The organism is Camelimonas lactis (genome assembly GCF_004342915.1).
GTDB classification, from domain to species: domain Bacteria; phylum Pseudomonadota; class Alphaproteobacteria; order Rhizobiales; family Beijerinckiaceae; genus Camelimonas; species Camelimonas lactis.
Genome location: NZ_SLWL01000001.1, coordinates 227,002 through 342,344, shown reverse-complemented (window position 1 = coordinate 342,344; position 115,343 = coordinate 227,002). Strand labels below are relative to the sequence as shown.

General features: G+C 67.3%; 92 protein-coding genes and 1 pseudogene (2 of these 93 only partly in view). 49 read left to right on the top strand and 44 right to left on the bottom strand.

All coding sequences use genetic code 11. From position 1 onward, the window contains the following. Positions 1-266 carry the start of a DUF6065 family protein gene (locus EV666_RS01505; protein WP_132001936.1) on the bottom strand. 487 nt of this gene lie to the left of the window's left edge, so the window shows 266 of its 753 coding nt (coding positions 1-266); the start codon lies at positions 264-266; its stop codon lies beyond the left edge, outside the window. 290 nt (positions 267-556) lie between these two features. Here EV666_RS01505 and EV666_RS01500 point away from each other — a divergent pair, with 290 nt between their 5' ends. Further along, positions 557-1,516, top strand: a complete 960-nt coding sequence (locus tag EV666_RS01500) for a carbon-nitrogen hydrolase family protein (RefSeq protein ID WP_132001933.1) — start codon at positions 557-559, stop codon at positions 1,514-1,516. Between the two features lie 146 nt (positions 1,517-1,662). Here the strand turns inward: EV666_RS01500 and EV666_RS01495 are convergent, their stop codons facing one another. From EV666_RS01495 to EV666_RS01480, 4 genes are all read right to left on the bottom strand, one after another. After that, positions 1,663-2,493, bottom strand: a complete 831-nt coding sequence (locus EV666_RS01495; protein ID WP_165909863.1) for an aminotransferase class IV — start codon at positions 2,491-2,493, stop codon at positions 1,663-1,665. Next, the gene (locus EV666_RS01490; protein WP_132001927.1) at positions 2,465-3,088 is read right to left on the bottom strand and encodes an anthranilate synthase component II; all 624 of its coding nucleotides are present in this window, start codon (positions 3,086-3,088) and stop codon (positions 2,465-2,467) included. The genes EV666_RS01495 and EV666_RS01490 overlap by 29 nt, the downstream gene beginning before the upstream one ends. Then, complete coding sequence (gene pabB, locus EV666_RS01485; RefSeq protein ID WP_132001924.1) at positions 3,079-4,635, bottom strand: aminodeoxychorismate synthase component I; 1,557 nt, start codon at positions 4,633-4,635, stop codon at positions 3,079-3,081. Before pabB ends, EV666_RS01490 begins: the two co-directional genes overlap by 10 nt. A gap of 229 nt (positions 4,636-4,864) precedes the next feature. Beyond that, the gene (locus EV666_RS01480) at positions 4,865-5,653 is read right to left on the bottom strand and encodes a thioesterase family protein (protein WP_132001921.1); all 789 of its coding nucleotides are present in this window, start codon (positions 5,651-5,653) and stop codon (positions 4,865-4,867) included. 618 nt (positions 5,654-6,271) lie between these two features. Here EV666_RS01480 and EV666_RS01475 point away from each other — a divergent pair. Both EV666_RS01475 and EV666_RS01470 read left to right on the top strand, forming a co-directional pair. Beyond that, the gene (locus tag EV666_RS01475; RefSeq protein WP_132001918.1) at positions 6,272-7,750 is read left to right on the top strand and encodes a cyclopropane fatty acid synthase; all 1,479 of its coding nucleotides are present in this window, start codon (positions 6,272-6,274) and stop codon (positions 7,748-7,750) included. A 650-nt stretch (positions 7,751-8,400) separates the two neighbouring features. Beyond that, on the top strand, positions 8,401-9,561 hold the full coding sequence (locus tag EV666_RS01470) for an MFS transporter (protein WP_132001915.1): 1,161 nt from the start codon (positions 8,401-8,403) through the stop codon (positions 9,559-9,561). A gap of 173 nt (positions 9,562-9,734) precedes the next feature. Here EV666_RS01470 and pgm read toward each other — a convergent pair whose 3' ends face one another. Continuing rightward, a complete protein-coding gene (gene pgm / locus EV666_RS01465) occupies positions 9,735-11,396 on the bottom strand; it encodes a phosphoglucomutase (alpha-D-glucose-1,6-bisphosphate-dependent) (protein ID WP_132001912.1) in 1,662 nt (553 codons plus the stop codon). 334 nt (positions 11,397-11,730) lie between these two features. Between pgm and EV666_RS01460 the strand changes: the two genes are divergently transcribed. The 6 genes from EV666_RS01460 to cydX all read left to right on the top strand — a co-directional run bounded on the left by EV666_RS01460 (position 11,731) and on the right by cydX (position 19,297). Next, entirely contained in the window at positions 11,731-12,303 is a 573-nt protein-coding gene (locus EV666_RS01460) for a GbsR/MarR family transcriptional regulator (protein WP_132002756.1), read from the top strand. A 4-nt stretch (positions 12,304-12,307) separates the two neighbouring features. Continuing rightward, positions 12,308-14,308: a thiol reductant ABC exporter subunit CydD gene (gene cydD / locus EV666_RS01455; protein ID WP_245514138.1), complete on the top strand. Its 2,001-nt coding sequence runs from the start codon at positions 12,308-12,310 to the stop codon at positions 14,306-14,308. Further along, a complete protein-coding gene (locus tag EV666_RS01450; protein ID WP_132001909.1) occupies positions 14,305-16,059 on the top strand; it encodes an ATP-binding cassette domain-containing protein in 1,755 nt (584 codons plus the stop codon). The genes cydD and EV666_RS01450 overlap by 4 nt, the downstream gene beginning before the upstream one ends. A gap of 343 nt (positions 16,060-16,402) precedes the next feature. Beyond that, a complete protein-coding gene (locus tag EV666_RS01445; protein WP_132002750.1) occupies positions 16,403-17,980 on the top strand; it encodes a cytochrome ubiquinol oxidase subunit I in 1,578 nt (525 codons plus the stop codon). 3 nt (positions 17,981-17,983) lie between these two features. Further along, entirely contained in the window at positions 17,984-19,138 is a 1,155-nt protein-coding gene (gene cydB / locus EV666_RS01440) for a cytochrome d ubiquinol oxidase subunit II (RefSeq protein WP_132001906.1), read from the top strand. Between the two features lie 18 nt (positions 19,139-19,156). After that, positions 19,157-19,297 carry a cytochrome bd-I oxidase subunit CydX gene (cydX, locus tag EV666_RS01435; RefSeq protein ID WP_132001903.1) on the top strand — a complete coding sequence of 47 codons (141 nt, stop codon included), beginning with the start codon at positions 19,157-19,159 and terminating at the stop codon, positions 19,295-19,297. A gap of 282 nt (positions 19,298-19,579) precedes the next feature. Here the strand turns inward: cydX and EV666_RS01430 are convergent, their stop codons facing one another. Continuing rightward, entirely contained in the window at positions 19,580-19,900 is a 321-nt protein-coding gene (locus EV666_RS01430) for a hypothetical protein (protein WP_132001900.1), read from the bottom strand. A 560-nt stretch (positions 19,901-20,460) separates the two neighbouring features. Between EV666_RS01430 and EV666_RS01425 the strand changes: the two genes are divergently transcribed. Continuing rightward, positions 20,461-21,774 carry an acyl-CoA dehydrogenase family protein gene (locus EV666_RS01425; protein WP_132001897.1) on the top strand — a complete coding sequence of 438 codons (1,314 nt, stop codon included), beginning with the start codon at positions 20,461-20,463 and terminating at the stop codon, positions 21,772-21,774. A 40-nt stretch (positions 21,775-21,814) separates the two neighbouring features. On the opposite strand, the gene EV666_RS01420 is transcribed toward EV666_RS01425, so the two are convergent. After that, positions 21,815-22,081: a DUF1272 domain-containing protein gene (locus EV666_RS01420; RefSeq protein ID WP_132001894.1), complete on the bottom strand. Its 267-nt coding sequence runs from the start codon at positions 22,079-22,081 to the stop codon at positions 21,815-21,817. Positions 22,082-22,113: 32 nt separating this feature from the next. Here EV666_RS01420 and EV666_RS01415 point away from each other — a divergent pair, with 32 nt between their 5' ends. Beyond that, entirely contained in the window at positions 22,114-22,791 is a 678-nt protein-coding gene (locus EV666_RS01415; RefSeq protein ID WP_132001890.1) for a GntR family transcriptional regulator, read from the top strand. A gap of 12 nt (positions 22,792-22,803) precedes the next feature. On the opposite strand, the gene EV666_RS01410 is transcribed toward EV666_RS01415, so the two are convergent. From EV666_RS01410 to EV666_RS01400, 3 genes are all read right to left on the bottom strand, one after another. Then, positions 22,804-23,565 (bottom strand): ABC transporter permease, encoded by a 762-nt coding sequence (locus EV666_RS01410; protein WP_132001887.1) that lies wholly within the window; start codon positions 23,563-23,565, stop codon positions 22,804-22,806. Continuing rightward, positions 23,562-24,488 (bottom strand): ABC transporter ATP-binding protein, encoded by a 927-nt coding sequence (locus EV666_RS01405; protein WP_132001884.1) that lies wholly within the window; start codon positions 24,486-24,488, stop codon positions 23,562-23,564. The genes EV666_RS01410 and EV666_RS01405 overlap by 4 nt, the downstream gene beginning before the upstream one ends. Before the next feature lie 139 nt (positions 24,489-24,627). After that, a complete protein-coding gene (locus EV666_RS01400; protein ID WP_165909862.1) occupies positions 24,628-25,074 on the bottom strand; it encodes a PaaI family thioesterase in 447 nt (148 codons plus the stop codon). 192 nt (positions 25,075-25,266) lie between these two features. On the opposite strand from EV666_RS01400, the gene EV666_RS01395 reads away from it, so the two are divergent. Next, positions 25,267-26,622 (top strand): sugar porter family MFS transporter, encoded by a 1,356-nt coding sequence (locus EV666_RS01395; protein ID WP_342635639.1) that lies wholly within the window; start codon positions 25,267-25,269, stop codon positions 26,620-26,622. 74 nt (positions 26,623-26,696) lie between these two features. Here the strand turns inward: EV666_RS01395 and EV666_RS01390 are convergent, their stop codons facing one another. The 3 genes from EV666_RS01390 to EV666_RS01380 all read right to left on the bottom strand — a co-directional run bounded on the left by EV666_RS01390 (position 26,697) and on the right by EV666_RS01380 (position 29,600). Then, complete coding sequence (locus EV666_RS01390; RefSeq protein ID WP_132001875.1) at positions 26,697-27,398, bottom strand: DUF1345 domain-containing protein; 702 nt, start codon at positions 27,396-27,398, stop codon at positions 26,697-26,699. 139 nt (positions 27,399-27,537) lie between these two features. Continuing rightward, positions 27,538-28,335 (bottom strand): trans-aconitate 2-methyltransferase, encoded by a 798-nt coding sequence (gene tam / locus EV666_RS01385; protein WP_132001872.1) that lies wholly within the window; start codon positions 28,333-28,335, stop codon positions 27,538-27,540. Next, positions 28,332-29,600, bottom strand: coding sequence for a lytic murein transglycosylase (locus EV666_RS01380; RefSeq protein ID WP_245514137.1), 1,269 nt, complete (start codon positions 29,598-29,600; stop codon positions 28,332-28,334). The genes tam and EV666_RS01380 overlap by 4 nt, the downstream gene beginning before the upstream one ends. A gap of 309 nt (positions 29,601-29,909) precedes the next feature. Between EV666_RS01380 and EV666_RS01375 the strand changes: the two genes are divergently transcribed. Both EV666_RS01375 and EV666_RS01370 read left to right on the top strand, forming a co-directional pair. Next, positions 29,910-30,371, top strand: a complete 462-nt coding sequence (locus EV666_RS01375; protein ID WP_132001869.1) for a hypothetical protein — start codon at positions 29,910-29,912, stop codon at positions 30,369-30,371. 344 nt (positions 30,372-30,715) lie between these two features. Beyond that, a complete protein-coding gene (locus EV666_RS01370; protein ID WP_132001866.1) occupies positions 30,716-31,165 on the top strand; it encodes a BspC domain-containing protein in 450 nt (149 codons plus the stop codon). A gap of 124 nt (positions 31,166-31,289) precedes the next feature. Here EV666_RS01370 and EV666_RS01365 read toward each other — a convergent pair whose 3' ends face one another. Beyond that, the gene (locus EV666_RS01365) at positions 31,290-32,855 is read right to left on the bottom strand and encodes a peptide MFS transporter (RefSeq protein WP_132001863.1); all 1,566 of its coding nucleotides are present in this window, start codon (positions 32,853-32,855) and stop codon (positions 31,290-31,292) included. A 242-nt stretch (positions 32,856-33,097) separates the two neighbouring features. After that, positions 33,098-33,790, bottom strand: coding sequence for a helix-turn-helix transcriptional regulator (locus tag EV666_RS01360; protein ID WP_132001860.1), 693 nt, complete (start codon positions 33,788-33,790; stop codon positions 33,098-33,100). Positions 33,791-33,993: 203 nt separating this feature from the next. Here EV666_RS01360 and EV666_RS01355 point away from each other — a divergent pair, with 203 nt between their 5' ends. Beyond that, entirely contained in the window at positions 33,994-34,386 is a 393-nt protein-coding gene (locus EV666_RS01355; RefSeq protein ID WP_132002744.1) for a PaaI family thioesterase, read from the top strand. Positions 34,387-34,450: 64 nt separating this feature from the next. On the opposite strand, the gene ettA is transcribed toward EV666_RS01355, so the two are convergent. Further along, positions 34,451-36,103: an energy-dependent translational throttle protein EttA gene (ettA, locus tag EV666_RS01350; RefSeq protein ID WP_132001857.1), complete on the bottom strand. Its 1,653-nt coding sequence runs from the start codon at positions 36,101-36,103 to the stop codon at positions 34,451-34,453. Between the two features lie 455 nt (positions 36,104-36,558). On the opposite strand from ettA, the gene EV666_RS01345 reads away from it, so the two are divergent. Continuing rightward, a complete protein-coding gene (locus EV666_RS01345) occupies positions 36,559-37,419 on the top strand; it encodes a dienelactone hydrolase family protein (RefSeq protein WP_245514174.1) in 861 nt (286 codons plus the stop codon). Positions 37,420-37,797: 378 nt separating this feature from the next. Further along, complete coding sequence (locus EV666_RS01340; protein WP_132001854.1) at positions 37,798-39,051, top strand: MFS transporter; 1,254 nt, start codon at positions 37,798-37,800, stop codon at positions 39,049-39,051. A 91-nt stretch (positions 39,052-39,142) separates the two neighbouring features. On the opposite strand, the gene EV666_RS01335 is transcribed toward EV666_RS01340, so the two are convergent. Further along, positions 39,143-40,876 (bottom strand): class I adenylate-forming enzyme family protein, encoded by a 1,734-nt coding sequence (locus tag EV666_RS01335; RefSeq protein ID WP_132001851.1) that lies wholly within the window; start codon positions 40,874-40,876, stop codon positions 39,143-39,145. Positions 40,877-41,434: 558 nt separating this feature from the next. On the opposite strand from EV666_RS01335, the gene EV666_RS01330 reads away from it, so the two are divergent. The 3 genes from EV666_RS01330 to EV666_RS01320 all read left to right on the top strand — a co-directional run bounded on the left by EV666_RS01330 (position 41,435) and on the right by EV666_RS01320 (position 46,991). Further along, entirely contained in the window at positions 41,435-43,015 is a 1,581-nt protein-coding gene (locus EV666_RS01330) for a porin (RefSeq protein ID WP_132001848.1), read from the top strand. Between the two features lie 408 nt (positions 43,016-43,423). Then, positions 43,424-44,683, top strand: a complete 1,260-nt coding sequence (locus tag EV666_RS01325; RefSeq protein ID WP_165909860.1) for an MFS transporter — start codon at positions 43,424-43,426, stop codon at positions 44,681-44,683. A gap of 202 nt (positions 44,684-44,885) precedes the next feature. Next, complete coding sequence (locus tag EV666_RS01320) at positions 44,886-46,991, top strand: sensor histidine kinase (RefSeq protein WP_245514173.1); 2,106 nt, start codon at positions 44,886-44,888, stop codon at positions 46,989-46,991. Between the two features lie 301 nt (positions 46,992-47,292). Here EV666_RS01320 and EV666_RS01315 read toward each other — a convergent pair whose 3' ends face one another. The 7 genes from EV666_RS01315 to EV666_RS01285 form a co-directional block, all read right to left on the bottom strand. Then, positions 47,293-48,099, bottom strand: coding sequence for an SDR family oxidoreductase (locus EV666_RS01315; protein ID WP_132001839.1), 807 nt, complete (start codon positions 48,097-48,099; stop codon positions 47,293-47,295). A gap of 326 nt (positions 48,100-48,425) precedes the next feature. Next, positions 48,426-49,565 (bottom strand): acyl-CoA dehydrogenase family protein, encoded by a 1,140-nt coding sequence (locus tag EV666_RS01310; RefSeq protein WP_132001836.1) that lies wholly within the window; start codon positions 49,563-49,565, stop codon positions 48,426-48,428. A gap of 177 nt (positions 49,566-49,742) precedes the next feature. After that, positions 49,743-50,924 (bottom strand): acyl-CoA dehydrogenase family protein, encoded by a 1,182-nt coding sequence (locus EV666_RS01305; protein ID WP_132002738.1) that lies wholly within the window; start codon positions 50,922-50,924, stop codon positions 49,743-49,745. A 297-nt stretch (positions 50,925-51,221) separates the two neighbouring features. After that, positions 51,222-52,247: an NADPH:quinone oxidoreductase family protein gene (locus EV666_RS01300; RefSeq protein ID WP_245514136.1), complete on the bottom strand. Its 1,026-nt coding sequence runs from the start codon at positions 52,245-52,247 to the stop codon at positions 51,222-51,224. 88 nt (positions 52,248-52,335) lie between these two features. Next, positions 52,336-53,106: an SDR family oxidoreductase gene (locus tag EV666_RS01295; protein WP_132001833.1), complete on the bottom strand. Its 771-nt coding sequence runs from the start codon at positions 53,104-53,106 to the stop codon at positions 52,336-52,338. 219 nt (positions 53,107-53,325) lie between these two features. Then, positions 53,326-54,399: a phosphotransferase gene (locus tag EV666_RS01290; RefSeq protein WP_132002732.1), complete on the bottom strand. Its 1,074-nt coding sequence runs from the start codon at positions 54,397-54,399 to the stop codon at positions 53,326-53,328. A 10-nt stretch (positions 54,400-54,409) separates the two neighbouring features. Continuing rightward, the gene (locus tag EV666_RS01285; protein WP_132001830.1) at positions 54,410-55,648 is read right to left on the bottom strand and encodes an acyl-CoA dehydrogenase family protein; all 1,239 of its coding nucleotides are present in this window, start codon (positions 55,646-55,648) and stop codon (positions 54,410-54,412) included. Between the two features lie 315 nt (positions 55,649-55,963). Here EV666_RS01285 and EV666_RS01280 point away from each other — a divergent pair, with 315 nt between their 5' ends. Genes EV666_RS01280 through EV666_RS01270 form a run of 3 tightly spaced genes read left to right on the top strand, consistent with a single transcriptional unit; the run spans position 55,964 to position 58,351 of the window. Continuing rightward, positions 55,964-56,980 (top strand): alpha/beta fold hydrolase, encoded by a 1,017-nt coding sequence (locus tag EV666_RS01280; RefSeq protein WP_207906305.1) that lies wholly within the window; start codon positions 55,964-55,966, stop codon positions 56,978-56,980. Positions 56,981-57,038: 58 nt separating this feature from the next. Continuing rightward, on the top strand, positions 57,039-57,815 hold the full coding sequence (locus tag EV666_RS01275; RefSeq protein WP_132001827.1) for a short-chain dehydrogenase/reductase: 777 nt from the start codon (positions 57,039-57,041) through the stop codon (positions 57,813-57,815). 17 nt (positions 57,816-57,832) lie between these two features. Beyond that, the gene (locus EV666_RS01270; protein WP_132001824.1) at positions 57,833-58,351 is read left to right on the top strand and encodes a PaaI family thioesterase; all 519 of its coding nucleotides are present in this window, start codon (positions 57,833-57,835) and stop codon (positions 58,349-58,351) included. 83 nt (positions 58,352-58,434) lie between these two features. Here the strand turns inward: EV666_RS01270 and EV666_RS01265 are convergent, their stop codons facing one another. Then, positions 58,435-59,112: an OmpA family protein gene (locus EV666_RS01265; protein WP_132001821.1), complete on the bottom strand. Its 678-nt coding sequence runs from the start codon at positions 59,110-59,112 to the stop codon at positions 58,435-58,437. 70 nt (positions 59,113-59,182) lie between these two features. After that, entirely contained in the window at positions 59,183-59,845 is a 663-nt protein-coding gene (locus EV666_RS01260) for a L,D-transpeptidase (RefSeq protein WP_376886078.1), read from the bottom strand. 365 nt (positions 59,846-60,210) lie between these two features. Here EV666_RS01260 and EV666_RS01250 point away from each other — a divergent pair, with 365 nt between their 5' ends. The 5 genes from EV666_RS01250 (at position 60,211) to EV666_RS01230 (ending at position 67,493) form a co-directional block, all read left to right on the top strand. Further along, positions 60,211-61,269 (top strand): efflux RND transporter periplasmic adaptor subunit, encoded by a 1,059-nt coding sequence (locus EV666_RS01250; protein WP_132002727.1) that lies wholly within the window; start codon positions 60,211-60,213, stop codon positions 61,267-61,269. Positions 61,270-61,278: 9 nt separating this feature from the next. Further along, the gene (locus EV666_RS01245; RefSeq protein ID WP_132001812.1) at positions 61,279-64,380 is read left to right on the top strand and encodes an efflux RND transporter permease subunit; all 3,102 of its coding nucleotides are present in this window, start codon (positions 61,279-61,281) and stop codon (positions 64,378-64,380) included. Beyond that, positions 64,377-65,033, top strand: coding sequence for a TetR/AcrR family transcriptional regulator (locus tag EV666_RS01240; RefSeq protein WP_132001809.1), 657 nt, complete (start codon positions 64,377-64,379; stop codon positions 65,031-65,033). The genes EV666_RS01245 and EV666_RS01240 overlap by 4 nt, the downstream gene beginning before the upstream one ends. A gap of 269 nt (positions 65,034-65,302) precedes the next feature. Then, positions 65,303-66,451: an acyl-CoA dehydrogenase family protein gene (locus EV666_RS01235; protein WP_132001806.1), complete on the top strand. Its 1,149-nt coding sequence runs from the start codon at positions 65,303-65,305 to the stop codon at positions 66,449-66,451. 352 nt (positions 66,452-66,803) lie between these two features. Continuing rightward, the gene (locus EV666_RS01230) at positions 66,804-67,493 is read left to right on the top strand and encodes a GntR family transcriptional regulator (RefSeq protein WP_132001803.1); all 690 of its coding nucleotides are present in this window, start codon (positions 66,804-66,806) and stop codon (positions 67,491-67,493) included. Positions 67,494-67,761: 268 nt separating this feature from the next. Here the strand turns inward: EV666_RS01230 and bcsN are convergent, their stop codons facing one another. From bcsN to EV666_RS01190, 8 genes are all read right to left on the bottom strand, one after another. After that, positions 67,762-69,291 carry a cellulose biosynthesis protein BcsN gene (gene bcsN, locus EV666_RS01225; protein WP_165909859.1) on the bottom strand — a complete coding sequence of 510 codons (1,530 nt, stop codon included), beginning with the start codon at positions 69,289-69,291 and terminating at the stop codon, positions 67,762-67,764. 313 nt (positions 69,292-69,604) lie between these two features. Further along, positions 69,605-71,806 (bottom strand): tetratricopeptide repeat protein, encoded by a 2,202-nt coding sequence (locus EV666_RS18140; protein ID WP_165909858.1) that lies wholly within the window; start codon positions 71,804-71,806, stop codon positions 69,605-69,607. A gap of 20 nt (positions 71,807-71,826) precedes the next feature. After that, the gene (locus EV666_RS01215) at positions 71,827-73,074 is read right to left on the bottom strand and encodes a family 8 glycosyl hydrolase (RefSeq protein ID WP_245514135.1); all 1,248 of its coding nucleotides are present in this window, start codon (positions 73,072-73,074) and stop codon (positions 71,827-71,829) included. Next, positions 73,071-75,827 carry a cellulose biosynthesis cyclic di-GMP-binding regulatory protein BcsB gene (locus EV666_RS01210; RefSeq protein WP_165909857.1) on the bottom strand — a complete coding sequence of 919 codons (2,757 nt, stop codon included), beginning with the start codon at positions 75,825-75,827 and terminating at the stop codon, positions 73,071-73,073. The genes EV666_RS01215 and EV666_RS01210 overlap by 4 nt, the downstream gene beginning before the upstream one ends. Positions 75,828-75,841: 14 nt before the next feature. After that, positions 75,842-78,109 (bottom strand): UDP-forming cellulose synthase catalytic subunit, encoded by a 2,268-nt coding sequence (gene bcsA / locus EV666_RS01205; protein ID WP_132001791.1) that lies wholly within the window; start codon positions 78,107-78,109, stop codon positions 75,842-75,844. A gap of 163 nt (positions 78,110-78,272) precedes the next feature. Continuing rightward, a complete protein-coding gene (gene bcsS / locus EV666_RS01200; RefSeq protein WP_132001788.1) occupies positions 78,273-79,070 on the bottom strand; it encodes a cellulose biosynthesis protein BcsS in 798 nt (265 codons plus the stop codon). A 528-nt stretch (positions 79,071-79,598) separates the two neighbouring features. Then, on the bottom strand, positions 79,599-79,877 hold the full coding sequence (gene infA, locus EV666_RS01195) for a translation initiation factor IF-1 (RefSeq protein WP_132001785.1): 279 nt from the start codon (positions 79,875-79,877) through the stop codon (positions 79,599-79,601). 1,060 nt (positions 79,878-80,937) lie between these two features. Next, positions 80,938-81,147 (bottom strand): cold-shock protein, encoded by a 210-nt coding sequence (locus tag EV666_RS01190; protein ID WP_132001782.1) that lies wholly within the window; start codon positions 81,145-81,147, stop codon positions 80,938-80,940. A gap of 404 nt (positions 81,148-81,551) precedes the next feature. On the opposite strand from EV666_RS01190, the gene EV666_RS01185 reads away from it, so the two are divergent. The 6 genes from EV666_RS01185 to EV666_RS01160 all read left to right on the top strand — a co-directional run bounded on the left by EV666_RS01185 (position 81,552) and on the right by EV666_RS01160 (position 89,830). Then, entirely contained in the window at positions 81,552-82,769 is a 1,218-nt protein-coding gene (locus EV666_RS01185) for an ABC transporter substrate-binding protein (protein ID WP_245514134.1), read from the top strand. Positions 82,770-82,929: 160 nt separating this feature from the next. Continuing rightward, positions 82,930-84,795, top strand: a complete 1,866-nt coding sequence (locus EV666_RS01180) for an ABC transporter permease (RefSeq protein WP_132001779.1) — start codon at positions 82,930-82,932, stop codon at positions 84,793-84,795. Further along, entirely contained in the window at positions 84,792-85,592 is an 801-nt protein-coding gene (locus EV666_RS01175; protein ID WP_132001776.1) for an ABC transporter ATP-binding protein, read from the top strand. The genes EV666_RS01180 and EV666_RS01175 overlap by 4 nt, the downstream gene beginning before the upstream one ends. Positions 85,593-85,677: 85 nt before the next feature. Then, on the top strand, positions 85,678-86,436 hold the full coding sequence (locus EV666_RS01170) for an ABC transporter ATP-binding protein (RefSeq protein ID WP_132001773.1): 759 nt from the start codon (positions 85,678-85,680) through the stop codon (positions 86,434-86,436). A gap of 331 nt (positions 86,437-86,767) precedes the next feature. Next, positions 86,768-88,852, top strand: a complete 2,085-nt coding sequence (locus EV666_RS01165) for an FUSC family protein (RefSeq protein WP_132001770.1) — start codon at positions 86,768-86,770, stop codon at positions 88,850-88,852. A 204-nt stretch (positions 88,853-89,056) separates the two neighbouring features. Next, positions 89,057-89,830, top strand: a complete 774-nt coding sequence (locus EV666_RS01160) for a ferredoxin--NADP reductase (RefSeq protein ID WP_132001767.1) — start codon at positions 89,057-89,059, stop codon at positions 89,828-89,830. A 143-nt stretch (positions 89,831-89,973) separates the two neighbouring features. On the opposite strand, the gene EV666_RS01155 is transcribed toward EV666_RS01160, so the two are convergent. Together EV666_RS01155 and EV666_RS01150 are read right to left on the bottom strand one after the other, a co-directional pair. Then, positions 89,974-90,936: an NAD(P)H-dependent flavin oxidoreductase gene (locus EV666_RS01155; protein ID WP_245514133.1), complete on the bottom strand. Its 963-nt coding sequence runs from the start codon at positions 90,934-90,936 to the stop codon at positions 89,974-89,976. A 4-nt stretch (positions 90,937-90,940) separates the two neighbouring features. Further along, positions 90,941-92,500 carry an AMP-binding protein gene (locus tag EV666_RS01150; protein ID WP_132001764.1) on the bottom strand — a complete coding sequence of 520 codons (1,560 nt, stop codon included), beginning with the start codon at positions 92,498-92,500 and terminating at the stop codon, positions 90,941-90,943. Between the two features lie 152 nt (positions 92,501-92,652). On the opposite strand from EV666_RS01150, the gene EV666_RS01145 reads away from it, so the two are divergent. The 4 genes from EV666_RS01145 to EV666_RS01130 all read left to right on the top strand — a co-directional run bounded on the left by EV666_RS01145 (position 92,653) and on the right by EV666_RS01130 (position 98,099). Beyond that, on the top strand, positions 92,653-93,438 hold the full coding sequence (locus EV666_RS01145; protein WP_132001761.1) for a VOC family protein: 786 nt from the start codon (positions 92,653-92,655) through the stop codon (positions 93,436-93,438). A gap of 242 nt (positions 93,439-93,680) precedes the next feature. Beyond that, positions 93,681-94,829, top strand: coding sequence for an acyl-CoA dehydrogenase family protein (locus tag EV666_RS01140; protein WP_132001758.1), 1,149 nt, complete (start codon positions 93,681-93,683; stop codon positions 94,827-94,829). Between the two features lie 308 nt (positions 94,830-95,137). Continuing rightward, positions 95,138-96,352, top strand: coding sequence for an ABC transporter substrate-binding protein (locus EV666_RS01135; RefSeq protein ID WP_165909856.1), 1,215 nt, complete (start codon positions 95,138-95,140; stop codon positions 96,350-96,352). Between the two features lie 190 nt (positions 96,353-96,542). Then, entirely contained in the window at positions 96,543-98,099 is a 1,557-nt protein-coding gene (locus tag EV666_RS01130) for an acyl-CoA synthetase (RefSeq protein WP_165909855.1), read from the top strand. A 62-nt stretch (positions 98,100-98,161) separates the two neighbouring features. On the opposite strand, the gene EV666_RS01125 is transcribed toward EV666_RS01130, so the two are convergent. Beyond that, the gene (locus tag EV666_RS01125; RefSeq protein WP_132001749.1) at positions 98,162-98,857 is read right to left on the bottom strand and encodes a hypothetical protein; all 696 of its coding nucleotides are present in this window, start codon (positions 98,855-98,857) and stop codon (positions 98,162-98,164) included. A gap of 158 nt (positions 98,858-99,015) precedes the next feature. Between EV666_RS01125 and EV666_RS01120 the strand changes: the two are divergent. Both EV666_RS01120 and EV666_RS01115 read left to right on the top strand, forming a co-directional pair. Further along, a pseudogene (locus tag EV666_RS01120) lies at positions 99,016-99,294 on the top strand (AMP-binding enzyme); the annotation flags it as partial. Between the two features lie 245 nt (positions 99,295-99,539). Beyond that, positions 99,540-101,435, top strand: a complete 1,896-nt coding sequence (locus tag EV666_RS01115; protein ID WP_132001743.1) for an AMP-binding protein — start codon at positions 99,540-99,542, stop codon at positions 101,433-101,435. A gap of 99 nt (positions 101,436-101,534) precedes the next feature. Here EV666_RS01115 and EV666_RS01110 read toward each other — a convergent pair whose 3' ends face one another. From EV666_RS01110 to EV666_RS01100, 3 genes are all read right to left on the bottom strand, one after another. Continuing rightward, positions 101,535-102,320: an enoyl-CoA hydratase/isomerase gene (locus EV666_RS01110; RefSeq protein ID WP_132001740.1), complete on the bottom strand. Its 786-nt coding sequence runs from the start codon at positions 102,318-102,320 to the stop codon at positions 101,535-101,537. 242 nt (positions 102,321-102,562) lie between these two features. Then, entirely contained in the window at positions 102,563-103,357 is a 795-nt protein-coding gene (locus tag EV666_RS01105; protein ID WP_132001737.1) for an enoyl-CoA hydratase/isomerase, read from the bottom strand. 204 nt (positions 103,358-103,561) lie between these two features. Then, positions 103,562-104,320, bottom strand: coding sequence for an SDR family NAD(P)-dependent oxidoreductase (locus EV666_RS01100; RefSeq protein WP_132001734.1), 759 nt, complete (start codon positions 104,318-104,320; stop codon positions 103,562-103,564). A 505-nt stretch (positions 104,321-104,825) separates the two neighbouring features. Between EV666_RS01100 and EV666_RS01095 the strand changes: the two genes are divergently transcribed. Continuing rightward, positions 104,826-105,452 (top strand): TetR/AcrR family transcriptional regulator, encoded by a 627-nt coding sequence (locus tag EV666_RS01095; protein WP_132001731.1) that lies wholly within the window; start codon positions 104,826-104,828, stop codon positions 105,450-105,452. Positions 105,453-105,457: 5 nt separating this feature from the next. On the opposite strand, the gene EV666_RS01090 is transcribed toward EV666_RS01095, so the two are convergent. Both EV666_RS01090 and EV666_RS01085 read right to left on the bottom strand, forming a co-directional pair. Then, on the bottom strand, positions 105,458-106,360 hold the full coding sequence (locus EV666_RS01090) for a class D beta-lactamase (RefSeq protein WP_132001728.1): 903 nt from the start codon (positions 106,358-106,360) through the stop codon (positions 105,458-105,460). 113 nt (positions 106,361-106,473) lie between these two features. Continuing rightward, entirely contained in the window at positions 106,474-108,057 is a 1,584-nt protein-coding gene (locus EV666_RS01085) for an AMP-binding protein (RefSeq protein ID WP_132001725.1), read from the bottom strand. A gap of 153 nt (positions 108,058-108,210) precedes the next feature. Here EV666_RS01085 and EV666_RS01080 point away from each other — a divergent pair, with 153 nt between their 5' ends. The 6 genes from EV666_RS01080 to EV666_RS01055 all read left to right on the top strand — a co-directional run bounded on the left by EV666_RS01080 (position 108,211) and on the right by EV666_RS01055 (position 113,333). Continuing rightward, on the top strand, positions 108,211-108,759 hold the full coding sequence (locus tag EV666_RS01080) for an NADPH-dependent FMN reductase (RefSeq protein ID WP_132001722.1): 549 nt from the start codon (positions 108,211-108,213) through the stop codon (positions 108,757-108,759). Positions 108,760-108,821: 62 nt separating this feature from the next. After that, complete coding sequence (locus EV666_RS01075; RefSeq protein WP_132001719.1) at positions 108,822-109,802, top strand: ROK family protein; 981 nt, start codon at positions 108,822-108,824, stop codon at positions 109,800-109,802. A gap of 119 nt (positions 109,803-109,921) precedes the next feature. Continuing rightward, positions 109,922-110,755, top strand: coding sequence for a crotonase/enoyl-CoA hydratase family protein (locus tag EV666_RS01070; RefSeq protein WP_132001716.1), 834 nt, complete (start codon positions 109,922-109,924; stop codon positions 110,753-110,755). Between the two features lie 143 nt (positions 110,756-110,898). After that, positions 110,899-111,603 carry a glutathione S-transferase N-terminal domain-containing protein gene (locus tag EV666_RS01065; RefSeq protein WP_132001713.1) on the top strand — a complete coding sequence of 235 codons (705 nt, stop codon included), beginning with the start codon at positions 110,899-110,901 and terminating at the stop codon, positions 111,601-111,603. A gap of 24 nt (positions 111,604-111,627) precedes the next feature. Next, a complete protein-coding gene (locus tag EV666_RS01060; RefSeq protein ID WP_132001710.1) occupies positions 111,628-112,239 on the top strand; it encodes a 2-hydroxychromene-2-carboxylate isomerase in 612 nt (203 codons plus the stop codon). 116 nt (positions 112,240-112,355) lie between these two features. After that, positions 112,356-113,333, top strand: coding sequence for an NADPH:quinone oxidoreductase family protein (locus EV666_RS01055; RefSeq protein ID WP_132001707.1), 978 nt, complete (start codon positions 112,356-112,358; stop codon positions 113,331-113,333). 63 nt (positions 113,334-113,396) lie between these two features. Here EV666_RS01055 and EV666_RS01050 read toward each other — a convergent pair whose 3' ends face one another. Beyond that, the gene (locus EV666_RS01050) at positions 113,397-114,260 is read right to left on the bottom strand and encodes a universal stress protein (protein WP_165909854.1); all 864 of its coding nucleotides are present in this window, start codon (positions 114,258-114,260) and stop codon (positions 113,397-113,399) included. Positions 114,261-114,462: 202 nt separating this feature from the next. On the opposite strand from EV666_RS01050, the gene EV666_RS01045 reads away from it, so the two are divergent. Beyond that, complete coding sequence (locus EV666_RS01045; RefSeq protein WP_165909853.1) at positions 114,463-114,939, top strand: MarR family winged helix-turn-helix transcriptional regulator; 477 nt, start codon at positions 114,463-114,465, stop codon at positions 114,937-114,939. 311 nt (positions 114,940-115,250) lie between these two features. Then, a protein-coding gene (locus EV666_RS01040; RefSeq protein WP_376886108.1) for a metal ABC transporter substrate-binding protein crosses the window boundary here: on the top strand, positions 115,251-115,343 show its 5' portion. It continues 891 nt past the right edge of the window; the window shows 93 of its 984 coding nt (coding positions 1-93); the start codon lies at positions 115,251-115,253; its stop codon lies beyond the right edge, outside the window.

Genomic DNA, 115,343 nt, shown 5'->3' with positions numbered 1-115,343 from the left:
AACGTCAGCACGCCGCTGCCGAAATGACTGATCGCCATGCGCTCGCCATCGCCATGCACCTGGATGGCGTCCGTTCCGGCGCCGCCATTCCACACGGCGACGAACCGGCGCCGGCACAGCACTTCCCAGCCATGGCAGTTGGCGATGTTGAGCGGCAGGCAGCGATAGGCAAAGCGCTGTGGCGTGGCGTCCATCCACGCCCGCTCCAGCGGCGCCGGCCGGATGCTGACTGTTTGCCCCTCCAGAACATAACCGGTCAACTTCATCCCATCCCCCACGCAATATTCAATCGCGATTCAGATTATCATTACTTAAATATACATGAATTTCCATATTTAATACATAAATATACGGCCGACCCCATCCGGCGCTTCACGCTATGCGCCCGCCTTGATCGTCATCGCCCGCCGGGCCACTCTTCCAGCGCTTCTGCTCCGGCGCGCCATGGCGCGACTGCGGGCGGCGGCTGCGCCTTGCCGAACGGTCGGCCACGCCGACGCCGGCTGGCGCACGGGAAAACAAATCACCAACGCAAACGCATCAGGCGAGGAGCGTCATGTCAGGGAATTCAGCAGGTCCGGTTCGCGTTGCGGTCGCCCAGGCGGCGTCCCTGCCCAACGACACTGTCGGCGCCGCCCGCAAGGCCGCCACATTGATTCGCGAGGCCGCCGGCAAGGAGGTGCGGCTCGTGGTTTTCCCTGAAGCGTTTCTCGGCGGCTACCCCAAGGGCAACACCTTCGGGGCGCCGGTTGGCATGCGCACGCCGGAGGGGCGCGAATCTTACCGCAAATACTATGAGGCGGCGATTGATCTGGACGGCGACGAAGTGGCGATCATCGCCGAGGCGACGGCGGCGACCGGCATGTTCGTGGTCATCGGCTGCATCGAGCGCGATCTGGGCACCCTGTATTGCACGGCGCTGTTTTTCGACGGCGCGCGCGGTCTTATTGGCAAGCATCGCAAGCTGATGCCCACCGCCGCCGAACGATTGATCTGGGGTTTTGGCGACGGCTCGACCATGCCGGTGTTCGAGACGCCCATTGGCCGCGTCGGCGCGGTGATCTGCTGGGAAAACTACATGCCCGCCCTGCGCATGCACATGTACAGCCAGGGCGTCAGCATCTATTGCGCGCCGACGGCGGACGACCGGGAAACCTGGCTGCCCTCCATGCGCCACATCGCCCGTGAGGGCCGCTGTTTCGTCCTTTCGTCCTGCCAGTACATCCGCCGTGACGCCTGGCCCGAGGATTATCCCTGCGCCCTCGGCGACGCGCCCGAAACCGTGCTGCTGCGCGGCGGCAGTTGCATCGTCGATCCGCTTGGCGAGGTGCTGGCCGGCCCGGTTTTCGACAGCGAGACCCTGCTGTACGCCGATATTGACCCGGCCATGATCGCCAGGGGCAAGTATGATTTCGACGCCACCGGCCATTACGCCCGGCCGGATATTTTCCAGCTGATCGTCGATGACCGGCCCAAGCAGGCCGTCTGCCGCCTGTCGCAGCGGGCGGAGGACTGAGGTCACCCCTAGCCGCCCGACGAAAGGTCGGCGGGCCACAGCTGCCCAAAGTCCCAGGAGAAAAATGCCCCCTTTGTTACGGCTGGCGGGGCGCGCATGCCTCAACGTCTTCGCGCCCTGGGCGTAGGGGGCCTCCCCTCTCCGGACTAAATGCCCGCCTCCGTCGCCAGCATGGCGCGGAGGCGGGCAAAAACCTCGGGAGACTGGCGCAATTGCCCGTCGCCGATCCGCGTTGCCGGCGCCAGCAGGCGCAGGCTGTTGCTGACGAACACCGCGTCGGCGCGGCGCAGGTCCTCCAGCGTGAGCGCCTGCGCCGCGGCGGCGAGGCCGGCCTGCGGCGCCAGCCGCAGCAGGGCGGCGCGGGCAAGGCCGGGCAGCGCCCCGGCCTCCACCGGCGGCGTCAGCAGCCGCCTGCCGTCCAGCGCGAAAATATTGCCCACGCCGCAGCAGGCCACGTCGCCGCAGGTATTGAGAAACAGCGGCTCGTCGCAGCCGGCGGCCCGCGCCCGGCCGGTTTCCAGAACATTGTCCAGATAGGCCAGACTCTTGATCCGCGACGTTACCGAGGTTTCGTTGCGGCGCACCGGCGACAGCCACAGGCTCAGCGGCTGGAACGCCGGCAACGTCGCCATCGTCACCCGCGAGGCGATCACGGTCGGCGCGGCAAGAGCCGGCGGCGCGACGCCGCGCGGCCCCGCCCCGCGCGTCACCGTCACCCGGATGGAACCCGCCGCCAGGCCGGCGGCGGCCAACGCCATGGCCTGATCGATGCGCTGCCCCAGCCCGCATTGCGCCACATCCAGCCCGATGGCGTCGCAGGCCGCGCACAGGCGCCGCAAATGCTCCTCGCGCCAGACCGGCGCGCCAGCGATCACCAGCGCGGTGTCGAATACGCCATCGCCAAGCAGCAGGCCCCGGTCGGTCAGGTCGAACCCGGCGCGGGTTCCGTCAACGGGTTCGCCGTTCAGCCAGATCATGGCGCCTCCACGCGGCGGCGATGCGGATGAAATTCGCCAGCAGCGCATGACCATGCGCCGTCAGCACGGATTCGGGATGAAACTGCACGCCGAAGGTTGGATGTCGCAGATGCGACAGGGCCATGATTTCCCCCTGCGGGCTGCGCGCGTCAATGCGCAGGTGCGCGGCCATCTCAGGGCGCGCCTCCACCACCAGCGAATGATAACGCCCCACGGTCAGCGGCGCCGGCAACCCGGCGAAAAGTCCCCCGCCGTCGTGCCGGATGGCGGTCGCCCGCCCGTGCAGCGGCTCATGCGCCGCCGCGACCACGCCGCCAAACGCCGCGCCGATGCACTGGTGGCCGAGGCAGACGCCGAGAAGCGGCGCGCGCCCCGACAGTTCGCGGGCCACCGCCAGCGAAACGCCCGCCTCGTCCGGCGTGCACGGCCCCGGCGACAGGATGATCCCGGTAATGGCCCCGGCCGCGCCCATGGCGGCGATCTCGTCCGTCGTCACCGCGTCGTTTCGCACGATCCGCGTTGACGCGCCCAGTTCCTCGCAATAGCGGGCGATGTTGAACACGAAGGAATCATAATTGTCGATGATCAGGAGCACGGCTCGCCCCCCGCGCGGGCGAAGGCGGAGAACAGCCGCGCCGCCTTGGCCTCCGTCTCATCGTACTCCTGCTGCGGATCGGACAGCAGGGTGATGCCCCCGCCCGCCTGAAACACCGCCTCGCCGCCATGAAACGCCACGGTGCGGATCGCGATGTTCAGGTCCATGCCGCCATCGAAGCCGATGTAGCCGATGGCCCCGCAATACACGCCGCGCGCCGCGCCCTCGATCTGCGTGATGATGTCCATGGCGCGTATCTTGGGGGCGCCGGTGATCGAGCCGCCAGGAAAGGTCGCGCCAATCAGATCAACAGCGTCGTGGCCCGGGGCCAGCCGTCCGCGCACCACCGAAACCAGATGGTGGACATTGGCGTAGCTCTCCAGGGCGCAGAGCGCCGGAACCTGGACGCTGTGCGGCGCGCACACCCGCGAGAGATCGTTGCGCAGCAGGTCAACGATCATCACGTTCTCGGCCCGGTCCTTTTCCGAAGCCAAAAGGGCGCGGGCGGCGGCGGCGTCCGCGGCCGGGTCGCGGCTGCGCCGGGCGGTGCCCTTGATCGGCCGGGCTTCCACCAGGCCGTCGCGCAAGGCCAGAAACCGCTCGGGCGAGCTGGAGGCGATGGCCAGGTCGCCGAAGTCGACGAACGCCGCGAAAGGCGCCGGATTTTCGCGCCGCAGGGCGCGGTAGAAGGCGAAGGCGTCAAACCCTGGCGGTAGGCTGGCGCTGAATCGGCGGGCAATATTGGCCTGGAAAATGTCGCCTGCGCGGATATAGGCCTGGACGCGCCGCACAGCCGCGCTCCACGCGTCGCGGTCGTGGCTGGCGTGAAACGCGGACAGGCGCGGGCCCTGGCGGGCGTCACGCGCCGCGTCAGGAGCGGATTCTGGCGACGCCGCGCCCGTCGCGAGGGCGCGCATGAGCAGGGCGCGCATGTTTTCGCCGCGCTCCCGCGCCCGTCTCAGGCGGGCCGGGCCATCCTCGGGCAAACCGGAGGAATAAATCGTCGCCCGACCTGTCGCGTGGTCCAGCGCCACAACCACATCATAAAAACCCAGCGCCATGTCATCGACGCCGGATGGGAGCGCGGGCGCGGCCAGCCGTTCGAGCGCCCGGCCGAAATCATAGGCGATGTAACCGGCGCAACCGCCCCGGAATGGGGTCGGGTCAGCAGGATCCGGCGGCAGGCGATGCTGGTCAAGCAGCCGGCGCAGCGCCGCAAGCGGCGCATCGGCAGCTGGCGTATCGGCAAGCGGCGCGCCGCTCCAGAACGCCCGGCCCGCCCGCACCCGGAATATCCCGAAGGGCTCCGCCGCCAGAAACGACCAGCGCGCCCGCGCGAATGCCGCCTCCGCACTATCCGGCGTCGACGTGTCCGGCGTTACGGTGTCGAGCAGGACAAGCCCCGTCTCGCCGCGCGCGGCCAGCTGGCCCGCCGCCGCGATCAGATCTGGAACGATGGACCGGTCGGGGTGCAGGTCGCAGCGCCACACGCGTTCATGATCCTGAGCATTATCCCGCGAAGCAATCGCCGCTTTACGCGATGCCATGCGCCAAATCAAATGGCGAAGGAGGCTCCCGCGCTGTCTGGCCCCGCCGCCCGCGCGACGCGGCCCAGTTCGCAGCACCGTGCGCGGCGCCAGGCGCGCCGCAGGTCAAGGCCGGCCCACCGGGCGCCAGGCGCGCGTCACGTCACGCCGCCGCCTTCAGCCGGAACGGTTCAGCCCGGCGCATGGAGCGGCGCGTTCAATGGCTGCGCCGGCGCCACGGGTATGCGCGTTACACGAACAGGGCGATGGTCTGCCGGGCGATCGCCAGCAGTTTGCCGGAGGGCGACCAGATCGCGGTTTCCTGGGTGGAGTAGCCTTCGCCGATATCCTCGGCGAACATGCGCAGCAGCCGCCACTCATGGACGTCCTGATGCGCCTCGGGCGTAAAATCAACCATCCACGTCATGGTGCTGATCGGCCCGAACTCCCTCAGCAGCGCCATCGCCGTGGGCGGCGGCGCGTCGGCCAGCGCCAGCAGGGCCGCGGCGGAGGAGCCAGCGGCCTCATCGCGATGCCGCAGCCAGATCAGATATTCCGGCTCGGCCGAGCCGGACATGGGCATGACGCCGCCAGCGGTGCGAAATTCGAAATGCCGGGCGAACGCCGGCCCCTGACGTCCGCCAAAGAAGTCCGGCGAATCCTCCACCGCGGCGGCGCGGGGGAAAGGCTTGCCGTGGTATTTCAGCCGCGACTCGCGCGCCGCGCCATAGGTCAGCACGGCGCGGGTGGCGACGCCCTGCTCGCTGACCAGATCGACGCCGACGCAGGCCGCGGATTTGCCCCGGCGCAGCAGCGCCGGCCGGACGTTCAGGGCGCCGCTGGCCGGGCCAATGAAACTGAACTGGGCTGAACGCAGCGGCGGCAGCTCCGGATCCATCAACGCCGCGGCCTGGGCGCACAGGGCGGCCGACATGCCGCCATAGGTCGTGCGCCCCTGCAGCCAGTCCTCGCTCACAAAGACCGAGGACCCCTCGCTGGCGGGCGTCATCCCCGCCATCAACGTCGAAAAAGGCGTCATCCCTACAACCTGTCCTGGCGTGTTTTCCCGCGGAGAAGACCGGATCTGGCGGGGAAAAGCATGTGACTTCAAACTGATGGAGCAAGCTCCGGTCCACGTTGAACGGATTTGCTCCAGATATCGCTCCGGCGGCTCGCCCTTCCTGAAAGCGCAACCAGCCAGCGGAGCGGCCGGCGCGGAAGCTAGAGTGCAGATACATGATGCGTCAAGAATGCAGAACACCCGCGTCGCCTGCCCGAGCAGCGGCGAATCCCGGCGCCGGCGGCAAGCCCCTGCCGACCCGCGCCCAATACCCATGCGACAGCCCGCCGCAGGCATTGGCGCATGCGCCGCCGCAATTTGGCGATGGAAAAATGCCGGCGACAAGGATTGCCGACGCCACGCGGCGGTCCTAGGCTGCGTCACAGCAGCGCCCACGACGCGGGCGCGCCGGAGCCGGTTTCGTCACATGTCGGGGGCTCACGTCGCGACATGGGTCTGGAATCGCCTTACTCCAGCCTGGAGCATGATCCTGGCGCGACGCCGGTTCTGGTTTCGCCCATCCCTGCTTCAGGCGCTGCGCCGTGGCGACAGGCTTCACTCCTGCGCCAGTTCAGGACGAGGTGGAGCGGCAGTCTCATGGATTATGTTGCGTTTCTGCTCAAATCGCTTGTGAAAACGGGCTCATTGAAAGTCATTGGCCCCGACGGCGCCCAGACAACCTGGGGCGATGGCCAGGGCAAGCCAGTCGTCATCCGCGTCAGCGAGAAGCTGTCGCGTCCCGGCCTGTTGCTGAACGCCGATCTGCTGATCGGCGAGGCGTTCATGGATGGCGATCTGGAGATCGTCGAGGGCGACGTCTACGATCTGCTCGAACTGGCGGCCAGGAACCTGTGGGCCAGCGGCCGCACGCCGCCAACCGAGCTCCTCAACCAGACCTGGCGCCGGCTGATCCGTCGCGCCCAGCAGTTCAACCCCGTCGGCGCCTCGCGCCGTCAGGTGGCGCACCATTACGACCTCTCCGCCGCCCTGTTCGACAATTTCCTTGATCCGGACCGCCAGTATTCCTGCGCCTACTTCGCCAAACCCGACGACAGCATCGAGCTGGCCCAGGCGCAGAAGAAACGCCACCTCGCCGCCAAGCTGATGCTGGAGCCTGGCCAGAAGGTGCTGGACATTGGCTGCGGCTGGGGCGGCCTCGGGCTCTATCTCGCCCGCGCCGCCGATGTTTCGGTCAGCGGCATCACCCTTTCCGACGAGCAGTTGCTGGTGGCGCGCGAGCGGGCGGCCGGGAGCGGCCTCGCTGACCGCGTCGATTTCCGGCATTGCGATTACCGCAACGAGCGGGGACGCTACGACCGCATCATCTCGGTCGGCATGTTCGAGCACGTGGGCATCAACCACTACGACGCGTTTTTTCGCAAGGTCCGGGACCTGCTCACCGATGACGGCGTCGCCGTGGTGCACGCCATCGGCCGCTCGGACGGCCCGGGCGCCACCAACGCCTGGATCCAGAAGTACATTTTCCCGGGCGGCTACTCACCGGCGCTGTCAGAGGTGCTGCCGGCGCTGGAGCGCGCCGGCCTGATCGCCACGGACATCGAAATCCTGCGCCTGCACTATGCGGAGACGCTGAAGGCGTGGCGCGAACGCTTCAACGCCAACCGCGACGCCATCCGCGCCCTGTACGATGAAAAGTTCTGCCGGATGTGGGAATTCTATCTGGCCGGCTCGGAAGTCACCTTCCGCTACGGCGGCCACATGGTGTTCCAGATCCAGATGGCGAAGAAAGTGGACACGGTTCCCCTGACCCGCGACTACATGTTCGAGGCGGAACAGCGCCTGCCGCTGTTCCCCGAGGGCATCGCCACCCCCCAGCCAGCCCCACTGCCGCCGCGCCCGGCGCCTGCGATCGACGAACCCGTGGCGCCGCAGCCTGCAGGCCTGGCGAGCAACGATGACGCTGCGCCGATACCCCAGACGCATCCGGTGGCAGTTGACGCCGACCCCGCCACAATCCCGCCGGCGGCCAGCGAAGAAGCCGGGCCGGCGACGGCGTCCCGGCCACTGGACCGACCGCGGGAACTGGCGGGGCAGATTTCCGCAGCGGGCGGCTGAGACGCTGGCCGGATGGGCGCCGGGCAGGCGTCAGGCCGCATCCTTCGGGGTACGCGTGCTGCCCCGGCGGGGCGCCCTGCGCCCTTGGCCAGTGCTTGCCGTCACCGTCTCAACGGGCATGGCGGGGCCTGTCCCCGCCAACCACGAACACGGCGCCGGCAGCGACCGGCCTGGAACACATATGGCGAGGCCAGGCACGATCTGGATCGGCATATAACGCATGTTGGCGAATAATCATGCGGCATGAAGCTGTCCGGGCAGCAATGCGGCCCCGCCGGAACGCATCTCGCTGGGAACCCAAACGTATGTCAAACTACTCCGGATCATGCGAATATGTTTCATGGCCGATGCAAAACATAATAATTTCCATGAACACCTGAAAACAATCGCCATCAGCCGTCATTCCGACCCATGGACTTGATGACCGGAGATTTACGCCATATTATTCAGCATGGCGCCGGCCGGATGTTGCTCCGATCTGGTCAAACAGGAGACTGCCAGGAGCGACCTGGTCGAGAAATCTCCGCAGTATCGCGCGCTCCTAAGCGTGTTACGGGCAAAACCCGAAATAACGGAGCCTTGACGCCGCCCAGGCTTGCAGCCGCAGGCTGAGCGGCAGCTTGTCTGGATGACAGATCTGGCGCGATAAGGTGAATACCAAACCTGAAGGGCTGGTTTGGGCGATCGTTGCCCGCTTCATGGCGGTCGCCCTCTTTTTTGATTCCCTTGCTCCGTTATTCCCGCAGATTGCAAAAAGCTATAATATTTCCGACGGAACATTCCAGGCCATGCTGGGGGCAAGCTATGTTGCTTTTGCCTTTTCACAGCTGATCTCTGTTTTTATTATCAACCTTGTTGGTCCCAGCCGCACATCGTCCCTGTCCTGCCTCTATCTTGGCCTGGCCGCCATTTTGCTATGCCTCATACAAAACAGCCATGTTTTTGGGGCCGTCCTTCTCTCAATGTTTGCCATCAACAGCATGGGTTCAAACGCGACCCGCGTGGCGCTGCGGCAAGCAACGTCAGACGCAGCGTACAAAAAGATCTATGCCTGGGCCACTGGCGCAGTTGAAATCAAGCAGATCGCCATGCCGCTCATCGCAGGCGCCCTGAGCGCCGCCTTCGGTTGGCGGGTGGCCATGACAGCGCTTGTCACGCCCGTCGTCGTGGCAGGCGTCTCGATTGAACTGATCGACAGAAGACAGCCAGAAAAGACCGTTCGCGCCAAAACCTGCGTCCCCGACCATTCAGGCTGGAAAACCCTTCTCACCATGCCGGCGTTCGTCAAACCAACGCTGATCGCCGCCGCGTTCCAGATCGCGTTTTCCCCCCTCAGCGCCCGCCTGCCGTTTCTTCTGGCCAATGAGGCGCGCCTGACGCCGACAATGGTCGGCCTTGTATTGTCAGCATCGACCAGCGCCGTCGCTGGCGGCCTGTTTGTCAGCGGCTATCTGGCGCCGCGATGGCCAGGAAAAGCCCTGATGCAAACCGGCGCGATGATCATGATGGCTGGCGCTGTCACGATGCTCTTCGGTCGTATGCTGGGGGTCTGTTGCGCGATTGCCGCCACCATCGTCGTGCAGGCTGCCTTTGGCTTTATCATTCCGCCCTGTTCCGGCGATGCGTTAAGCGCATCGGAACAGCACAGGATAACCGCGTCAGCCATATTCGGCTTCGTTCAGGCGATTGTCGCGGGGCTTTCCATAGCCATCGTCGGGGCGTCCGGACTGGCGAAGACCAGCGCCATCACAATCCTGCCCGCCATGGCTGTCGCAACGATCGTGGCTATCATGGCTGTTATCCGGGACTGATGCGCACAGGCGGCGTCCGCCTGTTCACACGGCGCCGGAACGACATTCCCGTTTCGGCCTGACTGGAATTTCTGGCGGGAGTTTCCGGCAGAAGCGACGCCCGCAAACCCGCGCCATGTCGGGCGCCGGGCGCGTCAGGATCCCCGCCCCCTTCCTGGCGCGCGCCTTACGCCTCAGGCCGCGCCGCCGGCCCTGAAGCAGGCGGAGACGATCTCCTGGGCTTCGGCCTGGATCAGCTTCAGGTGGTCTTCGCCCAGGAAGCTCTCGGCGTAGATCTTGTAGACGTCCTCCGTGCCGGAGGGGCGCGCGGCGAACCAGCCGTTTTCCGTCGTCACCTTGACGCCGCCGATCGCTTCATTGTTGCCGGGCGCGCGTGACAGGCGGGCGGTGATCGGCTCGCCGCCCAACGTATCGCGGGTGATCTGCTCCGGAGTGATCGCCTTCAGCACCGCCTTCTGGGCGGCGTTGGCGGGGGCGTCGATACGGGCGTACACCGGCTCGCCGATCTCGCGGGTCAGGTCACGATACAGCTCGCCCGGGTCCTTGCCGGAGCGCGCCGTCATTTCCGCCGCCAGCAGGCCGGCGATCAGCCCGTCCTTGTCGGTGGCCCAGACGCCGCCGTCGCGGCGCAGGAATGAGGCGCCGGCGCTCTCCTCACCGACGAAGCCGAGCGAGCCGTCGATCAACCCATCGACGAACCATTTGAAGCCCACCGGCGTCTCCACGAGCCGGCGGCCGAGGCGCGCCACGGCGCGGTCGATGGCGCTGCTCGACACCACCGTCTTGCCAACGCCCACATGCGCGCCCCATTGCGGCCGGTTGGCGAACAGGTAAGCGATGGCGACGGTAAGATAATGATTGGGATTGAGCAGGCCAGCCGACGGCGCGACAATGCCGTGACGATCCGCGTCCGTGTCATTGGCGAAGGCGACGTCGAAGCGGTCGCGCAGGTCGATCAGCCGGGCCATGGCCCAGGGGGATGAGCAATCCATCCGCACCTTGCCGTCATGATCGACGGTCATGAAGCGGAAGGTCGGGTCGACCGCGTCGTTGGTCACGGTTCCGTTGAGGCCATAGCGCTCGAAAATCGGCTCCCAATAACGCACGGCGGCCCCGCCCAGCGGATCAACGCCAATGCGCACGCCCGCATTACGCACCGCTTCCAGGTCAATGATGGCGCCAAGGTCGGCCACATAGGGCGTGATGTAGTCATGGCGCCGCACGCAGCCGCTGGCCATGGCGCGGGCGAACGGCATGCGCCGCACATCGGCGAGGCCGCCGCGAATGATGTCGTTGGCGCGGTTCTGGATCAGGTCGGTGATGTCGGCGCCCGCCGGGCCGCCGTGCGGCGGATTGTATTTGAAGCCGCCATCCTCCGGCGGGTTGTGCGAGGGGGTAATGACCACGCCATCGGCGAGGCCCCTGTCGCGCCCCCGGTTCCAGCACAGGATGGCGTGGGAGATGACCGGCGTCGGCGTCCAGGCCAGATCGGCGTCGACGCGCACGTCCACGCCATTGGCCGCGAACACCTCGATGGCGCTGGCGAAGGCTGGCTCCGACAGGGCGTGGGTGTCCTTGCCGATGAACAGCGGCCCATCGACGCCCGCCGCCTTGCGGTGCTCGCAGATGGCCTGGGAAATGGCGAGAATGTGCGCCTCGTTGAAGGCGGCGTCGAACGCCGAGCCGCGATGGCCGGAGGTGCCGAAAGCGACGCGCTGGGCGGGATTGTCCACGTCCGGCTTCAGGACGAAATAGTCGGTGACCAGCCGCGGCGTATTGATCAGCTGCGACGGCTCGACCTGTTTGCCCGCCCGCGGGCTGATGGCGCTCGACATATAAGCTCCCCTTGCCTGAGACCTGGACGTCCGCCCGGAACCTGGACAGACGCAGCCCCATCATATGATCCGGCTCGCGGGGCCTGGAAGCCGCGTTCGCCGCCTTTTCAGAACATGCGGCGCAAGCGGATACACAGGCCGCCATTCATTGCAATCGTCCAAACACGGCGAGGCCGTGGCGGCCGCGCGCCGCTGCGGCGCCCGTCAACAGCTCGCGCGACCACCCGCCACAGCCATGCGCCGTTTTATACGCCTGCGGGCTGTTGAATAACGGGCGTCAGGATGTATGGTAATTTCAGAAATTTCTGAAATCACCGTCTGAACCGTCATGTCCATGAATCTGCCGCCGCTCGTACAATCCTTCGTGCTTCATTTCGGTGAAATGGGCAGCCGCTGGGGCATCAATCGCACGGTCGGCCAGATCTACGCCCTGCTCTACGTCTCGCCCGAGCCGCTGTGCGCGGACGAGATCGTCGCCGCGCTCGGCATTTCCCGCTCCAACGTCTCCATGGGGCTGCGCGAATTGCAGGCATGGAGCCTGGTGCTGCTGAAGCACCTGCCCGGCGACCGGCGCGATTTCTTCACCACGCCGGATGATATCTGGGTCATTCTCCGCACGCTCGCAGAAGAGCGCAAGAAACGGGAAGTCGATCCCACCCTGTCGGTTTTGCGTGAAATTCTCATCGAGCAACCGGCCAGCGACATCGAACGGCACGCCCAGCAACGCATGGCCGAGATGCACAGCATGATTGAGCGGCTAACCAACTGGTACGATGATGTGAAGCAGCTTGACCAGGAAAGGCTTGCATCCTTGTTGACCCTGGGTTCGCGGGTCACCAAACTGCTTGAAACGACAGACCGGATCGTGTCCCTCGGCCGGAAACGGCGTCCAGCCACAAGGGATTGAGACCATGCGAGGCAATCCCTGGCCAGCGGAAGCAGGTGGCGGCGCCCCTCTCCCGGAAACCGGCGAACAGGCGCCGATGCTCCCGCGCGCCGTCGCCGGAAGCTGCGCCAGGCCGCCCGCATCCGGCGGCGCCTCGCCTGCCGCGGCGGCGGTTCGGGCCGCCGTGCCGGCGGGTGACGCAGCGCCCGCGGCGCCCGCCGCCAGGAAACCGCTCATCCCCGCAACCTCGCCCACCCGCAAGACCACACACAAGCCCCCGCCCGCCGGCCAGGGCAAGGTCGCCGCGCGCAACGCCGCCCTCATCCAGGCGGCGGCGGCGCTGATCTGGGCGCCGCAGGCGGCGCTGATCGCCATGGCGATCGGCGGCCTCGCCCATGGCGCGCCGGCCAGCGCCATGCTCGCGCCGGCGGCGGGCGTGCTGGCGCTCGGCCTGTTGCGCGCCGCGCTCGACGCGTTGGGCGTGCGCCGCGCTTTCCAGGGGGCCCGCCCAATCCTCACCGCGCGCCGGCGCGACGCCTGCGCGGCGATGGCGGCGCGTTCGCCGCTCGACATGAACCGGGCCGCCTCCGGCGAAGCCGCCGCCATTATCGGAGAGCAGGCCGAGGCGGTGCAGGCATGGCTCGCCCGTTTCCAGCCGGCGCGCATGAAGGCCAGCATTGTTCCGCTGGTCATCCTCGCCTGTGTTGCGCCCCTGTCCTGGGTCGCGGGCCTGATCCTGCTCATCGCCGCGCCGCTCATTCCGCTGTTCATGGCGCTGATCGGCTGGCGGGCGAAGGCGGCGAGTGAGGCGCAACTGGTGGAAATGGGCGCCATGAACGCCTTTTTGCTCGACCGCCTGCGCGGCCTCGCCACCATCCGCACCCTTGGAGCGGTGGAAACCACCGCCACGCGCCTGCGCGCCAACGCTGAAACCGTGCGTCGCAAAACCATGGCGGTGCTGCGCATCGCCTTCCTGTCCTCGGCGGTGCTGGAGCTGTTCTCCGCGCTCGGCGTGGCGCTGGTCGCCGTGTACATCGGCTTTCACCTGCTCGGCGATCTGCCCTTCGGCGCCTGGGGCGGCAAGCTGACCCTCGCCCAGGGCCTGTTCATCCTGCTGCTGGCGCCGGCGTTCTTCGAGCCGCTGCGCGAGCTTTCCGCCGTCTGGCATGACAAGGCCGCCGGCGAGGCGGCCATGACGGCGCTGGACAGGTTGTCGGCGCCTGGCGAGGGGCCCGCGGCAATCCCCCTGCCCGGCGCTCAGGCGCCGGAACGCCAGGGAGAGGCCGCGACGGATCCCGCCCGGTCCGGGTCGACGCCGCCAGCCTCATCCCTGTCCGTCGCCCCCCCGCCAACAGGTCCCCTGATGGTGACAGCGCATGGGCTGCGTTTCCGCTACCCTGGCGCAGCGACCCCGGCCCTGCCGGATGGCTTCAGCGTCAATATCGCCGCCGGCGAACGCGTGGCGCTGCTTGGCCCAAGCGGCGGCGGGAAATCCACCCTGCTGGCGCTGCTGGCGGGCCTCGCCGCGCCACAGCACGGCGTCATCACCATTGGCGGGCAGCGGCTCGATGATGCGTCTGCCGCCCGGCTTCGCCAGCGCATGGCCTGGATCGGCCAGCAGCCCCATGTTTTCACCGGCGGGCTGGAAGCCAATGTCAGCCTTGGCCGCGCCGCGCCAAACGTCAGGGCCAGCGCCGGGCGGGCCCTGCGCTGGGCCAATCTCGCCGACGTGGCCGCCAGCCGTGGCGGCGCCATTATCGGCGAGGGCGGCGTTGGCCTTTCCGGCGGTGAGGCGCTGCGCCTCGCCCTCGCCCGCGCCGCTTTCAACCAGGAAGCCGGCCTGGTGCTGGCCGACGAGCCGACGGCGCATCTCGATCGCGCCACCGCCGGGGCTGTCACCGAAAGCCTGCTGGAGCTTGCGAAGGGACGCACGCTGATCGTCGCCACCCATGATCCGGAGCTGGCCCGCCGCATGGACAGGACCATTCATCTGCCGTCACCCACCGCGCTGGAGGAACGGTCATGACCGCGCCCGCGCCGGCCACGCCGCACCGCGCCCCGCCGCGCGATCCTGCCCTGTGGCGCGCCCTTGCGGCGGTGCTGAAACTGTTCTGGACCGGCCAGCGCAACCGCCTGCTGCTCGGCGCGGCGCTGGCCGCCTTCACTGTGCTGGCGGGCATCGCCCTGCTCGGACTTTCCGGCTGGTTCATCACCGCCACCGCCATCGCCGGCGCATCAGCGGCGACGGCCCTTGCCTTCGACGTGTTCGCGCCGTCGGCCGGCATCCGTCTGCTCGCCCTGACCCGCACCGCCTCCCGTTATGGTGAACGCCTCGTCACCCATGACGCCACCTTCGCCGTGCTGGCGGCGCTGCGCGAGCGGGCGTTTCGCGGCTGGGCCCAGCCCGGGGCCGCCCGGCGGTTGCTGCTCCGCCCGGCCCGCCTGCTGTTCCGCCTGACCAGCGACATCGACGCGCTGGACTCGCTCTATTTGCGCATTCTGGTTCCCGCCGCCGCCGCCCTGGGCGCGGCGCTGGCCGCTGGCGTGGCCCTGGGGCTGATCAATGGCTGGTTTGGCCTGCTCGCCGCCTTCTGGTTGCTGCTCGCCGGCCTTGGCGCGCCGGCGCTGGCGGCCCGGCGGGCGCTGGCGCCGTCACGCCGGCGCAGCAGCGGCCTTGAAACCTTGCGGCAACGCATCATTGAGCTCTCGGCTGGCCAGACGGAGCTGGTCATGGCCGGGCGCATGGCCGCCGCGCAGGCGCGCATCGCCGACGCCGACGCGCGGCTCGCCCGCGCGGACGATGCGCTGAACCGCATCGAGGCCGGGGTTACGGCGGCGTTCGGCGTGGCGACCGCGGCGCTGCTCGCGGCCGCGCTTTTGACCGTCGCGGTCCTTGCCGAAAGCGGCGGCGTCGGCGCGCCTGTCGCCGCCATGGCGGTGCTGGTGGCGCTGGCGGCGCTCGAACCCTTCGCCGCCTTGCGGCGCGGCGCCATGGAACTGGGCCGCGCCCTGCTGGCGGTGGGCCGTCTGGCGCCGCGCCTCGCCGACCAGCCCGCGGCGCCGGCGCGACTGCGGCCCGGGGACGGGAAAACCGCCGCGACCTTGCGCGGGGTCTGCGTGCGCCACCCAGGCGCCGCCCGCCACGTGCTGGTCGACATCGACCTGAACGTTGGGGCCGGCGAGCGCGTCGCCGTCATCGGCGCCAGCGGCGCCGGAAAGTCCACCCTGCTGGCGTTGCTGGCGGGCGAACTGGAGGCAACCTCCGGGGAGGTCCGCAACTGCCCCGCCAGCCTGCTGACCCAGCGCACCGAACTGTTCCAGGACACCTGGCGCGGCAACCTGCAACTGGCGGCGCCCGGGGCCGACGACGCCGCGCTGATGGCGGCGCTGGCCGCGGTGAGCCTGGATGACGTCGTCCGGGACCGGGCGGCCGGGGCGTTGAAATCGCCGCTCGACGCCCCGCTGGGCGAGGGCGGGGCCGGCCTTTCGGGCGGTCAGGGCCGGCGGCTGGCCCTCGCCCGCCTGCTGCTCCGCGACGCGCCGCTCTGGCTGCTTGACGAACCAACCGAGGCGCTGGACGCCGCCACCGCCCGCGAGGTGCTGGGGTGCGCGGCGCGCCTGGCCGAAGGGCGCGCCCTGATCATCGCCACCCATCTGCGCCGTGAGGCCGGGCTGGCGGACCGGCTGCTGGTGATGGACCACGGCCGCCTGACGGCGGAAGCCCGACGCGGCGAGCCCGCGTTCGACGTTTTGCTGGCCGGCTTGCGGCCGGACTGAGTTTGACCGGGCCCATGCCCGGAGCGCCAGCAGACGCTGGCCGTGACTGGATTGCCGGAGGCGACGGGCGACCGTCGCCGCGCCGGCGCGGATAACGCCGGGCCTTGAACCCGGCGGGGGCGAACGCCGCGAACGTGACCGCGTTCTGGCGACAGCTTGGGGAACCATGGAGCGATGCTCCGGCTGGAGCCTTGCCGGCGCTGGCGACAACGCCGGTGCAGGGCTCCAGCGGGACATGGAGCGCATTGCTCGCAAGCCGGGTTCGCCCGGTCAGGCGCTGACGTCCGCCCCCGCCATGGGGCGGACCAACCAGGGGGCCGGGACGGATGTCCTGGCGAAACAGATGGAACTGGACATTGTCGCCCTGTCGCGACTGCAGTTCGCGTTAACGGCGCTGTATCATTTTCTGTTCGTGCCGCTGACGCTCGGACTCTCCATCCTCGTCGCCATCATGGAGACGGTCTATGTGATGACTGGCCGCCCGATCTGGCGGCAGATGACCAAATTCTGGGGCGTGCTGTTCGGCATCAACTTCGCCATCGGCGTATCGACCGGCATCGTCATGGAGTTCCAGTTCGGCATGAACTGGAGCTACTACAGCCACTATGTCGGCGACATCTTTGGCGCGCCGCTGGCCATTGAGGGCCTGATGGCCTTCTTTCTGGAAGCGACGTTCGTCGGCCTGTTTTTCTTCGGCTGGGACCGCATGTCCCGCGTTGGCCACCTGATGGTCACCTGGCTGATGGCCCTTGGCACCAATTTCTCGGCCCTGTGGATTCTCATCGCCAATGGCTGGATGCAAAACCCGGTCGGCTCGGTGTTCAATCCCGAAACCATGCGCATGGAAGTCGCCAGCTTCTACGACGTGCTGATGAACCCGGTGGCCCAGGCCAAGTTCGTCCACACGGTCTCGGCCGGCTACGTGTGCGGCGCCATTTTCGTGCTCGGCGTTTCAGCCTGGTACGTGCTCAAGGGCCGTCATCTGGAGCTGGCGAAGCGCTCGATGACCGTGGCGGCCTCCTTTGGCCTTGCCGCCTCGCTCTCGGTCGTGGTGCTTGGCGACGAAAGCGGCTACCTCACCAGCGAGCACCAGAAGATGAAGATGGCCGCGATTGAGGCCATGTGGGAGACCGAGCCGCCGCCAGCCTCATTCACCATCATCGGCTTCCCCGACCAGGCGGCGCGCGAAACTCACTACGCCGTCCACATCCCGTGGGTGATGGGCCTGATCGGCACCCGTTCGCTCGATACCCCGATCATGGGCATCAACGAACTGACGCAACGCGCCGAAGGCTTCATCAGGAATGGCGTCGTCGCCTATGACGCCCTGCAGAAGATCCGCGCCCTGCCGCGTGGCTCCGCCATCCCCGCCGATCTGCGCAAGACCTTCGAGGACAACGGCAAGGATCTTGGCTACGCCCTGCTGCTGAAGCGCTACGTGGACGACCCGCGCCAGGCGACGCCGGAGCAGATCCTCAAGGCCGCCAATGACACGGTGCCCATGGTGGCGCCGGTCTTCTGGCTGTTCCGCATCATGGTCGCCTGCGGCCTGGTCTTCATCCCGCTCACCGCCGTGTTCTTCGTGCAGTCGGCCCGGCGGCGTCTGGAAGGCCCGCGCTGGCTGCTGTGGCTGGCGGTGCTGGCCATTCCGTTGCCCTGGATCGCGATTGAAGCGGGCTGGATGGTCGCGGAGCTGGGGCGCCAGCCGTGGGTCATCGAAGGCGTGCTGCCGACGGCGCTCGGGGTGTCGAGCCTTGGCGCGCGCACCGTGCTGATGACCATCATCGGCTTCACGGCGCTTTATCTGGTCCTCATCGTCATCGAGATGAAGCTGATGCTGCGCGCCATCCGCAAGGGCCCCGAGCCGGATGATGACCCGGAAGTCGCCCTCGTCCCCGCCGCCCTCGCGCCCGCGGAGTAAGCCATGATCCTTCACGAACTGATCTCTTATGAACACCTGCGCCTGATCTGGTGGGTGCTGCTCGGCGTGTTGCTGATCGGCTTCGCCATGACGGACGGGTTTGATCTTGGCATCGGCGCGCTGCTGCCTTTCGTGGCGCGCACCGACGTGGAGCGGCGCGTCGCCATCAATTCCATCGGGCCCGTGTGGGAAGGCAACCAGGTCTGGCTGATCCTCGGCGGCGGCGCGATTTTCGCCGCCTGGCCCCAGCTCTACGCCGTGTCGTTCTCAGGGTTCTATCTGGCGATGTTCGCCATATTGATGGCGCTGATCCTGCGGCCGGTGGGCTTCAAGTACCGCTCCAAGATTGACAGCCCGCGCTGGCGCAATGGCTGGGACTGGGCGCTGTTCATCGGCGGCTTCGTGCCGGCGCTGATCTTCGGCGTCGCCGTCGGCAATGTGTTGCAGGGCGTGCCCTTCCGGCTCGACGACACCATGCGCATCTTCTACGACGGAACCTTCTTCGGCCTGCTCAATCCCTTCGCCCTGCTCTGCGGCGTGCTGTCGGTCTGCATGCTGCTGACCCATGGCGCGGCCTGGCTCGAGGTGAAAACCGAAGGCGCGGTGAGCGATCGGGCGAGGAGCATCGGCTCGGTCACCGCGCTGCTCACGCTCGCGCTGTTCGTGCTGGCCGGCGTATGGCTCTATTACGGGATCGACGGCTATCACATCACCAGCGAGATCGTGCGCGGCGGTCCCTCCAACCCGCACGCCAAGACGGTGGCGCTGGCGCCGATGGCCTGGTTCGCCAACTATCAGGCGGCGCCCTGGACGCTGATCGCGCCAGTGCTCGGCGTTGCCGGCGCGCTGGCGACCTTCATCGCCTTGCGGGCCCGGGGCGAAGTCTCCGCCCTGTTGTGCAGCAACATCGCCATCTTCGGCGTCATCGCCACGGTCGGCGTCGCGATGTTCCCGTTCATCCTGCCGTCCTCGGCCGATCCGAACGTGTCGCTGACCGTGTGGGACGCCTCGTCGAGCCACCTCACCCTGTTCATCATGCTGGTGGCGACAGCGGTGTTCCTGCCGATCATCCTGCTCTACACCGCGTTCGTTTACCGGGTGCTGTGGGGCAAGGTCGACGCCAAAGCCATCGAATCGGGCGACAGTCACGCATACTGAGAAAGGGAGGACGATCGCATGTGGTACTTTTCGTGGATGCTTGGCCTTCCGCTCGCGGCGGCTTTCGCCGTGCTGAACGCCATGTGGTACGAGCTGATGGACGATCAGGCGAAGCAAAAGGCCGCCGCCCGCAGCCAGGCCGGCGCGGACCCCGCCTGACAGCCTGACGGGACGAACCAGCCGCGCCAATCGCGCGGCCACACCGCCTCACGTGGGCCAGGCCCACGCCTCCAGCATCTGGTGGTTCCTGGCGCCATGCGCCAGACAAACAGGAAGGGCGGCCCGCCGGCCGCCCTTTTCATTATCGCCGCCAGAAACCCGGCGGTTGGCCGCGCCGCCGGTCATCGCGGCGATGGAACAGACCCTGACATGAAAAAGCCCCGCTCCCATCCGGGGCGGGGCCTTCAAATCCGGCCGCCCCGGGCGGGCGGCGGGAGGCGCTTACCAGCAGCCCCAGGCGTTGCAGCGGCGGTAGCCGTAGTAGCCGTAGCGCGGACCGCTGTTGGCGCCGAGAATGGCGCCGCCCACCACGCCGGCGGCGGCGCCGACGGCGACGGCCGTGGCGGCCTGGTCGGACTGGCGACGGCTCTGGTCAAAGGCGGCGGCGACGCAGCGGTCGTAGGTGGCCGTGCCAGGACGCAGACCGGTCTGGCGGCAGGTCATCTCGGCGGTCACCGCCGATTCCTGGGCGCTCTGACAACCGGCGAGCATCGCGGCGACGCCAACGGCCGCGGCGGCGAGAGACCAACGAAATGACGACATGCGCTTCCCCGTTAAAAACATAACCGATACCTTCGCAAACGATATCCCGACGCGCTTGTCAATACAGGCTTGCTTTACTTTATATGAAGTACAGCCACGTCCAAGCCTTGCTTACGCCCGCTAACGGAATGATCCAACAGTTAAAGCAAAATCTTTTATGGAAACGTGTAAATATTTTTTTGAAATACGCAAACATGGCGAAATATAATCTCAATTTTCATGATTCAGCTGCATTGTCGCCATATATGCTCCACGCCCCCTCACATGAGAATCGGGGGTCGCCGACCCTGACGACGCTCCTTCCAGGCCGGCTTCCGCTCCCCCCGGCGCCGATTTACTTTTCATCAACCATTGACGCCACGCGCCGGCTGCCCGCCCCGGCCGCCGGGGCGTCCGCGCATGATCCCGCCCGCCATTGCTGCGGAGCCACACTCTTTGAATGACATTTTCGTGATCGTCCTTGCGCCTGCCGCGCCGGCTAGCGGTGGAGCGACAAATTGCCCGACTTAATTGTAGGACAATCGTGCGCTACAAAACCCCGCAAACAGGAGGAGAGCACCGTGGCCGTGACCGAAACCCAGCTCGCTGAACTTCAGGCCCGCCTGAAGGACTTCATGGCGAAACACATTTATCCCAACGAACAGCGCTACTACACGGAAGGCGAGAAGCTTGGCCCGTGGCGGGTGATCCCGGTCGTGGAGGAGCTGAAGAAGATCGCGAAGGCGGAAGGGTTGTGGAACCTGTTCCTGCCCGACGATCCGCGCGGCGCCGGCCTCAACAACCAGCAGTACGCCACCTTGTGCGAGATCATGGGCCGCTCGGTGATGGCTCCCGAGGTGTTCAACTGCGCCGCCCCGGACACCGGCAACATGGAAGTGCTGGTTCGTTATGGCACGCCGGAGCAGCAGAAGCAGTGGCTGGAGCCGTTGCTGGCGGGCGAGATCCGCTCCGCCTTCTGCATGACCGAAGCCGACGTCGCCTCCTCCGACGCCACCAACGTGCAGCTCGAAATCCGCCGCGACGGCGATGAATACGTGCTGAACGGCCGCAAGTGGTACACCACCGGCGGCACCGACCCGCGCTGCAAGATCCTCATCGTCATGGGGCGCAGCAACTTCGAGCCAGGCGCCAGCCCGCACGCGATCCAGTCACAGATCCTCGTGCCGAAGAACACCCCCGGCGTGAAGGTCATCCGTCCGCTGCCGGTGTTTGGCTTCTATGGCGTGCCCGACCGCGCCTCCGAGGTGTGGTTCGACAATGTCCGCGTGCCGGTTTCGAACATGCTGCTTGGCGAGGGCCGCGGCTTCGAGATCGCCCAGGGACGCCTTGGCCCGGGCCGCATTCACCACTGCATGCGCCTGATCGGCATGAGCGAGCGCATCCTGGAGCGCATGTGCCGGCGCGCCGACGCCCGCGTCGCCTTCGGCAAGCCGGTTTCCGAGCAGACCGTCACCCTGGAGCGCATCGCCGAGGCGCGCATCATGATCGAGCAGTGCCGCCTGCTCACCATGAAGGCCGCGTACATGATGGACACGGTCGGCAACAAGGAAGCCAAGCAGGAAATCGCCATGATCAAGGTGGCGGCTCCGAACATGGCCTGCAAGATCGTCGACTGGGCCATCCAGGTGTTTGGCGGCGGCGGCACCAACAACGACCACTTCCTCACCGTCTGCTACTCGCTGGCCCGCGCCCTGCGCCTGGCCGACGGCCCGGATGAGGTGCATCGCAACCAGATCGCCCGCCTGGAGCTGAAGCGCCACCGCAACACCGACCCGGACTTCACCGGCGGTCGCGGCCTTGGCTTCACCCGCCAGGAGGCCCAGGAGTTCGCTGACGCCGGCCTGTGGCCGCGCCCGGCCGACTGGACCGAGTAAACCGCGACAGCGCCCGGCGCCGTGTGCGCCGGGCGGCCGGTCAGGGCGCCGCGCCCGATAGTCCGGCGGGGGCGCAGCCCGCCGGCTTGAGAACGCGCCGTGTCGACGCCGGCGCCCGCGCCAGCAGGCGCGCCGGACGGATGGGACGGGCGACGAGGGCGCCGCCGCAATTGGGGCAGAAGCCGCCCAGCGTCTGCTCCGCGCAACTGGCGCAAAACGTGCATTCGAACGAACAAATGCGCGCATCGGGGCTGGACGGCGGCAGGTCGCGGTCGCAGCATTCGCAATTGGGGCGCAGCTCCAGCATCGGGCTCCTCCATCAGCACGCTGATATCCTACATGGCAAACCCACCGTCACCTATCGCCGCGCCTGCCGCCGCCAGTTCCCGTGACAGCCTGTTCAGCGCCATCGTGCGCGGCCTCTATGAAGGCCGCTACGCGCCGGGGCAGCGGCTGGTGGAGGCTGACCTGACGGCGGAATATGGCGTCAGTCGCGGCCCTGTGCGCGAAACCCTCAGCCGCCTCGCCGCCGAGGGCATCGTCACCCTGTCGCCGGGACGCGGCGCCGCCATCCGCAAGCTGGGGTGGCGGGAGGCCATTGACCTGCTGGAATTGCTGGAGGCGCTGGTCGGCCTCGCCGCAGCAGCAGCCGCGCGCCGCGCCGCCAGCGACGCCGCCGGCGCCGCGCGTCTGGAGGCGGCGGCGAAGCAGCTCGCCGCCTTCGACCACGCCGCGCTCACGCCGGATTACGCCCTGGCGCGCGACCGTTTCTATGGCGCGCTGGTTGATCTTGCCGGCAACGCCGAACTGGCCCGGGTCATGCCGCGCGTGCAGTCGCACCTGCTGCGCATCCAGTTCCGCGTCCAGGTGGCGCGTTACGATGAACTGCGGCACCAGGATTACGCCGTGATCGCCCGCGCCGTTCTCGCCGGCGACGAACACAAGGCCCGCGCTGTCACCCAGCAGCACTTCCGCCGCATGATCGACGTGATGCACGAGAGCCGGCCTGAAGCCTGACCCCCGGTCTGCTCAGGCCTTCAGGCGGTAGCCGGTGCGGAACATCCAGCCGATGATCGCCAGACAGGCGACCATGAAGCCGAGCGTCATGGCGAGGCTGACGACGATATTGACGTCCGAGGTTCCAAAGAAACTCCAGCGGAAGCCGCTGATCAGATAGACCACCGGATTGAACAGCGACACCGAGCGCCAGAATGGCGGCAGCATGTCGATGGAATAGAAACTGCCGCCAAGGAACGCCAGCGGCGTCACCACCAGCATCGGCATCAGTTGCAGCTTCTCGAAATTGTCGGCCCAGATGCCGATGGCGAAGCCGAACAGGCTGAAGGTGACGGCGGTAAGCACAAGGAAACCCAGCATCCAGAACGGGTGCTGCACGCTCAGCGGCGTGAACAGCGCGGCCGTGGCCAGGATGATCAGGCCGAGCATCACCGATTTTGTCGCCGCCGCGCCCACATAGGCGGTGACGATCTCCACCACCGAAATCGGGGCCGAGAGCTGCTCATAGAAGGTGCCGACGAAGCGCGGAAAATAGATGCCGAACGAGGCGTTGGAGATGCTCTGGGTCAGCAGCGACATCATCATCAGGCCCGGCACGATGAAGGCGCCATACGGCACGCCGCCCACCGCGCCCATGTGGCCGCCGATGGCGGCGCCGAACACCACGAAATACAGCGCGGTGGAAATCACCGGCGCCACCACGCTTTGCAGGATGGTGCGGCGCGTCCGGTCCATTTCATAGCGATAGATCGCCGCGATTGCGCGCAGGTTCATTGGGCGCCCTTCACCAGGTCGACAAAAATATCCTCAAGGGAACTGCGCCGCGTGTCGATGTCGGCCACGGTCAGCCCCTCGGCGGCGATATCGGCCAGCAGGCCGGGCATGCCGGCCCGCACCCGCGCCGGCTCATAGATCCAGGTGAGCGCCCGGCCATCGTCGCCCAGCCGCACGCCGCGCTCCGCCAGCCGCGCCGGCAGCGCCCCCAGCTGCGAGGCCAGGGTAACGGTCACCTGCTTGCGCCCGAGGTTGCGCATCAGGGCGTCCTTTTCCTCCACCAGCATCAGCCGGCCGCGATTGATGACGCCGATGCGGTCGGCCATCTCTTCCGCTTCCTCGATGTAATGGGTGGTGAGAATGATGGTGACGCCGGCGTCCTTCAGCCGTCGCACCAGCCGCCACATGTCGCGGCGCAGGTCAACGTCGACGCCGGCGGTCGGCTCGTCAAGGAACAGGATGCGCGGCTCGTGCGACAGCGCCTTGGCGATCATCACGCGCCGCTTCATGCCGCCGCTCAGCGTCAGGATCCTGTTGTCCTTCTTGTCCCACAGGGACAGGTCGCGCAGGATTTTTTCGATCAACGCCGGATTGGGCGGCTTGCCGAACAGGCCCCGGCTGAAGCTGACCGTGGCCCACACGGTCTCGAACGACTCGGTGGCCAGTTCCTGCGGCACCAGGCCGATCTGCGCGCGCGCCTTGCGGAACCCGGTGATGCTGTCATGACCGTCGACGCTCACCCGCCCGGTGGAGGCGTTGACCAGCCCGCAGATGATCGAGATCAGCGTCGTCTTGCCGGCGCCGTTGGGCCCGAGCAGGGCGAAGATCTCGCCCCGCGCGATATCGAGATTGAGCGGATGCAGGGCGGTGAACCCGCCGTCATAGGTCTTCGAAAGATCGGAAATGGACAGAATCGTCGACATGGCCGCCTGTATACGCCGCCCGCCGATCTGTGACAGGAAATATTTTGCACGCCTGCCATGCCAGGAGCCCGCCCGCCCCCCCAATTGTCATGGCCAGGGCAGACCCGCCGATGACGTGCAAGAGGCAAGGCGGCGAACATCACGCCTCCGGGCGCTTCAGCGGGCGCAGCGCGGCGGTGGAGCTGGCGCGGGCGATCAGTTCGCCCTCCATGTCACGCAATTCACCTTCCAGAAAGGCGATCGACCTGCCCCAGCGGGTGATCCAGCCGGTGGAGCGGTATTTGCCGGGATGGGCGGCGAGCAGGAAGCTCACCTTGATCTCCAGGCTGGGCACCATGACGGTGAAGCGGGATTTGGCGATGCAGGCGTGCGCCATGGCGGCGTCGATCCAGCCGGTGACAATGCCGCCCTGAACAATGCCGCCGCGCGGGTGGCCAACCACCGAATGGCAATGATCCTGGGTAGCGGTCCAGGCCATGGTGGTTGTTTCAGTTTCCACGTTGTAACCGGCGATGCCGCCGCCAAGGGTGCGCAGGCACGGATTCACGTTCTTGCGAAATGTCTGGAGAATTTCCTGCTCGGTCACGGGCGTTTCCTTGTCTGCTGTTTCCTTCCCCATGCCCCGCAGCTCCCGCGCGGTCAATGCCCGGTACTTTCCCGCCAGCCGCCATGCCCGGCTGCCCGCCTTGAGCGCTTGACCGGGCCCGCGCGCCGCGCGTATGAATTTACATATATTTTCATAATATTATTCATGAATTGTCTGTGACAATTATTATATATGAGGCGCAAGATGCCATATATTGTCGCGATTATTGCGGGCTTATCCGGATTTTTGTTTGGATATGACGAAGGCGTTATTGCCGGCGCCCTCAGCAGCCTGCGCCAGGCGTTCACGTTCTCCCCGTGGCTGGAGGGCTGCATGACCGCGGCCGTGCCATTTGGCGCCCTGTTCGGCTCGCTGGCCGGCGGGTGGCTCGCCGACCGCTGCGGGCGACGCGGCGCGCTGATCCTTGCGGGAACCCTGTTTTCCATCGGCGCGGTGGTGTCATCGCTGGCCTGGGACGCCGCCTCGCTCACGGCCGCGCGCCTGGCCATTGGCCTCGCCATCGGTCTGGCGGCGGTGGCCGCGCCGCTCTACATTTCGGAGAATGCGCCAGCCCGCCATCGCGGCATGCTGGTGTCGTTCTACCAACTGGCGATCACCCTCGGCATCCTTGGGGCCTACATCGCCGGCTATGGGTTTGAGGGCAGCTGGCGCACCATGTTCGCCATCGGCATGGTTCCCGGCGTCATTCTCGCCATCGCCATGGCGACCATGCACGACACGCCCCGCTGGCTGATGCTGCGTGGACGCGAGACGGAGGCCCATGGCGCCCTGATCCGCAACGGCCTTGGCGCCCAGGCGGAGGCGGAGCTGGAGGGTATCCGGCGCTCGATCGCCGCGACGCCCGCAACCGTCCGCTGGTCGGCGCTGTTTTCCCGGCGCGTCCTGCCCGCCACCACCGTCGCTGTCGGCCTGTTCATCCTGCAGCAGCTGAGCGGCATCAACGCGGTGATTTATTATGCGCCCCTGGTGTTCCACGAGGCCGGTTTCGGCAGTCACGGCGCCCAGCTGCTGGCCACCATCGGCATTGGCGTGGTCAATGTGGCGATGACGCTTGTCTCCATGGCCCTGATCGACCGGATCGGCCGGCGGCGCATGCTCTACATCGGCTTTGCCGGCGCCGCCCTCAGCCTCGCCGTGATCGCCGGCGCCGCGGCAAGCAACCTCCCGTGGCTCAACGCCGTGGCCTTCGCCAGCCTGCTGGCCTATATCGCCGCCTTCGCCATCTCCATCGGCCCGCTGCCGTGGCTGATGATGTCGGAAATTTTCCCGATTGACGTGCGCCCGCTCGGCATGGGGCTGGCCTCCATCGCCAACTGGGCGTTCAACGCGCTGGTGGTGTTCGCTTTTCCGGCCCTGCTCGGCATGGTGGGCCTGACTGGCGTGTTCGCCGGTTTCGCCATCGCCTGCCTTGTCGGCGTGATCTTCACCTGGGCCCTGGTGCCGGAAACCACCGGCGCATCCCTGGAGGATATCGAGGCGCGTCTGTCATCGGGGGAGCGCCTTCGCGACATGACGCGGGTTGCCTGACGCCCGACCCCAGACGGCGCGGCGCGTTTTCCGGAAGGAAGGCGCCGCGCCCTGGCAAACAGCGGCGCCCTGCCCTAGCCGCTGCCCACCATGCTGGCGGCCACATTCACCCCGAGCGCCAGCACGGCGGTGTTGAAGAAGAACGCCAGCACCGAATGCCCGGTGACCAGCCGCCGCATCCGCCGCCCGGCCACGCAGATGTCGGACGTCTGGCATGCAACGCCGATCGTCAGGGCGAAATAGGCGAAGTCGAAATAGTCCGGCTCCTTCTCGTGATCGGGAAACAGCAGCCCGCCGCCCGTTTCATACCAGGCGTGGGCGTAATGCAGCGTGAACGCCACGTGCATGAACATCCAGGCGCTGAAAATGGTCAGGACGCCGAGGCCGATATGCCAGGAGCGGACGCCGGCCGGCAACCGGGGCGCGGCGCCAAGCACCGAAGCGATGGCCACCAGGCAGGCGCTCGCGGCGATGCACGAAACCAGCAGGATAATGGCCGCGCCCTCGTCCTGCTCGGCCGCGCGCCGGCGCATGCGGGCTGCGTCGGAGCGCAGCATCACCGCCGCCGTCAGCAGCAGCCAGAGCACCGCGCCGATGTTCCAGGCCACCAGCAGCCGCGCCGGGCCGGACAGGGGTTCGCCCCAGGGCAGCCAGCCGGTCGCCAGCCACGTGGCGGCCATCACCAGGAACGCCGCGAACGTGCGCGCCCGCCCCCGGATGATGCGGATCACGCGCCGCGCCAGACCATGTTGATGCCGATGGCCGCCGTCCGTCATGGGTTGCTCCGCTCATACCAGGGCGCGAAGGCGCGCTGCCCCACGTGGCGCGTGGAGGGCCCAGACATCGCCCGGGGCAAGCCAGCGCGCTTTGGCCATCGCGCTTTGGCCGCCATGTCCTGACCAGCGCGCTTTGGCCTCAGGCCCGCCGCGCAATGATAAACCGGCGCGGAAACGGCAACAGCGTGGTTCCGTCGCGCTGGGGCGGATACGCCTCGCTCACCGCCTGGGTGTAAGTATCCAGGAACCAGGCGCGCTCGTCCGCGTCCAGCGGCTCAAGGAACGGGCGCAGTCCCGTGCCCATCACCCATTGCGTGATGCTGGCCGGGCTGGCCATGCGATGATGGTAGGTGACGCCCCAGATATCGAGATCACTGCACAGGCCGCTGAGCGCGTCGTAACAGACGCCCACCGGCTCCAGCGGCCGGCGCAGAATGATCGCCCCGGCGAGCTTGCTCGCGAACGGCGCCTCCTGGGCGATTTCACGCATCAGCCGGTGCGAGGGCTGCTCCAGATTGTCGGGCATCTGCACCGCCAGCACCGCGCCGCTGGAAAGGGCGGCGAGAATCCGCGCCATGGCGGCCAGATGCCCCGGCACCCACTGGAACACGGCGTTGGCGAACAGCAGGTCGGCGTCCTGCGGCGGCGTCCAGGAGGCGAGATCAGCCCCGGCGAAGTTGACCTGCGGCAGGCGCCGGCGCGCCTCCTCCAGCATGTCGGGCGAGGAATCCAGCCCTTCCAGCCGCGCTTCCGGGAAGCGGTCGGCCAGCAATTCTGTGGAATTTCCCGGCCCGCAACCGAGGTCGAAGACACGCGCCGGCGCCGCGTCCCCGCCCGGACCGTAGCCGTGCCCGGGAACCCGCGCCAGCAGGTCGCGCGCCGCCCGGGTGCGCTCGTCCTCGAACTTCAGATATTGCGCGGGGTTCCATGCGGTCACGGCGTCGCTCCCTGTTTTGCGGCGGCGGAAATGGCCTTCAGCGTCTCCGGCGTCGGCCAGCAGTCCGTGCGCAGGCCGCTGGCCTTCTGGAAGGCGCCGACGGCAAGGCGGGTCTTCATGCCGGCGAAGCCGTCAATCTTCTCACGATACAGGCCAAGGCGGGTCAGGTCGCGCTGCATGGCGGCCAGTTGCCCGGCGGAGGGCTGCGCAACCTTGCCCCAGGGCGTGGCGAACGGCCCGCCGCCAGCGATGCGGTCAGCCAGATGGCCCACATACAACACGTAAAGATCAGAAAAATTGTATGCCTTGAGCACGAAATAATTCGCCCCAACCAGAAAACCGGGCCCATGCACGCCAGCTGGCAGCAGCAGCGCCAGTTGCGCCCCACGCCCCGGCGCCGGGCCGTTCTCCGGCCGGTAGCCAGCGGCGGACCATTGCGTCCACGGGCGCGGCGCATCCGGATCGGCCATGGTGCAGTCGGCCCGCGCCGGCGGCGCCACCTCGTAAGCCCAGCGTTCTCCAGGCCGCCAGCCCTCGCCGCGCAGATGGTTGGCGATGGAAGCCAGGGCGTCGGGAACCGAGGTCCAGATATCGGCCCGGCCGTTACCATCCAGATCGACGCCATAGCGGTAATATTGCGACGGCAACATCTGGGTCAGCCCCATGGCCCCGGCCCATGAGCTTTTCATCGCCGGGCGACTGACCACGCCGTCATCCAGCATCTTCAGCGCATACAGGAATTCCTGGGCGAACGTTTCGCGCCGGCGACCCGTCCAGGCCTGGGTCGCGAGGGTGCGCAGCCCGTCGTATTTTCCGGTGTTGGCGCCATAGCCGGTTTCGCGGCCGAAAATGGCCAGCGCCACCTCGCCCGGCACGCCGAAACGCTGTTCAATAGCTGCGAGTTGCGGCCGGTAACGCGCCGCCAGGCTCGCGCCTTTCGCCGCCGTCGCCGCCATGGCCCGGTCCGAAAGATACTGCGCCGGCGTGGCGCTGAACTCGCGCTGGCCCGCGTGCGAGGGCTTGCGGGGACCCCGATCGAGATTGGGCAGGGACAGGTCCGGCGTCAGCCCCGCGATCTCCCGCTCCCAGGTCGCCGCCGAAACGCCGAGCGCCAGCGCCTTTGGCCGCATGGCGACGAGAAAGCTGGCAAAATCGCCGCCAGCGTCCCCGCCCGCGGCCCTGGCCCGGGTTTCCCCGACGAGCGCCGCCGCCAGCAGCATGGCCACCCCTGCCCCACGCCTCCACCCCGCGCCGCGCGCCATCATTCACCCTTTCCGTAAAACCCTGTCCGCCAGCGCTGCACTGGGCGCCAGGGAGTGACTATATTACCGGTGACGGCATATGATCGCGGACAGATGAAGCATTTCTTTTCAACAGAATGGCGACTGGCGCCCTGTTTGGGAATTCGGCGACGGGAGGCCGGGGGATATGTGCGTCCCGCCGGGCGGCAGACGCCGCCAGCGCCTGTTGGCGCTGGCGGGATTGCCGACGCCGCGCGAGGGGGAAACCCCCGCCGGGCCGGCGTATCCGGCATTTCCAGACAGGCGCTGGCCGGCCTTGCGGGGCTCTTCGCGGTGAGCGGAGCCGGCGCACTTTGGACTGGCCCGGCCGCCGCCGGACCGGTTGAGGACGCGCTCGCCTATTGCCGCTCCGTCGGCGACAACAACATGATCAACGCCGTTCCGCCAGACATGCTGGAGCAGACGGCGAAGAAGCTCGGGGTGACGTTGCCCGCGAACGAGCCGGCGCGCGCGGTCTGGCGCTGCATGGACGGCGCCGTCATGGTGTGCATTGCGGGCGGCAGGCGTTTTTGCGGCCGCGCCGACACCCAGGTGGTGCCCTCGCCTGAAGCCCGCAAATACTGCCATGACAACCCCAGCGCCGTGGAGGTGCCCAGCTGGGCCACCGGCCGGGACACCATTTTCGCCTGGCGTTGCGAAGGCCCGGAGCCGATCGTTTCAGGCGCCGTGCGCTCCGTCGACAAACGTGGCTTTGTCAAGGAATACTGGCAGGCCTACAAACCAGACGCACAATGATTGTTTATAGCAAGTTTTATAAAGCATAATTTTCTGGATTCAGCGGCAGATTCTGTCGTAATCTTTTCATCTACATACGCTTGATCGCGCGCACGCCCTGCGCGCGGGCGCCTGCGCCGCCAGGGCGGGCGCGTCAGCCCCCGTGTTCCGCTCAGGGCGCGTCCCGCCCGGCAGGCCAGTTCCGGCCCCGGGACAGGCAGCGCGCTGGCCACGGTGCGCCCCTGCGCGGGAAACAGCGGATGGCGGCGGCGCGCCTCGCGCGGCGCGCGTGCGCCTGGAGCCAACAATACCGCCATGCCCTTGATGCCGCCGCCCTGGCGGACGTCCCATGAAAGGTTGGACCAATGAACCTGCGCCTTCCGGAGACCATATACCTCAAGGCGACCACATGCCTTCCAGCGCTCTTCCTTGCCTGCTGCCTGACAGGCGCCAACCTGGCCCACGCCGACCCGCTGCCCGCCCGCTCATACAGCTTCGCCGGCAATTACAGGACGCTGGTGGAAGACCAGAAGGCGCCGGCAGCCGTGGCGCGGTGCATCGCCACCGCCCATGACTACGCCGCGAAAGGCCGCCTGTACGATCGCCTCGGCTTTACCCGCGACGACATTGTCGCGGCCGTCGCGGCGCCGCATCAGGGCGCGTTCAGCGCCACGGACCCCCGCGCCGTCACCAGCACGCTCGCGATTTCCGGCGAAGGGCGCCGGAGGAATAGCGGCGACTGGGTCAAAATAACCCTGCGCTGCGGTGAAAGGGCCGACAGGCTGGCGGCCATCGAACTGGTCGCCCGCCCGTGACAGGCCCGGCTTGCGACAGCCGGGATTGACGCCCCTGGGCGATGACACATCGCGCAGGGGCGCGCCAGGGGCGGCGCCCCGGGTTTTCTGGACGCGGAGGCGTCAGCAGCCTCGCGCCCTGGCGTCACCGCTCGCCTGACGCGGCGCTCGCCGGCCCGGCCGCCGCCACATCCGGCGACGACTGGAGCATCCTGCGCAATGGCCGGATCAGCAGCGCCAGCGCCACCGCCGCGGCCAGCAGGACGCCGGCGCTGAACTGGAACAGGACTTCCGCGCCCCTGGCGTCGCCCGCCGCTATATGCCCGCCAGCGAGCCCGGCCAGCAGGTTGCCGATCGACGAGGCCATGAACCAGACGCCCAGCATGCGGTTGCTCCAACCCTCCGGGGCCAGCTGGGTGAAGGCGTTGAGGCCAACGGGGCTGAGGCAGAGCTCGCCGATAACCTGAAGGAAAACGGAGCCAAGCAACCAGAACGGCGACACCAGATGGCCGGATTGCGCCGCCCTTGCGCCCAGAGCCAGCACCACGAATCCCGCGCAGGCGAAGCCCAGCCCCAGCATGAACTGCACCGGTTTTTCAAGCTCGATCCCGCGGCGGCGCACGGACGTCCAGATATATCCAAGCACCGGCGTCAGCAGGATGATGTACACCGGATTGAGCGACTGGAGCCACGTGGCGGGAACTTCCATCCCGCCGATGTTCCTGTCGGTGAAATCCCGCGCGAACAGGTTCATGGAGGTGGGCGACTGCTCCAGCGCGGCCCAGAACACCGAAGCCACGACGAACAGGACAACAATCATCAGCACGCGCCGCCTGTCAGCCGATCCGAACCCGGCGAAGAAGAAAAGATAACCGAGATACCCCACCGTGATCAGCCCCAGCGCCTCACCCATGCGGGTGGCGATGTCCTCTGGTCGCAGAACGACCAGGCCAGTCACCGCGCCCACATAGAGCGCCACGAGCAGCGTGACGAAGGCCAGAAGCCCAAGCCGGATCCGGCGGGCCATGGCGCGGGTAACCGGCGGCTTGCCGCCGATCTCCATCAGGGTTTTCGGCGCGCGCGCCGCATAGACGGCAAGGCCGATCAGCATGGCCGCTCCGGCCGCCGCGAAGCCCCAGTGCCAGCCGATGCGTTCACCGAGAAACCCGGTGGTGAGGGCGCCAAAAAACCCGCCGATATTGACCGACATGTAAAAAATGGAAAAGCCACTGTCGCGCCTGACGTCATCATGGGCGTACAGGGCGCCGACCATTGAGGAAATGGCTGGCTTCATCAGGCCGGTTCCGAGCGGGATCAACATGAGGCCGGCAAAAAAAGCCGGCTTGGCGAGAACCGCCGACAGGCCGATCGCCAGATGCCCCAGCGCGATCAGCACGGAGCCCGCGAGCACCGCCCGCCGCGCCCCCAGCCAGTTGTCAGCCAGCCAGCCGCCCGGCAGCGCCAGCAGATAGACCGCGCCCGCATAAATGCCAACAATGGCCGCGGATTCCGCGTTGCTGAAGCCAAACCCGCCCCGCCCCACGGCCGCCGTCATGAACAGCAGCAGCAGCGGCCGGATGCCGTAATAGGAAAATCGCTCCCACATGTCCGTGAAGAACAGCGTGGACAGCCCTGCGGGGTGACCAAAGAATGCCGTGTCAGCCGCGCTTGCCTGCGCCGCCGCACGTGTGTCTGCGCCTTGAGATGTCATATGGCCGCCCATCAATAATCATTAAAAATAAACTGGTAACAACAAATATTAATTGCAATTATATTTTGTATTTCATTAATAATCATAGATATTGGCAAAAAATATACACCGTCGCAACCATACGAATGACGGGAGCCACTGGCGACGGGGGCCGCCGTCCTGGGCCGGCGGCGACTTCGAACCGACAGCAACCATGCGCCCGGCGCCGCGCGCCCGGTCTGGTTCACCCGTTGGAGATTTGTTCAGGCAGCCGGCCCAACGCGGCCATCTGTGGCCAGCCAGGCCGACAGGCTCTTGTCGGCCTCGTCCGTGAACTGCCGCTCGCCCACGATCAGCGCGCTGATCCGGTCGAGCCGGAACAGCCGGTGGGCGCGGCGCATCTCGCACCAGGCCACCAGCAGCCAGCCATCGGAGAACGCGCTCATGGCCAGCGGCCGCACGGCGCGGCGGCTGACGGCGCCAGAGGCGGCGATATAGGCGAATTCCACGATCCGCCGCTCCCTCACCGCCCGGCGCAGCTTCTCCGTCCAGGCCGGCGCCCGCCGTTCTGGCCGCTGCACGGCGCGGATGGGACGGGCGGCCAGCCGCCGGCGCGGATCATCGCCGCTCCATGTCATATCGATCTTGGCGCGGGCGTCCCGCGCCGCCAGGCGCAACGCGGCGTCGCCCACCTGCTCCACATAGGCCAGGCCGAGCGCCAGGGCCTCAAGCTGGTCATGGCTGAAGGCGAGCGGCGCCAGCCGCACCGGCGCCCGCAACAGATAACCGGAGCCGGCTTCGCCATCGACCGGGTAGCCCTGCGCCTGCAGGGCGGCGATGTCGCGGTAGATGGTGCGCACCGACACCTCAAGGCGCGCCGCCAGCGTCGCGGCGGTGATCACGCCGCCTTCCTGCAAATATCCGGTCAGTTCAAGCAGGCGGTCGGCCCGTCGCATTGGCAAAGCTCCTGACGCCACGCTGTCAGCAGCCGGAGCTTATGCATCTCCCCTGACGGCGACAATGCGCCAGCAGGGAGTGTGACATGGAAACGGCGTCCCGGAAGTCAGCGGTTGAAAACTGGCGCGATGAAGAAGAATGGCGCGGAATGGAGCCGGCGGATGATGCGCCAACCCGCGCTGCGCTCGCTATCGTGTCGCGCATGCCGGCGCCCCCCTGCGCCCTGCTGCTCGGCTGGCGGCTGCTCCGCGCCGACGGACCGGCCGGCCGCATCCGCGTCGCCTTTGACGGACGGGACGACTTTCGCAATCCAGCCGGCACGATTCAGGGCGGCATGCTCGCCGCCATGCTCGACGACGCCATGGGACCAGCCATTCTCATCCACACGGGCGGCGCCAGCTTCGGCGCCACCATCAGCATGGCGGTCAATTACCTGGCGCCGGCGGCGCCAGGCCCCATGGCGGCGGAAGCCCGCGTCCTGTCATGCGGGCGCACCGTCGCCTTCATGGAGGGCCGGCTGTTCGGCGCCGATGGACGCCTGCTGGTCCAGGCCTCTGCCAGCGCCCGCCTGACACCCCTGCCAGACAGGGCCTGAGCGGTTCCGCAAATGAAAACGGGGCGCAACCGCGCCCCGTTCCGTCACCATGAAAGCTCCCGGCTTAACGCGAGAATTTCTTGTACTGGATGCGCTTCGGTATCACCGAGTCGGTGCCGAGGCGGCGTTTCTTGTCGTTTTCGTAGTCCTGGAAGTTGCCTTCGAACCACTCCACGTGGCTGTCGCCCTCGAAGGCCAGCATGTGGGTGGCGATGCGATCGAGGAACATGCGATCGTGGCTGATGACCACGGCGCAGCCGGCGTAATCTTCCAGCGCTTCTTCCAGCGCCCGCAGTGTGTCGATGTCGAGGTCGTTGGTCGGCTCGTCGAGCAGCAGCACGTTGGCGCCGGACTTCAGGATGCGGGCGAGGTGCACGCGGTTGCGCTCACCGCCGGAGAGCATGCCGACCTTCTTCTGCTGGTCGCCGCCCTTGAAGTTGAAGGCGCCGCAATAGGCGCGCGAGTTGATCTCCTTCTTGCCGAGGTAGATCACCTCATTGCCCTCGGAGATTTCCTCCCACACCGTCTTGTTGTCGTCGAGCGCGTCGCGCGACTGGTCGACGTAGCCAAGCTGCACCGCGTCGGCGATGGTGATCTTGCCCTGGTCGGGCTGCTCGATCCCGGCGATCATGCGGAACAGGGTCGACTTGCCGGCGCCGTTGGGGCCGATGACGCCGACGATGCCGCCCGGCGGCAGCTTGAACGACAGATCGTCGATCAGCAGCTTGTCGCCGAACGCCTTGGTGATGCCCTCGAATTCGATGACCTTGTTGCCGAGACGCTCCGCCACCGGAATGATGATCTGCGCGGTCGAGGGCGTCTTCTCATCCTGCTTGGCCAGCAGCTCTTCATAGCGCTGGATACGCGCCTTGCTCTTGGTCTGGCGGGCCTTCGGCGAGGCGCTGATCCACTCGCGCTCACGATCCAGGGCGCGCTGGCGCGACTCTTCCTCACGGCCTTCCTGCTTCAGGCGCTTCTGCTTCTGCTCCAGCCAGGAGGAATAGTTGCCCTCGTAAGGGATGCCGCGACCGCGATCCAGCTCGAGAATCCAGCCGGTGACATTGTCGAGGAAGTAGCGGTCGTGGGTGACGATCAGGATGGCGCCTGGATAGGTGCGCAGATGGCCTTCCAGCCAGTTCACCGTCTCGGCGTCGAGGTGGTTGGTCGGCTCGTCGAGCAGCAGCAGCTCGGGCTGTTCCAGCAAAAGGCGGCACAGGGCGACGCGGCGACGCTCGCCGCCGGAGAGCTTCTCCACGTTCCAGTCGTCGGGCGGACAGCCGAGCGCTTCCATGGCCTGATCGACCTGGCTGTCCAGATCCCACAGGCCGAGGGCCTCGATCTGGTCCTGCAACTCGGTCATCTCGTCGGCGGTCTCGTCCGAATAGTTCATGGCGAGTTCGTTGTAGCGATCAAGGATCGCCTTCTTTTCCGCCACGCCGTCGAGCACGTTTTCACGCACGGTCTTCGCCGGATCGAGCCACGGCTCCTGGGAGAGGTAGCCAACGCGGGCGCCCTCCGCCACCCAGCCGTCGCCCGACCAGTCCTTGTCGATGCCCGCCATGATCTTGAGCAGGGTCGATTTACCGGCGCCGTTGACGCCCAGCACGCCGATCTTGGCGTCGGGGTAGAACGACAGGTTGATGTTGTCCAACACCTTCTTGCCGTTCGAATAAGCCTTGGTCAGGCCCCGCATGTGATAGATGAACTGACGTGACATAAACTCGGCTCCACCCCCCAGAAGGGGCGCTGAAGGGACTGGGCCGGCGCACGGCCGGCGCGGTTCGGGAAAGCTTCCGCCTATCTAACGGTCGCGCCCCCCGATCGCAAGGCGGGGGCGGTGTTCTGGCGGCGTTTTGGCGCGATCGCGGCGGCATTCCGCGCCGGCCCGCGCTGGCAGGACGCGCCCGCGGCGGTTTCCCCGCCATATGGACCGGAGGCCGCTCCCGTTTACGGTTTTGAGCCGGTTCCGGTCGGCCAGGCGATCCCGTCTGCCAGAAATCACTCCAGATGGGCGCCGCGCGCCATTCTTCCTTTGCATCCTGCCGGCAGCCATGCACTGCTGTACCCTGAAAGCCCGGATAACAGGGCGACGGGGCGATGGCTGGTTCATGGACAATCGCAGGAGGAACGCAGATGAGCGCGGAGACGGGCGACCGGTCGCCAAAAGCCGGCATGCTGGGCCTGGACGGCCTGCTGCCGGAGCAACTCTCCCGCCGGGGTTTCGTGGTGATGACGGCGCTGATGAGCGGCTTCACCATGGCCACGGCCCACGCCCAGGCCAATCCGCCGGTGAGAACACCCGCCGACGGCCTGGTGGCCGGCGAAGTGAAAATTCCGGTGAAGGACGGCGACATCCCGGCCTACCGGGCCATGCCGGAAGGCGCCGGCCCCTTCCCTATCGTGCTGGTGATCGAAGAGATCTTCGGCGTGCACGAATATATCAAGGACGTCTGCCGCAGGCTGGCGAAAGCGGGCTATCTGGCGGTGGCGCCGGAACTGTACGCCCGGCGCGGCGACATTTCCAGGGTCACCGACGTGCAGGTGTTGCTGCGCGACTTCATCGCGAAGACGCCGGACGCGGAAGTGATGTCGGACCTGGACGCCACGGCGGCCTGGGCGGCGCAGCACAAGGGCGACGCGCAGCGGCTGGGCGTCACCGGCTTCTGTCGCGGCGGCCGCGCCGTCTGGCTGTACGCCGCCCACAATCCGGCGCTGAAAGCTGGTGTGGCCTGGTATGGCCCGGTGGGCGGCCAGACATCGCCGATCCAGCCAAAGACGGCGCTAGATGTGGCCGGCGATCTGAAGGCCCCCGTGCTCGGCCTGTATGGCGGCGCCGACACCGGCATCCCGGTCGCCAGCATCGGGGAGCTGAAGAAGAAGGCGCTGGCCGCCGGCAAAACGGTGGAGCTGGAGATCTTCCCCGACGCGCCGCACGCCTTCCACGCTGATTACCGGCCGACATATCGCAAGGAAGCAGCCGAAGCGGGCTGGAAGCTGATGCTGGCGTTCTTCAAGAAGCACGGCGTGGCGTGAACTGCGACACTGCGGCGGCGGACTGATGGCGAAGGGAACTGGCCGCGCCGTACGTTACCTGTGGGGTAATCGCCCTGGGGCCTGAAGTGGGCGACACGTGGGATGGCGGAGCGTCCGGAGCACGCCCCGGCCTTTGCGGCCGCAAGCTTTTGGGGGCTGGAAGCCTGTGGAACCTCCAGCCTCTGGCGCGGCCGGCAGGCTCTGCTACAACCGGGGCGTCGCCTGAAACGACGACGCCAAAGCAAAAACGGGGCAAAGCCCGGTTCAAGAGGCAACGAACGGGAGCGTCATGAGCGCACGACAGCAATCACACCGCAGAGGCGCGCGGCGACAGCACGGGGCCGCGTCCGCGGGCGCGGCGTCCCGGGAGTTCCGGCCATGACGTCCACAACAGAAACCTCCGAAACCGCCCTGCTGGCCGCCTCGGCGCGGCGCGGCTGGATCGTGGTGGCCGCCGCCTTCGTCGTCATGTTCTGCGGCCTTGGCTGCCTCTACGCCTTCCCGGCCTTCTTCAACGCCCTGCAACAGGACTTCTCGGCCAGCCGCGCCGCCCTGTCGTGGGTGTTTTCCGGCGCGGTGGCGCTGTATTTCGCCATTGGCGTCATCAGCGGCCCACTGACCGACAGGCTGGGCGCCCGCCCGGTGGTGCTCGGCGGCATCGCCCTTGTCGGCTTCAGCCTGATCTTCGCCGGCATGGCCAATTCCATCGCCATGGTGGCGCTGGCCATCGGCCTTGGCGTCGGGCTTGGCATCGGCTTTTCCTACGTGCCGGCGGTCAGCGCCGTGCAGCGCTGGTTTCTGGCGCGGCGCGGCTTCGCCTCCGGCATCGCCGTCTCCGGCATCGGCCTTGGCACGCTGATCATGCCCAAGGTCGCCGAATATCTGGTGGCGCACCTCGGCTGGCGCGGCGCCTACACCATCCTCGGCCTGTTTGTCGTGCTGGCTGGCGGCGCTGCGGCGCTGTTCGTCGACAACGCCCCGGAAAAACGCGGCATGGCGCCGGACGGCAAGCTGCTGCAAGGCCCGCTGCCTTCGCGCAACGAACTGCCCGGCATGAGTCTGGGCGAAACCGTGCGTTCGTCCCAGTTCCGCATCTTCTATCTCGCCTCGGTTCTGGCGTCGGTGGGCCTGTTCATTCCCTTCGTTCACCTGACGCCCTCCGCCCAGGACCGCGGCGTCGATCCATCCACCGCCGTGACCCTGTTCGCGCTCATCGGCATCGGCTCCACCGCCGGCCGCTTCCTGATTGGCGGCGTCGCCGACCGCATGGGCCGCCGGCGTTCGCTGGCGCTGATGTTCCTTGGCCTGGGGCTGATGATGGGCTGGTGGATTTTCGCCAGCAGCGCCATCGGCCTCGCCGTGTTCGCGCTGGTGTTTGGCCTGTGTTACGGCGGCTACGTCGCGCTGGCCCCGGCCCTGCTGGTCGATGTATTCGGCCCGCGCAACGCCAGCGGCGTCATCGGCGTCAGCTACACCGCCGCCGCTCTCGGCTCGCTGCTCGGCCCGCCGCTGGCGGGATACGCCTTCGACCTCACCCAGAGCTATACGGTTCCCATCGCCATCGCTGGCGTGCTCGGGCTGCTCTCGGCCCTGCTGGTCAGCCTGATGCCGGAGCCCCACCCCACCGCCTGACGGGCGAATGGCGGGGACAATAAAAAAGGCAAAACCCGGTTCAGCAGAACCGGGTTTTGCCCTGATGCATTCGCGCCGCGCGCAGGGCCGGTCAGCGGGTCAGCTCCGCCTTCAGGTCGCGCTTCAGCACCTTGCCATTGGCGTTGCGCGGCAGCGGCTCGGTGCGGATGTCGATGCGCACCGGCGTCTTGAACGCCGCCAGCCGTTTGGCCGCATGGGCGATCAGCTCCTGCTCGCTCACATCGAAGCCCGGCTTGAGCTGCACCACCGCGCCCACTTCCTCGCCCAGCACCCGGTGCGGCAGTCCGAACACGGCCGCGTCCATCACCCCCGGGTGGCTGTACAACGCGCTCTCCACTTCGGTGCAATAGATGTTCTCGCCGCCGCGGATCACCATGTCCTTGGCCCGGTCAAGAATATAGATGAACCCCTCATCGTCGATGCGCACCAGGTCGCCGGAATGCAGCCAGCCGTCAGAAAAGCTCTTCGCCGTCTCTTCCGGCTTGTTCCAGTAGCCTTTCACGACATTGGGGCCCTTGATCCACAATTCGCCGATCTCGCCGGGCGGAACGTCGGCGCCGTCGGGGCCAACCACCCGCACCTCGCACACCGGCACGGGCATGCCGACGCTGTCGGGCTTGCGCAGATATTCCAGCCCCTGGTTCTGTGAGGTGACCGACGAGGTTTCGGTGAGCCCATAGCCGTTGCCGGCCCCGGCCGTGGGAAAGGTTTTCTTGACCAGCTTCGGCAATTCCGCCGGCGCCGGCGCGCCGCCATAGGACACGGCCTCCAGACTCGACAGGTCATACTTGTCGAAATCCGGATGCTCCATGATCTGCCAGGCGATGGCCGGCACCCCGGTGAAGCCGTTGACCTTCTCGCGCTGGATCAGCTCCATGCCGCGGCGCGCGTCCCATTTGTACATCAGCACCAGCTTGTTGCCGGAGAGAATGGTGGGAACCATCGCCGAATGGCAGCCGGTGACATGAAACAGCGGCACCGGCAGCAGAAAGGCTTTCTTCGGCGCCGTCGCCGGATCCGGCAGGGACTCGCCCGCCAGCAGCAACGATTTGGCCTTGCCATAGCCGACAGTGATCTGGTTGGAGCAGATATTGCGGTGCGTGCCCAATACGCCCTTCGGCATCCCGGTGGTGCCGGACGTATAGAAGATGGTGGCGTCGTCGTCCGGCGCGATCTCCGCCGCCGGCAGGCTGGCGCCGTCGGCCAGGCTCACCACGTCGCTCCAGGGAATGATCCCGGCGCCAAACGGCTTTTCCGGCCGGGTCCCGATCACCGCCCGCATCGGCAGCGTTGCGAGCCGGTCGCCAAGGCGGTCAATGCGCTCGCCGTCGGCGACCAGCACCGCCGCGCCGGAATCGTTCAGGCAATAGGCCAGCTCCTCCGCCGTCATCCAGGCGTTGAGCGGCGTCGCAATGGCGCCAATGGCCGTGGCCGCCCAGAAGGTTATCACCCATTCCGGGTAATTGCGCATGGCGATGGCCACCCGGTCGCCCTTGCGCACGCCAAAGCGCGTGACCAGCGCTGTCGCCAGCGCGCACACGGCGTTGAAGTGCTGGCGATAGGTCAGGCGCTCGTCTTCGAACACGATGCAATCAGCGTCGCCGAACGCGGCGCTGGCCTCGATGATGGCGCGCAGACTGGGCGGCGTGTTTTTCCAGACGCGCGTCGGCAGGCCGCGTATGTCGATCGTCTCAAATTCGAACGGCGCCCCGGGCGCGGTGAGCTGCGCCATCGCCGCCTCCGGCGACATGGCGAACGCGCCAGCAGCGAATCCCTGGGACGTGGCCGAAGCTGCTTCTGCCATCACGTATCCTCACCTGTATTCTGATTTGCATATTTGAGGGGAGTTGACCCCAATCAGCCGGTTGCTGCAAGCAACTCCGGGGGCAAAAATGTGGCGCGTTCGCAACACCCGTGCAGCCACGGCGCAGCTTCGCCATATTGCCGACGCTTCCGTCCTCTGGTTTCGCCACAATGCACGACGGGCGCCGCAAAAACCTGTTCCCGGCGCATACGGCGTTCCTTAAATTTTCAGCGGCGCTTCCTGAACCACGATTAACAATGTCATGCCAGAGCCTGTCATTGATCCGGCAATATAAACTCGTCGTGGACAAATTTAAATCATACACTTCTATTCATATAGAATATTTTTCCAGAAAATAACATTTTTGTGACGCGAAATATCAGATATAACTTAAATCTATCTCGAAAAACCTGATCATTCCCGCCTTTGCATTGCCCTGCCTCTTGTTGCAAGACTGTCATATTGCGTCGCTATCCCCTCGACAGCCGGCGCCAAAAGTCCGGAAACGCACATTTTCGCCATTGGGCCGAGGGCGCCCATACTTCTGGAGTTTCCATCGTGAGCATCGTCAGAGCGCTTCTGCTCGGTTCCGTTGCGTCCCTTGGCGCTGTCGTTGGCGCCAACGCCGCCGACCTTCCCATGACGAAGTCAGCCCCCGTGGAGTATGTGAAGGTCTGCAACACCTTCGGCCCCGGCTTCTTCTACATTCCCGGCACGGACACCTGCATCCGCGTTGGCGGCCGCGCCCGGTTTGAGTACCAGTATTCGGGCCCGCTGAAATCGGCCAATGCTGACAAGTCCAGCTACCGCGCTCTCGGCCGCCTCCAGGTCGACGCCCGCACCAACACCGAATGGGGCGCGCTGCGCACCTTTGTCCGCTTCGAGATCGCAAGCCGCACCGGCGGCTGGCCGCTGCGCTCCGGTACCGCCGAGCGCACCGCCCAGGCGTTTTTCGCCACTGGCGTCGATACCTTTGGCCGCGCCCAGAAGTATGTGGAAGTCGACAAGGCCTTCATCCAGTTCGCTGGCCTGACCGCTGGTCGCTTCGGTTCTTTCTACGACTTTTATGGCCACGAGCTTGAGCTGATCGGCTCCACCACCAGCTCCGACGTCCAGAGCACCAACGGCATCGCCTACACCGCCAAGCTCGGCAACGGCTTCAGCGCCACGGTCTCGGTAGAAGATCCGACCTTCCGCCGCCAGCCGATCTACGCCTCCACCAACACCGGCCCGATCATCACCGGCGGCAAGTACTACGCCAACGTCGGCGCCAGCTTCGACCCGGTCACCGGCCTGCCCACCAGCTACGCCTCGGTTGACAGTTCCCAGCGCCTCAATGTGCCCGACTTCGTCGGCGTGCTGCGTCAGGACGGTTCGTGGGGTTCCGCCCAGCTTTCGGGCGCCCTGCATCAGGTCAGCCTCGGCAACTTTGGCGCCATCGGAACCGCCGGCGCCTACGCCACGCCGGTCCGTCTCGACGCCGCCTGGGGTTATGCCGTTCAGGCCGGCGTGAAGTTCAACCTGCCGTTCATCGCCAAAGGCGACCAGCTCTGGCTGCAGGCCGCCTACGGCAAGGGCGCCATGTCCTACACCGGCGTCAGCGCCATGCTCGGCGGCGACACCTTCACGGGCCAGAACCTCGGCCGCTTCACGGTCAATACGGTTGACGGCTACGTCAACGCCTTCGGCGACATCAAGCTGAGCACCAGCTGGACCCTCACCGCGGCCTTCCTGCACTACTGGACTCCCACCGTCCGCCAGGCCGTGTTCGCCAGCTACGGCCAGCTTGAGTACGGCAGCGGCGCCCGTAGCGCGGTTGGCCCGCTCTACGCCGGTCTCGGCGGCTCGCTCATCCCGGCCAACCTCGCTTTCACGCCCCAGCAGACCGTCAACTACAACAACAGCTCCGCCCTGCGCGACTGGAGCGTCTTCAACGTCGGCACCAACCTTGTCTGGTCACCGGTCAAGGATCTCGATATCGGCGCCGAAGTTAACTTCGCGCAGGTCAACATCGCCAACGGTCGCGTCACTGACCAGAACAAGAACGTCAGCTACCGCGTCAATGGCGTGAACTACGCCAAGACCACCGGCACGGACTATGTCTGGCAGGGACGCATCCGCATCCAGCGCGATTTCTGAGCATTCCAGCTCACGCCGGAACCAGGGGAGCCTTCGGGCTCCCCTTTTCTGTTTGCAAGCTGAAACGGCGGCGCGCCCCATCCCAGGCCCCATGGTCCATGTCCGGGGCCGGAGCCCGGCGCGTTTGCCGGCCCGCCATCCGGGCTCCCGCGCGCTTGCGGGCGCATTTTTCCGCTCTGGCATGTCCAGCGCGCGTAACGGTCCGCGCCGGACTGCGCCCGGCTCACTGGCCAGGGCCTCCGGCTGGCGTATAGAAGGGAAACAGGGATGCGCGCGCATCCCCGCTGCGCCCGGCAGGGCCGCCTTCGGCCAGGGCCGCGACCTAAAAAGCCGGAGTCCGGCGTCTTGACGCATTCTCCCGGGCAAGGCGCCGTCGCCGCGCCCGGTTCGCACCAGGATTCCATTTTCATGCCATCAGCCCCCACGTCGCGTCCTGTTTCCCGTGTGTTTTATGGCTGGTGGATTGTCGCGGCGATGACCGTGCTGCTCACCACCATCGGCGGGCTGGCCTTCTACAACCTGTCGGTGCTGTTGCAGGCCTTCGTGGCGGAACGCGGCTTTCCCGTCTCCATGGCCAGCAACGCGACGGCCCTGTTCTTCCTGTCGTCTGGCGTCGCCGGCATCGTGACGGGCCGGTTCATTGACCGGATTGACGCCCGTTATTTCGTGATCTGCTCCGCCACGCTCAGCGCGCTCGCCCTCACCGCCATCGGCTGGGTGCGCACGCCGTGGCAGCTTTATCTGTTCTACCTGCTGTTTGGCCTTGCCTACGGCGGTTGTGGCCTTGTGCCAGCCATGACGGTGCTGACCCGCTGGTTCGACGCCAAACGGGCCACCGCCCTGTCCATCGCCATGACGGGCCTGTCGCTGGGCGGCGCGCTCATCACCCCTGTCACCGCCTGGCTCATCAGCCGCGTCGGCCTCGCCGGCGCCGGCCCCTGGCTTGGCGCCGCTTTCTTTATTGGCGTGGCGCCGCTGACCTTGCTGGTGCTGCGCCCCTCACCGGAGAGCATGGGCCTCAATCCCGATGGCGTCCCGGTCCGGCCGGGCCACAAGCCTGGCCTCGTCCGCACCGGCTTCACCTGGCCGCAGGCGCGCGCCAGCCGGTTTTTCTGGGGAATTTCCCTTGCCTATGTCTTCACCATGGCGGCGCAGGTTGGCGGCATCTCGCATCTGTTCAGCATGATCGCCTCGCGGGCCGGCCATGAAACGGCGGCGCTCGGCGTCTCGCTGCTCGCTTTCGCCAGCATCACCGGCCGGCTCAGCGGCGGCGTCATCCTGCTGCGCGCGCCCAGCCTGCCGTTCACGCTGATCTCCATGTTTTTCCAGGCGGCGGCGCTGTTGCTGGTGTCCTTCAGCCAGGACCGCATCCTGCTGTTGACCGCGGTGGTTCTGTTTGGGTTGCCCGTTGGCAACCTGCTGATGATGCAGCCGCTACTTGTGGCGGAAGCGTTCGGGACACGGGAATACGGACAGATTTACTCGGCCCACACGCTGATCACCATGGCCGGCGTCGCGGGCGGCCCCATGGTGCTGGGCCTGCTGCATGATCTCTTTAACGGCTACGGCCCGCCCTATCTTTTTGCCGCCATTCTGGGTTTCTCGGGCAGCGTCACCCTGATCCTCGCGGGGCGCCCGCCCGCGCCGCCGCCGCCTGCCGCCCAGTAAAGTCCTGCCGAATTACGCGCAGAACGCAGCCACGCTTGTCCAGACGTCCGGATTGACGTAACGGACAGAACTTGCGCACACTCTACCCGCCATGTAACCAGCCATATTATTGACAGCTCTATCCTGACGGGCGTCTGATCTCACGGAGGGGCCAGTGACAGGGCGCGCCGTGTTGCGAAGGGGATCGTCTGGCGTGACGGGGATGACTGGTTTGGGGCTGTTTACCGAACGGGGGGAGCGCAAAAGCCTTCCCTTCGCCCAACGCCTGCTGTGGCTTGTCATTTCCCTGATTGTTCCCGCGCTCGCCATCGCCGCTGGCGGCCTTTATTCCGCCTATGACGCCGAGAAGAGCGCCACGGAAGAAATCCTGCTCCAGACCGCGCGCACCCTTGCGCTGCACCTTGACCGTGAACTCAGGAAACTCGAAACATCGGTCCAGGTTGTCGTGCAGCAACCGCTGCCGGCCGCCGGCGAGCAGGAAGCGCTGCGCCGCCGCGTCAATGAACAGACCTTGCTGGAAGGCGTGCGGATCGCGCTTGAACGCGCCAGCGGCGAGCTGATTTTTTCCGAGAGCGAGACGCTGAACGCCCTGCAGGGCTCCCCGGCCCGCCAGCGCGCCCTGCATGACTCGCTGCTCACCGGCAAACCGGTCATTTCCATCCATCCCTCGCCGTCGGTGGATGGCCGCGTCGTGGTCATCGACGCGCCGTTGCCCGGCGATGGCCCCGAGCGGCGCATCATGAGCGTCGAGGTCAACTCCTCGGTTCTGGCGCGCTTCCTGGCCGGCAACGGTTTCGGCTCCAGCGAATGGAACGGCGCCGCCGCCGGGCCTCTCGGCGACATCGTCGCCCGCACCCGCAACGACAACCTGTTCAGCGAACCGCTCGCTCCCCCCGCCCTGCGCGTCAGGATGGGTCAGCATGACGAAGGCGTCATCAACCTTGAGCGGGCGGGCGAAGCGACTTCAACCGCCGTGTTCAGCAAGACGCCGCGCTATGGCTGGTACTTTATCCTGGCCTATCCGCAGCACCGGCTTGAGGCGGCGTTCAACCGTTCGCTGGCGTGGCTGGGGGCCCTGGCGCTGGTGGCCGTGCTCGGCCTGCTGCATGTCATCTACCTCTCCCGGCAGCTTTTGCGCCCGGTGGTCCGCCTCACCGCCTCCGCCGGCCGGCTGGCGCGCGGCGACATCATCCCTGGCCGCCGCACCGGCGTCACGGAGTTCGATGAGGTCCAGCGGGCGCTCCGGGACGCCTCGCACCAGTTGGCCCGGCGCAATGCGGAGCGGGACCAGGTTGAAGCCATGCTGCGCGCCAGCGAGCAGCGGCTGCGCCTGGCGATGGAGGCCAGCGAGCTTGGCGCCTGGAGCTTCGACCCCGAAACCAATGAACTGACCGGCTCGGACCGCAGCCGCGTGCTGATGGGCATTCCTGTCGGTCGCCTTGACCTGCACACGCTCGACGCCGCCCTGCACCCCAAATACCGGAAAGAGCACTTCAACGCGATCGCCAGCGGCATCGGGGGACGCGAGCCGTTCATCGTGGAAATCTGCGTGCAATGGCCGGACAGCACGACGCACTGGATTGAGGTGCGCGGCCGGCCGGTCATGCGGGCCAGCGGCCTGCCAACGGTGGTGGGCCTGGTGCAGGAGATCACCGAACGGCGAACGGCCGCGGACCGGCAGCGCATGCTGTTGCGCGAACTGAACCACCGGGTGAAGAACTCCCTGGCGACGGTACAGTCCATCGCCCTGCTGACCCGTCGCTCCACGGCGGCCGACCAGGCCTGGGAAGCCTTCGAGGAACGGCTGGTGGGCCTGGCGAAAACCCATGACCTGCTGACCGCCAGCGACTGGCGCGGCGCCTGGCTGGACGAGGCGCTCGCCTCGGAGCTGAAGCCGTATCAGAACGCCGCCCACACCCGGATCATGACCGAGGGCCCGCGCATTCGCCTGCGCCCGCGCGCCACCCTCACCCTGTGCATGTGCTTTCATGAACTGGCGACCAACGCCGCCAAATACGGCGCCCTCTCCACTGACGCCGGCCGCGTTCAGGTAGAGTGGTCCATCACGCCGGCGGCCGGCTCAACGCCGCCCATGCTCGTGCTGACCTGGCGGGAGAGCGGCGGCCCCGAGGTGACGCCGCCAACCCGGCAGGGCCTCGGCTCCCGGCTGCTCGATCGCGGCCTGCGCCGCGAACTGGGCGGCAAGGTCGAAATGACCTACGCGCCGACCGGCGTGGCGTGTCGCATGGAATTGCCCCTCGACGCCGTCACCGCCGCCAGCCTGGACAGCGCCGCCGATCCCGTCTGACGCGCCGCCATGCTCCGGCCAGCCCGTTGCCGGCGGAGCCGCTGCTCCCTCCAGGAGCCCGTTCCGCCCCGAAGCCCAAGCCATCCTGGGGTTCACGCCATCCTGAGGCCTACGTCATCCTGGAACCCGCGCGGCCCTGTAGCCCACGCGGTCTTGCCGGAGCGCTTCGCGATCCGGCGCGGCGAAGCCTGCTCCCACCCCCATATCCAACGAAGCTTGCCTTCAACAAAAAAACCCGGAGAGCCGTAGCTCTCCAGGTTGCTTGGGTTTCCCGCCAGACGCCCGCGGCCGGGCGCGCCGGTCAGTTGCCGGCCGGTCCGAAGTTGCCGCCCATGCTGCGTCGCAGCTTGGCCATGCCGCCAATCCAGCGGTCATAGTTTTCCGTTTTCTTCCGCATGTAACCGAGCACCTGGGAATGGGGCAGAATCAGGAAGCGCTCCTCATCCAGCCCTTCCACCACCACGTCGGCCAGCTGCGCCGGGGTCAGCACGCCGTCCACGTGTTGGGGCCCCTCGCCGCCAGCGCGCAACATGGGCGTATCAACGGCCTGCGGGCACAGCATCGAGACGCGGATGCCCGCGTCGCGATGGGTGATGGCCAGAATCTCGCCGAAGCCCACGGCGGCGTGCTTGGTGGTGGCGTAAACCGCGCTGCCGATCTGCGACAGCAGGCCGGCCGCCGAGGCGGTGTTGAGGAAATAGCCGCCGCCGCGCTGGGTCATGCGCGGAACCAGCGCCCGCGCCGCGTAGACATGGGCCATCACGTTGATATCCCAGCTCTTCTGCCAGATGTCGTTGCCGGCGGCGCCGACGAAATTCGGGTCGGAACGGCTGAAATCGCCAATGCCGGCGTTGGAGCAGAACAGGTCGATGGGACCGAAACGCTTTTCCACGTCGTCGATCATGGCGACGAGTTGCGCTTCATTCGAGACGTCACAGCCATAAGCCGCGCTGGCGCCAATTTCATCGGCGGCCGCTTTCACCTTGGCTTCATTGATGTCGCAAATCACCACGGCCTTCGGGTTTTCCTTCAGGAACCGCACCGCCAGCCCCTTGCCAATGCCGTCGGCCCCGCCCGTGATCACCACTACCTTGTCGGCAAGCTTCATGGAAAACCCCTTCCGCGCACGCGCATGATCCGGAAAAGCGAAAGGCCGCCCGCCGGAAACCGCATCAAATCAGGAATACCTGGGGCAGGTGCATCCGCTTGCCCCAGGGCGTTGTCTGGACCGGAACATTTCGCGGCAAGGCGAACACGCCGCGCGCGCCAGCCGCATCCGGTCGCCAGAACCAGGAAAATCCGGCCGCGCCGGGCCGGCCCTTACAGAGCGCGTTCCGATCAGCCAGAACCGGCTGATCGGCCGGAATGCGCTCAAGACAAAGCAGGCTGGAGCGGCTTCCGGTCCGGATTGACCGGAAACGGCTCCAGGCGACGTCAGTAACCGTTGGCGCGGGCCAGGCGGTCGGCGTGGAAGTTGCTGTCGCCGAGCAGTTCCTGCGCCACCCGCGCGCGCTTCATGTACAGGCCAATGTCGAAGGCGTCGGTCATGCCGTTGCCGCCATGCATCTGCACGCCTTCCTGCACCGCCAGCTCCGTGCTCGCTCCGGCCCGCGCCTTGGCCACCGCCACGATGGTCGCCGCCTTGTCCGGGTTCGCGTCGAGCGTCTGCAACGCCTTGATGACGGCGGCGCGGGTCACTTCCAGTTCGCTGAACAGATGCGCCGAACGGTGCTGCAACGACTGGAATTCGCCGATGATCCGGCCGAACTGGCTGCGCTCCTTCACATAAGCCTGGGTGATGTCGAAGGCCTGGCCGCCGACGCCGGACAGCTCCGCCGCCAGCACGGCGCGGCCAACATTCAGCACCCGCTCCAGCAGCTCATGGCCGCCGTCGACCGGCCCCAGCGCCGCATCGGCGTCGACCTGGACATTGTCGAAGCTGATGCGGGCGGCGTTATGGGCGTCGACCATCACCGTGCGCTCACGGCTGACGCCGCTGGCGTCGCCGGCGACGAGGAACAGGGTCAGACCCTGGGTTTCGCCAGGCTGGCCGGACGTGCGCGCCGCCACCACCAGCAGATCAGCCACATGACCGTCGACGACAAAGGTCTTGGCGCCGTTGAGGGTGAAGCCGTTGCCGGTGCGCGTCGCCTGCAACGCCGTCTTCTCCGGCCGGTGCTTGGCGCCCTCATCCACGGCCAGGGCGCCGATGATCTCGCCGCCGGCGATTTTCGGCAGCCACGCCTGCTTCTGGGCGTCGGAGCCGCCGTGCAGCAGGGCGCTCGCCGTCAGGACGGCGGTGGAGAGGAACGGCGTCGCCGTCAGGTTACGGCCGATCTCCTCGGCCACGACCCCCGCCTCCACATGGCCAAGACCCACGCCGCCGAAATCCTCCGGGATCAGCACGCCGGCAAACCCCATTTCGGCGAACTGTTTCCACAGCTCGCGCGAAAAACCTTCCGCCACGTGGCCGTCGCGCAGCTGGCGCAGGGCCGCTACCGGCGCCTCGCCGGAAAGGAAGCTGCGGGCGGTGTCGCGCAGCATGGTCTGTTCGTCATTCAGCACAAGCGCCATGACTTCTGTTCCTGATTGCCTGAAGCGTTTTCCGGCGGGGCGTTCTGAGGGCCCGCATGGAGAAAACGCGTGAAATCAATTGGACAGGGCAAAACCCGGGTCCAGATGGATGGGCCTGCCCCGGCGGCGTCCCGGCCGGTGCGCCGCCGCGCCGTTCAGCAGGGTTGGCGGGGCGCGTTACGCCCCCGGCAACTCAAGGATGCGCTTGGCGAGAATGTTGAGCTGCACCTCGGAGGTGCCGCCCTCGATCGAGTTCGCCTTGGTCCGCAGCCAGGCGCGCGGCGCGGCGCCATGCTCCGAACGGTCGCTCTCCCATTCCAGCGCATCGGAGCCGCCTGACGACATCAGGATTTCGTGCCGGCGCTTGTTCAGCTCCGAGCCATAATATTTGAGCAGCGAGGAATAGGCGCCGTGGATTTCGCCGCGCTTCGCCATGTCGCCGGCGCGCTCCATCGCCAGCTCAAACGCGATTTCGTCAACCTCCAGGCGGGCGATCTGGGCGCGCAGCAGGTTGTCGTCGAGCTCGCCCCGATCATCGAGGCCCACATGCTGGGCCGCCACCTCGTGCACAGGACGATGCGCCCGACCGCCCATCGAGCTGATGGAGTTGCGCTCGTGGGTGAGCAGATATTTGGCGATCTCCCAGCCCTTGTTCGGGATGCCGACGAGCTGGTCCTTCGGAACCTTCACGTCGTCGAAGAAGGTCTGGCAGAACGGGGAGCTGCCGGAAATCAGCAGGATCGGCTGGGTGCTGACGCCGGGCGACGCCATGTCGAACAGCAGGAAGGAGATGCCTTCATGCTTGGGCGCCGTGGGGTCGGTGCGCACCAGGCAGAAAATCCAGTCGGCCTTGTTGGCGTAGCTGGTCCAGATCTTCGAGCCGTTGACGAGGAAATGGTCGCCCCTGTCCTCGGCGCGGGTCTGCAACGAGGCGAGATCGGAGCCGGCGCCGGGCTCGGAATACCCTTGGCACCAGCGGATTTCACCACGCACGATCGGCGGCAGATACTTCTTCTTCTGTTCTTCCGAGCCGTACTTCAGCAACGCCGGACCGAGCATCCAGATGCCGAACGAGGACAGCGGCGAGCGACAGCCGAGATCGCGCATCTCCGCGGCCAGGATTTTGGCTTCCTCGCGCGTGAGGCCGCCACCGCCGTACGCGGCCGGCCATTCCGGCGCGGTCCAGCCCTTCGCGCCCATGCGCTCCAGCCAGACGCGCTGCGCGTCATTGCGGAATGTCGGATTGCGCCCGCCCCAGACGGTGTCTTCCTCGTCCTCGGTCGGCGTGCGCATCTCGGCCGGGCAGTTCGCCTCCAGCCATGCGCGGGTTTCCGCGCGGAATGTCTCAAGATCAGCCATCATGCCCTCGTCATGAAAACGGGCCCTGCGGGATGATCAGCGTCGCTGGCCACGCCAGCTTCCATCATCCACCCAGGCCCGCGCGCCGGAAGCCCTGCTCCGGCCTGTTGGGGCAAATCCCGTTCACACCGGAGCGGATTTTGCCATATGGTCCTGAACTGGCGGCTTTCCCGGAAGCCGGGCCAGCGCCCGCCCCCGGAAACGCCCGCCAGCGCGCCGCCGCGTCCAGAGCGGCATTGGCGGCGCCCATCGGATTGCCGGAGGCGCCGCGGGGCAGTTCCCGCGGCGCCCGCGCGCTCAGTCCATGGTCACCACGACCTTGCCCATCGCCTTGCGGGCGGCAAGGTGGGCGATGGCGTCGCCGGCCTTCGCCAGCGGGAACCGCTCCGACACGTGCGGCTTGACCAGGCCGCGCTTGTAGAAGTCCATCAGTTCCGCGACGCTTTCGGCGAAGCCCTTGTTGTTACGGGCCACCCAGGCGCCCCAGAACACGCCGATCACCTGGCAGGACTTGAGCAGGGTCAGGTTCAGCGGCAGCAACGGAATGCCGGCCGGGAAGCCCACGACGAGGAAGCGGCCCTCCCAGGCGATGGCGCGCAGCGAGGCCTCGGCGTAGTCGCCGCCAACGCCGTCGTAGATCACGTCGGCGCCGTGTTCGCCGCAGGCGTTCTTGAACAGTTCCGCCAGCTTCTTCTTGCCGTCCTTGTCGAACGGCCCCCGCGGATAGATCACCACGTCGTCGGCGCCGTGCGCCTTGACCAGATCCGCCTTGTCCTGGCTGGAGACGGCGCCGATCACCCGCGCGCCCATCGCCTTGCCCAGCTCAACCGCCGCGAGGCCGACGCCGCCGGCCGCGCCCAGCACCAGCAGCGTTTCACCCGCCTTGAGCTGGCCGCGATCCTTCAGCGCGTAATGGGAGGTGCCATAGGTCAGGATGAACGCCGAGGCTTCATCGAACGGCATCTCGTCGACCATGGGGATGCAGCGGAAGCCATCCACCAGCACCTTTTCGGCCATGCCGCCGTGCCCGGTCGAACCGATGATGCGGTCGCCGACCTTGACGCCCTTGACCTCGGCGCCGACCGCCTCGACCACGCCGGCCACTTCGCCGCCCGGCGAGTAGGGACGCTGCGGCTTGAACTGGTACCTGTCCTCGATCATCAGCGTATCGGGGAAGTTCACGCCGCAGGCCTTGACTGCGAGCAGCACCTGCTTCGGACCGGGAACCGGATCCGGAACCTCCTCAAGAACCAGGGTTTCCGGCCCGCCAACGGCCTTGGTGAGGATCGCCTTCATTCTGTGCTGCTCCGTCCTTGCTGTCATGCGGCTCCGCGCCCATGCACGGTCGCCGCCCTTTGCAACAGTCGCGGCCGCCCGGGCCACGTTGAGGGGTTAAACGCCGGGTCGCCGATCAGACCACGGTGACGCCGCCGTCGATGATCAGGGACTGTCCGGTCATGAAATTGCCGGCCGGTCCGGCGAGGAACACCGCCGCGCCGGCGATCTCGTCCGGAATGCCAATGCGGCGCAGCGGCGCCGTCGAGGTGGTGCGCGCCAGATTGTCCGGGTCTTCCCACAGCGCCTTGGCGAAGTCGGTCTTGATCAGTCCCGGCGCGATGCAGTTCACGCGGATATTGTCGGGGCCATATTCCGCCGCCAGATTGCGGGCCAGCTGCATGTCGGCCGCCTTGGAGATGCAATAGGCGCCAATCACCGTCGAGGCGCGCACGCCGCCGATCGACGAGACGATGATGATGCAACCGTCCTTGCGCGCGCGCATCTGCGGCGCCGTCATCTGGATCAGCCAGTGATTGGAGACGATGTTGTTGTCGAGAATCTTGCGGAAAGCGTCGTCCGGCAGCTTCTCCATCGGCCCGTAGAACGGGTTGGAGGCGGCGTTGCACACCACGATGTCGATGCGACCCCATTTGGCGTTGGTGGCGTCAACCAGGCGCTGCAGGTCTTCCTTCTCGGAGATGTTGGCGGGAACCGCGATCGCCCGCTCCTCGCCGTGCCGGTCGTTGATGACCTTCGCCACCTCTTCGCAGGGCCCGGGCTTGCGGGACGAAATGACAACCCTGGCGCCATGCTCGGCCATGCGCTCGGCGATGGCGCGGCCGATGCCGCGGGACGAACCGGTAATGAGCGCGACCTTGCCGGTCAGATCAAACAATGTGGTCATGGACGCTTCCTGTCTCCCTGGACATGACGCGCCGGAGCGGCGCGGGACGCGGCTGCCGTGCGTCTGCCCGGATTGTCTGTGGACCGGAGCAAAACCGGGGACCGAAGCCCGGGTTTTATCGGGTCTTTCTGATTGGCGCGCTTTGCGGCGACGCGGCGGCCGCTTCGCCGGCAAAAGGCGGGAGAGGAACGGCGACAGACAGCCGCCGTCCCCCTGGCGTCAGGCTCCGGCCTTGACCGCGTAGGACCACGCCATGTCAGCCAGCGGCTCGGCGCGCTTGCCGGCCTCGGCGGCGCGCGGGCTGTTGGCGGTGCCGTCGCGCACGCGGCCGGCGATGCCCTGGGAAATCGCCGACAGCCGGAACAGGTTGTAGGCGAAATACCAGTTCACGTCCGGAATGCCGGCGCGGCCGGTGGCCTTGCAATAGATCTCGATGACTTCGTCGACGTCGGGGATTCCCAGCTCCCTGAAGTCGACGCCGCCCAGCGAGGCGCGCCCGTCGTGCTGCATCACCCAGCCCATGATGACATAGGTGAAGTCAGCCAGCGGATCGCCCAGGGTGGACAGCTCCCAGTCGAGGATCGCGCGCACGCGCGGTTCGGTAGGGTGGAAGATCATGTTGTCGAGGCGGTAGTCGCCATGCACCACCGACGTGTGGGTCTGCTCCGGCACGGTGCGGGGCAGCCACTCGATCAGCTTTTCCATCGACTCAAAGCGCGATGTCTCCGAGGCGCGATACTGCTTGGTCCAGCGGTCGATCTGTCGCGAGAAGTAATTGCCCGGCTTGCCGAAATCCGCCAGGCCAATGGCCACCGGATCGAGGTTGTGCAGCTTCGCCAGGGTTTCAATCTCGTCGCGGTACATCACCGCGCGCTGTTCCTTCGGCACGCTTGGCAGCGTGCCGTTCCAGAACACCCGGCCCTCTTCCATCGACATGACGTAGAACATCGTGCCGATGACGCTGTCGTCCGTGCAGAGGGCGTAGGCGCGGGCGACCGGGAAATCGACCGTGTTCAGCGCCGAGATCACCCGGAATTCGCGGTCCACCGCGTGGGCGGAGGGCAGCAGCTTGCCCGGCGGCTTGCGCCGCAGAACGTATTTGCGCGACGGGGTGATCAGGCAATACGTCGGGTTCGACTGCCCGCCCTTGAACTGCTCGACGGTGAGCGGGCCCTGATAGCCCTCCACGTGGTCGGCGAGCCAGGCGGCGAGACGCGCCTCGTCGAAACGATGGCGCTCCTCAACCGGCTTTGTTCCGGAGAAAACCTCCTCCGCGACTTCCTTCTGATCCAGCACTTCAGTGTTATCCTGCGTTGGAATGACGTGCGAATTCGATGCGGGCGATGGCGCGGTTGTGCACCTCGTCCGGACCGTCGGCCAGGCGCAGGGTGCGGATGTGCGCCCACTTGAAGGCCAGGCCGAAATCGGTGGTGACGCCGCCGCCGCCGTGGGCCTGGATGGCGTCGTCGAGAATCTTGAGGGCGATGCGCGGACCGGCGACCTTGATCATGGCGATCTCGAGCGCGGCGGCCTTGTTGCCGACCTTGTCCATCATGTCCGCCGCCTTCAGGCAAAGCAGACGGGTCATTTCGATATCGGTGCGGGCCTCGGCGACGCGCTGCTCCCAGATCGACTGCTCGGACACCTTCTTGCCGAACGCCACGCGCGATTGCAGACGCTTGACCATCTTTTCGAGGCCGACCTCGGCGACGCCGATGGTGCGCATGCAGTGATGGATGCGGCCGGGACCAAGGCGGCCCTGGGCGATCTCGAAGCCGCGTCCCTCGCCGAGAATCAGATTTTCCGCCGGCACGCGCACATTGCGCAGGATGACCTCGGCGTGGCCGTGCGGGGCGTCGTCATAGCCGAACACCGGCAGCATGCGGACCACCTCGATGCCGGGCGTGTCCATGGGCACGAGGATCTGCGACTGCTGCTGGTGGCGCGGGGCGGACTTGTCGGTCTTGCCCATGACGATGGCGATCTTGCAGCGCGGATCACCCACGCCCGACGACCACCACTTGCGGCCGTTGATGACGTAATGATCGCCGTCGCGGACGATTTCCGTCTCGATATTGGTGGCGTCGGAGGAAGCGACCTCCGGCTCGGTCATCAGGAAGGCCGAGCGGATCTCGCCGTTCATCAGCGGCTTCAGCCACTTGTCCTTCTGCGCCTTCGTGCCGTAGCGATGCAGCACTTCCATGTTGCCCGTGTCGGGCGCCGAGCAGTTGAAGGCTTCCGAGGCGATGCCGTAGCGGCCCATTTCCTCGGCGCACATGGCGTATTCGAGATTGGTGAGCCCGGCGCCGCGATATTCGCCTTCGTCATGCTCCGGGTTGGGCGCGAGGAACAGGTTCCACAGGCCTTCGGCCTTCGCCTTGGCCTTCAGGCCCTCCAGCACCTGGGAGACGCGCCAGCGATCCTTGCCGACGAGGTCCATTTCCCTGACATATTCGGCTTCGGCCGGAACCACATTGTCCTGAATGAACTTGCGGACGCGGTCACGCCAGTACGACTCACGCTCGGTGATGGTGAAATCCATCTCGTTTCCTCTCCCTTGATCTGCCCGGCCTTCGTGCGACCTGGTCCCTGTTTCTGCCTGGCCAGAATTACCAGCAGGATCCAGCCCTGAGAACCGATATTTTTTATTCAGGAATCACGTTGCACGGAATCCGGCGCGAACGCCAGCCCCGCGCGCTGGGGGCGTCAACCCGACCGTGGCGCTGGCGGCATGGCTGCCGCCGGGCCTGCCCGCCAGGCCAGCCCTTCCGCGGCCGATCCCGGCCGCGCGATCATGCGCCGGCGCGCCGTGCAGCTTGACTCAGCCCCCCGCCTCTGAAAATCCGGAATAAAATATTTGATCAGATATTCGGGGAGAACGATCCTGGAGCAGCCAGCCCAATCCACCGCCGACGCCGCCGGGGTTACTGAAGCCGCCGCGCCGCCCTCCCTGCTCGCCCCTTTCCACGGCGCGCCGCCGCCGGCGCCCGCGTGGTTTGACGACGCCATCGGTCAGGCGCCCGCGCGTGATTTCGTCGAGGTGCGCGGCGCCCGCGTCGAGATGCTGACGTGGGGCGCGCGCGGCAAGCCCGGGCTGCTGTTTCTGCACGGCAACGGCGCCCACGCCGACTGGTGGAGCTTCATCGCGCCATTCTTCGCGGCGGACTACCGGGTGGCCGCCATGTCGTGGACCGGCATGGGCAATTCGGACCACCGCGCACAGTACGATCTCGATATCTTCGTCGAGGAAATCATGGCGGTGGCCCACGCCGCCGGGCTGTTCGACGCGGGCAAGCCGGTGTTCGTCGGCCATTCGTTCGGCGGCCTGCCGCTAACCGCCTGCGCCTCCCGCCACGGCCGGGAGATCGCCGCGGCGATCACCGTCGATTCCCCCGTGATGTCGCCGGAACGCCGGCGCGAGCGCCGTTCGCGGCGCGGCCCGCTGAAAACCCCGCAGCCCAACCGCATCTACCCGACCTGGCAGGAAGCCATGAACCGCTTCCGCTTCCAGCCCGTCCAGCCTTGCGACAACCTTTATATCGCCGACTTCATTGCCCGGGGCTCCCTGAAGCAGGTCGCGGCCACGGCGAATACCCCGGCGGGCTTCACCTGGAAATTCGATCCGTTCATGTGGAAGGGCTACCACGACGGCGCCCCCCACATCGACATGTCCACGGCGCAGTGCCCGGTGGCCATGATCTTCGGCGAGAAGTCCATTTTCCTGACCGAGAAGGTCATTGACTACGCGCTTGAGGTGGCGCCGCCAGGCTCACCATGCGTGATGATCCCGGAGGCGCACCATCACATCATGGTCGACCAGCCCCTGGCTTTCGTCTCGGCCCTGCGCGGCCTGCTGGGCGGCTGGCCGCGCTGAGCGGGCGCGCCGCGGGCCTTGAGGGCGCCAGCGTCATCCCGGTCACAGGAGAAATGTCGTGGATCTGCATCTGACAGGACGCAAGGCGCTGGTCACCGGCGCCTCGAAGGGCATCGGTTTCGCCATCGCCAGACGCCTCGCGGCGGAAGGTTGCCGCCTGGCGCTGATCTCGCGCGATGAAGGCCGGCTGGAGGCCGCCAGATCGGCCATCCGCGCGGAGGCGCCCGGCGCGGACATCGCCATTCTCGCCGCCGACGTCGCCCATGACGCCAGCGCGGCGCTGCTGGCTGACGCCCACGGCGACGCGGACATCCTCGTCAACAACGCCGGCGCCATTCCCCAGGGAACCTTGCAGGAAGTCGACCAGCAGCGCTGGCGCGAGGCCTGGGACCTGAAGGTGTTCGGCTTCATCGGCGTGACCCGCGCCTTTTACACCCGCATGGCGGCGCGGCGGGCCGGCGTCATCATCAATATCATTGGCATGGGCGGCGAACGGCTGGACGCCCATTACATCACCGGCGCCGCCGGCAACGCCTCGCTGATGGCGTTCACCCGCGCCCTTGGCGGCGCCAGCCCGCGCGACGGCGTCCGCGTTGTCGGGATCAACCCCGGCCCCATCGCCACGGATCGCATGGAAACCCGGCTGCGCGCCCATGCGCAGCGCCAGTTCGGCGACGCGGAGCGCTGGCGCGAACTGACGGCGGACATGCCGTTCGGCCGGCCAGGCGCGCCGGAGGAAATCGCCGCCGCCGCAGCCTTTCTCGCCAGCGACTGCTCGGCCTATACAACCGGAACGATTCTCACCATCGACGGCGGCCTCGCCAACGCCTCCTGACCGCAAAGGACATCCTCTTGACCACCGACGCGCCCAAAAGCGACGCCACCGGGGCTCCCGGGAGCAACGCCCGCTCCGTGCTGATTGAAACCGGCGAATGGGCCGGCTGGCGGCGCCCCGACCGCGACACCTTCGACACCCGCTCCGGGCCGTTTTACCACCGGCGGGACGCCGACGGCTCGGTGCGCTGCGCCTTCCTCGTCGAGAAGCGCCACCTCAATGGCATCGACGTGGCGCACGGCGGCTGCCTGGTGACCTTCGCCGACCACGCCATCTTCATGTTCGCCCTTGACCATTTGCGCGGCGGCCCCTCGGTCACCGTGTCTCTGAACAGCGAGTTCATCGGCGCCGCCTATGAGGGCGACGTCGTCGAGGCGACCGGCGACGTGCTGAAGGCCGGCGGGTCGGTGCTGTTCGTGCGCGGCGTGCTGAAGGTGGGCGCGCGCATCATTCTCAACTATTCCGGCGTCATCAAGAAGCTGAAGCCGAAAGCCGCCATCCCCGCGCCGCGCGACCCCGACCAGGGCGTCGACTGACGCCGCTGGCAATAACGCGCCGCGGGGAACCCGGGACAGGACAGGCGAGACGCGCCCCGGCGGGCGCGACCTCCATTTTCCGGTCAGCGCGGCGCCTCCAGATTGGTGATGACGCGGCGGTTCTGGGCGGTGCAGGAGGCGTCCGGGCAGGCGCGGACGATCCGCTGTTGCTCGCGGCCATAGGATTTGGCCCTGAGCCGGCTGGCCGCCACCCCCTTTGACACCAGATAAACCATCACCACCTCGGCCCGTTGCTGGCCCAGCGTCCTGTTGCTGGCGTCCGTGCCGGGGTCGTCGGCGAAGCCCTGAATTTTGGCGCTCCATTTCGGAAAGCGCTTCAGCCACGCCGCCTGGCCGTCCAGGGTGTCGCGGGCGATTTTGGTGAGTTGCGCCGAGCCCTCGGTGAAGAACACGCGCCGGCCCACATTGACGATGAAATCCTCGTTGCTGCCTGGCTGAACATTGACGCCAGCCCCTGCCGGCGCGTCCGTGACCCTGCCTGAGGGAGCCGTCGCCGGCGCCCAGGCGGCGGGCGCCACGGCCGGTTGTGCTGGCGCCAGTTGTGCCGGCGCGGCGGCGACCGGCTGCGCCATCGCCGGAGCCGGAGCCGGAGCCGGCGCCTCCGCCTGCGCCGCCGGCGCGGCCGGCGGCTTCCCGGTCAGCCGGGCGAAACTGAAGCGCTCGGCGGCGCAGCCGCCCAACATCAGCGCCAGGGCGACGCCGGTGAACGTGAAAGTCGCGGCGGGTCTGATCATGGTCATGGAAGGGGCCTGCGCGTCACGAGCCGGGTCAGGGCCGCACAGGCCGCCCCGGCGGGTTTCACCCGGGGGTTCATCTGGAATCGTTGCCGGCGGCGGCCCTGGCGGCAATGTGCCGGAGCACCAGCACGCGCGTGCCCTGGGGGCAGCGCTGGTACAGGTCGATGACGTCCTCAGGGAACATGCGGATGCAGCCGCTGGAGGCGTCGGCGCCGATCGACCATGGCTCGGTCGTGCCGTGCAGGCGGTAGCCCGTGTCCTGGCCGTCGCGATACAGGTAGAGGGCGCGGGGGCCCAGCGGATTGTCCGGGCCGCCGGCCATGTAGCGCGGCAGGTTGGGCCGGCGCTTCAGCATGTCGGCGGGCGGTGACCACGGCGGCCAGATCGCCTTGCGGTCAACCTGGGCGCGGCCGAACCACTGGAAACCTTCCTTGCCCACGCCGACGCCATAGCGCAGCGCCGTCCGGTTCTCGAAGATCACATAGAGAAAATGGTGGCGCGTATCGACCACCACCGTGCCCTGCGGCTCATCCGAATAGTACTGGACGAGCTGGCGGCGCCAGCGCGGATCAATCACGTTGAAATTGGTGCGCCGGTAGTTCTGGCCGTGATCGCTGGCCATGCCGGCGAAATAGCGCTCCCGGTCCCGTGGAGCCGCAAGGACGGGGCCAGCGGCCCCGGCCAGAACCGCGGCCGCAATTCCCCCGACGACGCCCCTGCGGCTGATCTCCCCCACGTCCGCCCCCAAAATTCTTCAAGCTGCATTGTCAGCTTCGGCGGCACTGTCAGTCGCGAATGGTAAATTTTGCGCTAAAGGGCGCGGAAACAGGTTAACGCGCCGCTTGCCGGCGTCTTGCGCGCGCCTGCCCCCGCCGTGGTTACGGCCACGGCGCGCCCATGTCAGATAAATGTCTGACGAAAGTTGACATTCGTCAGTCGTCAGGTACACCCGTCTCACAATCTCCGCGTCGCGGCCGTTTGATGAGACCCCGCATGACCCGCCTGTCCAGATTTGCGCGCTCGATCCGCCTTTCCGTTGGCGCCTGTCTCCCACCGCGCCAGAACGCTTCCGGCGATCGACGGCGGCGCGGCGCCGGCGCAATGGCGGCGGCCATCTGCCTCGCCGCCCTCGCCGCCTGTAACGACAAGACGCCCGCAAGGAGCGACGCCGCGCGGCCGGTGCTGGTGGCGACAGTGCATTACGGCGAAGAAGATCCGGCCCGCACCCTCGTTGCCTCCATCCGGCCGCGCATCGAGAGCGACCACGGTTTTCGCGTCGGCGGCAAGGTCGCCCGCCGCGCCGTGGAGGTGGGGCAGCGCGTGCGCTCCGGTGACACCCTCGCCGTGCTCGACGACGTCGACCTGAAGCTCCAGGCCGAACAGGCGGAGGCCGAACTGCGCGCCGCCAGCGGCGCCCTCGCCCAGGCCACCGCCGCCGAAAAGCGCGCCGCCGACCTGCGCCAGCAGGGCTGGTCAACCCAGGTCGCCGTCGACAACAGCCGGGCGGCGGCGGAAGAGGCGCGCGGCCGCATCGCCCGCGCCCAGCGCGCTGTCGAACTGACGCGTAACAGCATCTCCTACACCCGTCTGAAGGCCGACGCCGACGGCGTGGTGACGGCCACCCTGGTCGAGCCAGGCCAGGTGGTCGCCGCCGGCCAGCCGGCCATCCGCATTGCCCGCAGCGGTGAAAAGGAGGCGATCGTCGCCGCCCCCGAAACCATGCTGGAGCGCATCCGCAAGGGCGAGGCGACGCTGACCCTGTGGGCGCGTCCCGACAAGACCTTCCGGGCCCGCCTGCGCGAACTGTCGCCCTCGGCCGACACGGTCACCCGCACCTATCAGGCCAGGTTCTCCCTGCCCGACGCCGACGATGACGTGCAGATCGGCATGACCGGAACCCTGTCAGTAAAGGCGGCGAAGTCGGATCGCGTCGCCCGCCTGCCCCTCGCCGCGCTGTTCAACCAGAACGCCGGCCCCTCGGTCTACGTGGTGAAACCGGATGGCGCGGTGGCCCTGACGCCGGTGACGGTCAAATCCTATGACAGCCACGACGTCGTCATCACCGGCGGCGTCCATGAGGGCGACCGGGTCGTCGCCATGGGCGTCCACAGCATCGATCCGGCGCAAAAAGTCCGCGTCATCGATAGCCTGAGCTTCTGAGGCGCCGCGATGAAGGGCTTCAATCTCTCCGCCTGGGCCGTCCGCCATCCGGCCCTGATCCTGTTCCTGATTATCGCCGTCAGCGCCGGCGGCCTCATTTCCTATCTGCGGCTTGGCCGCGCCGAGGACCCCTCCTTCACCATCAAGGTGGTGATCGTCACCGCGATCTGGCCCGGCGCCACCGCCCGCGAGATGCAGGAGCAGGTGGCCGATCCGATCGAGAAGAAGCTGCAGGAACTGCCGTACTTCGACAAGGTCATCACCTATGTGAAGCCGTCGTTCACGGCCATGCAGGTGGCGTTCCGCGACACCACGCCGCCGAAGGAAGTGCCGCAGCTGTTCTACCAGTTGCGGAAGAAAATGAGCGACCTGAAGCCGTCGCTGCCCTCAGGACTGATCGGCCCGAACTTCAACGACGAATACGGCGACGTCGACTCGATCCTCTACATGATGACCGGCGACGGCGCCAGTTACGCCCAGATGAAGAAGGTGGCGGAAGGTCTGCGCCAGGCCCTGCTGCGCGTGCCCGACGTCACCAAGGTCAATCTGTACGGAACCCAGGACGAGAAAATCTTCGTCGAGTTCTCGCACGCCCGCCTCGCCAGCCTCGGCATTCCGGTGCAGTCGCTGTTCGACAGCCTCGCCCGCCAGAACGCCGTGGTTCCCGCCGGCGTGGTCGAAACCAACGCCCAGCGCGTGCCGCTGCGCGTCACCGGCGCGCTGGACGGCGCCCGGGCGGTTGAGGAGACGCCGGTGGAAGCCAACGGCCGCGTCTTCCGCCTCGGCGACATCGCCACCGTGACGCGCGGCTTCAAGGACCCGCCGGATTATATCATCCGCCAGGAGGACAAGCCCGCCATCGGCATCGGCGTGGTGATGGCGCGCGGCGGCAATATCCTCGACTTCGGCAAGAACGTGAGCGCCGCCAGGGACGTGTTCATGGCCGCCGCCCCCCAGGGCGTGTCGCTGACCCAGGTGGCCGACCAGCCGCTGGTGGTCGACCACGCCGTCGGCGAGTTCGTCCGTTCGTTCATCGAAGCGCTGGGCATCGTGCTGCTGGTCAGCTTCGTGTCGCTCGGCTGGCGCACCGGCATTGTCGTCGCCCTGTCGGTGCCGCTGGTGCTGGCCATCGTCTTCATCGTCATGGCCGCCATGGGGCTGGACCTGCACCGCATCACGCTTGGCGCGCTGATCATCGCGCTCGGCCTGCTGGTCGACGACGCCATCATCGCCATCGAAATGATGGTGGTGAAGATGGAGCAGGGCGTGAACCGGATGGAGGCGGCCGCCTTCGCCTGGACCTCCACCGCCTTCCCCATGCTCACCGGCACGCTGGTCACCGCCGCCGGCTTCCTGCCGATCGGCTTCAACAATTCGGCCACGGGCGAATACGCCGGCGGCATTTTCTGGGTGGTGGCGATCGCCCTTGTCGCCTCCTGGTTCGTGGCGGTGATCTTCACGCCCTATCTAGGCGTCAAGCTGCTGCCGGACATGAGCAAGGGCCATCACGACCCTAACGCCATCTACCAGACGCGGCTGTACCGGGGCCTGCGCGCCGTCATCACCTGGTGCGTCGACCACAGGTTGACTGTCGTCGCCGCCACCGCCGGCGTGTTCGTGCTCGCCCTTGTCGGCTTTACGAAGGTGGAGCAGCAGTTCTTCCCGCTGTCGGAGCGTCCGGAGCTGTTCCTGCAGATGCGCATGCCGGAAGGCGCCGGCATGGGCGCCACCACGACGACGGCGCAGCAGGCGGAAAAGCTGCTGCACAACGACCGGGACATCGCCACCTACACCACCTACATCGGCCAGGGCAGCCCACGCTTCTGGCTCGGCCTCAACCCGCAGCTGCCGAACGAGGCCTTCGCGGAGATCGTCATTCTGACCAGGGGGGTCGAGGAACGAGAGCGCGTCAAGGCCCGGCTCGACAAGGCGATCGCCGACGGCGCCCTCACACAGGCCCGGGTGCGCGTCGACCGCTTCAACTTCGGCCCCCCTGTCGGCTTTCCGGTGCAGTTCCGGGTCATCGGCCCGGATACCGGCAAGGTGCGCGACTACGCCAACCAGGTGCGCGACGTGATGCGCGCCAACCGCAATATCATCGATCCGCATCTGGACTGGAACGAGCAGAGCCCCTCGGTGCGGCTGGTGGTGGACCAGGAGCGCGCCCGCGCCCTTGGCCTGACGCCGCAGGACCTGTCGCAGTCGCTGCAGACGCTGCTCTCCGGCGTCACCGTCACCACCGTGCGCGATGGCGTCGAGAAGGTCGACGTGGTGGCCCGCACCCTGCCCTCGGAGCGTCTCGACCTCGGCAAGATCGCCGACCTGTCGGTGATGACCCGGGGCGGCGCCTCCGTGCCGCTCGCCCAGGTCGCCCGGCTGGAATACCTGCACGAGGAGCCCATCATGTGGCGGCGTAACCGCGACATGGTGATGACGGTGCGCGCCGACATCGTCGATGGCGTCCAGGCGCCGGACGTGACCATGCAGATCTGGCCGAAGCTGAAGGCGATCAGCGACGCCATGCCGCCGGCCTACCGCATCGAGATGGGCGGCGCCATCGAGGAATCGCAGAAGGGCAACGCCTCGCTGGTAGGCCTGATCCCGCTGATGGTCATCATCATGCTTACCCTGCTGATGATCCAGTTGCAGAGCTTCTCGCGCCTGGCGCTCACCTTCATGACCGCGCCGCTTGGGATCATCGGCGCCACGCTGGGGCTGTTGCTGTTCCGGCAGCCGTTCGGCTTCGTGGCGCTGCTCGGCCTCATCGCCCTCGCCGGCATGATCATGCGCAACACGGTGATCCTGGTGGACCAGATCGAAACCGACGTCGCCCACGGCGCCACGCGTCGCCAGGGCATCATCGAGGCCACGGTGCGCCGCGCCCGCCCGGTGGTGCTGACGGCGCTGGCCGCCATCCTCGCCATGATTCCGCTGTCGCGCTCCGCCTTCTGGGGGCCGATGGCGACGACGATCATGGGCGGCCTGTTCGTCGCCACCTTCCTGACTTTGCTGTTCCTGCCGGCGCTCTATGCCCTGAGCTTCCGCAAATCCCTGGACACAAAGCCTGCCGGCGCCAATAACGGAGCCATGACGGAGGGCCCCCATCCATGACGCGGAATGATCGCCAGCCGGCCCCGGTCGAGCCCATCGCCGACAGCCACGCCGCCGCCCGGCTGCGCGTGCTGGAAACCGCCGAACGGCTGTTTCGCGAGTACGGCTACCAGAAGACCACCGTAGCGGACATCGCCCGGGCGCTCGGCATGAGCCCGGCCAATGTCTACCGCTTCTACGAATCCAAGCGCGCCATCTTCGAGGCCGTCGCCATCAACCTGCTCGACGTGGTGGAGCGGGACCTCGCGGCGGCGGCCCGTTCGGGCGGCGCGGCGGAACAGCGCCTGCGCGCCTTCCTGGAAGCCAACCACCGGCTGTGCATGCAGCACTTCGTTGGCGATTCCCGCATCCGCGACATGGTGGCGGTGGCGATCAATGAGCGCTGGGCCGCCATTGATGACCACGTGGAGCGGGTGCGGCTGATGAGCGAGCAGATCATCCGCGACGGCGTCGCGGAGGGCGTTTTTACCGCCGCCGACCCCACCACCGCCAGCGCCTGCCTGATGGTCGGCTGGCTGCGCTTCTGCCATCCGCTGCTGGCCGACGAACCATTCGCCCATGGCCCGGAGCTGGAGCAGATGGCCGATTTTCTGATTGGCGCGTTGCGGGCGCCCGCGACGCGAGACGCCGCGATCCGGCAGGAGCGGCGATAGTCGTCATCCAGGGCGGCGCCAGTCCAGCATGCCCGCCCGGCCCGCGGCGCGCCGGGGAGCCCGACCGGACGTCGCAGCGGCAGGCAGTGCTTTTGAAACCACCTGGCGCGCCTCGCCGCCCATGCCGAACCTCGTAAATGCTCCTCGTGACGCCACTGGACCGGGACCTGTCGCCCAGAACCGCCACGCGCCGGATGCGTCCCCGCCGCCTCTTGCGATACCGGCCCGGATCACGCATTGACGGCGCAAATCACTGATTGGAGAGTCCCATGGCCTACCGTTCCAGCTGGATGACCGACGACATCGCCAGCTTCAGCGAGCAGTTCCGCCGCTATCTGCAAACCGAGCTTGCGCCGCACGCCATGCGCTGGCGCGAGGAGAAGATGGTCGATCGCTCCGCCTGGCGCGGCCTTGGCGACATGGGCGCCCTGCTCTGCTCGGTGCCGGAAGAGTACGGCGGCATGGGCCTCAGCTTCGCCTGGGACGCCGCCGTGATGCAGGAACTGGAGACCTGGTTGCCGGAAATGGCCACCGGCGTCAGCGTGCATTCCGTCATCACCGCCCATTACATCAACGCCTACGGCACGCACGAGCAGAAGCTGAAGTGGCTGCCGAAAATGGCGAAGGGCGAATGGGTCGGCGCCATCGCCATGACCGAGCCAGGCGCCGGCTCCGACCTGCAGGGCGTGCGCACCACCGCCCGCCGGGACGGCGACCATTACGTCATCAATGGCGCCAAGACCTTCATCACCAATGGCCAGCTCGCCGACATCATCGTCTGCGTGGTCAAGACCGACCCGGCGAAGGGCTCGAAGGGCATTTCGCTGGTGGTTATCGAGACTGAAGGCGCCGAGGGCTTCCGCCGCGGCCGCAACCTCGACAAGATCGGCCTGAACGCGTCCGACACCTCCGAACTGTTCTTCGATGAACTGCGCGTGCCGGTCGCCAACCTGCTTGGCGACGGGGAAGGCCAGGGCTTCGTCCAGCTGATGCAGCAGCTGCCGCAGGAGCGTCTCGGCCTGTCGATCCAGGCGATCGCCGCCATCGAGCGCTCCGTCGCGATCACCACCGAATACGTCAAGGAGCGCAAGGCGTTCGGCAAGTCGCTGCTCGATTTCCAGAACACGGCGTTCAAGCTGGCCGAGCGCAAGACCGAGGCCACCATCGGCCGGGTGTTCATCGACCATTGCATCGAACGTCTGATTGCCGGCGACCTCGACACCGTCACCGCCTCGATGGCCAAGCATTGGGTCACCGACAAGCAGAGCCAGACCGCCGACGAATGCCTGCAATTGCACGGCGGCTACGGCTACATGCAGGAATACGAAATCAGCCGCCGCTACATCGACGCCCGCATCCAGCGCATCTATGGCGGCACGAATGAAATCATGAAGCTGGTGATATCGCGCTCGCTCTGAGCCGCCCAGCGCCTGTCCCGGCGACGCCGGCCGCCGGGCAATGTTTCAGGACCGGGACATGGTTCCGTGTTGCGGAAGCAACGTGACGATCCGGCGCCCGACGCGGCGCCGGAAAACCTCAGATCCCGCCATCAGGTTCTTGCACGGCGGCGGCTTTCACTGACGGACGCCCGGATGTCATTATCCGGGCGTTCTGTTTTTCCTGCGCGCGCCGTCCCGCAACGCTTCGTCCCACTGATATTCACGGTATTCCCGTTCAATCGACGGGAAAACAGCGGCGACGCTCTTGAACCCGGGCGCAAAATCTGCGTCTCATATAAAATATATATAAAACCAAAAAATAAGCGCGGGAATGGAAACAGAAACCAACCATCGGGAAGGCGTCCGCACCGAAAGTCTTGCCTTGCAGGCCTACCGGCACTTTCGCCGGCAGCTGATGGCGGGGCGGTACAAGCCAGGCCAGAAAATCAAACTGAAAGAGGTCAGCGAGGAACTGGGGATCAGCGCCACGCCCATTCGCGAGGCGCTGGGCCGCCTGGTGTCGGAGCACGCCCTGTTTCAGATCGACCGCCGGTCCGTGCGCGTGCCCATCATGGACGCCGATCGCTACCGCCATATCAGCGATGTGCGCATTCTGCTGGAAGGCGAAGCGGCGGCCCGGGCCGCGCAACTGGCGACCGGCAGCGAAATCGCCGCGCTGGAAGAAATTCACGAAGCCCTGTGCGTCGCCCATGACCAGGGCAAGATGGAAGACCTGATGGCGGTGAACGAGCGGTTTCACGACGCGCTTTGCAACCTCGCCGCCATGCCCGTGCTGCATCACATGGTGGAGAATCTCTGGCTGCAGTGCGGGCCGACCATGAACGCCTTTCTCGACTACCCGCCGCGCGCGCCGCGCCAGCGCCACGCCCACCTGATGATTATCGACGCCCTGCGCAAACGCGACTCCGAGGCCGCCCGCAAGGCGCTGGCGCTCGACATCCGCGCCAGCGTGGAGCGGATTGTCGCCTATCTTGACGAACACAGGGTCAACGCCGGCTAGCACCCGCGGAGCGAATGTCTGGCTCCGCCCCAGCGTTGCGTTCGCCGGCCTTCCCTAGCCCCTCCTGGCGGCGATCACCCGCATCTTCGCCGGATCCCGGAGCCTGTCTGGACGATCCGCGACCGGTGGTCGCCAGGAATGTTCTACATAAAGGGCCGTGCGGGCCGGCAGGGCCTCGCCGCCGGCGCCCACTGAAGCGCGCGCGCGTCGACGTCGCGGGGGCGACAGGAACCGCCCCATCGACCCGCCAGCATCGCCCGCCAGGCGCTCAGCCCCCCGGGCCACGATAGGCGCGTCCTGGCAGCGAGGGATCAAGCCCCCGCGTTACAGGTTGACCGCCCATGGGCCCTGGCTGGGAGCCCGGATTGACCGCGGGACGTGGCAGCGGCGCCGAAGGCGCGGCGCCATCCGGCGCGGGCCTTGGAACCTGCGGAATCTGGGGTCCCCCGCCCGCGCCGGACGGCGACGCCCCCGGCTGGACCGGCTGAACTGGCGCGGCGCCTGGCGCCGGCCCCAGATAACGGGCGCCCCCGGGCGTCTGGTATCCCTGCGGTGGAACGGGCGCGGGATTGGGCGCCGGGGCGCGCTGTTCGATCGGGCGGTTCTGGGGTTGCGCGCGCCCCGGCGCCGGAGCGGCGCGCCGTTGGGGCGACGGTGCGACCGCCGGTCTGGGCGCCCGACGCGGCGCGGCCTGGCGCGGCGCGGCCTGGCGGGGCGCCGGCGGCGCGTAACGCTGCGCGCGCGGCGTCTGCACCCGTCGGCGCTCGCTGCCGCTCCACCGGCCCACAAGGCCAGATTGCGGCTCCAGATCGTCATTGCCGAATAGCGGCCGATAACCGAAACGGCTTTCCCGCTCCGGCGCGGCGCGGGCGCGACCGGAGCGGCGCGTGCTGCCAATGGGGTCCGTCCGGCTGTATCCACGTAACAGGCCGATCAACCCGCCGGGATTGCCGCGCGATGAATCCAGAATCGGCCCGCCCCTGTCGCGCCTGCGGCTGGAAGCTTGGGCAAGTTGCACGCGCGGCGTCTCATCCGCATCCGCGACGTCTGGCCCGATCGGCGACAGCTTCAGCCCCGCCACGTCCGCGGCGGGCGCCGGCGGCGCTGTCAGCATCAACTGCTCGCTCATCTCCGCCAACTGGTCCAGGGTGGCGTGGGCGCTGCACAGACGGATGCGGACAAGAGCCGGAGCCGCATCCCGTCCCGGCCCGGCCGCCCCGGGAAAATCGCTGATCCGTTGCCAGGCGAACAGGCAGCGCCCGCCGCCTGGCGGCGCGCCAATGGAGACGTGCATGGCGCCGTAGCGGCTCTTCAGCATCCTTCCTGGCAGCGGCGTCATGGTCACCCCTGGAAACTGGCGCTCCAGTTCCGATGCCAGTTGCGCGGCGGAGGGCGCGACAGCCGCGCGGCCAAGCACGACCTCAAGCGCATTGGCGCCCAAATGCCCGCCCGTCAGGACGATGCGCTGGCGCAGGCCGGCCCCGGCGTCGCTTTCCTCCACCGCCATGACGCGCCCGGCCGAAGGCGGCAGGGAAGCCAGCGCCGCGGCGGCGGGCATGGCCTGGGCGCCGGCGCTGGCCAGCCCCAGCGCCACGGCGGCCGCCGCGACCCGGCGGCTGGCCAGCGTCACGGTCACCCAGGACCCGCGCCGCGCCTTGCCCATGAACGGCATACCCACCAGCAACTCCATCAATAACCGCCCGACAAAATCGCCGGGGCGCAATCGCCCGCCAGCTTCAGCGTCACTCCCCGCAATCCCGGGAAGCCAGCTCCAGGTCATCCAGGTCATCCCGGTCATCCAGGGGCATCCAGGTCAGGGCGACGCGCCTGGCGCCTTCCGCAAAACCCACCGGCTTCGTCCGGAATACGCTGGAGCAGGACGCCGTCAGGCTGAACCGGCGCGCCCCGCTCCCGATGTGACGCATTTTTCTTAATGAAAGCGCCCCAGCGTCACAAAGCCGCGCGCCTGGCCCCGCTTTGCCGCGGACGGCGCGCCAGGCGCCCTGTCGGCCGCCCGCCCGCAATCGCGGCGAAACGGCTCACTATAGAAGACTCAACCCCTGTGCTGACGCATTTTCCTCACGGGGGAAGCCCGTTTCACCGGCAATCCGCTAGCGACCGCCAATGTACTGGTCCGCGTGCCGCTGCTCGGCCCACAGGGTGCCCGCCGGCGCCGGCTGGGTGGCGTAGGTCGGCTCGGTCGCCGTCGTCAGGCCATTCCACGCCGGCAGCAGCGAAAACCCGTAACGCTCGTAGGGCATTGGCCCGACGCCCGGCACCCGCCGCGCCACGAGCGGCCACGGCCCCTTTACCGGCTCCGCCAGATAACCGGCGGCGGCGCTGTAAGGCGCGCCGACAACGGCGCCGGGACCAATCCCCGCATAACGCAGCGGATTGGCCGGATTGACGCTGATCGGAAACTCCTTCGCCGTCAGCTTCGGCTGCGCCGGAGCGCCCTGCAAGGGCTGCCCACGCAGATCAACGCCGCCCAGCGCCGCTTCCGGCGCCGGAACACGCGGCACCGAGCCGCGCAGGCCGGAGCCCGCCAGCCCCTGGTTTTCCACCGCGCCGCCGCCCTGCATCCGGGCGATCTGCTGGGGATAGTTCTGGCCAAGGTAGGTGGCGCCGCCCTGCGCCTGGGGCGCGGCGGCAACGTCTTCCACGGCGGCCTTGCGGCGGTTCTTGCCCCGCCGCTGCTCGGCCTGCTGGCGCTCCTGCAGGTCGCACGGCGTCGGCGGCTTGATGGTCCCGTCGGGGAACACCAGCTCGACCACCTTGTAGAACAGCCCGTCATAGCGGTTGATCACATCGGCGAGGGTCTGGCGGTCTTTCATGCGGTCCAGCGCCAGGGCGTAGCCGTAGGCCGTCGCCTCCTTGGGATACCAGGCCATCGCCCGCGAAAACCATTGCAGCGCGACATCGTACTGGCAGGAGTTGTAAGCGTACCAGGCCAGACCTTGCGCCGCTTCCCCGGAGGTAAGCTGCATCGCCACCTGGCCGTAACGCGCCAGCCGCTCCGGCTCGATATAGGGCGGGATCGCCTTGGTCAGATCCCGCTCCAGAATATCGACATAGAGGATCATGTTGTTGATCAGCGCGTTGCGCCAGGCGTAGGCGACCTCCTCGGCCTCCCTGTACATGGTCAGGTTGACCAGCGTCAGCGCCAGACCATGGGCGACCATGGCGTCGCCGCCCTTGCTGATGCTGGTCTTGAACCAGTCGAAGGCCTGCCGGTAATCCTTCTGGTTATAGAAGTACCACGCTACCAGCGCCGCTTGCGCGCCGTCATCGACGCTGTTGGCGTATTCCTCGAAACGGCGCAGTTCGTCCGGGTCCACCGGCTGCGTCCGCTCCTCCTTGAGAAAGGCGCTGATGCGGGCGCGGATAATGTCGATGGCGATCGGCTCCAGCTCGCTGGCGCCGTTAACGGTCCGCGCCATGGCGACGAGCTGGTCCACGTCGTTCATCGGCAGGACCGCCATCGCCTTCTGCACGGTGGCGATGCGCTCCTGCGGATTGTTATTGGTCGACAGGATCAGCTTGTAGGCGTCCAGCGCCTTCTCCGGCTGGCCCGAGCGCGCCTCCGCCGCCGCCACCAGCCACAGCAGATCCAGCTCCAGGTCGCGCTCGTTGAGCCCGGAATCACGCAGCGCCGACAGCACCAGCTTCTCGCGCCCTTCGCGCGAGGCCTTCTCGATCTCCGTGCGCAGGATCTTGCGCGCGATCTTGTTGCGCAGGTCCCGCGAAGGCTGCCAGCCAGGTTCGCTCTTGCGGCGGGCCTCGATCGCGGCCTTCAGCTCGTCCAGGCGGTCCGCCGCGAACAGCGCCCAGAAAGGCTCCTCGTCGCCAGACGTGTTCTCCGCCGCGTCATAGATCTCCGGCGGCGGCGTCCAGCCAGGATAAAGCCTCTGGATGCGACGCAGTTCCGCGTCCGCCCGCTCTTTCTGACGGCTGAGAATGTAATATCGCAGGGCCGACAGGTCGGGCTGGACGCCTGGGCGCGCCACCGGCCGGCCGTCGGCCGTCCGCTCGGTGAGCAACTGCCCGCCGCCCTGCCCGGCCACGCCCTGGGCAACCGGCTGCGGCGACGCAGCGGCGTCCATCTGGATCAGCGCCCCCTGGGCGCCGCGCGCCCCATCCGCCGACGTCGCGCTGGCGGGCTGGCCAGCAGGCTGGCCGACCGGCTGCAACGACGCGGGTTCGGCGTGAACGGGCGGACTGGCCAGGCCCGCCAGCAGGACGCCCCCTGACGCGGCCAGCAGAAAGGCGCGGCGGCCCCACCGTTCGCCTGCCCTCCCCGTTTTCGATGACAATCCCAGGCGCCTGTCGCCCCTCATCGTCCGGCCCCCCGCAGACAATTCGGATAACGCATCTGCATGGCGATCACCGACATGAGATGCAAAATGGCGGGATAGTAGTTCTCGTTGGCGCGCGGACGCAGGAAATCCTCCGGCGCCGGCGCGCCATTGACAGCGCAAAGCGTCAACGCCGCGATCGAGGCGTAGCCGCTTTCGTTCATGCCCTGCGACCGGCCGCTCCTGGCGTCCACGACGCCCGTGCCCTTGCCCCCTGGCGACCACAGCTTCACAAACGGCGCGTAGTCAGCCCGGTCGCCAAGACCGGCCCAGGCCATGTAGAGCGGAATGCGGATGGCGTTATAGCCAAAGTTCTGCGGAAACCCCTCTGCCGGCCTGAGGGTCGCGCCCCTGGCCGACATCCACTCCGTCGGCAACTGCGCCGGGCCAAACCGTCCCTTGGCCAGCAGCTCCATGCCCGAGCGGCTCAGGCCCGCCCAGTCGATCTCCGGCGCGACCAGATACAGGCGCGGGAAAGCCGGAAACACCCAGTAGGACACGTTCACCACCGGACCATCGGGGCGTTGCTCAGCCCCGAAACCGAAGATGGACGGCAGCAGCAGGGCGCCCCAGCGGGTCTTGAACAGCACCGTCTTGCGCCCGACCTCAACCGCGATGCGGCGCGCTTCCACCCGGTAGGCGACGTTGTTCCACAGCTCCCCCGCCTCGGCGAGCGCCCACGCCACGAGAATATCGCCGTCCGTGGCGTTGTTCATGTCGCCCACGCCAGGGCGCTTGTCGGGGTCCCAGCGCCAGGCCAGCAGCTTGTCGTCGCGCACCATGAGATTGGCGCGGGTCCAGCCCCAGATGCGCTCAAAGCCTTCCCGGTCATTGGCGGCGACTGCGGCGAGCATGCCGTAGCCCTGCCCTTCACTGTGGCTGATCATGCCGTTGGCGGTGTCGACCACGCGCCCCTGATCGGTGACGAAACGGGCCTTGAAAGCCGCCCAGACCTCCGGCGTCTTCAGCGCGCCGCCCAGTGGAATGGCGCGGGTATCCAGGCGCAACTCCGGCAGCTCCCCCGTCGCCTGGCCGTTTCCGGCCTGCCCTGGAGCCGGTTGCGCCTGAACCTGCTGGCCCGGTGGGTGACGGTTTGGCGCATCCGGCGCCGGGGCCTGCGCCCGCGCCGCGCCACAAGCCATGACCATCGCGCCGGCGCCGGCCAGCAGGGCTTGAAACAGACGCCCGTCTTTCAGGCGGCGTGATCGCGGGCCGATGCTCTTCACTGCTTCCGTCCAATGTTACGCAACAACCACGTGGTCGTGCCGCCAAGAAATATGGCGACGAGCAGGGACGACACCACGTAGACGCTCGGATTATGCGACAGCCAGCTTGCCGCCACCAGCCGCGCGTTCACAACTGAAAACACGGTCGTCGGCATAAAATACGTTTCGCGCGGCGCAATGGTCGTCACCTCTCCGGAGGCAGCGTCGAGCAAGGTTTTCTGGCCATTGACCTGCGACCAGACCAGCGGATCCGTCAAACAGGCGGTGGCGTCGAACAGATCCGCGCCGTTGGGGGCTGTCACCAGGGTCAGGGCGGCGGACTGGCCGCCCCTGAGCACGCTCTGGGCCATCATCAGGGAGGTCGGCGCCGGCACCTGGATGGTCTGCCGCTTGCCGCTGGCGTCCTGCACCAGCGATTTCGCGCCGCTGGCCATGCCGGACCCCAGGGAAACGATATTGTTGAACAGTCCCCGCACCTGGGCCAGCAGGCTGGTGCGGCCATAGATGTTCTCATTCCATTGCGCCAGCACATCGCGCTCGGGCAGCGCCGTCGTGTCCAGGCCAGGTTTGCCGGCCTCCGCCCCCGGCGTTTCCTGACGCGGCGTGACGACGCCGGTGTCGCTGACCTTCGGCATCATGCAATAGCCAGGCAGGTTCCGGGTCAGCGCCGTGCGCTGACGCGCCAGCTGCGCATAGGCCGACAGCCCCGCCGGATCGGCGGGCGCAGGGTTCTGCCGGTTGGCCCAGGCCGACTTCAGCGCGGCCGCATCGACGCCGACGGCCGCGAGCGTGGCGTCGGAAAGGGCGCCCGCCGGAGCGACGACGAGCGTTGACTGGGTGCTGTCGGCGGGCGGCGTCACCGTCACGTCCAGATCGACCACCCTGTCAGCCGCCAGCGCCATCTGCGCGGCGAGCGTCGCAGCGGCGCCCACGGCGCTCCTGTCCGGCGAGGGCAGGAAGAGTTGCGTGCGCTCCCCCAGCGTTAACGGAAACGCGGCCGACGCATACAGCGCCAGATTGGGCATGTCCGCCACGCGCGCCAGGGTCGGGATGATCAGCTCGCTGGTGTCGAGCAGCAGGAACCGCTTCGGCGCGCCAATGGCGGCGACCGGATCACAGGCCTTGTCAGCGGGCGACGGCACGCGCGCCAGGATCTCCACCCGGTTGAAGCCGGGCTTCAGGCGCCCGAGCGGGAACGGAATTTCGTTGCTGCGGAAGACTTCGCCATCGCGGCGCGACAGCACGGTGGTGGCGGCGTCGCGGCCGTTGACGCTGATGGAAATCTGCGGTTCGGGGCCCAGGCCGGCCACATAACCGCCATCGAGCCGCAACCGCACCTTGGCGTAGTCCGACGTGTAGAAATCCGGCGGCAGCACCAGATCGAACCCGACCCGGAACAGCCGGCCATTGAACTCGACGCTGGGGATGTTGAGCTGGCGCAGCGATATGCGTCCGGCCCCCGAAACGCGCAGGCCCCGGTAGTTCGCCAGCGCGGCCAGGCCCGAGGGCGAACCGCGCGCCTCCTCGGGCCGCGCCAGACTCTCCAGCGCCGCGTCCAGGTCCTGACTGGTCTGGCCGGTCACCACCAGCATCGGCCGGCGGCCGGCGCCCGCCGGCAGCAGCGCCACCCGCGGCCCGGTGACCGCGCCCAGCCCCTCGACGCCAGGTTGACGGGCAATGTCCTTATAGACGCCGACCAGAAGGTTCAAGCCGGCGTCGCCCTGGGCCGCCGGCCCCATGTCGACCACCGGTTGCAGGAAGCGCGCGCGCAACGCCACCCCCTGCACCGCCTTCATGATCTGGTCCATGCTGCCGATGGTCGTGCGCCCCGGGATTACCGCGCGCACCGGAAAGGCGCCGAAGCTGTCCGGCGCCAGCGACGCGATGTCCTGTGCGTCGCGCACCCGCGCTGGCGCGCCGGACACCAGCAGCCCGGTATTGGCCGCGTCGATCTGCGTCCACAGCTCATAGGTGGCGCCCAGCGAGCAGTCGACGCGATGGCGCATGTCCGCCGTCAGGCGGATGGAGTTCCAGCCCGGACGCATCAGGTCTGGCGGAATGTCGAACACCACGTAACGCGTGCCGCTGGGCGCCTGCAGATTGGTCTGGCCCAGCGCCACGTCGTTGACGAGCAATGTCAGCACGGAGGCTTCCGGCATCACGGAAATCGCCGTCAGGTAGCTGACGCGGAACCTGAGGCGGGAGCGGGCGTCGCTGTCGGTCAGATAGACCGGCCACTCGGTGGCGTCGATCTCGCCGCGCAACCGGTAGCCATGCAGATTGACGGGCATGCGGCGCAATTCCACGCCCGCCTCGCGTAGCGCCTCGCCATCCTGGCCCGGCGCGCTCTGCACATTGGGGGTTGGGCGGCCGTCATCCGTCGCCGAGCCGCGCGGCAGGAACGACCGGATGCGCTGGGGCAAACCGCCGGGCGGGGCGCCAAACACCATGCGCCTGCCCTGCAACATGGGGCTTGGCGCGGCCGCCCCCCCAGGCTGGGAGGGCGCAGCCTGCTCCGGCGGGGACTGCGACGGTTGGCCGGGCGCGGCCTGACGTTCCTGCGGAACAACCGGCGGGGCCGCCTCCTGGGGGGCAATGCTCCGGGCGCCCGACTGCAGGGCGCCGGCGGCGTCCAGCAATCCCTGGGCGCGCAGGTCCGTCGCCAGCGGCGCCAGGGCGGCGAGGGCGAGGATCGGCGCGGCCAGCCGCATGAACCGCCAGATACGGAAGGGAGCCGGGCGCTTCGCTGACACGGTCGCCACCTCCATCATCGCGCGGCCAGGACAGAGGCCGGATCAGGCGCGAGACCTGGCGGCAACCGCTGCCCTTCGTCGCGCGGGCCAATGGGTTGGGGCGCGCCCGCTGGCTCGGCCGCCGCTGGCTGCTGGCGCGTTTTCAGGGCATAGCTCAGGGCGCGGACCGGGCCCGTGACGCCCCATTTCATCATCAGGCCGGTGCCGCGGATGATGTCCATATGCTTGCGCCGGCTTTCCAGCCACCGGCTCAGGGCCTCGCGCTGCCCATACATGAGATCGGCCAGCACGGCGTAGTGACGCGGCTCCAGCGGGCCGAACGGAACCAGCCATCCGCCCTGGTCGCCCTCACGGTACTGGCGGGAGAAAACCACCGGCAGGCTGTCCCGGGCGGGCATCGCCCCCACGGGCTGGATCAGCAGCCGCCCGGCCAGCTCCCCGGCCGGCAGATCACGCGGGGCCTCGGCCATCAACCGCAGGACGCAATCGGCGCTCGACACATTGTCGATCATCACCGGTATCTTGTGACCGCCGACCATCAGCACGCCGCGACGTTCGATGTCCAGCGACGGCTGGCGCGCGGCGGACCGGCGCTCGGCCACGGCGCCAAGGCAGGCGCCGGCGATCATGAGGTTGAGGGCGTTCCACAATCCCACGATGATCATCGCCGCCGAGACGCCCGGCTCGGTGAAGAACCGGTAGGTGACCACCACCATGGCCAGCAGTAATACGCCGAACAGCACGAAGAATGGCCAGGCCAGCTCGGACAGGTGATCGTCGAAGGAAACGTCGTTCTTCGCCGTCACATTGAAGCTCGGCTTGCGCGGGTTCATGAGCACCGCGCCGATCGCCCGCACCAGGAACATGCCCTGGAGCGTCTCATACATCTCCGACACCCACGGCCAGCGCACCCGGCCATAGAGGTAGTTCTGCAACATCAGCGACGCGATCATGTAAGTAAACGTGAATGCGATCGATTCATCGACCGTGGCGACGAAAATACGCAGGTCGAAGAAGATGTAGAGCAGCGGAATGAACAGGAAGATCAGGCGCGGAACCGGGAAAAACCAGAAACTCATGCTCGACAGATAGGACACCCGCTGCATGAACGACAGCCCGCGCTTGAAGGCCGGGTTCTTCAGCATCAGGATCTGGAACATGCCCTGGCACCAGCGCGTGCGCTGGCCGATGAATGAGGCGAAGGTGTCCGGTTGCAGCCCGGCCACCATGGGCTTGTCCACGTACACGCTGTGCCAGCCGCGCGAATGCAGCTCGAACGCCGTTTCGCAATCCTCGGTGATCGTCACGCCGTGGAAGCCGCCCGCGGTTTCGAGCGCCTCGCGCCGCAGCACGGCGGCCGAGCCGCAGAAGAAGGCGGCGTTCCACTTGTCGAGGCCACGCTGCGTGACCGAATAGAACATCTCGTTCTCGCTGGGCATGTGCCCGAAGGTGCCCAGGTTCTTCTCGACGGGATCGGGATTGAGAAACACGTGCGGCGTCTGCACGAGGAACAGCTTCGGGTCCTCGACGAAATAGCCAACCGTTTCCTGCAGGAACTCGCGGAACGGCACGTGGTCGGCGTCGAGCACAAGGATGAGGTCGCCGGACGAGTGTTGCAGGCCGTTGTTCATGTTGCCGGCCTTGGCGCGCTCGTTGCGCTCGCGCGTCAGATAGCGGACGCCCAGCTCGGCGCACAGGGTTTGCAGGGTGGCGCGCCGCTGGCGGGCGGCCAGCGCCTTCTCCGGGTCCCGGTCGCCGCACTTCTGGTCGGTGCCGCCGTCGTCAAGAAGCCACACGTTCAGCTTGCCCTCGGGATAGTCCATGGCCCGCGCCGCCGACAGGGTCAGCGCCAGCATCGCCGGATCCTCGTTATAGGACGGCACGAACACGTCGACGCTGGGCGCCTCACTGTCGGCGCCGCGCCGCGCCCGCGGGCGCTTGAGCGGGTCCGCGTTGATCACCAGGGTCATGGCGAGGAAGAAAACGCAGTACAGCTCGCCCATCAGCAGGATCAGACCCGCCGCGAAACCCGGCGCGTCCGTGGCGGGCGGCAGCGTGTTGGTGATGCGCCAGAAGGCGTAGCGGATGACCAGCAGCGTGCCGAGGGCGAGGAAAATCTGGCGTGACAGAAACCCCGTCATGAACAGCCAGACAGCAAGCATGCCAAAGATGACGGCCAGCCCCAGAACCAGCTGGATCGGCACGCCCACCGGCAGGGTCAGGAAGACAAAGGTGACGAGGCCCAGGGCAATCCAGGCAAGCCATCTGAGCGCTGCGACCATTTCCTGCCCCCCTCCCGCCACGACTGGCGGCTCACGGAGAATTACAAAAATGTGAAGTGCAGCAAATTATCGCAGATTGCAACAGGAGATAGCGCCGCAACGCGTCATCTGCGCCTTGCCGCCCATATGGCGAGCAGCTCACGCCCAGGCCCCCCGCGCGCCCTCAGAAGGTCACGCGCGAGTCAACCAGGACGTAGCCGCCCGGACCGCGCCGGCTGTCGCGCACATATCCGCCCGATATGCCGAACTGGAAGCGGCCAAAAGTGAGCCCGCTGATATGCGCGCCGATCCGCCACTGCTTGTAGAAATCATCGCCGAGCATGGAAAATTCGGGGCCGATGAAGGTGCGGTCGTACAGGGCGTAGCCCGCCTTGAAGCGGGTATAATAGGCGTTGGCGTGCGTGGAGTATGAACCATAGGCCGACACCATCGTGTAGGGGGTCGGGTTGGCGTACAGTTCGCCGACCACCCGCAGGCCATAGCCATGGCCGCGCGTGCCATTGCTGGGGTCCACCGGGTCCAGCTTGATGTTCTGGTAATTGAACCCGATGTAGGCCGCGACATGGATGTCGGGCTCGGCCCATTCATAACCCACCAGCGCGGAGCCGGACTGCTGGTTGCCGATGATCTTGGTGTCGTCGCTGCGGTATTCGAACGAGCCGACCTGCCCTTCCACGCGGGCGCGCCAGCCGGACGTCTGGTCGAGGTCGCCGGTCAGGGCCGCTGTCACCGACGTGTTGGCGAATATGGAATTGCTGGTGGTGGCCGTCACCGAGGTGTCGATCGCGATGATCGATCCGGGCGGGTGGGCGCTGCCACCGGAACCATATCCGGACGTCCAGTCCGCCGCCTGGGCCGCGCCAGCCAGGGTCGTCAGGGCCACCGTCGCGCCGGCCAGACGCAGGACGCGCCGGACCGCGGGAACAAGACAACGCGCGTGATCGACCTTGCCGGATATCATCTGCCTGCTTCCCGTCTGGAAAACCCGGCAGATACGCGCCAGGCCGAACGTTACGCCAATGGGTGCCCGGGATTAGTTAACTGGCCGTTAAGGTTAAGACGAATTTTCACGATTTCGTGAACGAAACACAGCCGGTTCCACACAGTTTCAACGAAAAAACCCGCTCGCCATTCCTGCGAGCGGGTTGTTGCGATCTGCATGGCGACCGGCAAATCTGCCGGACAGTCCCCGGGCGAGGCCAAACGCCCCCTTTCCGCGCGCCGGCCCGCTGTCCGCCGAATCAGCTCCGCAAGCGGCGGAGAGCGGCAATCTGGCGCCAGCGGCGGAAGCATTCTGGCTGTGGCGTTGACGGGAGGGGCCTTCGATCAGGGGCGCAGGTTCACTGCCCCGATACCCGGAGGGTGAAAAAGCCAGCATGTCGGCAGGACGCCGGGCGCCTGGCCCGCAACGCTCCGGACAACAAAAAAGGCGACCCGAAACGGATCGCCTGCGCCTGACGCCGCCTGGACGGCAAAACCGGTCCAGGAATTAGCGGCGACGGAAGCCGCCGCGCTGTGGCGGGCGCCCGCCGGGGCCGCCGGGGCGCTCGTCCTTGTGACGGTAAACCAGGCGGGCCTTGTCCAGATCGTAAGGCGACATCTCGACGGTGACCCGATCACCGGCCAGCGTCTTGATGCGGTTGCGCTTCATGCGCCCCGCCGTATAGGCGATCACCTCATGGCCCCCTTCCAGCTGGACGCGGAAACGCGCGTCCGGCAGGATCTCGGTCACGAGACCGTCAAATTCGATCAGTTCTTCCTTGGCCATACAGTCTCTTCTCGCATCATGCGGGGAATCCCCCGCCCCTGCATCCGCCCGGAAACGGCCTGCCAGCGCATGCAGGTGAATTACAGATCAACGCAATGGACGGCGGGACAGGCAAAAGCCCGGCGACGTCAGCCCGAGGCGTGGAGCGGGCGCGCAGGGACGCCCGATTGCTTGCCCGCCTATATGGCGCAGATCGCCAACAATATAAAGTGCCTGAGCAATCCGCAGTATCAAATATTTACGGGAGGCGCGCAGAATAGCAGGCCATCGCCGGCAGGAAGGCGCGCCAGACCGGCGGGCGCTTTGGCCACGCGCTCCCTCGGGCGCCCAATAGAGACCGCAGGGCAGACGCCCGCCGCCCGGGTATGCGCCATTTCCCGCCGGACGCGCCGCTCCTGAAATCCATCAGACGGCCCGCATGTATCCCGCGCCCCCGAGAATTCCGCGTCGCCGGCCAAAAAGACCAGCGCCGGCGCGCTGCCGCGTCAGAATTCAGCCCGGCCAGCGCCACCTGACCCAGCGCCATTTGGCGCGCCACGACCACAAGGCCACAAACATGCCGGCCGCGCGCGACTGGCGCATTTGACAGTTTTGGCGCGCTCGCGCTGCACCCAGTCAGGGACGAAAACGCCAGAGGGGTATGACAGCAATCAACGGGCGGACGCGATCATCACGCTGGAAAGCGCCGCGACCCGACGCGCAAAGGCCAAACCTGAAATACCCTGGTCAAGGCGCGCCCGCGCCCGCACCGGAGTAGCTAACGCCAATCCGCCGCGCCATCCCCGCGAGTTTCGCGCGCGCCACCGCGCGCCTGCACGCAGACAGACCAAATACGCGCCGCCCCGAAACGCCCCCGCCATCCACGGAAGGAAACAGCCCCCCCCTGCGGAAACGCCCCTTGCGCCGGGATACTCCGGGCGCCCGGGAAGGCCCGCCTGCCAGGGACAGGGAAAGACTACGGCCAGGAAGGACCGCTGCGCGCAGCTGCAATCGCGCCGGCGCTTTCGCGACAGGGAAATACGCTCAGCGCCCCCCTGCGCGAAAGCGGCCCCGGCAGCACTCAGGCAGGCTGCAAACTTCCGGCCGCCTGCTTGCCGGTGCGCCGGTCAATCTCAACCTCAAAACCAACCTTTTGCCCCTCAATCAGCCCGCGCATGCCCGCCCGCTCAAGCGCCGTCGCATGCACAAATACATCCTTGCCGCCAGTATCAGGCTGAATAAACCCGTAACCCTTCTGCTCGTTGTACCATTTGACAGTGCCAGTCTGCATGGGTCGTCCTTTCGATCCATATGCAGGTCAACAGCTTTCAGGACACGCAGCTATCGGCCGCAACCGGAAAACCGACCCACACTGCATCTTGTCGCCAATTTTCGTCGCCATCACGCTGGACGACACCTAATCAATAGCAAGCAAAAACACCTGGTTCAAGAACTATTTCTGTAATCACCTTACAAATACTTCCTTCGTTCAAGTACATGACGCCCCGCGCCATCCGGGCGCCGCAACCGGGCGGCCCGGCGCGCCCTGCGGCGGCCATTCTGGCGGGCGCGACCGATGCGCCCGCTGTTGTTGCGGGGCGCGACCCATCTTGCTAGAGGCTGTCGGACGGCCTGAACCATTGCCGGACGTCCGCCGTCCAGGTCCGGCCCATTGCCGCCGCAGGGAGCAGACGCATGAAGTTTCGCAAGACCATGGCGCTGGCCTTCGCCGCGCTTGCGCTTTCGGGGCCGGCGGCTACGGCGGGGGAAGCCCAGCTTTCCGGCGAGGTTCGCATTGGCGAACTGAACTCCTATTCAACCCTGCCGTCATTCACGGAGCCGTACCGCAAGGGCTGGAGCCTGGCCGTCGAAGAGATCAACGCCACCGGCGGCGTCAATGGCAAGAAGCTCACCGTGATCTCCCGCGACGACGGCGGCAAGCCGGCCGAGGCGCTCACCGTCGCCAACGAACTGCTTTCGCGTGAGAAGGCGGACATGCTGGTCGGCGCCTTTTTCTCCAATGTCGGCCTCGCCCTCAGCGATTTCGCGAAGCAGAAGAAAATCGTCTATCTCGCCGCCGAGCCGCTGACCGACGCCATGGTCTGGTCGAACGGCAACCCCTATACCTTCCGCCTGCGCGCCTCCAATTACATGCAGGCCCGCATGCTGGCCGAGGAAGCGGCGAAATTGCCGGCGAAGCGCTGGGCGGTGATCGCGCCCAATTACGAATATGGCCAGTCGGCCGTCGCCGTATTCAAAAAGCTGCTGTCAGAAAAGCGCCCGGATATCGAGTGGGTCGCCGAGCAATGGCCGCCCCAGGGCAAGATCGACGCCGGCCCGGTCGCCCAGGCCATCGCCGCGGCGAAGCCGGACGCCATCCTGAACGTCATGTTCGGCCCGGATCTGGTCAAGCTGGTGCGCGAGGGCAACGCCCGCGGCCTGTTCCGGGATCGCGCCGTGGTCAGCTTCCTCACCGGCGAGCCGGAGTATCTTGATCCGCTCAAGGACGAGGCGCCCGTCGGCTGGATCGTCACCGGCTATCCCTGGTATGACATCAAGACGCCGGAGCACGCGGCGTTCCTGAAGGCCTATCAGGCGCGCTTCAACGATTATCCGCGCCTTGGCTCGATCATTGGCTACAGCGCCATGCACGCCGCCGCAGCCATGCTGCGCAAGGCCGGCTCGACCGACGCCGACAAGCTGATTGAAGCCGGGCGCGGCCTGTCGCTGACCACGCCGTTCGGACCGATCACCTTCCGCCCCGCCGATCACCAGTCGACCATGGGCGCTTTCGTCGGCGTCACCGGCGTGCGCGACGGCAAGGGCGTGATGATGAACCCGGCCTATCGCAAGGGCGAGGACTACCTGCCGTCCGAAGCCGAGGCCGCCAAAATGCGTCCGGCGGGCAACTGAGACGCGCCATGGCCGCAGCCGCCCGGTCTGGCCGCGCAGCCAGCTTTTTCGCCAATGGATGACGCGCGGGACTGGCTGACGCATTGCCTTGAGGCAACGCGGCGTCCACCCTGCCCGGAACCATGCCCGTGGATTGGAGCGTGACAGTGGCCTGGCGGACATGAGTTTCTGGATCGCCCAGTTCCTGACCGGCCTTGCCAGCGCGGCGTCGCTGTTTCTCGTCGCCTCGGGCCTGTCGATCATTTTCGGCGTCACGCGCGTGGTCAATTTCGCCCATGGCGCCTTTTACATGATCGGCGCCTATGTGGCCTGGTCGCTCACCGAGCGCCTCGCCGGCGCTTTTGGCTGGTGGGGGGGCGTGCTGCTCGCCGCCGCCGCGGTGGCGGCGCTGGGCGCCCTCGCCGAAATCCTCGTGCTGCGGCGCATCTACCAGGCGCCAGAGCTGTTCCAGCTGCTCGCCACCTTCGGCCTCACCCTCATCGCCGCCGACCTGGTGGTGATGCTGTGGGGGCCGGACGAACTGGTGGGGCGCCGCGCGCCCGGCCTCACCGGCTCCATCGCCCTGTTCGACCAGATGATCCCGGCGTGGGACCTGTTCCTCATCGTTCTGGGCCCCGTGGCGCTCGGCCTGTTGTGGCTGCTGTTCAACCGCACCCGCTTTGGCGTGCTGGTGCGCGCCGCAACCCAGGATCGCGAGATGGCGGCGGCGCTCGGCGTCAATGAGAAATGGCTGTTCACCGGCGTGTTCGCTCTTGGCGTATTTCTCGCCGCATTGGCCGGCGCGCTGCAATTGCCGCGCGAATCCGTCAACCATCACATGGATCTGCGCATTATCGTCGACGCCTTCGTCGTGGTGGTTATCGGCGGCCTCGGCAGCATCACCGGCGCTTTCATCGCCGCCCTTCTGGTGGCGCAGCTCAACGCCTTCGGCATCCTGCTGTTTCCGAAAATTTCCCTGGTCATCATCTTCCTGGTGATGGCGGCCGTGCTGGCCGTGCGCCCCTGGGGCCTGCTGGGGCGTCCCGACGTCGCCCAGCGCCCGCCCGCCGCCACGTCGGCGCGTCCCTGGCGGCCGCTCGGCGCCGCCGGACGCCTCGCCATGGCGGCGCTGGCGCTCGCCGCGATGGCGCTGCCCTTCATCAGCGGCGAATATCTGGTCATCGCCGCCACCGAAACGCTGATCTTCGCCATTCTGGCGGTCAGCCTGCACATGCTGCTGTCCGTCGCCGGCGTCGCTTCTTTTGGCCATGCGGCGTTCTTCGGTCTTGGGGCCTATGGCGTGGCGCTGGCCGTGAAAGGACTGGGCCTTGGCATGGGCGCGGCGCTGGCCCTGGCGCCGCTGGCCGGGCTCGTCGGCGCCGGCCTGTTCGCGCTGGCGGCGGCGCGCCTGTCCGGCGTTTACCTGGCGATGCTCACCCTGGCTTTCGCGCAGATCCTCTGGTCCATCGCCTTCCAGTGGGTCGAGGTCACCGGCGGCGACAATGGCGTGCTGGGCCTGTGGCCGACCGGCTTCGCGGCGCAGCCCGCCGGCTTTTACTGGCTCACGCTGGGCGTCGCCGTGCTGGTTATCGGCGCCAGCCGGGTCATCATGTTCTCCCCCTTTGGCTATGGCTTGCGCGGCGTGCGCGATGAGGCGCGCCGGGCCGCCAGCATCGGCGTCCGCCCGGGCCTGATGCGCTGGTGCGCCTTCGCCATCGCCGGCACCGGCGCGGCCGTGGCGGGCGCCCTGTTTGCTTTTCTGAAAGGCAGCGTGTTTCCCGATACGCTGGCCATTCCGGTTTCTGTCGATTCCCTCGCCATGGTGTTGCTCGGCGGCGTGCAGACCACGCTGGGGCCGCTAGTCGGGGCCGTCGCCTACAAGGCGCTGTCGATCTGGCTGCTCAGCCAGACGCAATGGTCGAAGCTGGCGCTCGGCCTGGTGATCCTCGCCGTGGTGCTGGCCTTTCCGCGCGGCCTCGTCGGCGTCGTCAACCAGTGGCGCGATCGCTGGGCGAAACGGCCGCCTGGTTCTGGAGAGCATCCATGAGCGCGCCTCCCCTGCTCACGGCGACCGGCCTCGCCAGGGCCTGGGGCGGCGTGCGCGCCGTGGACGACGTCAGCTTCTCGGTCGCCGCCGGCGAGATCGTGGCGCTGATTGGTCCCAACGGCGCCGGCAAGAGCACCTGCTTCAATCTCATCAACGGCCAGTTGCAGCCGGACGCCGGGCGCGTGCTGCTCTCCGGTCGCGACATCACCGGCGCCGGTCCAGCGCGCGCCTTTCGCGCCGGCGTCGGCCGCACCTTCCAGATCGCCGCCACCTTCGCCTCCATGACCGTGCGCGAGAACGTGCAGACGGCGCTCGCCGCCGGACGCGGCCAGATCATGCGCCCCTGGGGCGCTGGCCGGAACGTCGCCCGCGATGACGCCATGCGCCTGCTGGCGCTGTCCGGCATGGCCGCCCAGGCGGAGCGGCCGGCGGCGGAGCTGGCCTATGGCGACGTCAAGCGGCTGGAGCTGGCCATCGCCCTCGCCGGCGCGCCGCGCCTGCTGCTGATGGACGAGCCCACCGCCGGCATGGCCCCGGCCGATCGCGCCGATCTGATGCGCACGGCGGTCGCCGTCGCCAGGAAGCAAAACATCGGCGTGCTGTTCACCGAGCACGACATGGATGCGGTTTTCGCCCACGCCGACCGGATACTGGTGCTGGATCGCGGCCGCCTGATCGCCAGCGGCGCGCCGGCGGACGTGCGCGACAATGCGGCGGTGCGCGCGGCCTATCTGGGCGACGGCGTGCTGTTCGCCGCCACCAGCGGCCCTCATCCGGGCGATCCCAAGTCTTCATGACAGTATTTTTTTGATATAACTGTAATGACCCAGTGTTCCGGGAAGCCCTCTCCGCTTCTCTTCGATGAATATCAAGGAAGCATGCATGGCCGCACAACAAATGCCATCCGGTTCGCCGGTCGCCAGCGAACCGGATGCGGATGGGCTGCGCGTCGACGGGCTCAACGCCTGGTATGGCCAGGCCCAGATCCTGCATGGCGTGAGCCTTGACGTCGGGCCGGGAGAAATCATCGCCCTGCTGGGCCGCAACGGCGCCGGCAAGACCACGACCCTGCGCGCCATCATGGGCCTGGTCCGGCGCAGCGCCCGCCAGCTGGCCTTTCGCGGCGCGGACATTGGCCCAATGCCGCCCTTCGCCATCGCCAGGCGCGGTCTGGGCTATGTGCCGGAGGACCGGCGCATCTTCACCGACCTGACCGTGGACGAAAACCTGGAAGCCGGCCGGCAACCGCCCCGGCCCGGCGCGCCGCAATGGACGCCGGAGCGGCTGTTCGAGCTGTTTCCCAATCTCGGCCGCATGCGCGGGCGCCCCGGCGGCGCCATGAGCGGCGGCGAGCAGCAGATGCTGGCCATCGCCCGCACGCTGATGGGCAACCCATACATGGTGTTGCTCGACGAACCGGCGGAGGGGCTCGCCCCGCGCCTCGTCGAGGACATGGCGGCGGCGCTGCTGACCCTGAAACGCGAGGGCCTCAGCCTGCTGGTGGCCGAGCAGAACCTGAATTTCGCCCGTCTCCTGGCCGACCGGGCGCACGTGCTCGCCGGCGGCGCAACCCACTTTTCGGGAACCATGGCCGAACTGGACGCCGATCCCGCCGTCCGCGACGCGCTGCTGGCGGTGTGACCGGCGGGCCCCGCCGGAAGCAGGGCGCCGTCTGGCGGCTGGCAAAGCGGTGAAGCGACGCCCCACTCACGATGTCGCCATGGTGAAATACGCCTGCCTGGCTCTGCCTGGCGCTGACGGCGCCGGCGACACGATCGCCTCATGCGCCGCCCATGTTTTATCCCACGCGCCAAACAGGGTAGCCTGACCCGGCGCAGGGCCAGATGCAGCCGGCGCCGGTCGGGACCCTGCTCCTCCGGCCGCGCATGCCGTGCTGGCCTGCGCCTGGTCGGACGCTGCGGACGGTTGGGCGCTGCAGGCGGTTTTCTGCGGCTGGCAGTTGGAGAGTGTTTTGACGGGTAACCTGACAGACATGCCGCCGGTCCCGGACGGCCACGCGGCGCCGGCGAACTGGATCCGGGAACTGGCGCGCATGCAGCCCGCACGCTGGCCGGTCGGGTTGTCGATCCGCGCCGCGATCACCATCGGCGCGCCCTTCATCGTCGGCGTGGCGACGGATTCCACCAGCGACTGCATGTGGATCGCCATGGGGGCGCTGATGCTTGCCTCTGGCGAGCGTCGCGCGCCCTACAGAACGATCTTCAGGCAGGTTCTGATATCCGCGCCCATCGGCGCCGCCGGCTATCTGGCTGGCTACCTGGGCGCGCTGCCCTGGGCCGCCGTTGTCGTCGCGATGATGCTCGTTGGTTTTTTGGCCGGGATCGTCAGCAGCTATGGCCAGGCTTTCTCGGCTGGCGCCCTTCAGGTCCTGCTCACCGCCGGCATCGCCATCGGCATTCCGGCCATAGATCCATTCTGGCGCTGCTCCCTGATGTTTCTTGGCGGCGCCGCCGCCTACGCCTGCCTGCTGGGCGTGGAGGCGCTGCTGGCGCGTCGCCAGCGCCAGCGCCATATCCTGGCGGATCTGATCAACGCCGCCGCCAGGCTGGCCCGCGCCCGCGCCGCGCCCGCGCCGGAGGCGGAGATCGAGGCGGCGCGGCGCGCTGTCACCGATGGGCTGGGCGCCGCGTATGAGGCGCTGATCGACAGCAATGGCCTGTCCAGCGGCGCTGCCGGCGAACCTGCCGCCCATGGCGCGATCCTGCAGGCCGTCGACCAGCTGTTCACCGTCATATTGTCCAGCGACAGCCCCGAGGCGCTGAACGCCGCCGCGGGCCAGCTTGCCGACCTGGCCGCGGCCATGGCAAGCGGGAGGCCGTCGCCGCCCGCCATCGGCTCCGGCGCGCCGGCCGGCCCGCTTTTGGGCGCGGTGGCGGCGTTGCAGGCCGCGTGGCAGGCCGCGGGCGCGGGCGGCCAGAACGCCGCCGCCCCTGGCGGCGCGCCCGCCAACGCCACGGCCGGGCGGCGCTTCACCGTCAGCGTGATCCTCGACCGTCTGGCCTGCGGGCGGGAAACGGTCATGTCCGCCCTCGCCCTGGCGCTTTGCCTTGGCCTCGCCTACGCCACACGCTGGTTCAATGACGCCAGCCACTGGTACTGGGTTCCGCTGACCGTCGGCATTGTCATGAAGCCTGACTTCGGCTCCGTGTTCACCCGCGCGGTGTTGCGCGGCGTCGGCACCGTCGGCGGCGTGTTGATCGGCGCCGCCGCCCTGATTTTCATTCCCAAGGGTCTGCTGCTGGCGCTGCTGACGGTCGTCCTCGCCGCGACGCTACCCTGGGCCAAGCAGCGTTCTTACGCGGTGCAAACCGTCGTGCTGACGCCGCTGGTCCTCATTCTCATCGACCTTGCCCACCCTGGCCTGAAGAACATTGACTATGGCCTCCAGCGGGTGGTCGACACGCTCATTGGCTCCGCCATCGTCCTGGCCTTCGGCTATTTCCCCTGGCGCAGGGGCCAGCAGCGGCAGGTGGCGCACGCCTTCCATGCGGCGCGCGCCGGCATCGCCGACTGCCTGCGCGCCACCATTTCGGCGCAGGGCCGCCAGCAGGCGGTTGTGGCCCGCCGGCGCCGGGCTGCCTACGGGGCGCTTTCCAACCTGCGGGTCCAGCTCCAGCGCTCCATGGCCGAGCCGCCGCCGGCCGGCCGCGAAGCGGCGGCGTGGCTGCCGCTGGTCGCCTGCGCCGAGCGGATCTGCGACGGCATCACCATCTGGTCCACCCGGGAGCCGGCGCCGCTGGCCGATGGCGACGCGCGCACGGTCGCGCGCCTTGCCGACGCCATCGACGGCCAGGTCAGCCCGGCCGACGCCGCCCGGCTGACATCGACCGATCCCGGGGTCGCGGCGCTGGTTGCCGGCGTCGCCGCCGAGCTGGGGCGCCTTGACCGGCTGACAGAAGTGAAAAACGCGCCAGCGGCGTCGGGACCGGCGGCTCCCGCCAGGCCGGAGGTTCCCAGGCAGGAATTTCCAAGACCGGAATTTCCAGGGCCGGAGTTTCCAGGGCCGGAGTTTCCCCCGGCCGGCAAAGCAGGGTAGAAAAAATTTTCGCCGCCCTGCCCTGAAGCAGAATGGATTCGTTCTATTTCACAGCCCATGCGCCAATTTAAAATCTTTTCCCACACGTGATCGGGAAATTATTGAGCAGCGCGGCTTGCCTGTGTTACCCCTCCTGCTCCGCCATGGGCCTGGACGTTCCGGGCGTGGCGACGCGGCCCGTGTCCGCCAGTTCGTGGATGAAAGATGAGCAATTTCTATACGGAAAAAGTCCTTGCCGTTCGCCACTGGAACGACACGCTGTTCAGCTTCCGCACCACCCGGAACGACGGCCTGCGCTTCCGCAATGGCGAATTCATCATGATCGGCCTGCCGGTGAACGGAAAGCCGCTGCTGCGCGCCTATTCCATCGCCAGCGCCAATTATGACCCGGAGCTCGAATTCTATTCCATCAAGGTTCAGGATGGCCCGCTCACCTCGCGCCTCCAGCACCTGAAGGAAGGCGACGAGATCATCGTCGGCCGCAAGCCGACTGGCACGCTCGTGCTCGACAATCTGGAAAACGGCCGCAACCTGTACCTGCTCAGCACCGGCACCGGCCTCGCGCCGTTCGCCGGCCTGATTCGCGATCCGGAGATTTACGGCCGCTACGACAGGGTGATTCTCACCCACGGCTGCCGCTTCGTTTCCGAGCTGGCCTACGGCGAAAAGCTGGTGCAATCCGTGCTGGAGGATGAATTCCTCGGCGAGGACGCCCGCGAGAAGCTGCTGTACTACCCCACGGTGACCCGCGAAGCCTTCCGCAACACCGGCCGACTCACCGAGCTGATGCAGAGCGGCAAGCTGTACGACGACCTTGGCCTCGCCCCGCTCTCGGCGGAGGAAGACCGCGCCATGATCTGCGGCAGCCCGCACATGCTCGCCGACCTGAAGACGATGCTGCTGGAGGCAGGCTTCGTGGAGGGCAACCACGGCGAGGCCGGCCAGTTCGTGGTCGAGAAGGCGTTCGTGGAGAAGTGAAGGATACCGGGGCGCGCCTGGCGCGGCCGCGGAACGGAGAACAAAAACGCCAGCCCGTCGGGCTGGCGTTCTGTTTTTCAGGCCTGCCCAGAACACCTTGGTCAGGACACCCTGGTCAGGAAATCTTGCCCAAGACACCTGGCTCAGGAGGCCAGCGCCGCCAGCATCCTTGCCTTCGCCGCAGCGTATTGCGCGGCGATTTCGTCCACCAGCGCCGCAACCGGCTCCACCCGGCTGACGCCGGAAACCGAATGACCGGCGCTGCGGATGTCCACCCAGCGCTTCGGGCCGGGCGCCTGCGAGCCGCCGCCAAACATCTGTTTCGCTGTCTGGGCGCTGACCTGTTCGTCGAGCCGTTCCGGATCGAGCCCGGCGGCCACGATGGACGGGCGCAGCATGTTGGTCTGCAGGCCGGTGAAAGCCTTCGTCAGCACCACGTCGTCCATGGAGGACGACACCAGCATCTGCTTGTAGGCGTCCGCCGCCATGCTTTCATGCGTGGCGATGAAGCGGGTGCCCATATAGGCAAGGTCGCAGCCCAGCGCCTCCGCCGCCAGCAGCGAGGCGCCGTCGGTGACGCCGCCGGCCAGCACGACCGGTCCGTCGAACATGGCCCGCACCGCCCGCACGAAGGCGAAACCGTTCATCCAGCCGGTCTGGCCGCCGGCGCCGGCGGTCAGCAGCACCAGGCCATCGGCCCCCGCCTCCAGCGCCTTCTCCGCATGCTTCACCGTCGCCACGTCAGCCAGCACCAGCGCGCCGATGTCGTGCAGCGGCTTCACCACAGCCGCTGGCGAACCAACGCTGGTGATGACCATTTCCACGCGGTTGCGCACCAGGCAGGCCAGATCGTCCTGCATGCGCGGCTGGCGGATAATGAGGTTGGGGCACCAGGGCGCGTAAGCAGCCCCGCCCGCGGCAGAGCGCGCGGCGATGTCCTGGAGCCACTGGTCCAGCTCCTCCACCGTGCGGGCGTTGGCGGTGGGGAATGAGCCCACCACGCCGCTGCGGCAGGCGGCGACCACCAGGTCCGGCCCCGAAACGCGCAGCATCGGCGCTGCGATGACCGGCAGACGCAGCCGGCCACGAATCTTGCTGTCGAGCATTCCGTTATCCCACCATGCGCTGCTGGCCGGCCCAGTAGCGGGCGCGCAGCACTTTCTTGTCGACCTTGCCCACGGGGGTCACCGGCAACGCGTCGATGAACTCCACCGACTTGGGCGCCTGGGTCGAGCCTTTCTTCTGTTTCACGAGGGCGATCAGTTCTTCGTCACTCACATCGCCGCCGGCCTTGCGCACCACCAGCGCCTTCACCGCCTCGCCCCACTTGGCGTCCGGCACGCCAATCACCGCCGCCATGGCGACGGCGGGATGGCTGGTGAGGGCGTCCTCCACCTCGCGCGGATAAACGTTGAAGCCGCCGGTGACAATCATGTCCTTCATGCGGTCGACGATGTACAGATAGCCGCGCTCGTCAGCCCGGGCCACGTCGCCCGTGTGCAGCCAGCCGTGACGGAACACCTCTTCCGTCTGCTCCGGACGCTTCCAGTAACGGCCCATCACCTGCGGCGCGCGCACGCAGATTTCGCCCGCCTCGCCCGGGGCCACGCGCTCGCCGTCCTCGTTGAGCAGCGCCACGTCGCAGTTGGAGAGCGGGAAGCCGCAGGAGGCGAACAGTTCCGACCGCGCCGGGTCGTGATCGGCCTTGCGCAGCACCGACACCGGGTAGCACTCGGACTGGCCGTAGAGCTGCGAGAACACTGGACCGATGCGCTCCAGCCCCTCCACCAGCCGGGTCGGCGACATGGGCGAGGCGCCGTAAAGCAGCAGCTCCAGCGACGACAGATCGGTTTTGGCCAGCGCCGGATGATCGAGTAGCACATAGATCATCGTCGGCACCAGCAGGGTGAAGTTGATGCGCTGGCGTTCGATGGTCTGTAGCACCCGCTCCGGGTCAAAGCTCTTCATCAGCGTCACCGAGCCGCCGCGCATCAGCGTCGGCATCACCTTGGTGCCGGCCACGTGGCTGATGGGCGCGACCGCCAGGTAATGGGGCGTATCCGGCAGTTCGAAATCGGCGAGGATGGCCGGGCTGATGGCGGCGGCGCTGCGGTGGTCGCGCCAGACGCCCTTGGACTTGCCGGTGGTGCCACCGGTGTAGCCGATGACGCAGGCGTCGTCCGGGCGGGCCAGATCGCGCGGCGTGGTCGCGCCGGTCGCCGCGGCGGCGGCCATCAGGTCAACGCCGTAGTCAGCCTTGCCGATGGTCAGCACATGGCGCACGCCGCTGGCCTTCTGCGCCAGATCGGCGCCGCGCGCCGCGTAGGTTTCCGCGTCCACCACCAGCACCTGGATCTCCGCGTCGGCCAGCTGGTCCAGATGGTCCTCCAGCGAACCGAGCGGATGCAGCGGCGTGGTGCACAGGGCGGACGCCTGCGCCGCCTGGGTGAGGCACCAAGTTTCCCAGCGGTTGGAGGTGAGCGCCGCGACGCCGGCGCCGCGCGGCAGCCCCAGCCCGGCCAGCACCGCCTGCATCCGTCCCAGCATGTCGATGACATGGGCGTAGGAGATGGCGCCCGCGTCGGTGACAAAGGCGGTGCGGTCGGGATACCGCCCCAGCGCGCGCAGGATCTGGGCGCCGATGGTGGGCTGCGCGTTCAGGTAGCTCATGCGTTTCTTCCCGGAAGAGATTGTTTCATCGTTGATGCTGTTGAGGCCTTTTTCGCCCGGCGGCGCGCCTGGGGCAATGTGAATTTTGCCCGCGCGCCCGGCTTGTCCTCCGGCGCGGAAGCAACGACGTTACCAGACAAAGAGGAAGCGTCATGATCAAGCAGCTCAATCGCATCGATATCGCCGTGACCGATCTGCCCGGGGCCTGCGCCGCGTACGCCGACCTGTTCGGCGTGGCGCCGCACGCGCGCGCCGCTGACAGCGCCAGGTTCCGCCTCGCCAACACCGACGTGTTGTTGCAGGCCGCCGGCGCCATCCTCCCGCATTCTGGCGGAGAAGGACTTTGCGGCATGGCGTTTGGCGTGGACGACCTGGAGCGCGCCGCCAGGCTGCTGGACAATCGCGGCGTGGCCTGGACCCGGGAGAGCGGGCCGGACGGGCCGCGCCTGCGCCTCGACAGCGCCGCCAGCCACGGCGCGCCAGTGACGCTGGAGCCGGTTCCGGCCCGCGACACGCGTCGTGAGGCTGAAACCGGGCTTACCGGCGCGGGCGCCGTCGTCGGCGTCGACCATCTGGTGCTGCGTTCGGCCAATCCCACCCGCGCCATGGCCTTCTGGGGCGCGCGGATGGGTCTGAGCCTGCGCTTCGACCGCACGTTCCCGCAGATGGGCGCGCGCGTCACCCTGTTCCGCTGCGGCGACATGAAGATCGAGGTCGCAAGCCGCGAGGACCCGGCAAAGGCGGAGCAGGACGATGAGCTGTGGGGCGTCTCCTGGCGCGCCGCCGACATCGCCGGCCTGCACGCCCGCCTCGCCGGCGGCTTCGATCTGTCCGAGGTGCGGCGCGGCCTGGAGCCGGGCACGGCGGTGTTCACCATCCGCAACCGCACCCATGGCGTGGCGACCATCGCCATCGGCGCGCGCCAGCTTGAGGCGTGAGGCCAGGCGGCGCGCTGACGCGGCGCCGGGGCCGCGGGCCGGGCCTTGCTTGTGGCCGCCAGGCCGGGCGTTGCCGGGCGCCCTGGCGCAAACGTCGCTGTTCCGGGACCGCCGGCGCGATTGTCAAGCAAGTGTTAGATAGATATAGAACCTCCAGACCAGACCCGGCCCGCCACGGGCGCGCCGGGGCGCTCCGTCCGTCACGACGCAGCGCTGGAAACGCCAGACAGGAAAAAGCCGCCATGAGCCAGTTTGCCCTCGCCAACGAGCCTGAAGACGTCGCGATGTTCCGCGAGACCGCCCGCCGCTTTTTCGAGCGCGAGTGCGTCCCGCATGTGGAGCGCTGGGAAGACCAGGGCATCGTCGATCGCGAGATCTGGAACAAGGCGGGCGAGTATGGCCTGCTCTGCGCCTCGATCCCGGAGGAGTACGGCGGAGCCGGCGGCAACTTCCTGCACGAGAAGGTGCTGGTTGAAGAGCAGGTGAAGGCCGGCGTCGGCGGCTGGGGCAACTCGGTGCACTCCGGCATCCTCGCCCATTATGTTTATGGTTACGGCAACGAGGAACAGCGCCATCGCTGGCTGCCGGGCATGGCCTCGGGCGAACTGGTCGGCGCTATCGCCATGACCGAGCCGGGCACGGGCTCCGACCTGCAGGGCGTCAAGACCACCGCCCGCCGCGAGGGCGACGAATACGTCATCAACGGCCAGAAAACCTTCATCACCAATGGCCAGACCGCCAACCTGATCTGTGTCGTCGCCAAGACTGATCCGACGCTGGGCGCCAAGGGCATCTCGCTGATCATGGTCGAGGTCGACAAGGTCCAGGGCTTCCGTCGCGGCCGCAACCTCGACAAGATCGGCCAGCACGCCGCCGATACCTCCGAGCTGTTCTTCGACGACGTGCGCGTGCCGGTTTCCAACCGCCTCGGCGAGCGCGAGGGCATGGGTTTCATCCATCTGATGCAGCAGCTGCCGCAGGAGCGCCTGATCATCGCCGTGCAGGCCGTGGCCGCCATGGAGCGCGCCTATGAGCTGACCGCCGAATATGTCAAGGACCGCAAGGCGTTCGGCAAGACCATCGCCGACTTCCAGAACACCCGTTTCAAGCTGGCGGAAGTGAAGACCCACGCCCGCGTCGCCCGCGCCTTCGTCGAGCACTGCACCGCGCTGGTGCTGGAGAAGAGGCTCGATGTGGAGACCGTGGCCATGGCCAAGTGGTGGACCACCGACACCCAGGGCAAGGTCATGGACGAGTGCCTGCAGCTGTTCGGCGGCTACGGCTACATGCGTGAATACCCGATCTCCCGCATGTGGACCGACGCCCGCGTGCAGCGCATCTACGGCGGCGCCAACGAGATCATGAAAGAGCTGATCGGCCGCAATATCTGACGGCCAGCTTTTCCGGCGCGGCGTCGATCGCCGCGCCGGCCCGGATCGCCGGCGGCTTGTCACAAGCCCTGGCGGCCCTTTGCGACAAGCGCCTCCGGCGCCAGCGACATCAGCCGCGGCGGAAGGGAGAAGCGCACAGGGAAGAAACAGTTCCACGGAGACCGGCGGCGCGCTGCCCGTTTCCGCGCGCCAGCGCATTTCCGAAAAGTCGAAGCTGCTTTTCGCAAGGAAAAATGCGCCGAAGCAAAGGCATGTCGCGGAAGCGAGACGTCACGATACGCGCCGGAAAAGGCGCGCTGGGGGAACTGATGAACCAATTCAAAAAGCGCCTGCTCGGCGCTATCGCCGTGCTGGCTTGCGCCGCGCCGCTGGCCGCTAAGGCCGAAATCTCTGATAACGCCGTCCGCATCGTCGTCATGAACGACCAGTCGTCGGCCTATTCCGACACCTCCGGCAAGGGCTCGGTGGTCGCCGCCCAGCTGGCCATTGATGATCACAACGGCAAGGCCGCCGGCAAGCCGGTGGAGCTGATCTCCGTCGATCACCAGCTCAAGGTTGACGTCGCCCTCGCCCACGCCCGCAAGCTCATCGACCAGGACAAGGTCGACGCTTTCGTCGACATGGCCAATTCAGGCGTGTCGCTGGCAATCCAGAAGCTCGCCCAGGACACCAACCGCATCGCCCTGCATGTCGGCTCGGCCCACGCCGATCTCTACGGCAAGGCCTGCTCGCCCAACGGCGCCCTGTGGCTGTATGACAGCTATTCCCTGGCCAAGGGTCTGGCCAAGGCGCTGCTGGACGACACCCACAAGAACTGGTTCCTGCTCACCGCCGACTACGCGTTCGGCCACGCCATGCAGGACGACATGACCCGCACGCTGAAGCAGGACGGCGGCAAGGTCGTCGGCGCCGTGCGCGCGCCGCTCGCCACCAACGATTATTCATCGTTCCTGATGCAGGCCATGGGCGCGGACGCCCAGGTGCTGGCCCTGCTCAACGCCGGGGCCGACACCACCAACTCCATCAAGCAGGCGGCCGAATTTGGCGTCACCCGCAAGGGCGTCAAGCTGGCCGTGCCGATCTTCACCATCATTAATGCCAAGGGCATCGGCTCCGAGCTGGCCCAGGGCGCCGTGTTCCTCGCCGGCTACTACTGGGACGCCGACGACGCCAGCCGCGCCTTCGCGAAGCGCTACGAAGCGAAAATGGGCCGCCCGCCGGCGCACACCCAGGCCGCGGTTTACAGCGCCGTCTCGCACTATCTGAAGGCCATCGACGCCGGCAATACGGATGAGGCGAAGGCCGTCATGGCGAAAATGCGCGAACTGCCGATCAACGACTTCATGACGAAGAACGGCAGGCTGCGCGAGGACGGCCGCGTCATCCGCGACATGCTGTTGCTGGAAGTGAAGGCGCCGTCCGAGGTCAGGTCCGAATGGGACCTGGCGAAGGTCGTGCGCAGCATCCCGGGCGACGAGATGATCCGGCCGGTGAACGAGGGCGGTTGCCCGCTCATCAGGTAAGCGCGACGGCATCAGGCGATCCGCCAATATGGCGGATCACTTCCCTGACGGCATGACGCCTTGCGCAATGTCTGCGTTCGTGCTTGTCAACGCCCAGACGGAAGGCGGCGGCCACCCGGTTGCCGCCGATCCATCACGCGCAGCCCGCGCCAACAAATCCCGTGACCTTCGGAACCGTGAGGGGGCCCAAGTGACGCATCCATCCATTCACGCCAGGACCAACCCGGACAAGCCGGCCTACATCATGGCCGCCACGGGCGAAACCGTGACCTATGGCCAGCTTGAGGCCCGCTCTAACCAGGTGGCCCAGCTTTTCCGCTCCCTCGGCCTGAAGCCGCAGGATCACATGGCGTTCGTGCTGGAGAACAGCGCCCGCTTCTATGAGGTGGCGTTCGGCGCCCAGCGCGCCGGCCTGTACTACACGGCCATCTCCACCCATCTTCAGCCGGAAGAGATCGCCTATATCGTCGGTGATTGCGGCGCCAAGGTCTTCATCACCTCCATCAGGTTCGCCGACCGCGCGGAAGAACTGCGCAAGCAGCTCAGCCCCGACACCGTGTGCCTGATGATCGGCGGCGTTATCCCTGGCTTCCAGTCCTTCGAGGACGCGGTGAAGGCCATGCCGGAGACGCCGGTCGCCGACGAGGTGACCGGCCCGGACATGCTCTATTCCTCCGGCACCACCGGCCGGCCGAAGGGCGTGAAGAAGCCGTTCGAGAATACGCCGATCACCCAGCTGAACCCGTTCCTGAACGCCCTCGTCGGCACGATGTGCGGCGCCAACAGCGAGACGGTCTACCTGTCGCCGGCGCCGCTCTATCACGCGGCTCCGATGCGCTTCAACATGATGATCATGTGCTATGGCGGCACCTCGATCATCATGGAGAAGTTCGACGCCGAGGAGTATCTGCGCCTTGTCGAGAAGTACAAGGTGACCTTCTCGCAGCTCGTGCCCACCATGTTCATCCGCATGCTGAAGCTGCCCGACGCCATCCGCACGAAGTACGACATCTCCTCGCTGAAGAGCGCCGTGCACGCCGCCGCGCCCTGCCCCGCCGACGTCAAGAAGGCGATGATCGCATGGTGGGGGCCGATCATCCTGGAGTACTACGCCGGCTCCGAGGGCAATGGCGTCACCATCATCAACTCGCAGGAAGCGCTGGAGCGCCCCGGCTCCGTCGGCCGCGCCCTGGTCGGCGAGATCAAGATTGTCGGTGAGGACGGCCAGCTGGAAGGCCCGGGCGACATCGGCCAGATCTATTTCGCTGGCGCGCCTGAGTTCAGCTATCACAACGATCCGGAGAAGACGAAAGGCGCCTACAACGAGCACGGCTGGTCCTCGCTCGGCGACGTCGGCTACCTGGACAAGGACGGTTATCTGTTCCTGACTGACCGCAAGTCCTACATGATCATTTCCGGCGGCGTGAACATCTATCCGCAGGAGACCGAGGACGCGCTGATCGGCCACCCGGCCGTCACCGACGCCGCCGTGTTCGGCGTGCCGAACGCGGAAATGGGCGAGGAAGTGAAGGCTGTCGTGCAGCCGGCCGACGGCTATGAGGCGGGGCCGGAACTGGCCGCCGAGCTGATGGCGTATTGCCGCACGAAGCTGTCGCCCATCAAATGCCCGAAGAGCATTGATTTCGACCCAGAACTGCCGCGCACCCCGACCGGCAAGCTGATGAAGCGCATCCTGCGCGACCGCTACTGGCCGAAAGAGGCCAAAGGCCCGGCCGCTGTCGCCTGAATTTTGTCTGGACAACACCGCCACACGGACGCCCGGAGACCACGTCTCCGGGCGCAACCGTATCAGTATGAATAACTGGTGAAGTTAATGCGCGGAGCGTACAGTTCGCGAGGCAGCAGCAGCTCTCTTATGTGCGGCGGCAACGCGGATGATTTTCCAGCAGCGGCCGAGAACTGATAATGCCCGCTCTCATTGGTCCAGCTAGTTAGCACGCCATCTGCAAAATACAGATGGCCGGCGAACATCACCCGCTGCTGGTGCGCCAGGCCCGCATGCCCCGCGACCTTCGGCGGCCCGCCCACGTGTTGGTGCGGGCCAGAATCGCCGCAAACAACTTCTCCCACAGCATCTTCAGGCAGTGCAAATATATAGAGGCCATCCGGCACGTGGCGTCGCCCCGAGGCCAACTCCTCCATCCGGTATGGACGCACTTCATCGTCAACGTCTTTTCTCAGAAAAAACATCGCGTTCGGCGCGGCATTGGCCTGAACCCTCTTGGCAGAAGCATTGACAATGCCCCTGAAGCTGTTCTGCGCGGCGTGTTTCTGCTCTATAGCCTTGTGCACATCGTAATACTTGTCACCCTTCTGCGGGACAAGCAGCCGGTCTGAGCTAGCCGGCGGACTGCGTTGAACGCGCATCCCACCACCGTGAAGGGCGCCACGAACTTCGGCGGCGTCATCAACCCTGTCAGACCGCACTGCGGCTGCCGCATCCCTGGGCCAACTCGCCTCGAAAATATCATAGAACCAATCCATAAATACGCCTTTTCAGATGAATACACAAAATACATTATAATTCATCACAATATATTATCATTTATAATGGTAAATAATACACCGCTATAAACTGACCTAAATATCGTCTTGCAAAACTTCATATAACACCAGCAACAGACCGTTCATCTCCTGTCGTCCCCGCCGTCACCGACGCCGCCGCGTTCGGCGCGCCGAACGCGGAAATGGGCGAGGAAGTGAAGGCTGTCGTGCAGGCGGGCGACGGCTATCAGGCGGGGCCGGAACTGGCCGCCGGGCTGATGGCGTATTGCCGCACGAAGCTGTCGCCCATCAGGCGCCCGAAGAGCATTGATTTCGGCCCCGAACTGCCGGGCGCCCCGACCGGCAAGCTGATGAGGCGCATCCTGCGCGACCGCTACTGGCCGAAAGAGGCCAAAGGCCCGGCCGCTGTCGCCTGATCCGGCGATGTGGCGCGATATGGAAACGCCCGGGGCAACCCGGGCGTTTTTTATTGTCCACCCCAAAAACGCGCCCTGCCACGCGCTCCGCGAATAGGCGTTATCGCCAGCATTCCCAGCCAAGTACTGGCGTGTACCGCCATTCAGATATATCGTCGGCGACCACAATGACTGGGCACGGCGGCGCGCTTCAACACGGCGCGGCGGTTGATGCGCGCCCAGCAAAGGTCTGCAGGAGAGACGCCATGGCCGGAAGCCAGTTGCCGCCGTTCCATAAACTGAATTTCATGCCGCGCGACATCGAGCTCGAGCGGCGCGCCGACGGCTCCATGGTCATGCGCCAGCGCATCCCGCTCAAGGCTTACGAGAAGCACATCCCGGCGTTTCTCGCCCAGTGGGCCGCCGAGACGCCGGACGCGGTGTGGCTGGCCCAGCGGCGCGGCCCCGATCGCGCCTGGGACACTGTGACCTACGGCGCGGCGAAACAGCGGGTCGACGCCCTGACCCAGGCGCTGCTCAACCTCGGCCTGGGCGAAGACCGCCCGGTGATGATCCTCAGCGGCAATTCGATCGAGCACGCGCTGATGACCCAGGCCGCGATGCAGGCGCGCCTGCCGGCGGCGCCCGTGTCGCCCGGCTATTCGCTGATGAGCCAGGACTTCACCAAGCTCAAGCATGTGTTCAACCTGCTGACGCCCGGCGTCATCATGGTGCAGGACGGCCCGGCTTTCGCCCATGCGCTGAAGGCGCTGGACCTCACCGGCGTCACCATCGTCCATGTGGAGCGCCCGGCGCCTGGCGTCGACAGCGTGGCCTACGCCGACTGGGAGAAGACGCCGGTGACCGGCGCCGTGGCGGAATCCATCGCCGCCATCAGGCCCCAGACCGTCGGCAAGCTACTGTTTACCTCCGGCTCCACCGGCATGCCGAAGGCCGTCATCAACACCCAGGAAATGATGGCCGCCAACGTCGCCATGGGCCAGCAGGCCTGCCCGCGCGACCCGGCCGAAACCCGGCGCACGGTGCTGGACTGGCTGCCCTGGAACCACACCATGGGCGGCAACTCGACGTTCCATTCGGTGCTGGCGGACGGCGGCTCGTTCTACATTGACGACGGCCGGCCGCTGCCCGGGCAGTTCGACGAAACCATCCGCAACCTGCGCGAGATCTCGCCCACCTACTACGGCAGCGTTCCGGCCGGCTTCGCCGCGCTGGTGTCGGCCATGGAGCGCGATCCCGAACTGTGCAAGGCGTTCTTCAAGAACCTGCGCCAGCTCGGCTACGGCGGCGCCACCCTGCCGGACGACCTCTACACCCGCATGCAGAACCTGGCGGTGAAATACACCGGCAAGCGCTACGTGTTCTCCACCGGCTGGGGCTGCACCGAGACGGCGCCGACCGCCACCTATACCTATTGGGAGACGGAGCGCGTCGGCCTGATCGGCCTGCCCTTCGCCGGCATGGAGCTGAAGATGGTTCCTGTCGGCGACAAATACGAACTGCGCCTGCGCGGCGTCACGGTCACCCCCGGTTACTACCGCCAGCCGGAGCTGACGGAAAAGGCTTTCGACGAGGAAGGTTTCTACAAGATCGGCGACGCCGGCGTGTTCGTCGACCAGAACCGCCCGGAGGAAGGCCTGGTCTTCGCCGGCCGCGTGGTCGAGGACTTCAAGCTGATGACCGGCACCTTCGTCCATGTTGGCTCGCTGCGCGTCGCCGCCGTGGCCGCCATGTCGCCCGCGGCGCAGGACGCGGTGGTCGCCGGCCAGGATCAGGACTACATCGCCCTGCTGGTGTTCCCGAACGTCATGGCCTGCCGGCAGATCGCCGGGCTGCCGGACGCCGGCGCCGAAGAGCTGATCCGTCATCCGGCGGTGATCGCCACGGTGCGCGACGGCCTCAAGGCCTACAATGCGGACAATCCTGGCTCCAGCACCCGCGTCGCCCGCGCCCTGCTGATGTCCGAGCCACCCTCTGTCGACGGCAACGAGATCACCGACAAGGGTTACATCAACCAGCGCGCCACGCTGGAGCGTCGCAACGATCTGGTGCAGCGCCTGTTCGCCAGGCAGCCGGATGCGGACGTAATCGTGCTCGACGCCCGCACCCTGCCGGAAGGCGCGCAGGTGGCGGCCGAGTAAACCGCCGGAAGCCGAACGGACCCTGAACGGACAAAGGGCGCTCCAGCGAGCGCCCTTTTTCATGTCCGCGAATCCTGTCCCGTCAGGGAACGACGCCCATCAATGCCCGGTAAACCGCGCCGGCCGCTTCTCCAGAAACGCCTGCACGCCCTCGGCGAAGTCGCTGGCGCGGCCGGCGGCGCGCTGGAACTGCCGCTCCAGGTCGAGTTGCTCCTCGAAGCTGTTCTCGTTCGATTCCGCATAGAGCCGGCGGATCAGCCCCAGCGCCACGGTCGGGCCGTTGGCCAGTTCGCGCGCCAGCTTCATCGCCTCGTTCAGCGCCTCGCCGTCATCAACGACGCGGTTGATCAGGCCCCATTCCAGCGCCTTTTCGGCCGGCAGGCGCTCGCCCAGCAGCGAAAGCTCCAGCGAGCGGGCGCGCCCGATGAGGCGCGGCAGCAGCCAGGTGGAGCCGCAGTCCGGCGCCAGGCCAATGCGGCGGAACGCCTGCATGAAATAGGCCGAACGGACGGCGACGATCAGATCGCCCATCAGCGCGAACGCCATGCCGCCGCCCGCCGCCGGCCCGTTGACCGCCGTGATCAGCGGACAGTGCAGGGCGCGCAGCCGGCGCAGGATGGGATGGTAGGACGTGTCCAGCACCGCGCCTGCCTCCGGCGCGTCCCCGGAGGCGCGCGCGCGCAGATTGGCGCCGGCGCAGAAAGCGCGGCCCTCGCCGGTGAGCACCACGCAGCGCACGCCATTGGCCGGATCATCGATGATGTCGAGCGCCTCGCCGAATTCGGCGAGTGATTCCGGCGACATGGCGTTGAGCACCTCGGGCCGGTTATACGCCAGCACGGCGACAGGACCCTCCAGGGTCAGCTTCATGTATTTGAAGTCCATGTATCCTCCCAGGGAGCGGACCGGTTCATGTGGACCGGATTGCCGCCTTGTCTTTTATTTTGCCGCGTTTTCCACGCAGCCGTTGCGCGCCATCCGGGGATGGTTCCGCCGGACAAACGTCAGGCGCCAGACAGCCCGGCCTGTTTCCGCATGCGTCAGTCAAACAAAAAGCCCCGGCTTTCGCCAGGGCTTTCAGATCATTCAGGCGCCGCAACATTGCATGGCTGCGGACGCGCATGCCGTCAGCGGCCTTTGAACTGGGCCGGGCGCTTTTCGAGGAACGCCTGCACGCCTTCCGCGAAGTCCTGGGCGCGGCCAGCGGTGCGCTGGGACTGGCGCTCCAGATCCAGTTGCTCCTCGAAGCTGTTGTCGGTCGATTCGATGTACAGCTTGCGGATCAGGCCGAGGGCCACGGTCGGGCCATTGGCCAGCTCGGTCGCCAGCTTCAGGGCCTCGTTCAGCGCCTCGCCGTCATCGACGACGCGGTTGATCAGGCCCCATTCCAGCGCCTTCTCGGCCGGCAGGCGGTCGCCGAGCAGCGACAGTTCCAGCGAGCGGGCGCGGCCAATCAGGCGCGGCAGCAGCCAGGTGGAGCCGCAGTCCGGCACCAGGCCAATGCGGCGGAACGCCTGCATGAAGTAGGCCGAGCGGGCGGCGACGATCAGATCGCCCATCACCGCGAAGCTCATGCCGGCGCCGGCGGCCGGACCGTTGACGGCGGTGATGATCGGGAAAGGCAGATTGCGCAGGCGGCGCAGGATCGGGTGATAGACGGTTTCCAGCGCCGCGCCGGCGTCGATCTTGCCGCCTTCGCGCTTGCCCATGTCGCCCTGCAGGTTGGCGCCGGCGCAGAAGGCGCGGCCCTCGCCGGTGAGCACCAGGCAACGCACGCCGCTGGCCGGGTCTTCAATGGTGTCCAGCGCTTTGGCGAAATCCGCCAGCAGCTGCGGCGACAGGGCGTTCAGCACTTCCTGATGGTTGAACGCCAGGATGGCGACCGGGCCATCAATGGTGAGCTTCATGCGTTCGAGCGTCATGTTTCCTCCCCTGCGACGCGGCCGCAGGGGACCGCGCCTTCCATAATGGCGGGCGCCCCGGCTGGAGCGCCCCGCCTGATATCCGCGCCCCCAGGGACGCAAAATCCGCGCAGGGCGAAATCCGTTCTCACTGAACCGGCTTTTGCCCTGTCGTCCGGGCGCCAGTTTCCGGCGCCGGCCGGCGGGCGCCCTGCCGGAATATCCTCAGCGCGGCGCCATGCGGATGGCGGCGTCGAGGCGGATGGTCTCGCCGTTCAGCATCGGATTTTCAACGATCTGCACCGCCAGGCTGGCGTACTCGGACGGATTGCCGAGGCGCGACGGGAACGGCGACTGCTGGCCAAGGCTCTTCTGCGCTTCCTCCGGCAGACCAAGCAGCATCGGCGTCAGGAACAGGCCTGGCGCGATGGTGCAGACGCGCACGCCGTACTGGGCGAGATCACGGGCGACCGGCAGGGTCATGCCAGCCACGCCGGCCTTCGACGCCGCGTAGGCCGCCTGGCCGATCTGGCCGTCGAACGCCGCGACCGAAGCGGTGTTGACAATGACGCCGCGCTCCTCGCCAACCGGATCAGCCTCCACCAGGCCTTCCGCCACAAGGCGGATCACGTTGAAGGTGCCAACCAGGTTGATGTTGATCACCTTCTGGAACTGCTCAAGCGGGTGCGGCCCCTTCTTGCCGACCACGCGGGCCGCCGGAGCCACGCCAGCGCAGTTGACGGCGATGCGAACGACGCCGTGGGCCTGCGCGGCCGCCGCGAGCGCGGCGCGGACATCAGCTTCGCTGGTCACGTCGGCGCGCACGGCGATGCCGCCAATGTCGGCGGCGACGGCGCGGGCCCTGTCGTCCTGCAGGTCGATGATGGCGACCTTCGCGCCCTTCGCCGCCAACGCGCGCGCCGTCGCCTCGCCGAGGCCCGAACCACCGCCGGTGACGATTGCGGAAACGCCGTTGATATCCATGCCAGTCTACTCCGTCGCGCGATTGGCGCACGCGCCTTTCGCGTTATTCCATTCCACTGGCCTGTAGCCGATGTGAGGTGGAAGACCAAGAGGCGAAACGATATTGGTCAACGCCGCCGGCGCCCTGATTCTGGGGCGGGCGCCCCGCCATCCGGCGTCCTGAAGCGGCGACCGCAGCCCGAAGCTCATCCGGCAATCTGTTGATTTTTGTCTGGAATTTTTGCATCTGGCGGCGGCGTCCCCCGGGATTCAGGGGTGGTTGCAAATGTCAAATCCGCTCCACTAGCCCATCAACCTATCGTTTGTTAGACTGGCGCAGCGGTACCGTCGCGCCCCCCGCGACCGGACGCTGCTGGCCAGGGCGTTTTCAGGCGCGCCGGAGCAACGGCTCCGCCGGGAAATCGCGTCAGGACAGAAAGACAGCGCGAAGCCCCGCCTGTTCTGGCGCCGGGTTTCGCCCTGACGCGCCTTTCCCGGGCGCGGCGTGGCGCGTAGTGGAGGTTGTATGGCCAGATCGACGGGACGTATGCGCAAGGACAGCGAGCGTGGTTCGGACGCCGGCGCGGCGGAGCGCCGCAAGCAGATTCTGACGGAAGCCGGCAAACTGTTCGCCGCCCGTGGTTTCGAGGGCGCCTCCATGCGGGAGATCGCCGCCGCGACCGGTCTGCTCTCAGGCTCGCTGTACTACCATTTCGCCTCGAAGGAAGAGCTGTTCGTCGCCGTCTACGACGCCAATATCCGCATGGTGTCCGAGGCGGTGCGGAAGGCGATCGAGGGCGTCGAGGGCGCGTGGGCGCGGCTGGAGGCCGCCGCCATCGCCCACTGCGAAACCCTGCTGACCGGCGACCGGACGGCGGTGCTGGATGTAAAATTCCCGCCGAGCCTGCTTGGCGTGCGCCCGCGCCTGATCCAGTCGCGCGATGAGCACGACCGGCTGTTCGACAGCCTGATCGAGCCGCTGGACCTGCCGGAAGACGTCAACCGCAACCTGTTCCGCCTGCACGTGCTTGGCGCGCTCAACAGCGCGGTCATCTGGTATCGCCCGTCATCGCATCTGTCGCCGGCCGACGTCGCCCGCCAGGTCATCGGCGTGCTGCGTTATGTGCGCAAGGGCAACACGCCGGCGACCTGACGGCGTCATTTCGGGGCCGCGTCGCCCCGAACCTGCTCTACCCAGCCCGGGAAATCGCGCAGGACGCTGGCCCGCAGCCGTGGCCCGGCGGCCTCGCTGGCCGGCGGATTGCGGGTGCGCTCATGGATGGCGAAGGCCAGCGTGCGGCCGTCCTTCCGGGCCCAGCCCACGAACCAGCCGTGATCCTGGCGGCCATCGGCGACCTTCATGACCGCCGATGAACCGGTCTTGCCATGCAGGGTCCAGCCGCCCTCCGCGGCGAACTCAGGAATGATCGCGCGCGTTTTCCCGATGGCCTGCGCCGAAGCCGGCAAATCGTCGCGCAGCAGCCGGCGGACAAACGCCGCCTGCTCCTCCGGTGAAATTTTCAGCGACGACGACAGCCAGGCGTTGGTCAGGCCATTGTTCTTCCCCGGATCGCCAGAGACATCCTGGTTGCCGTAATTGAGCCGGGCGACCCAGGCGCCGAAAGCGCCGGCGCCGTCCCGCGCCGCCAGCCGCTTCACCAGTTCGCGCGAGAACCAGACCACCGAATCGCGCTCCCAGATCACCGGGTCCACGTCCTTCTGGTCGCGTTTCGGCGCCCTGAACGATGCGTCGTAGCGCCATAGCGGATCATGGGGACCACTCAGCAGCCCCGTCTCAAAACCGATCAGCGCCAGCGGAACCTTGAAGGTCGATTCCGGCGCATGGCGGGCGCCGCAATCACCGTCGCGATGCACGCGCGCGCCGCTGGCCACATCGACCACCAGCACGCAACGATCGACGACCCGCGGCGCCGGCGCCTTGCCGGCCGGTTGCGCCGAGGCAGGGCCAGCCGCCAGCAGAACCGCCGTCAAAAAACCGGCGGCGACTGAACCGCCAGCGCGTGAACCGGCGTCCACGCCGTCAGACCATACTGTGCTCATCGGATGCTCCAGGGATGCCCGCAAAGGGTTTAGCGTCGCAACCATCCCATCCTGTCGCTCCCCTGGCGATCCGCCCGTGCGCCGGCGCACGCGGCCCGCTCTGCCTGAACAGCTCAGGCCTGCTCGTCAGCAAGCATCTTGCGCAAGGTGGCCTTGTTGATCTTCTCCAGCGTCGATCGCGGCAGCTCGGCGACGATCCGCACCTCGTGCGGAACCTTGAAACCGGCCAGCTGCGCCTTGCACGCGGCCATCACCTGGTCGGCCAGATCCGGCGCCGGCTGCTGGCCGGCCAGCGGCAGGATGAAGGCTACCGGCGCCTCATCCAGCATCGGATGCTTTTTCGCCACCACCGCGACTTCGGAGATGCCCGGAACCAGCAGCGCCACCCGCTCGATCTCCGAAGCGGCGACGTTCTCGCCGCCCACCTTCAGCATGTCCTTGCTGCGATCGGCGAAAACGAAAAAGCCGTCCTCCATCAGCGACACCCGGTCGCCAGTGATGAACCAGCCGTCGTCGGTGAACGAATCGCGCGTCGCCTGCGCGTTGCCATCATAGGCGGCGAACAGCGACAGGCCGGGAATGCCCCTGATCTGGAAGTCGCCGGTTTCCCCCGCGCCGAGTTCGGCCCCCTGGTCGTCGACGATGCGCACCGCGTATTCCGGCGCGCAACGCCCCATCGACATCGGCCGGCTGTAGCTGTGCAGTTCGCCCACCGTGCCATGGGTAATGGTCTCGGTCATGCCCCACCAGCCCAGCGAGCGCACGCCGAAGTGGGCGTCCCACGGCGCGTCGCACACGCCCACGCCCCAGGCCCGGTAGCTGTGCGGCGGCACGTCATGCGCCATCAGCGCCTTGATGCAGAACGGGATCATCGACGCCCAGGTGCAGCCATGCTTCAGCGACACCGGCCAGAACCGCGAGGCCGAGAATCGCGGCTGCACCACGCAGGTCGCCCCGGCCCACAGGCTCGCCAGCAGCGTGTAGGCCTGGGCGTTGGTGTGGAACAGCGGCATGGTCATCAGATGCGTGTCGCTGGAGCGCAGCTCCTCGTGCACCGCGTTGACCTTGGCGCCCCACAGGGCGTTGGCGTGGGTCCACAACACCGCCTTGGGTCGCGAGGTGGTGCCGGAGGTGAACTGGAGCGAGAACGGCGCCATCGGATCGTGCGCCCGGGCGAGCAGCGCCGCCGGCTCGCCGTCGATGGCGCTGAAGGCGTCGGCCGGCGCGGGGCGATTGGCCCCGGCGTCGGCGCCATTGTCGGTCTCGGTCACCGCCAGCCAGCGCAGGCCCTTGCACGCCCCCGCGACCAGATCGGCGAATTTCGGCTGGGTGATGCCGGCGACGGCGCCGCTGTGATCGGCGAAATAGGTCAGCTCGTCGGCGCTGGAGCGGGCGTTGGTGGTCACCGCCACCGCGCCGGCATAGGCGCAGCCCAGCCAGGCCACGATTGATTCCGGGCAGTTGTCGAGATGCACCAGCACCCGGTCGCCGGGCCGCACGCCCCGCGCCTGCAAACCGGCGGCGAAACGGGCCAGCCGGTTGGCGAACTGGGCGTAGGACCAGGCAAGCCCCGGCCCCTCGAACGGTTCCCAGATGATGAACGGTTTGTCGGCGCTCGCCCGTGCGCGGTAGTCTACCAGGGTGCGGATGTCCTGGCCCGCGAACGGGTGCCCCAGGCCGGGTCGCAAGGTCGCCATCATGTCCTCCCGCAGCGCGCCTCTTCCAGGCGGGCTGGCCAATGCATAATTTGCCGGACATTACGCCGGACAGGCCCGTAATTGGCAATGGCGGCGCGCTGCGCGCGTCGTGAACGAACCCATCGCCCGGCGGACCACAGCGAGGTAAACGAAATGAAAACAGTTGCAGTCGTCGTTGGCAGCGTCCGGGAAGGTTCGCTCAACCAGCAGCTTGGCCGCGCCCTGGCGAAGCTGGCGGCGGGGAAGCTGGCGTTCCGCTTCCTGAAGATCGACGATCTTCCCATGTACAATGACGACCTGTGGAAAAATCCGCCGGAAGCGGTCACCCGCTTCAAGCGGGAGCTGGAGGCCGCCGACGCCGCCCTGCTGCTGACGCCGGAATACAACCGCTCCACCTCGCCCCTGCTGAAAAACGCCATCGACTGGGGCTCCCGCCCCTATGGCAAGAGCAGCTGGATGCACAAGCCGACCGCCATCGCCGGCGCCAGCCCCGGCGCCATCGGCACGGCGGCGGGCCAGGCCCATGTGCGCACGGCCGCCAGCGCCGCCGGCGCCCTGCTGATGTCGCAGCCCGAACTGTACTTCAGCGCCAGACCCGGCCTGATCGACGCCGACGACGCCATCACCGATGAGGGAACGCGCAAGTTCCTGCAAGGCTATGTCGACGCGCTCGCCGCCCACATCGACCGTCTGGTCCGGTGAGCGCCGGCCCGCGGACGCCCGCCGCCACGGGCGCGGCGCCCGCGGGCGCCGCCTGTCCATCCATGGCGCCCTCCGGCGGAGACGACCGCCAGCCGGTGCGGCTCGGCGTCGACCTCGGCGGCACCAAGATCGAGGCAATCGCCCTTGCCGCCGACGGCCGGCAGCTGGCGCGCCGGCGCGTCGCCACCCCGCGCCACGATTATGAGGCCGGCGTCGCGGCCATCGCCGCGCTGGTGGCGCAGGTGGAGGCCGAAGCCGGCTCGCCGCCCCTGACGACGCCGGTGGGCTTCGGCATTCCCGGCTCCCCCTCCCCGGCCACCGGCCTCATCCGCAACGCCAACTCCACCTGGCTGAACGGCCGGCCGCTGCAACGCGACCTGGAGGCGGCGCTTGGCCGCCCGGCGGTCATCGCCAACGACGCCAATTGCCTCGCCGCCTCCGAGGCGACCGATGGCGCCGGGGCCGGCGCGCCGGTGGTGTGGGCGCTGATCCTCGGCACCGGCGTCGGTTCCGGCCTTGCCATTGCCGGTCGCCCCCTGACCGGGCGCAACGCCATCGCCGGCGAGTGGGGCCATATGCCGTTGCCGGCCATGACCGACGCGGAAGCCGCCGGCCGGGCGTGCTATTGCGGGCGGACCGGCTGCGTTGAAACCTTTCTCAGCGGCCCGGCCTTCACCCGCGATCACATGGCGTCGCTCCGGCGAAACGGCCGGCCGACGCTGGAGGCGATGAGCGCGCAGCAGGTCATCGCCGCCATGCGCGCCGGCGACCGCCTCGCCCAGGCGTCCTACCGGCGCTATCTGGACTGGCTGGCGCGCGGCGTCGGCGCCGTCGTCAACGTGCTTGATCCGGACGTCATCGTGCTGGGCGGCGGCATGTCCAATGTCGATGAACTGTACGCCGACCTGCCGGCGGCCATCGCGCCGCACGTGTTCTCCGACGTATTTGACACGCCGGTTCGCAGGGCCGCCCATGGCGACAGTTCCGGCGTGCGCGGCGCCGCCTGGCTCCCCGCCGCAAGCCTGGGCGCGGCTGGCCGCTGACGCAACGGCGCTTGACAATTGCCCCGCGCTCCTGACCATCAGCGACCAATTCAATCGAATGCTTGTTAGGCTACGCGGCGAATGAGGCTGCGGACGGCAGAACCAGAGGAACGATGACCATGCAGGGGCGTATCGCGATCAACATTACTGGCGGCGTCGCCGACGTGAAGCTTGTGCGCGCCGACAAGATGAACGCGCTCGATCACGCCATGTTCGACGCGCTGGTCGAGGCGATCGAAACCCTTGGCAGGAACCCCGCCGTGCGCGTTGTCGTGCTGTCTGGCGAAGGCCGGGCCTTCTGCGCCGGCCTCGACATGGGCAACTTCGGCAAGATGGCCGGCAAGGGCGCGGATAGCGGCCAGGACGATGGGAAAGCCGCCGTGCCGCGCAAGCTGGAGCCGCGCACCCACGGCGCCGCCAACCGCCCGCAATATGCGGTGTGGGGCTGGCGTGAACTGCCCGTGCCGGTGATCGCCGCCGTGCATGGCGTCGCCTTCGGCGGCGGCTTCCAGCTCGCCCTCGGCGCGGACATGCGCTACGTCACGCCGGATACGCGCATGTCGGTGATGGAGATCAAGTGGGGCCTGGTGCCGGACATGGCCGGCACCCAGATCATGCGCCACCTCGCCCGCGAGGACGTGGTGCGCGAGTTGACCTACACCGGCCGCATCTTCAACGGCGAGGAAGCCCTGAATTACGGCTTCGCCACCCGCGTCTGCGCCGATCCTTACGCCGAGGCCATGGAAACCGCCCGTCTCATCGCCGACAGGAGCCCGGACGCCATCCGCGCCAGCAAGCGCATCCTCAACCGCGCCGCCATCGTTTCACCGATGGAAGGTCTGATTGACGAGTCGATCGAGCAGGGCGTGCTGATCGGCAGCCCCAACCAGGTCGAGGCCATCATGTCCAACCTGGAAAAGCGCCCGGCCAAATACGCCGATCCGAAGATCTGACGGCGCCCCGCCAAAGGCGGCGATCACCGCCTGGCGTGGCTGGCGCCGCGCCGGGCGTTCCCCTGTCAGGACGCGTCCCCACGCCCTGACAGACCTGGTTCGCCAGACCGGCCGCATGAAGCCGGCTGAGGAGAGAAACGCCCATGATCGATCTGCACTACTGGCCGACCCCGAACGGCTGGAAAATCACCATCATGCTGGAGGAAGCCGGTATTCCGTACCGGGTGGTCCCCGTGAACATCGGCGCGGGCGAGCAGTTCAAACCGGAATTCCAGGCGATCAGCCCCAACGGCCGCATGCCGGCCATCGTCGACACGGCCCCGGCCGACGGCGGCGAGCCGGTGTCGATCTTCGAATCCGGCGCCATCCTCGAATATCTGGCGGAGAAATCCGGCAAGTTCCTGCCGACGGACGTGCGCGGGCGCTATCGCGTGCTGCAATGGCTGATGTGGCAGATGGGCGGCCTCGGGCCGATGCTCGGCCAGCATGGCCATTTCAAGCTCTACGCCCCGGAGCAGGTGCCCTATGGCGTCAGGCGTTACGGCGATGAAGCCCGGCGACTCTATGGCGTGCTCGACCGCCAGCTCGGCCAGACCGGCGCCTGCGTCGCCGGCGACTACTCCATCGCCGACATGGCGATTTTCCCGTGGATCATGACCCACAAGGCCCAGGAAATCTCCCTGGACGCCTACCCGCATATCGCGCGGTGGTACGCCGAACTGCGCCAGCGGCCGAAGCTGCAGGCCGGCCTCGACGTGGGCAAGGACTGGCGCAAGCCCATGACCGATGAGGCGAAGAAGGTGCTGTTCGGCCAGACCGCCGCCGGCGCCGCGCCAGCCGGTAACTGACATTTCCGCATCCAGGGCTTCCCGATGACCACAATTGAATGCTTCTTCGACTGCTCCAGCCCATGGACCTACCTGGGCTTCGATTCGCTCATCAAGCTGGCTGACGAACTGGGTGAAACCATCACCTGGAAGCCGATCATGGTGGGCGGCATTTTCAACACCATCAATCCCACGGTTTACGCCTCGCGCCAGCAGCCGGTGCCGCAGAAGGCCAACTACATGCGCAAGGACCTGCAGGACTGGGCCCGCCATTGCGGCATTGAGATCAACTGGCCCAAGGTGTTCCCGGTGAACAGCGTCAAGGCCATGCGCGGCTGCGTCTGGCTGCTGCCCCAGGGCAAGATGGTTCCGTTCGCCCGCGCCGTGTTCGAGAGCTACTGGCGCGATGAGAACGACATCTCCCAGGACGGGCATCTCGCGCCGATTCTCGATCGCCTCGGCATCGATCGCGACGCCTTCTTCGCCGCCATCGGCCAGCAGGAGATCAAGGACGCCCTGCGCGCCAATACCGACGAGGTGATGGCGCGCGGCGGCTTTGGCTCGCCAACCATCTTCGTCAATGGCGGCGACATGTATTTCGGCAACGACCGCATGCCGCTGATCCGCGACGCCATCCTGCGCGCCCGCGCCGCCTGACCGCGCGGAGCGATCCCGCCGCGCCAAAGCCCGTCGCGCCAAAGCCCATCGCGCCAGGCGCCGTCGCGCCGTCGCGCCCGGCAACAAAACAGACATCAGACATTGAGGAAACGCCCATGCCCCGCGCCGTCATCTGTCATGCCCTCGAAAGTCTCGACGGGCTTTCATTGCAGGAGACGCCGCGCGCGCCGGTCGGCCCCGGGCAGGTCCGCGTCGAGATCCACGCCGCCGGCATCAATTTTCCCGATCTGCTGATGACCACCGGCGGCTACCAGTTCAAGCCCGAAACGCCTTACGTTCCGGGCATGGAGGCGGCGGGCGTGGTGAGCGAGACCGGGCCGGGCGTCACACGCTTCAAGGTCGGCGACCGGGTGATGATGGGCGGCAAGACCGGCGCTTTCGCTGAAGAGGCCGTGACGGCGGAAACGCAGCTGGAGCCGCTGCCGGACGCCCTGTCGTTCGCCGAGGGCGCCTGCTTCCGCGTCGCCTACCTCACCGCCTGGTACGCGCTCAATGAGCGCGCCCATCTCAAGGCCGGCGAGGTGCTGCTGGTGCACGGCGCCGGCGGCGGCGTTGGCCTCGCCGCCGTGCAGATTGGCAAGATGATGGGGGCGACGGTGATCGGCTGCGCCTCATCGCCGGAGAAACTCGACGTCATCCGCGCCAACGGCGCCGACCACGCCATTCTCTACGGCGCCGGCCCGTTCAAGGACGAGGTCAAGCGCCTCACCGGCGGCAAGGGGGCCGACGTGGTGTTCGACCCGATCGGCGGCGAGATTTTCGAGCAGAGCCTGCGCTGCATGAACTGGGGCTGCCGCCTGCTCATCATCGGCTTCACCGGCGGGGTCGGCAAGGCGGCGACCAATCTGGTGCTGATCAAGGGCGCCAGCGTGCTCGGCGTGCGCGCCGGTGAGTCGGCGAAGCACGATCCGGCCAGCGGCCAGCGTTCGAAAGCCGCCCTTGCCGAACTGGCCGCCAGCGGCCGGCTGAAGCCGCACATCTCCCATATCGTGCCGCTGGAGCGCTGGCGCGAGGCATTCGAACTGATCCGCGACCGCAAGGCCATCGGCCGGGTGGTGATCCAGACCCGGTGAGCCGGTGAGCCGGTGGAGCATGGCGGGGTTCCCGGCGGAACGGGAGCGCCCCGCTGGCCCTTCTCAATGCGCCAGCAGCAGCGCCCGGTCGGTCTGGGTGATGACGTCGCGCGTCGTGCCGCCCATGAACCACTCCAGCCAGCGCGACTGGCCATAGCCGCCCATGACCATCAGATTGGAGCCCAGGCGCTCGCTCTCATCCAGCAGCGCCTCGGTGGCGACGCCGGCGTCCAGCTTCACCGGATGGATCGCCACCTGCCCGGGCCCCTGGGCCGTCTGGCGACGCAGATGGGCCGCCAGATCCTCGGCCGACCGGTCCGTCGCCTCGTCTTCCCTGGTGAAGGCGTAAACGATGTCGGTCTGGCGGGCGTTGGCGATCAGCGGCATCGCCTCGGCGACGGCGCGGGTCGCCTGGCGGCAGTCGCGCCAGCCAATCAGGATGCGGTCGAACTTCTCCGGCGCGTGCGCCCCGGGCGGGGCCAGCAGCACGCCGCGGCCACTCTCGGTCAGCACCGCCTCGACCAGATCGCCCCAGTCCTGCTCGGCGTCGCCGCGATAGGGGCAGGTGGCGATGAACAGGTCGGCCCAGCGCGCCTGGCGCGCCGCCAGCCGGGCAAGCCCGGCAGGGCGGGCTTCGAGGCGCCGCACTTCATAGGGCACGCCATAGCTGGCCAGCCGTTCGTTGAGCGCCTTTTCGATATTGTCGCCCTCGCGCCGCACCTGATCCTCGATGTCGGCCACGACGGAAACCGCCGCCGCGCCGGCCTCGATCGGCATCACCGTGGCGAACTCGGGCAGCGCGTTGGTGAACAGCCCGATCAGGCGCGTCACGCTGGGGGCTCCCAGGCTGGCGATGACCGTGCGCGCATGCGCGAGCCGGACCTCATCCTCCGCCGAACCATCAAGGTGCACCATCAGATCCATCATCGCCCATCTCCCTGAGAACCGCGCGTCATGCGTCATCGGCTCCGCCGGCCGCCAGCGCCGGAAGTTCTTCGTTGTTTCCGGCACAGGACAGCACGCCGCGCGGCGCGCGTGAAGCGCCTCTCTCAAAACATTTACGCCTTCCCGCAGAACCATGCTATGGGCCCTTGCCGTAACCTTCTGGCCGCAACATCCGATGAGCATCATGTCCACTGACGGGGTCACTGACGGGGTCGCTGACGGCGACGAGCCGAAGCTCAATCTTCAGTCTTACCTGCCCTACCGCATGGCCGTGCTGTCGGAGGTCGTTGCCCAGGGACTGGCCAGACAACACCTCAACCGGTTCCACATCGCCATCCCCGAATGGCGGGTGCTGGCGACGCTGGGCGCCTTCTCGCCGCTCACCGCCAAGGCCATTGGCCAGCACAGCCGCATGCACAAGACCAAGGTGTCGCGCGCCGTGACGGCGCTGGAGGCCCGCAGCCTCCTGCGCAGCGAGGTCAGCCCGCACGACCGGCGCGAGATCAACCTGTGGTTGAGTGAGGAGGGCCAGGAGCTTTACCGGCAGATCGTTCCCCTCGCCCACGCCTACCAGGCCGAAATCGTCGCCGGCATCGACCCCCAGGACCTGGAGACGATGACGCGGACCATGGAGATCATCTTCCAGCGCGCCGACGCCTGACCCCTTGCGCTGGCGCCGGACAGGCCGCGACGCACGGATGACCACGGCAAGGCCGGCGCTGTCACCCAAGATGAATTATAATCGCAATGTTATTTCATTGCATATATAGCAAAGCGCATCGGCCAGGACCTGCGGCGCGAGCCCAGGTTCCGCCTGCCTGGAGCAAACCCGTTCATTCCGAAGCGGGGCCTTACCCATCCTTTTGGCTTGACGGGTTTTCCCCGACGGTATGACGTCCCGGAGAACGCCAGCCCACGCCTTTGCCGCAGGCGCCGCCGTTTCGCCGACAGCCGTTTTGAGGGAGCCAACCCATGTCCGCCAGTTCCGGCCGCGCCGTCTGGATGAACCGCAGAGCCGTGCTGGCGGCGATGCTGGCGCTTGCCAGCGGCGCGCCCGCCGTCACC

Coding starts and splice junctions, on each gene's coding strand:
- EV666_RS01500 (WP_132001933.1), top strand. CDS start 557: ATGTCAGGGAATTCAGCAGGTCCGGTTCGCGTTGCGGTCGCCCAGGCG.
- EV666_RS01495 (WP_165909863.1), bottom strand. CDS start 2,493: ATGATCTGGCTGAACGGCGAACCCGTTGACGGAACCCGCGCCGGGTTC.
- pabB (WP_132001924.1), bottom strand. CDS start 4,635: ATGGCATCGCGTAAAGCGGCGATTGCTTCGCGGGATAATGCTCAGGAT.
- EV666_RS01480 (WP_132001921.1), bottom strand. CDS start 5,653: ATGACGCCTTTTTCGACGTTGATGGCGGGGATGACGCCCGCCAGCGAG.
- EV666_RS01475 (WP_132001918.1), top strand. CDS start 6,272: ATGGATTATGTTGCGTTTCTGCTCAAATCGCTTGTGAAAACGGGCTCA.
- pgm (WP_132001912.1), bottom strand. CDS start 11,396: ATGTCGAGCGCCATCAGCCCGCGGGCGGGCAAACAGGTCGAGCCGTCG.
- EV666_RS01460 (WP_132002756.1), top strand. CDS start 11,731: ATGAATCTGCCGCCGCTCGTACAATCCTTCGTGCTTCATTTCGGTGAA.
- cydD (WP_245514138.1), top strand. CDS start 12,308: ATGCGAGGCAATCCCTGGCCAGCGGAAGCAGGTGGCGGCGCCCCTCTC.
- EV666_RS01450 (WP_132001909.1), top strand. CDS start 14,305: ATGACCGCGCCCGCGCCGGCCACGCCGCACCGCGCCCCGCCGCGCGAT.
- EV666_RS01445 (WP_132002750.1), top strand. CDS start 16,403: ATGGAACTGGACATTGTCGCCCTGTCGCGACTGCAGTTCGCGTTAACG.
- cydB (WP_132001906.1), top strand. CDS start 17,984: ATGATCCTTCACGAACTGATCTCTTATGAACACCTGCGCCTGATCTGG.
- cydX (WP_132001903.1), top strand. CDS start 19,157: ATGTGGTACTTTTCGTGGATGCTTGGCCTTCCGCTCGCGGCGGCTTTC.
- EV666_RS01430 (WP_132001900.1), bottom strand. CDS start 19,900: ATGTCGTCATTTCGTTGGTCTCTCGCCGCCGCGGCCGTTGGCGTCGCC.
- EV666_RS01420 (WP_132001894.1), bottom strand. CDS start 22,081: ATGCTGGAGCTGCGCCCCAATTGCGAATGCTGCGACCGCGACCTGCCG.
- EV666_RS01415 (WP_132001890.1), top strand. CDS start 22,114: ATGGCAAACCCACCGTCACCTATCGCCGCGCCTGCCGCCGCCAGTTCC.
- EV666_RS01410 (WP_132001887.1), bottom strand. CDS start 23,565: ATGAACCTGCGCGCAATCGCGGCGATCTATCGCTATGAAATGGACCGG.
- EV666_RS01405 (WP_132001884.1), bottom strand. CDS start 24,488: ATGTCGACGATTCTGTCCATTTCCGATCTTTCGAAGACCTATGACGGC.
- EV666_RS01395 (WP_342635639.1), top strand. CDS start 25,267: ATGAGGCGCAAGATGCCATATATTGTCGCGATTATTGCGGGCTTATCC.
- EV666_RS01390 (WP_132001875.1), bottom strand. CDS start 27,398: ATGACGGACGGCGGCCATCGGCATCAACATGGTCTGGCGCGGCGCGTG.
- EV666_RS01380 (WP_245514137.1), bottom strand. CDS start 29,600: ATGATGGCGCGCGGCGCGGGGTGGAGGCGTGGGGCAGGGGTGGCCATG.
- EV666_RS01370 (WP_132001866.1), top strand. CDS start 30,716: ATGAACCTGCGCCTTCCGGAGACCATATACCTCAAGGCGACCACATGC.
- EV666_RS01365 (WP_132001863.1), bottom strand. CDS start 32,855: ATGACATCTCAAGGCGCAGACACACGTGCGGCGGCGCAGGCAAGCGCG.
- EV666_RS01360 (WP_132001860.1), bottom strand. CDS start 33,790: ATGCGACGGGCCGACCGCCTGCTTGAACTGACCGGATATTTGCAGGAA.
- EV666_RS01355 (WP_132002744.1), top strand. CDS start 33,994: ATGCCGGCGCCCCCCTGCGCCCTGCTGCTCGGCTGGCGGCTGCTCCGC.
- ettA (WP_132001857.1), bottom strand. CDS start 36,103: ATGTCACGTCAGTTCATCTATCACATGCGGGGCCTGACCAAGGCTTAT.
- EV666_RS01345 (WP_245514174.1), top strand. CDS start 36,559: ATGCTGGGCCTGGACGGCCTGCTGCCGGAGCAACTCTCCCGCCGGGGT.
- EV666_RS01340 (WP_132001854.1), top strand. CDS start 37,798: ATGACGTCCACAACAGAAACCTCCGAAACCGCCCTGCTGGCCGCCTCG.
- EV666_RS01335 (WP_132001851.1), bottom strand. CDS start 40,876: ATGGCAGAAGCAGCTTCGGCCACGTCCCAGGGATTCGCTGCTGGCGCG.
- EV666_RS01325 (WP_165909860.1), top strand. CDS start 43,424: ATGCCATCAGCCCCCACGTCGCGTCCTGTTTCCCGTGTGTTTTATGGC.
- EV666_RS01320 (WP_245514173.1), top strand. CDS start 44,886: ATGACTGGTTTGGGGCTGTTTACCGAACGGGGGGAGCGCAAAAGCCTT.
- EV666_RS01315 (WP_132001839.1), bottom strand. CDS start 48,099: ATGAAGCTTGCCGACAAGGTAGTGGTGATCACGGGCGGGGCCGACGGC.
- EV666_RS01310 (WP_132001836.1), bottom strand. CDS start 49,565: ATGGCGCTTGTGCTGAATGACGAACAGACCATGCTGCGCGACACCGCC.
- EV666_RS01305 (WP_132002738.1), bottom strand. CDS start 50,924: ATGGCTGATCTTGAGACATTCCGCGCGGAAACCCGCGCATGGCTGGAG.
- EV666_RS01300 (WP_245514136.1), bottom strand. CDS start 52,247: ATGACAGCAAGGACGGAGCAGCACAGAATGAAGGCGATCCTCACCAAG.
- EV666_RS01295 (WP_132001833.1), bottom strand. CDS start 53,106: ATGACCACATTGTTTGATCTGACCGGCAAGGTCGCGCTCATTACCGGT.
- EV666_RS01285 (WP_132001830.1), bottom strand. CDS start 55,648: ATGGATTTCACCATCACCGAGCGTGAGTCGTACTGGCGTGACCGCGTC.
- EV666_RS01265 (WP_132001821.1), bottom strand. CDS start 59,112: ATGACCATGATCAGACCCGCCGCGACTTTCACGTTCACCGGCGTCGCC.
- EV666_RS01250 (WP_132002727.1), top strand. CDS start 60,211: ATGGCGGCGGCCATCTGCCTCGCCGCCCTCGCCGCCTGTAACGACAAG.
- EV666_RS01245 (WP_132001812.1), top strand. CDS start 61,279: ATGAAGGGCTTCAATCTCTCCGCCTGGGCCGTCCGCCATCCGGCCCTG.
- EV666_RS01240 (WP_132001809.1), top strand. CDS start 64,377: ATGACGCGGAATGATCGCCAGCCGGCCCCGGTCGAGCCCATCGCCGAC.
- EV666_RS01235 (WP_132001806.1), top strand. CDS start 65,303: ATGGCCTACCGTTCCAGCTGGATGACCGACGACATCGCCAGCTTCAGC.
- EV666_RS01230 (WP_132001803.1), top strand. CDS start 66,804: ATGGAAACAGAAACCAACCATCGGGAAGGCGTCCGCACCGAAAGTCTT.
- bcsN (WP_165909859.1), bottom strand. CDS start 69,291: ATGACCGGGATGACCTGGATGACCTGGAGCTGGCTTCCCGGGATTGCG.
- bcsA (WP_132001791.1), bottom strand. CDS start 78,109: ATGGTCGCAGCGCTCAGATGGCTTGCCTGGATTGCCCTGGGCCTCGTC.
- bcsS (WP_132001788.1), bottom strand. CDS start 79,070: ATGATATCCGGCAAGGTCGATCACGCGCGTTGTCTTGTTCCCGCGGTC.
- infA (WP_132001785.1), bottom strand. CDS start 79,877: ATGGCCAAGGAAGAACTGATCGAATTTGACGGTCTCGTGACCGAGATC.
- EV666_RS01190 (WP_132001782.1), bottom strand. CDS start 81,147: ATGCAGACTGGCACTGTCAAATGGTACAACGAGCAGAAGGGTTACGGG.
- EV666_RS01185 (WP_245514134.1), top strand. CDS start 81,552: ATGAAGTTTCGCAAGACCATGGCGCTGGCCTTCGCCGCGCTTGCGCTT.
- EV666_RS01180 (WP_132001779.1), top strand. CDS start 82,930: ATGAGTTTCTGGATCGCCCAGTTCCTGACCGGCCTTGCCAGCGCGGCG.
- EV666_RS01175 (WP_132001776.1), top strand. CDS start 84,792: ATGAGCGCGCCTCCCCTGCTCACGGCGACCGGCCTCGCCAGGGCCTGG.
- EV666_RS01170 (WP_132001773.1), top strand. CDS start 85,678: ATGGCCGCACAACAAATGCCATCCGGTTCGCCGGTCGCCAGCGAACCG.
- EV666_RS01160 (WP_132001767.1), top strand. CDS start 89,057: ATGAGCAATTTCTATACGGAAAAAGTCCTTGCCGTTCGCCACTGGAAC.
- EV666_RS01155 (WP_245514133.1), bottom strand. CDS start 90,936: ATGCTCGACAGCAAGATTCGTGGCCGGCTGCGTCTGCCGGTCATCGCA.
- EV666_RS01150 (WP_132001764.1), bottom strand. CDS start 92,500: ATGAGCTACCTGAACGCGCAGCCCACCATCGGCGCCCAGATCCTGCGC.
- EV666_RS01145 (WP_132001761.1), top strand. CDS start 92,653: ATGATCAAGCAGCTCAATCGCATCGATATCGCCGTGACCGATCTGCCC.
- EV666_RS01140 (WP_132001758.1), top strand. CDS start 93,681: ATGAGCCAGTTTGCCCTCGCCAACGAGCCTGAAGACGTCGCGATGTTC.
- EV666_RS01135 (WP_165909856.1), top strand. CDS start 95,138: ATGAACCAATTCAAAAAGCGCCTGCTCGGCGCTATCGCCGTGCTGGCT.
- EV666_RS01125 (WP_132001749.1), bottom strand. CDS start 98,857: ATGGATTGGTTCTATGATATTTTCGAGGCGAGTTGGCCCAGGGATGCG.
- EV666_RS01115 (WP_132001743.1), top strand. CDS start 99,540: ATGGCCGGAAGCCAGTTGCCGCCGTTCCATAAACTGAATTTCATGCCG.
- EV666_RS01110 (WP_132001740.1), bottom strand. CDS start 102,320: ATGGACTTCAAATACATGAAGCTGACCCTGGAGGGTCCTGTCGCCGTG.
- EV666_RS01105 (WP_132001737.1), bottom strand. CDS start 103,357: ATGACGCTCGAACGCATGAAGCTCACCATTGATGGCCCGGTCGCCATC.
- EV666_RS01100 (WP_132001734.1), bottom strand. CDS start 104,320: ATGGATATCAACGGCGTTTCCGCAATCGTCACCGGCGGTGGTTCGGGC.
- EV666_RS01095 (WP_132001731.1), top strand. CDS start 104,826: ATGGCCAGATCGACGGGACGTATGCGCAAGGACAGCGAGCGTGGTTCG.
- EV666_RS01090 (WP_132001728.1), bottom strand. CDS start 106,360: ATGAGCACAGTATGGTCTGACGGCGTGGACGCCGGTTCACGCGCTGGC.
- EV666_RS01085 (WP_132001725.1), bottom strand. CDS start 108,057: ATGGCGACCTTGCGACCCGGCCTGGGGCACCCGTTCGCGGGCCAGGAC.
- EV666_RS01080 (WP_132001722.1), top strand. CDS start 108,211: ATGAAAACAGTTGCAGTCGTCGTTGGCAGCGTCCGGGAAGGTTCGCTC.
- EV666_RS01075 (WP_132001719.1), top strand. CDS start 108,822: ATGGCGCCCTCCGGCGGAGACGACCGCCAGCCGGTGCGGCTCGGCGTC.
- EV666_RS01070 (WP_132001716.1), top strand. CDS start 109,922: ATGCAGGGGCGTATCGCGATCAACATTACTGGCGGCGTCGCCGACGTG.
- EV666_RS01065 (WP_132001713.1), top strand. CDS start 110,899: ATGATCGATCTGCACTACTGGCCGACCCCGAACGGCTGGAAAATCACC.
- EV666_RS01060 (WP_132001710.1), top strand. CDS start 111,628: ATGACCACAATTGAATGCTTCTTCGACTGCTCCAGCCCATGGACCTAC.
- EV666_RS01055 (WP_132001707.1), top strand. CDS start 112,356: ATGCCCCGCGCCGTCATCTGTCATGCCCTCGAAAGTCTCGACGGGCTT.
- EV666_RS01050 (WP_165909854.1), bottom strand. CDS start 114,260: ATGATGGATCTGATGGTGCACCTTGATGGTTCGGCGGAGGATGAGGTC.
- EV666_RS01045 (WP_165909853.1), top strand. CDS start 114,463: ATGTCCACTGACGGGGTCACTGACGGGGTCGCTGACGGCGACGAGCCG.